Origin of the sequence: Nostoc sp., from assembly GCF_036917375.1 — a bacterium.
GTDB lineage: Bacteria > Cyanobacteriota > Cyanobacteriia > Cyanobacteriales > Nostocaceae > Nostoc.
This window is the reverse complement of the sequence record NZ_JBALDN010000089.1, coordinates 1-97,544: the sequence shown is the minus strand read 5'-3', so window position 1 is coordinate 97,544 and position 97,544 is coordinate 1. Positions and strand designations below refer to the sequence as shown.

The 97,544-nt window shown below is 41.4% G+C and carries 69 protein-coding genes and 6 pseudogenes; 35 read left to right on the top strand and 40 right to left on the bottom strand.

Translation table 11 applies throughout. The features are described 5' to 3' along the window. Nucleotides 1–93: 93 nt before the first annotated feature. Nucleotides 94–666: pseudogene (locus V7K45_RS22965) on the bottom strand (Rpn family recombination-promoting nuclease/putative transposase); the annotation flags it as partial. A gap of 639 nt (nucleotides 667–1,305) precedes the next feature. Between V7K45_RS22965 and V7K45_RS22960 the strand changes: the two are divergent. The 3 genes from V7K45_RS22960 to V7K45_RS22950 all read left to right on the top strand — a co-directional run bounded on the left by V7K45_RS22960 (nucleotide 1,306) and on the right by V7K45_RS22950 (nucleotide 7,470). After that, a complete protein-coding gene (locus V7K45_RS22960; RefSeq protein WP_335007281.1) occupies nucleotides 1,306–3,252 on the top strand; it encodes an amino acid transporter in 1,947 nt (648 codons plus the stop codon). Between the two features lie 305 nt (nucleotides 3,253–3,557). Then, on the top strand, nucleotides 3,558–6,800 hold the full coding sequence (locus tag V7K45_RS22955) for a hybrid sensor histidine kinase/response regulator (protein ID WP_335007280.1): 3,243 nt from the start codon (nucleotides 3,558–3,560) through the stop codon (nucleotides 6,798–6,800). 97 nt (nucleotides 6,801–6,897) lie between these two features. Next, nucleotides 6,898–7,470 (top strand): prolyl hydroxylase family protein, encoded by a 573-nt coding sequence (locus tag V7K45_RS22950; RefSeq protein WP_335007279.1) that lies wholly within the window; start codon nucleotides 6,898–6,900, stop codon nucleotides 7,468–7,470. A 32-nt stretch (nucleotides 7,471–7,502) separates the two neighbouring features. On the opposite strand, the gene recR is transcribed toward V7K45_RS22950, so the two are convergent. Next, entirely contained in the window at nucleotides 7,503–8,060 is a 558-nt protein-coding gene (gene recR / locus V7K45_RS22945; protein ID WP_322638705.1) for a recombination mediator RecR, read from the bottom strand. Nucleotides 8,061–8,289: 229 nt separating this feature from the next. After that, the gene (locus tag V7K45_RS22940) at nucleotides 8,290–9,327 is read right to left on the bottom strand and encodes an aldo/keto reductase (RefSeq protein ID WP_335007278.1); all 1,038 of its coding nucleotides are present in this window, start codon (nucleotides 9,325–9,327) and stop codon (nucleotides 8,290–8,292) included. Nucleotides 9,328–10,039: 712 nt separating this feature from the next. Here V7K45_RS22940 and V7K45_RS22935 point away from each other — a divergent pair. The 3 genes from V7K45_RS22935 to V7K45_RS22925 all read left to right on the top strand — a co-directional run bounded on the left by V7K45_RS22935 (nucleotide 10,040) and on the right by V7K45_RS22925 (nucleotide 14,286). Then, entirely contained in the window at nucleotides 10,040–11,932 is a 1,893-nt protein-coding gene (locus tag V7K45_RS22935; protein ID WP_335007277.1) for a lipoxygenase family protein, read from the top strand. A gap of 37 nt (nucleotides 11,933–11,969) precedes the next feature. After that, the gene (locus tag V7K45_RS22930; RefSeq protein ID WP_335007276.1) at nucleotides 11,970–13,319 is read left to right on the top strand and encodes a cytochrome P450; all 1,350 of its coding nucleotides are present in this window, start codon (nucleotides 11,970–11,972) and stop codon (nucleotides 13,317–13,319) included. Between the two features lie 406 nt (nucleotides 13,320–13,725). Beyond that, entirely contained in the window at nucleotides 13,726–14,286 is a 561-nt protein-coding gene (locus V7K45_RS22925) for a hypothetical protein (RefSeq protein WP_335007275.1), read from the top strand. A 56-nt stretch (nucleotides 14,287–14,342) separates the two neighbouring features. Here the strand turns inward: V7K45_RS22925 and V7K45_RS22920 are convergent, their stop codons facing one another. Both V7K45_RS22920 and V7K45_RS22915 read right to left on the bottom strand, forming a co-directional pair. Then, nucleotides 14,343–15,077: a chromophore lyase CpcT/CpeT gene (locus V7K45_RS22920; protein ID WP_335007274.1), complete on the bottom strand. Its 735-nt coding sequence runs from the start codon at nucleotides 15,075–15,077 to the stop codon at nucleotides 14,343–14,345. A gap of 204 nt (nucleotides 15,078–15,281) precedes the next feature. Continuing rightward, on the bottom strand, nucleotides 15,282–15,779 hold the full coding sequence (locus tag V7K45_RS22915) for a GNAT family N-acetyltransferase (protein ID WP_335007273.1): 498 nt from the start codon (nucleotides 15,777–15,779) through the stop codon (nucleotides 15,282–15,284). A gap of 158 nt (nucleotides 15,780–15,937) precedes the next feature. On the opposite strand from V7K45_RS22915, the gene V7K45_RS22910 reads away from it, so the two are divergent. The 3 genes from V7K45_RS22910 (at nucleotide 15,938) to V7K45_RS22900 (ending at nucleotide 19,315) form a co-directional block, all read left to right on the top strand. Beyond that, entirely contained in the window at nucleotides 15,938–16,528 is a 591-nt protein-coding gene (locus V7K45_RS22910) for a flavodoxin family protein (RefSeq protein ID WP_335007272.1), read from the top strand. A 240-nt stretch (nucleotides 16,529–16,768) separates the two neighbouring features. Continuing rightward, nucleotides 16,769–18,121 carry a serine/threonine-protein kinase gene (locus V7K45_RS22905; protein WP_335007271.1) on the top strand — a complete coding sequence of 451 codons (1,353 nt, stop codon included), beginning with the start codon at nucleotides 16,769–16,771 and terminating at the stop codon, nucleotides 18,119–18,121. Between the two features lie 174 nt (nucleotides 18,122–18,295). Further along, nucleotides 18,296–19,315, top strand: a complete 1,020-nt coding sequence (locus V7K45_RS22900) for a tRNA-dihydrouridine synthase family protein (protein WP_335007270.1) — start codon at nucleotides 18,296–18,298, stop codon at nucleotides 19,313–19,315. Nucleotides 19,316–19,343: 28 nt separating this feature from the next. On the opposite strand, the gene V7K45_RS22895 is transcribed toward V7K45_RS22900, so the two are convergent. Together V7K45_RS22895 and dpdE are read right to left on the bottom strand one after the other, a co-directional pair. Beyond that, nucleotides 19,344–20,147 carry an SDR family NAD(P)-dependent oxidoreductase gene (locus V7K45_RS22895; protein WP_335007269.1) on the bottom strand — a complete coding sequence of 268 codons (804 nt, stop codon included), beginning with the start codon at nucleotides 20,145–20,147 and terminating at the stop codon, nucleotides 19,344–19,346. A gap of 535 nt (nucleotides 20,148–20,682) precedes the next feature. Continuing rightward, nucleotides 20,683–23,991, bottom strand: coding sequence for a protein DpdE (gene dpdE / locus V7K45_RS22890; protein WP_335007268.1), 3,309 nt, complete (start codon nucleotides 23,989–23,991; stop codon nucleotides 20,683–20,685). 611 nt (nucleotides 23,992–24,602) lie between these two features. On the opposite strand from dpdE, the gene V7K45_RS22885 reads away from it, so the two are divergent. From V7K45_RS22885 to V7K45_RS22850, 8 genes are all read left to right on the top strand, one after another. Next, complete coding sequence (locus tag V7K45_RS22885; RefSeq protein WP_322638696.1) at nucleotides 24,603–24,857, top strand: RNA-binding S4 domain-containing protein; 255 nt, start codon at nucleotides 24,603–24,605, stop codon at nucleotides 24,855–24,857. Nucleotides 24,858–24,904: 47 nt separating this feature from the next. After that, on the top strand, nucleotides 24,905–25,321 hold the full coding sequence (arfB, locus tag V7K45_RS22880) for an alternative ribosome rescue aminoacyl-tRNA hydrolase ArfB (protein ID WP_334895409.1): 417 nt from the start codon (nucleotides 24,905–24,907) through the stop codon (nucleotides 25,319–25,321). 174 nt (nucleotides 25,322–25,495) lie between these two features. Then, the gene (locus V7K45_RS22875) at nucleotides 25,496–25,672 is read left to right on the top strand and encodes a hypothetical protein (RefSeq protein ID WP_335007267.1); all 177 of its coding nucleotides are present in this window, start codon (nucleotides 25,496–25,498) and stop codon (nucleotides 25,670–25,672) included. A 619-nt stretch (nucleotides 25,673–26,291) separates the two neighbouring features. Continuing rightward, the gene (locus tag V7K45_RS22870; protein WP_335007266.1) at nucleotides 26,292–27,176 is read left to right on the top strand and encodes a lipid kinase; all 885 of its coding nucleotides are present in this window, start codon (nucleotides 26,292–26,294) and stop codon (nucleotides 27,174–27,176) included. A 133-nt stretch (nucleotides 27,177–27,309) separates the two neighbouring features. Next, nucleotides 27,310–27,915 (top strand): exopolysaccharide biosynthesis protein, encoded by a 606-nt coding sequence (locus V7K45_RS22865; RefSeq protein WP_335007265.1) that lies wholly within the window; start codon nucleotides 27,310–27,312, stop codon nucleotides 27,913–27,915. A gap of 746 nt (nucleotides 27,916–28,661) precedes the next feature. Beyond that, nucleotides 28,662–29,219: a hypothetical protein gene (locus V7K45_RS22860; RefSeq protein WP_335007264.1), complete on the top strand. Its 558-nt coding sequence runs from the start codon at nucleotides 28,662–28,664 to the stop codon at nucleotides 29,217–29,219. 281 nt (nucleotides 29,220–29,500) lie between these two features. Continuing rightward, nucleotides 29,501–30,409 carry a hypothetical protein gene (locus V7K45_RS22855; protein ID WP_335007263.1) on the top strand — a complete coding sequence of 303 codons (909 nt, stop codon included), beginning with the start codon at nucleotides 29,501–29,503 and terminating at the stop codon, nucleotides 30,407–30,409. Between the two features lie 119 nt (nucleotides 30,410–30,528). Continuing rightward, on the top strand, nucleotides 30,529–31,305 hold the full coding sequence (locus V7K45_RS22850) for an SDR family NAD(P)-dependent oxidoreductase (protein ID WP_335007262.1): 777 nt from the start codon (nucleotides 30,529–30,531) through the stop codon (nucleotides 31,303–31,305). Between the two features lie 95 nt (nucleotides 31,306–31,400). Here the strand turns inward: V7K45_RS22850 and V7K45_RS22845 are convergent, their stop codons facing one another. The 3 genes from V7K45_RS22845 to V7K45_RS22835 form a co-directional block, all read right to left on the bottom strand. Beyond that, a complete protein-coding gene (locus V7K45_RS22845; protein ID WP_322683416.1) occupies nucleotides 31,401–32,180 on the bottom strand; it encodes a photosystem II S4 domain protein in 780 nt (259 codons plus the stop codon). A gap of 206 nt (nucleotides 32,181–32,386) precedes the next feature. Then, nucleotides 32,387–32,896, bottom strand: coding sequence for a hypothetical protein (locus tag V7K45_RS22840; RefSeq protein ID WP_292861784.1), 510 nt, complete (start codon nucleotides 32,894–32,896; stop codon nucleotides 32,387–32,389). 462 nt (nucleotides 32,897–33,358) lie between these two features. Then, the gene (locus V7K45_RS22835) at nucleotides 33,359–33,736 is read right to left on the bottom strand and encodes a hypothetical protein (RefSeq protein ID WP_335007261.1); all 378 of its coding nucleotides are present in this window, start codon (nucleotides 33,734–33,736) and stop codon (nucleotides 33,359–33,361) included. A gap of 231 nt (nucleotides 33,737–33,967) precedes the next feature. Between V7K45_RS22835 and V7K45_RS22830 the strand changes: the two genes are divergently transcribed. After that, nucleotides 33,968–34,105, top strand: a complete 138-nt coding sequence (locus tag V7K45_RS22830; protein ID WP_335007260.1) for a hypothetical protein — start codon at nucleotides 33,968–33,970, stop codon at nucleotides 34,103–34,105. A gap of 282 nt (nucleotides 34,106–34,387) precedes the next feature. Here the strand turns inward: V7K45_RS22830 and V7K45_RS22825 are convergent, their stop codons facing one another. The 4 genes from V7K45_RS22825 to V7K45_RS22810 form a co-directional block, all read right to left on the bottom strand. Then, the gene (locus tag V7K45_RS22825) at nucleotides 34,388–36,649 is read right to left on the bottom strand and encodes a TolC family protein (protein ID WP_335007259.1); all 2,262 of its coding nucleotides are present in this window, start codon (nucleotides 36,647–36,649) and stop codon (nucleotides 34,388–34,390) included. A gap of 103 nt (nucleotides 36,650–36,752) precedes the next feature. Beyond that, a complete protein-coding gene (gene kaiC / locus V7K45_RS22820; RefSeq protein WP_335007258.1) occupies nucleotides 36,753–38,315 on the bottom strand; it encodes a circadian clock protein KaiC in 1,563 nt (520 codons plus the stop codon). A gap of 77 nt (nucleotides 38,316–38,392) precedes the next feature. Then, nucleotides 38,393–38,707, bottom strand: coding sequence for a circadian clock protein KaiB (kaiB, locus tag V7K45_RS22815; protein ID WP_099099291.1), 315 nt, complete (start codon nucleotides 38,705–38,707; stop codon nucleotides 38,393–38,395). A 114-nt stretch (nucleotides 38,708–38,821) separates the two neighbouring features. Further along, complete coding sequence (locus V7K45_RS22810) at nucleotides 38,822–39,403, bottom strand: KaiA family protein (RefSeq protein ID WP_335007257.1); 582 nt, start codon at nucleotides 39,401–39,403, stop codon at nucleotides 38,822–38,824. 562 nt (nucleotides 39,404–39,965) lie between these two features. Here V7K45_RS22810 and V7K45_RS22805 point away from each other — a divergent pair. After that, nucleotides 39,966–43,301, top strand: a complete 3,336-nt coding sequence (locus V7K45_RS22805) for an ATP-binding response regulator (RefSeq protein WP_442942035.1) — start codon at nucleotides 39,966–39,968, stop codon at nucleotides 43,299–43,301. Nucleotides 43,302–43,359: 58 nt separating this feature from the next. Here V7K45_RS22805 and V7K45_RS22800 read toward each other — a convergent pair whose 3' ends face one another. Together V7K45_RS22800 and V7K45_RS22795 are read right to left on the bottom strand one after the other, a co-directional pair. After that, nucleotides 43,360–45,330, bottom strand: coding sequence for an ArnT family glycosyltransferase (locus V7K45_RS22800; protein WP_335007256.1), 1,971 nt, complete (start codon nucleotides 45,328–45,330; stop codon nucleotides 43,360–43,362). 276 nt (nucleotides 45,331–45,606) lie between these two features. Continuing rightward, nucleotides 45,607–46,245: a hypothetical protein gene (locus tag V7K45_RS22795; protein ID WP_335007255.1), complete on the bottom strand. Its 639-nt coding sequence runs from the start codon at nucleotides 46,243–46,245 to the stop codon at nucleotides 45,607–45,609. Between the two features lie 725 nt (nucleotides 46,246–46,970). On the opposite strand from V7K45_RS22795, the gene V7K45_RS22790 reads away from it, so the two are divergent. Further along, nucleotides 46,971–47,303, top strand: coding sequence for a DUF565 domain-containing protein (locus V7K45_RS22790; protein ID WP_334853753.1), 333 nt, complete (start codon nucleotides 46,971–46,973; stop codon nucleotides 47,301–47,303). Nucleotides 47,304–47,318: 15 nt separating this feature from the next. Further along, a complete protein-coding gene (locus V7K45_RS22785) occupies nucleotides 47,319–48,362 on the top strand; it encodes a glycerate kinase (RefSeq protein ID WP_335007254.1) in 1,044 nt (347 codons plus the stop codon). 31 nt (nucleotides 48,363–48,393) lie between these two features. Here V7K45_RS22785 and V7K45_RS22780 read toward each other — a convergent pair. The 3 genes and pseudogenes from V7K45_RS22780 to V7K45_RS22770 form a co-directional block, all read right to left on the bottom strand. Further along, nucleotides 48,394–48,657, bottom strand: a pseudogene (locus V7K45_RS22780) (restriction endonuclease subunit R); the annotation flags it as partial. Nucleotides 48,658–48,807: 150 nt separating this feature from the next. Beyond that, a complete protein-coding gene (locus V7K45_RS22775) occupies nucleotides 48,808–50,331 on the bottom strand; it encodes a SulP family inorganic anion transporter (RefSeq protein ID WP_335007253.1) in 1,524 nt (507 codons plus the stop codon). Nucleotides 50,332–50,805: 474 nt separating this feature from the next. Then, entirely contained in the window at nucleotides 50,806–52,296 is a 1,491-nt protein-coding gene (locus tag V7K45_RS22770; protein ID WP_335007252.1) for an ABC transporter permease subunit, read from the bottom strand. A 79-nt stretch (nucleotides 52,297–52,375) separates the two neighbouring features. Here V7K45_RS22770 and V7K45_RS22765 point away from each other — a divergent pair, with 79 nt between their 5' ends. Then, nucleotides 52,376–53,131 carry an amino acid ABC transporter ATP-binding protein gene (locus tag V7K45_RS22765; protein WP_335007251.1) on the top strand — a complete coding sequence of 252 codons (756 nt, stop codon included), beginning with the start codon at nucleotides 52,376–52,378 and terminating at the stop codon, nucleotides 53,129–53,131. A gap of 99 nt (nucleotides 53,132–53,230) precedes the next feature. On the opposite strand, the gene V7K45_RS22760 is transcribed toward V7K45_RS22765, so the two are convergent. Together V7K45_RS22760 and lipB are read right to left on the bottom strand one after the other, a co-directional pair. Continuing rightward, a complete protein-coding gene (locus V7K45_RS22760; RefSeq protein ID WP_322670805.1) occupies nucleotides 53,231–53,431 on the bottom strand; it encodes a hypothetical protein in 201 nt (66 codons plus the stop codon). A gap of 265 nt (nucleotides 53,432–53,696) precedes the next feature. Continuing rightward, nucleotides 53,697–54,389: a lipoyl(octanoyl) transferase LipB gene (lipB, locus tag V7K45_RS22755; protein ID WP_335007250.1), complete on the bottom strand. Its 693-nt coding sequence runs from the start codon at nucleotides 54,387–54,389 to the stop codon at nucleotides 53,697–53,699. Nucleotides 54,390–55,009: 620 nt separating this feature from the next. Here lipB and hpf point away from each other — a divergent pair. Then, complete coding sequence (gene hpf, locus V7K45_RS22750; protein ID WP_335007249.1) at nucleotides 55,010–55,657, top strand: ribosome hibernation-promoting factor, HPF/YfiA family; 648 nt, start codon at nucleotides 55,010–55,012, stop codon at nucleotides 55,655–55,657. A 515-nt stretch (nucleotides 55,658–56,172) separates the two neighbouring features. Continuing rightward, nucleotides 56,173–56,364, top strand: coding sequence for a hypothetical protein (locus V7K45_RS22745; RefSeq protein WP_099099305.1), 192 nt, complete (start codon nucleotides 56,173–56,175; stop codon nucleotides 56,362–56,364). A 51-nt stretch (nucleotides 56,365–56,415) separates the two neighbouring features. On the opposite strand, the gene V7K45_RS22740 is transcribed toward V7K45_RS22745, so the two are convergent. From V7K45_RS22740 to V7K45_RS22730, 3 genes are all read right to left on the bottom strand, one after another. Further along, nucleotides 56,416–57,273 (bottom strand): sulfurtransferase, encoded by an 858-nt coding sequence (locus V7K45_RS22740; protein ID WP_335007248.1) that lies wholly within the window; start codon nucleotides 57,271–57,273, stop codon nucleotides 56,416–56,418. A gap of 277 nt (nucleotides 57,274–57,550) precedes the next feature. Further along, a complete protein-coding gene (locus V7K45_RS22735; RefSeq protein WP_335007247.1) occupies nucleotides 57,551–57,676 on the bottom strand; it encodes a hypothetical protein in 126 nt (41 codons plus the stop codon). Further along, complete coding sequence (locus V7K45_RS22730; protein ID WP_335007246.1) at nucleotides 57,673–59,247, bottom strand: adenosine deaminase; 1,575 nt, start codon at nucleotides 59,245–59,247, stop codon at nucleotides 57,673–57,675. Before V7K45_RS22730 ends, V7K45_RS22735 begins: the two co-directional genes overlap by 4 nt. Nucleotides 59,248–59,866: 619 nt before the next feature. Here V7K45_RS22730 and V7K45_RS22725 point away from each other — a divergent pair. Further along, nucleotides 59,867–60,559 carry a DUF305 domain-containing protein gene (locus V7K45_RS22725; RefSeq protein WP_335007245.1) on the top strand — a complete coding sequence of 231 codons (693 nt, stop codon included), beginning with the start codon at nucleotides 59,867–59,869 and terminating at the stop codon, nucleotides 60,557–60,559. Between the two features lie 260 nt (nucleotides 60,560–60,819). Here V7K45_RS22725 and V7K45_RS22720 read toward each other — a convergent pair whose 3' ends face one another. Both V7K45_RS22720 and V7K45_RS22715 read right to left on the bottom strand, forming a co-directional pair. Further along, nucleotides 60,820–61,404 carry a Uma2 family endonuclease gene (locus tag V7K45_RS22720; RefSeq protein ID WP_335007244.1) on the bottom strand — a complete coding sequence of 195 codons (585 nt, stop codon included), beginning with the start codon at nucleotides 61,402–61,404 and terminating at the stop codon, nucleotides 60,820–60,822. A 115-nt stretch (nucleotides 61,405–61,519) separates the two neighbouring features. After that, nucleotides 61,520–62,158 carry a peroxiredoxin gene (locus V7K45_RS22715; RefSeq protein WP_012412697.1) on the bottom strand — a complete coding sequence of 213 codons (639 nt, stop codon included), beginning with the start codon at nucleotides 62,156–62,158 and terminating at the stop codon, nucleotides 61,520–61,522. Between the two features lie 436 nt (nucleotides 62,159–62,594). On the opposite strand from V7K45_RS22715, the gene V7K45_RS22710 reads away from it, so the two are divergent. Beyond that, complete coding sequence (locus V7K45_RS22710; protein WP_335007243.1) at nucleotides 62,595–63,308, top strand: hypothetical protein; 714 nt, start codon at nucleotides 62,595–62,597, stop codon at nucleotides 63,306–63,308. 2 nt (nucleotides 63,309–63,310) lie between these two features. Here the strand turns inward: V7K45_RS22710 and hpsP are convergent, their stop codons facing one another. From hpsP to V7K45_RS22680, 6 genes are all read right to left on the bottom strand, one after another. Further along, the gene (gene hpsP, locus V7K45_RS22705; protein ID WP_335007242.1) at nucleotides 63,311–64,483 is read right to left on the bottom strand and encodes a hormogonium polysaccharide biosynthesis glycosyltransferase HpsP; all 1,173 of its coding nucleotides are present in this window, start codon (nucleotides 64,481–64,483) and stop codon (nucleotides 63,311–63,313) included. 3 nt (nucleotides 64,484–64,486) lie between these two features. Further along, nucleotides 64,487–65,662: a hormogonium polysaccharide biosynthesis glycosyltransferase HpsO gene (gene hpsO, locus V7K45_RS22700; RefSeq protein WP_335007241.1), complete on the bottom strand. Its 1,176-nt coding sequence runs from the start codon at nucleotides 65,660–65,662 to the stop codon at nucleotides 64,487–64,489. A 31-nt stretch (nucleotides 65,663–65,693) separates the two neighbouring features. Further along, nucleotides 65,694–66,674 carry a hormogonium polysaccharide biosynthesis glycosyltransferase HpsN gene (gene hpsN, locus V7K45_RS22695; protein ID WP_335007240.1) on the bottom strand — a complete coding sequence of 327 codons (981 nt, stop codon included), beginning with the start codon at nucleotides 66,672–66,674 and terminating at the stop codon, nucleotides 65,694–65,696. Between the two features lie 270 nt (nucleotides 66,675–66,944). Then, entirely contained in the window at nucleotides 66,945–68,606 is a 1,662-nt protein-coding gene (hpsL, locus tag V7K45_RS22690; protein ID WP_335007239.1) for a hormogonium polysaccharide biosynthesis protein HpsL, read from the bottom strand. Nucleotides 68,607–69,004: 398 nt separating this feature from the next. Further along, nucleotides 69,005–69,778 (bottom strand): glycosyltransferase family A protein, encoded by a 774-nt coding sequence (locus V7K45_RS22685; protein WP_335007238.1) that lies wholly within the window; start codon nucleotides 69,776–69,778, stop codon nucleotides 69,005–69,007. A 324-nt stretch (nucleotides 69,779–70,102) separates the two neighbouring features. Further along, complete coding sequence (locus V7K45_RS22680) at nucleotides 70,103–70,894, bottom strand: SAM hydrolase/SAM-dependent halogenase family protein (RefSeq protein WP_335007237.1); 792 nt, start codon at nucleotides 70,892–70,894, stop codon at nucleotides 70,103–70,105. A 154-nt stretch (nucleotides 70,895–71,048) separates the two neighbouring features. On the opposite strand from V7K45_RS22680, the gene V7K45_RS22675 reads away from it, so the two are divergent. The 3 genes from V7K45_RS22675 to V7K45_RS22665 all read left to right on the top strand — a co-directional run bounded on the left by V7K45_RS22675 (nucleotide 71,049) and on the right by V7K45_RS22665 (nucleotide 74,795). Continuing rightward, on the top strand, nucleotides 71,049–71,948 hold the full coding sequence (locus tag V7K45_RS22675) for a hypothetical protein (protein WP_335007282.1): 900 nt from the start codon (nucleotides 71,049–71,051) through the stop codon (nucleotides 71,946–71,948). Between the two features lie 14 nt (nucleotides 71,949–71,962). Beyond that, nucleotides 71,963–73,885, top strand: coding sequence for an Hsp70 family protein (locus tag V7K45_RS22670; RefSeq protein WP_335007236.1), 1,923 nt, complete (start codon nucleotides 71,963–71,965; stop codon nucleotides 73,883–73,885). 85 nt (nucleotides 73,886–73,970) lie between these two features. After that, on the top strand, nucleotides 73,971–74,795 hold the full coding sequence (locus V7K45_RS22665) for a zinc-dependent peptidase (protein ID WP_335007235.1): 825 nt from the start codon (nucleotides 73,971–73,973) through the stop codon (nucleotides 74,793–74,795). A 52-nt stretch (nucleotides 74,796–74,847) separates the two neighbouring features. Here the strand turns inward: V7K45_RS22665 and V7K45_RS22660 are convergent, their stop codons facing one another. From V7K45_RS22660 to V7K45_RS22625, 7 genes and pseudogenes are all read right to left on the bottom strand, one after another. Continuing rightward, entirely contained in the window at nucleotides 74,848–75,303 is a 456-nt protein-coding gene (locus V7K45_RS22660) for an EVE domain-containing protein (RefSeq protein WP_335007234.1), read from the bottom strand. A 34-nt stretch (nucleotides 75,304–75,337) separates the two neighbouring features. Then, nucleotides 75,338–76,344, bottom strand: a pseudogene (locus V7K45_RS22650) (IS630 family transposase). Between the two features lie 224 nt (nucleotides 76,345–76,568). Beyond that, nucleotides 76,569–82,502 (bottom strand): hybrid sensor histidine kinase/response regulator, encoded by a 5,934-nt coding sequence (locus tag V7K45_RS22645; RefSeq protein ID WP_335007233.1) that lies wholly within the window; start codon nucleotides 82,500–82,502, stop codon nucleotides 76,569–76,571. 122 nt (nucleotides 82,503–82,624) lie between these two features. Next, the gene (locus tag V7K45_RS22640) at nucleotides 82,625–85,564 is read right to left on the bottom strand and encodes a methyl-accepting chemotaxis protein (RefSeq protein WP_335007232.1); all 2,940 of its coding nucleotides are present in this window, start codon (nucleotides 85,562–85,564) and stop codon (nucleotides 82,625–82,627) included. Between the two features lie 14 nt (nucleotides 85,565–85,578). Further along, nucleotides 85,579–86,109, bottom strand: coding sequence for a chemotaxis protein CheW (locus tag V7K45_RS22635; RefSeq protein ID WP_335007231.1), 531 nt, complete (start codon nucleotides 86,107–86,109; stop codon nucleotides 85,579–85,581). 13 nt (nucleotides 86,110–86,122) lie between these two features. Then, nucleotides 86,123–86,488: a response regulator transcription factor gene (locus V7K45_RS22630; RefSeq protein WP_069073698.1), complete on the bottom strand. Its 366-nt coding sequence runs from the start codon at nucleotides 86,486–86,488 to the stop codon at nucleotides 86,123–86,125. A 252-nt stretch (nucleotides 86,489–86,740) separates the two neighbouring features. After that, a complete protein-coding gene (locus tag V7K45_RS22625; protein WP_335007230.1) occupies nucleotides 86,741–87,919 on the bottom strand; it encodes a response regulator in 1,179 nt (392 codons plus the stop codon). 383 nt (nucleotides 87,920–88,302) lie between these two features. Between V7K45_RS22625 and hmpF the strand changes: the two genes are divergently transcribed. Further along, entirely contained in the window at nucleotides 88,303–90,066 is a 1,764-nt protein-coding gene (gene hmpF / locus V7K45_RS22620) for a pilus motility taxis protein HmpF (RefSeq protein ID WP_335007229.1), read from the top strand. Nucleotides 90,067–90,178: 112 nt separating this feature from the next. On the opposite strand, the gene tilS is transcribed toward hmpF, so the two are convergent. Then, nucleotides 90,179–91,171, bottom strand: a complete 993-nt coding sequence (gene tilS / locus V7K45_RS22615; protein WP_335007228.1) for a tRNA lysidine(34) synthetase TilS — start codon at nucleotides 91,169–91,171, stop codon at nucleotides 90,179–90,181. Nucleotides 91,172–91,719: 548 nt separating this feature from the next. On the opposite strand from tilS, the pseudogene V7K45_RS22610 reads away from it, so the two are divergent. The 5 genes and pseudogenes from V7K45_RS22610 to V7K45_RS22590 form a co-directional block, all read left to right on the top strand. Further along, a pseudogene (locus tag V7K45_RS22610) lies at nucleotides 91,720–91,977 on the top strand (ribonucleoside-triphosphate reductase, adenosylcobalamin-dependent); the annotation flags it as partial. Nucleotides 91,978–92,648: 671 nt separating this feature from the next. After that, on the top strand, nucleotides 92,649–94,463 hold the full coding sequence (gene ltrA, locus V7K45_RS22605; protein ID WP_335007227.1) for a group II intron reverse transcriptase/maturase: 1,815 nt from the start codon (nucleotides 92,649–92,651) through the stop codon (nucleotides 94,461–94,463). Nucleotides 94,464–94,556: 93 nt separating this feature from the next. Continuing rightward, nucleotides 94,557–95,441, top strand: a pseudogene (locus V7K45_RS22600) (ribonucleoside-triphosphate reductase, adenosylcobalamin-dependent); the annotation flags it as partial. Between the two features lie 309 nt (nucleotides 95,442–95,750). Then, nucleotides 95,751–96,821, top strand: a pseudogene (gene nrdJ / locus V7K45_RS22595) (ribonucleoside-triphosphate reductase, adenosylcobalamin-dependent); the annotation flags it as partial. A 253-nt stretch (nucleotides 96,822–97,074) separates the two neighbouring features. Further along, nucleotides 97,075–97,296, top strand: a complete 222-nt coding sequence (locus V7K45_RS22590; protein ID WP_335007226.1) for a hypothetical protein — start codon at nucleotides 97,075–97,077, stop codon at nucleotides 97,294–97,296. Nucleotides 97,297–97,544 lie beyond the last annotated feature (248 nt).

Sequence of the window (97,544 nt, the reverse complement as noted above, 5' to 3'; positions counted from 1 at the left end):
TATGGATTTAGAAATTTTGAAAATTTTCGAGTTAGATGCTTGTTAAATTGGTATACCAACTATTAGTTAAGCATAACAAGTACTGAAGAACCAAACTCTTTTAATAACCTCTTTATCTAATACTAAACCAGCTAAAATCGCTGTAGAAGCAGCAATATTACTTTGAGTTCTTAATTCTGTAATACTGTTAATTTCTCGTGCCACTTCGTTAAGTATAACTTCTGGATCAATTGTATTGCTTAACACTGCCAAAGGTAAAAGTCCAGGTGTTCTCAAAAATACTTCAGTTGGTTGTTCCCAAAGTCTGATAACTGCAAATTCATGTCGTGTCCCAGCAATTGTAAATGTATTTTGTTGCACCAAATTTGAATTTGTTTGCTTGAGGTAAATTACGACTTGATGCATTGCTTTATCTGGAAAGCGGCGATATGCTCGTAATCGATAGTCAATCATCCGAAAAGGAATTTCCGGATCGACTTGGGTTTGAAATTCTAAATGCAATATGCTTTGCTCCGACTGCAAAAGAATTAGAGCATCAGCCCGAATGGGTTCGAGAGATAATTCTTTTGGACTTAGTTCTGTTAAATTAATAGATTCGCCTAATAACCATGTAGCGAAGTCACTGGAGAAGTTCTCAACTAAGAATTTGCAGATATTGTCAAACATCTGAATTAGTGTAGTTAGTACAGATGGGTTCGCACGATCCTGGGAACCTATTTAACAGATTGCTTATATAAGAATCTGCTTTGATTCGGAGAAATTATTTGCGTAGGGAGGGAACAGCCAACGGGGAACAGGGAAGAAGGAATAAAAGTGCACTGAGTTTTTTCAAAAATCAAATACGAGTCTTATATATTATTGTCTACGACTATATGTCTATAATTCCATCAAACTAAAATTAGCGGCTATACAAACATAGTTCTAGATTAGCAGGTTAATTATCTTATGGTCAGTTACACAAACATCATATAACTAAAAGTGATTTTTGTTTTAGGGCTGATTTGTTAATTGCGTACATACCTTGTTTAGCAGCACCGTTTTTTTAACTGATAGAGCTTGAACGTGCTAAGGATACGAAAGCCTTAATCCCCAAATATACGGATGCAGTATTGAGTCTTCCCATACCAAAAGCTGCAACCGAGCTTGATATGCTAAACAACTACAAACAGCTACTATATATTTTGTAAATCGGACAGGATGCTTAACATACAATAATAGTGCTATACCTTTGTAGTTAAAAATTTTAATAAACCACGAAGGCTTCAAAAAATCACAAAGCCGACTTTTGCAACATAACGGTATTTGATGGCTAAATCAATTGTTTCAACAAAACGGCTCGGCAGCCAGTTAATCCATTGGTTGCTTGAAGAAGACCGACGAGAGAAAAAAGGGCCTTACCGCAAGGAAGAAGCACATCGACAGCATTCTTGGTGGCAGGTGATGTGCTTGACTGGTGTAGATTATTTCTCGACCCTTGGCTATCAACCAGGGATTGCAGCACTGGCGGCTGGCGCTCTTTCTCCTATAGCTACCCTGGTTCTGGTTTTGCTGACGCTCTTTGGAGCGTTGCCAATCTATCGGCGCATTGCTGCCGAAAGCCCTCATGGTGAAGGGTCGATCGCAATGTTAGAGCGTTTACTTCCCTGGTGGCAAGGCAAATTACTTGTACTGTGCTTACTTGGGTTTGTGGCAACTGACTTTATTATTACCATTACCTTGTCAGCAGCTGATGCCACAGCCCATATCATCGAAAATCCGCTAACACCAATTTGGCTTCACAATCAGCCGATCGCAGTTACCCTGATTTTAGTTACATTACTAGGTGCAGTCTTCCTGAGAGGTTTCCGAGAAGCCATTGGGATTGCAGTAGTTTTGGTGGGAGCTTATCTACTGTTAAACTTTATTGTCGTTGGCGTCGGTGTGTATCAGATATTAACTCACACAGAAGCGATCGCAAATTGGCAAACTGCACTTTTTGCACGGCATTCCAATCCTTTGATCCTAATCGGCATCGCTCTCCTCATCTTCCCCAAACTAGCGCTAGGATTATCAGGTTTTGAGACTGGTGTTACCGTTATGCCCCTGGTTAAAGGTAGCAGTACCAGCACTCCTCAGCATCCCAAAGGGCGGATTCGGAATACACGCAAGCTGCTCACCACTGCTGCACTGATAATGAGCTTCTTTTTGCTTACCACTAGCTTTATAACCACTCTACTGATTCCAACCGCAGAATTTGCATCGGGGGGCAAAGCCAACGGACGGGCCCTTGCTTATTTAGCACATTTGTATTTAGGCAATGGCTTTGGCACAATTTACGATTTAAGTACTATTTCTATTTTGTGGTTTGCAGGTGCATCTGCAATGGCAGGGCTGTTAAATATCGTGCCTCGCTACTTACCGCGCTATGGTATGGCACCCAATTGGGCACGAGTAACCCGACCTTTGGTGTTAGTCTACACAGCGATCGCTTTTGTTGTAACAATTATCTTCAAAGCAAGTGTAGAAGCCCAAGGTGGGGCTTACGCAACTGGCGTGCTGGTGTTGATCACCTCAGCCGCCTTTGCCGTCACCTTATCAGCCCACCGTCACAAACAGAAGCGGGCCAGACTCGTTTTTGGCATCATTACACTGTTATTTTTATATACCACCATTGTCAATATCATTGAAAGACCAGAAGGGATTAGGATTGCTGGGTTTTTCATCGGTGCGATCATTTTTACCTCGCTGGTTTCTCGTGTTTGGCGTTCAACAGAACTGCGAGCAGAGCGGATTGAAGTTGACGAACTTGCTAGCCAATTCTTTGCCGAAGATAGCCGGGGAACAATACGACTGATTGCAAATCGGTTGAATAAGGGTGATGTCCTAGAGTATTTTATGAAAGAGAAAGAGGTACGCGAAGACAACCATATTCCAGCCAACGATCCAATTCTGTTTTTAGAAATTCATGTATCCGATGCTTCGGAATTTGCAGATGTGATCGTAGTAAAAGGGGTACAAGTTGGTGATTATCGCATCCTCCGGGCTGAAAGTGCAGCAGTACCGAATGCGATCGCAGCTTTACTACTTTACATTCGCGACCAAACGGGTAAGATTCCCCATGCTTACTTCGGTTGGGTTGAGGGAAATCCCATACAATACCTATTGCGTTTTATCTTGTTTGGCGAAGGTGACATTGCTGTAGTTACCCGCGAAGTACTGCGGCGGGCTGAAAAGAATCCCGAAATGCGACCTGGTATTCATGTTGGGGGTTGATTTAAAAGTGCTGATTTAAGTAGTGCTGAGTTCTGAGTTTAATTTTCTGCGTAAGTTCCCTAAGTCTATAAGATTTAAGAGTGCTGAGTGCTGTTAGCGATAGCAGGGCGTTTAGCTCGTACTGAATGCTGAGTGCGATTATTACTTTTTTTACTCAGCACTCGTTACTCAGCACTCAGCACTGTTTCGGTGATAGAAGTAGCGATCGCAGCCTTTACCTCAAATTTGAACAAATTGCCTTAAAATTTATGTAAATATGAGCCGCTCAATCTGAAATTAACTTTAAAATTATTTAACTTTTTAAAATGCCAGACGCGGAAAAGTTCCACAACCAGCTGGTTAATCACAAGCTGCTGCATCGGCAAGTTAGTAAAAAGGTAAATTCTTCGCTAGTCGCCAGTCAAGAAGAAGGAATGGTGCTTCAGTTGCCTGATGGCACTATCCAGGCTTGCAATGTTGCTAGCGATCGCATTTTGGGACTGACCGCCCAACAGCTTGTGGGGCAAAATTTGCTCGATCCCAAGTGGCAATTTATTCATGAAGATGGCTCTCCTTTACTCAGTAAAATCCACCCTACGAGCGTTGCTCAAAATACAGGTAAACCTTGCTTAAATGTGGAGTGCGGCTTTTATAAGCCAAATGGTGAGCTAGTCTGGCTGTTGTTGTCCTCGCAACCTCTGTTTCAAACTGAAGGAAGCAATCTGTATGCGATCGTGACAACTTTTTCAGATATTACGGCATCTAAGCACGCCCAGTTCGAGGATGACTGTAGTTGGGAACAAAATACTCAACAAGTTGATGCAGATGAATTTCAGGCATTGTGGGATAGTCAATGTCTGTTTCAACAAATTGCTGGCACTCTTCCAGGGATAATCTACATTTATGACCTAATTGAGCAGCGAAATGCTTACGTTAATTACGAAATTGCTCGAGGTTGGGGCTACACACCAGCAGAAATCCAGGCGATGGGAAAGGAATTATTTACTCAACTTCTACACCCTGAAGATTTGGCTCGACTTCCTAGCTATTTTGAACAATTTAATTCTGCTGATCGGGGTGAAGTCCTCAGCTTTGAATACCGAATTCGACACGCTAATGGAGAGTGGCGCTGGTTTTGTAGCTATGACACTGTGCACAGCAGAACTGCTGATGGATTGCCGCAATATCTTTTGGGGATTGCTTTTGATATTACAGAGCGACGACACATAGAAATTTCTTTGCGGCAAAGTAATGAAAGGTTTGAGCTAGCAGCGGCGGCGGTTAATTGCCTAATCTATGACTGGGAGATTGGCAGAAATACTGTGGAAAGAACTCAAGGTCTAACCCAGGTTTTTGGCTATACACAACAAGAAACGGAACCTACCTTCCAGTGGTGGCAAGAACGCATCCATCCCGATGACCAACAAAGAGTTAACGACCAATTCATGGCTAGTATGGCCAATGGAAACCGTTATCGCATCGAGTATCGCGTGCGTCACCAGGATGGCCGCTATTTGTGGGTGGAAGACCAGGGGTTTGCAGTTCGGGATGAAAATGCTCAGGTAGTTAGGGTAGTTGGTGCGAGTACTGATATTACCGAACAGCAAGCTGCGCTATGGGAACGTCAAAAAATTGAAACAAATCTGCGCGAAAGTGAAGAACGGATTCGGTTGGCCACTAATGCTGCTGAACTGGGTATGTGGTTTTGGAATATCACCACCAACGAGGTAATTTGGACAGATAAATGTCGGCAGCTGTTTGGAGTGTCCCTAGAAGCCGAAATCAGCTTTGAGATTTTTCTCAACTGCGTACATCCAGAAGACCGCCAATGCATTCATCAAGCGATCGCCTGCTCTCTTGAAGAAAAAGTTGACTGTGATATTGAATACCGCATCCTTTGGTCTGATGGTAGTATTCATTGGATTTCTGCTAAAGGTCGCGTCTTTTATGATGCCGAGGGTAAACCAGTACGGATGATGGGTACTACCCAGGATATTACCCAACGCAAACAGGTAGAAAATGATTTGCGCCAGCGCGAAACTCAATTAAGGCGGTTAGTTGATTCCAACATTATTGGCATTATGTTCGCTACTCCCGATTACATTACTGAGGCGAACGAGGCTTTTTTAGAAATGGTGGGTTATACGCGAGAGGAACTATTAGCGGGTAAGATACGCAGACAAGATATCACCCCACCTGAATATCACGCTCTCGATCGGCAGGGGATAGAACAACTTTTAACGGTTGGGCTATTTACTCCCTTTGAAAAAGAATACATCCGCAAGGATGGTTCCCGTATTCCCATACTAATTGGTGGTGCTTTGGTGGATCGAGATCCAGCGTCTTGGATCTGTTTTATTCTTGACCTAACCCCCAGAAAGCAATTAGAAAAGGCACTCAGGCAACAAGCAGAGGAACTCAAACAGGCAAACCGGAATAAAGATGAGTTTCTCGCGATTCTCTCTCACGAATTGCGATCGCCCCTCAACCCGATTTTAGGGTGGTCATCGCTACTCAAAAGCCGCAAATTTGATGAAGTGACTACAAGTCGTGCTTTAGAAACCATCGAAAGAAATGCTCAATTGCAGATTCAATTAATTGATGAGTTGCTGGATGTCTCCCGAATTATTCGCGGTAAGTTGAACCTGACTTTTGCCACTGTTAACCTAGTAGCTGTAATTGATGCTGCATTGGAAACAGTCCGGTTAATTGCCGAAACTAAATCCATCCAGATTAAGGTACAGGTTGACCGCAATGTTGGTAAAGTTTCAGGCGATTATAATCGCTTACAGCAAGTTGTAGGGAATTTACTCTCGAACGCAGTCAAGTTTACTCCCTCTCGTGGTTCAGTCGAAGTCAGCTTATCATTGAGTCGTGAATTAACTTCCCCCTCAGCACTAATTCAAGTTAAAGATACAGGTCAAGGTATTTCCCCTGAGTTTCTACCCCACGTATTTGAATATTTTCGTCAAGCGGATAGCAGTACAACCAGGACATTCGGCGGACTGGGACTGGGATTGGCCATAGTTCGTCACTTAGTAGAGTTGCATGGTGGGACTGTAAAAGCAGCCAGTCCAGGAATTGGACAGGGAGCAGTTTTTACTGTCAGACTGCCTTTGATGAAGGAAACTGAGGGTGCAGGGGAAGCAGGGGGAGTAGGGGAGAAATTTAACTCGTCACTTCTGCGCGGACTACGGGTATTAATTGTCGATGATGATGTTGACACACGGGAGTTTCTGCACTTCTTGCTACAACAGAATGGGGCGTCGATCGCTGCCGCAGCATCGGTAAAAGAGGCGCTTAGAATTATAGCACAGACTGTACCTAATTTATTAATCAGTGATTTAGGAATGCCAGAAATGGATGGCTACAGCTTGATTAAGATGCTTAGAGCCATGCCCAAAGAGGAGGGCGGGGAAATTCCGGCGATCGCTCTTACCGCCTATGCTGGAGAAAGCGATCGCGAGCGAGTTTTAGCAGCTGGTTTTCAGAAACACATTGCCAAACCAGTACAACCAACTGAATTACTCACCTCAATTGCAGATTTGCTAGGGCAAAATCATCGCTAAAACTCTATTTCTGTTCATTAGACTTTAGGCTCAACTGAACCGTATTGAGTTATAAGGAATACACTATCATCAGGCTTAAATCTCAATCAGCTTAACCATGACCAAGAAAGATTTGCTTCGCAACCAAATTTTCACGCTGGAAAATATTCTTTCGCCAGCAGAATGTGCTGAGTATATTACTTTAACAGAAAGTATTGGCTATACAGATGCTCCTATTACTACCCACCGAGGTTTTCAAATGCGTCCCGACATCCGCAATAATCAGCGCGTTATTCTAGATGACCGGGAGCGTGCTTTTGATTTATGGCAGCGTGTGTCAAATTATATCCCCAAGACCATTGGTAGATGGCATCCAGTTGGGCTGAATGAGCGTTTTCGTTTCTATCGCTACGATCCAGGTCAGAGGTTTGCACCTCACCATGATGGTCCTTATCGACGAACTAACGGTGAGGAAAGTTTGTTGACTTTCATGATTTATCTGAATGAAGGGTTTGAAGGCGGCGAAACCCGCTTTTATCTTCCTGAATACTACATAGATTTATCTAATCTAGCTGTGCTTCCAGTAACAGGTATGGCTTTGTGTTTTGTCCACGAGCTAGTACATGAGGGCGCTACTATTATCCAGGGGCGGAAGTACGTCTTGCGATCGGATGTTATGTACAGTCAATAGTCGAGATGATTAACCAGCAAAATCAACAAAATTTAATCTAACTCTCGACGGCCTTCCAACGCCCTCGCCAAAGTAACTTCATCTGCGTACTCCAAATCACCACCTACAGGTAAACCAAAAGCAATTCGCGTCACTTTGGTAAATGGTTTCAATAGCTGACCGATGTATAGGGTTGTGGTTTCCCCTTCTACACTCGGACTAATTGCCAGAATTACTTCTTGAGGTTTTTGCTGACTCACTCGGCGCTGCAAAGCTAGTATATTTAACTGATCTGGGCCAATTCCATCAATTGGCGAAATCACCCCGCCCAAAACGTGATACTTGCCTTTGTATTCGCGGGTTTTTTCCAGCGCAATCACATCGCGAGGATCTGCAACCACACAGATAGTGTTATTGTCACGGTTGGCATTGCGGCAAATTTCACAAACAGGTTCAGCAGATAAGTGAAAGCAAACAGAACACAAGCCGATCTGTTTTTTTGCCTCAACTAAAGCTTGCGCCAAAGCTTCTACTTCTGCTTCTGGTCGCTTCAAAATATGCAAAGCCAGTCGTTGGGCACTTTTGGGGCCAACTCCCGGTAGGCGTTGCAATTGTTCAATTAACCGTGCTAAAGGGCGTGCGTAAACCGTTGTCTTGTCTCCAGAATGTTTTCACTTTAACTATGATGACATTTTTTGAGTACTTCCATCAGGTGCAACACTTCCAACTCGTGATCGCTCAGTTCTGGACTTTGCAGCCACTCTACTAGTTTTGTGTCCACAGCAAGATATACGGTTGTTTGCTGTAAACCTTAGTTTGAAAACACGCCCTAGCTAAAATTTATCCTAACCACTCAGGATTTTTGGCTGTACTATCAAATTGGTTAGTAGTTTTAAACAGTTCATACTGACCTTTGAGAGCAGCTTGGCGAGTCCGATTCAGTAATGCTCTAACTTGTTCCTGACTCATGGGTTTAAAAGTACGTACTGCCTCGAAAGCCTGGTTTAAGATGGGCATACTTTCAATGCCTGTAATCACCGTTGAAGTTGGCAGATTCATTGCGTAATGCAGACATTCAATCGGTTTGACCACATTGCTTTTGAGAATGTTTTGGTCGCCCATTGATTTCATCCCCAGTACAGCAATTCCGTCTTGAACCAGTCTGGGTAAAACTTGCCTCTCAAAACTGCGGAAATGGGCATCCATAACATTTAACGGCATCTGCACTGCATCAAAACGGAAGTTGTTTTGATTGGCAACTTCCAACATTCTCAGGTGTACTAAAGGGTCTTTGTGTCCAGTAAAGCCTATGTAGCGAATCTTGCCAGCTTTTTGTGCTTCCACAACTGCTTCCATCGCACCACCAGGGGCAAAAATCCGGTCTGGGTCTTCCATGCGAATGACTTCATGATGCTGCAACAAATCAATATGATCTGTTTGCAAACGTTTTAAAGATTCATCAATTTGTTTAGCAGCAGCCGCCTTTGTGCGACCGTCGATTTTAGTCATCAGAAAAGCTTTTTGACGATAGCCATTTTGGAGAGCTTTACCCATGCGAATTTCGCTACCTCCATTATGGTAATCCCAGCTATTATCCATAAAATTGATCCCGCGATCGAGAGCAGTACGGATCAGATTAATACCCTCTTGTTCATCTTTTGGTCTACCAATATGATGACCACCTAGACCAATTACAGATATTTGTTCTTTGGTGCGTCCTAGTTGCCTGTAGAGCATTTCCCCTTTTTTACTCTGGAGTGGGGTAGACTGATTTTGCGCTAAAACCTGCTTGGTTAAACCTTGTAAAGCAAATACCCCGGCTCCACCTAAACCAGAAGCAGAAACTACCTTCAGTAAATTTCGTCTGCTAATATCCACAAATTTATCCTTTTGCCACAATATGAGAACTTGCCTTCATAGCTTTGCATGGAGCAAAATTCATTGCTTCTAACTGTTGAAGGATAAAGGCAGTGAGGTAGAGATAGATTTTTGATAGGGGAAGGTAAGGGACTTGTAAAAAATAAATTATCCCAAATTATTTATAAATTTATAGGGACGCAAGGCCTTGCGCCCCTACGACGGGATATTTGTTTAACTAGAAGTCCTTAAGAGAAAAATATTCTATCGCTGTGTAAGTAGAGGAAGCATTGCAATACTTCTTGGGTTTTGGGAAAAGAGGAGAGAAGAAACCTTTAACCCTTCCCCTTTTCCCAAAATCCGATTCCGAATTAAAAATGCACAAAGCGATAAGTATTGAGAAGCATTTGAGACATCGGCAGCAGAGGAAGAATCTGATAGTTGTATTCCGGATCTTGTTTCAGTAGTTTAAATGTTAACTCCAACACAATACTTTAGTCTGAAAGTGTTTTTTGAGAATTATTTCTAAATCTTGGCAAATATTATTTGTATTGCTAAATATCTCTTGCAAGATTTCTAAACATTTAGTGTGTGGTGCAAAAGTTGAGAAAATCCAGAAAATTTCATTAGAAAAAGCGTAATTTTAAACTTGATTGCGATAATATCTTTAGGGAACTCAAACCTGTTTATCCTAAACTATAAAAGTTCCCCGTACTAAACATGAGTAGAGTCAATGACTGCTTCATCACCAGAAAATTCAATCAGCTCATCAAGTACTCATACTTTAGATATAGCTAGGCAAGAGTATCAATATAACTACATTCATATTCCATCAATTGCGATGCTGGATCGGCTTTCTATTGCCGAAGAGTTCACCACTAACTGGTATTTTTTATTAGCCCAGCAGTTACGAGTTGTGTTTATTAATACCTTGATTGTTAACAGAGGCAATCAAGGTTCTAAATCGATTCGTGATGATGTCCAAAGGTTTATTTTAGAAGCCTTACTCAAGGGAGCAGTACCAGTAAAAATCACTATTCTGGCAAGAATCCTGCAAATTATCCCTCAGTTTTTGCTCAATGGCATCTCTAAGGATGTTAGAGAACTTGACGATCTTTTTTATTCTATTTTGAAAGAAAACGGCCTTGTGATCCTCAGAGATGCTCTAAATAGGATAATTAACCTTTTATACGAAGGACAGCCGACAGGACATGCAACCAGTCTTAAGGACTACGAAAATTTGTTTCCGGTGATTGGTGTGCCAGCGATCGCTAAAACTTACCAAGAAGATGAAGTATTTGCCTACATGCGAGTGGCTGGCTACAATCCCGTCACGATCGCGCGAGTAAATACTCCAGGCGATCGCTTCCCAGTCACAGACGAACATTACCAAGGAGTGATGGGAGCTGACGATTCATTAGCAGCAGCCGGACTTGAAGGCAGACTCTACTTAGCTGACTATAAAATTTTAGATGGTGCGGTCAACGGTACATTCCCACACGAGCAAAAATATCTCTATGCTCCCCTAGCACTGTTTGCCTTACCCAAAGGCTCAGACCCCAACCGTTTATTGCGTCCGATAGCCATTCAATGCGGTCAAACCCCAGGTTCAGATTATCCAATTGTTACCCCTAACTCCGGTAAATACTCTTGGCTTTTTGCCAAAACAATAGTCCAAATAGCAGATGCCAACTACCACGAAGCTGTTACTCATCTAGCAAGAACTCACCTGTTTGTTGGTGTTTTTGCGATCGCCACCGCAAGACAACTGCCACTTACCCATCCCCTAAGAATTTTACTGCACCCACATTTTGACAGCACTTTAGCAATTAACGATGCCGCTCAACGGATTCTCATAGCTCCAGGCGGTGGTGTCGATAGATTACTCTCATCATCAATCGATAACTCTCGCGTTTTAGCAGTGCTAGGGTTGCAAAGCTATGGTTTTAACAGTGCCATCTTACCTAAACAATTCCAACAGCGCGGTGTAGACGATACCAACCTCTTGCCTGTTTATCCTTACCGAGATGATGCACTATTAGTCTGGGATGCCATTCATCAATGGGTTTCAGACTACCTGAACCTTTACTACACCACCGATGAAGACATTCAAAAAGACAGAGCATTGCAAGCGTGGGCAGCCGAAATCCCAGCTTACGATGGTGGTCGCATCCCTGATTTTGGCGAAGATGGAGGCATCAAAACGCTCAATTATCTGATTGATGCCACTACGCTGATTATTTTCACTGCTAGCGCCCAACACGCAGCGGTTAACTTTCCGCAAAAAGATTTTATGGGCTACGCCTCAGCCATACCATTGGCAGGTTATTTACCAGCCTCTACTCTCAAAAGAGAAGTTACTGAGCAAGACTACCTTAATTTGCTCCCTCCCTTAGATCAGGCGCAACGGCAATACAACCTACTCAGCTTATTGGGGTCTGTGTATTACAACAAGCTGGGCGATTATCAGCAAGGATACTTTACAGACCAGAAAGTAAAACCATTGCTACAAGCATTCCAGATTAATCTTCAACAGGTAGAGGATACCATCAAGCAACGTAATTTGCACCGTCCACCCTATGAATATCTACTTCCTTCTAAAATTCCTCAGAGCATCAATATCTGAATTAAAGACAAATGACAAATGACTCAAAATAAATACTATGACACTTAAAGATAAAGTCCTCAAAGGTCACGATCGCCAGCTTTGGCTTGCACCTATACTAGCTAAAGTAGGTTACGATACTGCGATCGGCAAGTTTCTCCGCTTGATTTTTTATTACATGGATGCCTCAATCATGCTCAACGCATGGCGGGACTTTCTCTACATCCGTAAGGATAATATTGGAGACAAGTATTTTGCAGTAGACCAAGCAATTATGCATTCCTCTCATTCGCAGGTGAGAGAACTAATGCAAACCCAACCCCAACTGCGAGGAAATGATTTAGGCATCATCAGAATATTAGCTCCTAGCTACCTGCTGGATAATCCTCTGAGCTTGGGAACGAACGGTAACGAACACACAGGACTACGTACTGTAATCTTACAAGCCTTACCGGAACCGTCAGAGCAGATAGACTTTTTAGGGGATTTAGTTGAGCAAAGCTTGTTAGAAGCTGCTAAACAAGGCAAATTACACATCGGCAACGATTTGCCAAAGATTATGCTGTCGAGTTTGCATCAACTGGTTTTTCAGATATCTTTATCTGAGGAAGAAATCACAGCATCCGATAGTTACATTAAAGGTTTGGCTTTTGCATCCTTGCCTAATTTTATCAGCAAGTATTTGCTGGCAATATTAACAGCGCCAAGAATTCGGCATCGTCAATATTTAACTAACCGATATAAACAATCAGCTAAATGGGCATCTTACTTTGAAACAGGCGCTCAGTATCAGTTGAACGAACACCAAATCGCTAATACTCTTTTCGATATGATTCATATTGCTGGTACTGCCGGCACGAGTGCGCTTTTAGGATCTGTGATTGGTGTTCTTTGCTTAGATAATACTCTCAGAAATGATGTAGTGTCAGAAGTGAATGCAGTCTGGAATGGCAAGAAAACTTTAGACCTAGACGCTCTAGAAAAGTCAACACTTCTCAATCAAGTGATTCTAGAAACGGCTCGTCTCTATCCACCTGTGCGATTTGTTAGCCAACTCACCACTGAAGCGGGTGAAGTTGAGATTGGAGAACAAAAATGTCCATTCCAAAAAGGTACTCGCTTGCTTGGCTCTATTCTTACAGCTAATCGGGATGCCAATAGATACCAAAATCCAGATGATTTTGACCTAACACGGAATTTTTCAGATATTTTATCTTGGAACGGCGAAGGGCATGAACGAGCCTGTCCTGGTAAATCTTTATCAATTGGCTTTATCAAAATTTTCTGTTTACATCTGTTCCACAACTATCAATGGGACTCAATTACAGAAGTCAAGTGGGATTTTGAAAAAGTGACTGCTGTTACTCCTAATAATTTAGTACTACAAGGTTTTGCTCAACGACTGTGAGTAAGAGACTTTCAGTAGGGGCGCACAGCTGTCATTAGTGTCAACTTAAGCTGAAAGCCTATTTCAAATCTCGTTTCCAGCCTATAGGCTGGAAATGCACTTCAATTGCGGCTCTGCCGCCAGCAAGGGAGGCAGAGCCTCTAGAACGGCATTCCCAGTCGGAGACTGGGAACGAGACACAAGACAATATCTAAAAGCTTGTTCTACGCTGGCTTTCACGTTAAGTTGACACCAATGCACATCTGCGCTCCTTTACTTCTCGTGCGGAATTATAAGTTGGTAATTGTTCTGGTTTTTTGAGTTGATTTTACTCTTTTTCTAGTACAAGATTACTCAGATTTTCTCTAACTCGGTTCGTTAAAAATTTAGGTATTCTTTTAGCTCAAAGGAAATAATTACAAATTATATGGCTGAATTAATTGAAAAAAAACAACTTAATAATATTGCAACCTGGATGATTCCAATCAAAGAAACAAACTTACCATCTGTTCTTAAGGGTGTGTTTTTTATGGATGGCAATCCACTGCCAGATACTTGTATTACTATGTACAATTTAGAATGGGATATAGAAAATAGAACTTTGCTTTTACCAATCTTTGCGCCGTTACAGTGGACTTTTCATGACTCGATTGCTGGCTGGATATTACTACGTTCAATTCAATGGTTTAAAGTAAGTTACAAAATTCAATTTGAAGATGAAACTTTGCAACAAGCTCAAGTCACACCTGTTTTTCTAGGAATATCAGTTCCAAAATCGATTGTCAGTTTCACAATGTCCCAAGACAAAAATTCTCTCGATGGAGATATCTGGCACAGAAATAACGTTTGGTTCGGCGGACTTTCTCGATCTGGTGAGTATACTCTCCGTAGGGTTGTCGATCAAGATGGTTCTTATACTCCTGCTTTTAACGATATGCTTACCAGGGTACAAAATGAATGTTTAGTTATTGGACGCCAGTCACATTGATTCGGCTTAGGTTAGTCAGCTAAAGCTTAGAGCCTTATTGCCCTCGATCGCTAACTTTAAATAGAAATTTTATTCTTTTTTAATTTCTGTTTTTGCCGATCTGAAATTGCATTTTTTGTACTCCAAATTCCCAAAGCCAGCAACCCGAATATGACAGAGGGTTCTGGAACAGAATTAACTCGACGGAATTCGATGGGTGTGGCCACAAGTAAATTGCCTTTCTTGTCAAAAATTTTGTCTAAGGAGTCGATGCTACTTTGCTCAATAGTTATATCAGAAACTACTTTGAAGCCATTATTTGTTATACAGCCATTGGGAGCGTTGTTCCCAATGTAGCTGTTCTGCTCCCAAAATAATTGCAAATTACATGCGTTATTCTCAACATTGCTAATACTAAGCTGTCGCCTAGACTGAGAATGATTGCATAACCCGCGTACAGTATTTTCATTTAAAAAGCTGCTAATACTTAGATTCACAGCCGAATTTCTTTGATTAAAAGAATAAAGGCGTAGCCGCTCAAAACCTGGGCTTTCTTGCTCTAGATAAACGTTCTGTGTTTCAGCCAGAGGATTAGTACCATCCAGTTGTACACTACAACTTGATATGGTAATTAATGGCACAGTGGGGCTATTAGCAACCTGTTGAGCATTATCAAAAAAACCAGTGAACCACTGTGCTACTTCCTGAACCTGTTTCTTAATGGGTGGCGCACTGGTATCAGCACGGCTTTGTTGAACAAATGAAAATGTAGTGACTAAGAATGTCAAAATTGATACTTTGATTAAATGCATAGAGGTTCGGATTCTAACACAAGCAGATTACAGACTTATGGATAAATAATTTACACCATCAAGCCCCATTTTCCGTCATGAAATAAATTTCTTAGCTGTTGGCTAATAACTCTTGTGTCATTTTCCAGATTAAGCAAGTAGTAAATAACTTCAATTATCCAGATTAGCCATTCAGTTTAGACTCAAAAAGAATCTATTAAGTAGTTAGCTATTATACGCAAATATCAAAAATTCAGTGCCTTCATAGATGAACTCTGCCATCTTACACATACCCATCTTTTGATGTGCTTGAAGTGATGCTTTGTTATTTGCCTTAATGAACAGTATTCCTTCCCGCTTTGGTAGAAAATCTTTCAACTTAGCAAACATTACCGCGGCAATACCTTGCCCACGCATAGTTTCATCAACACAAATGGGGCCATATAAGTAAGCATCTTTTGTACCAGGATAGGCTTGTAACATCACCTTTATAATTGGTAAATTAGCAGTTGTCTTTGACCAGCTGAGTAAGAATCCTACAACTTGACCATTTTTTCGAGCTACAACGCTCGGCATTTGCGAGATAGTCATCATCACAGCCTCTGGCTCAAGATGACCTAACAACATACCACCATGTTCTGCGTCATTGGCTTGGGCCAATTTGACGATTCCAGTAACATCACCGGGGGTGGCACGGTCAATCGCTACATCATTGAGACACATACCTGGTTAATATAAATAGGAGAAAGACTTGGAGCAAAAGAATTTTCTTTTAGAAGAATAACAGAAATGACTTTAAGATTGACTGCTTTACTTTATAAGCCAGTAGTCTTTATGATATTTCTCGTTCAGTTTCAGTCAAAATTTTAACTAAACCTCCTATGCCCACCGTTGCGATTATCTATTTTTCTGGTGCAGGTCATACTCATCTTATGGCCCAAGCTATTGCTGAAGGTGCAAGTAAAGTTAAAGACACCACCGTTGAACTGCTACGGATTACTGGAGAGCAGATAGTCAATGGTCGTTGGAAGAATGATGAGGTAATAGCAACTCTCAATCAAGCTGATGCAATTGTTTTTGGCTCTCCTACTTATATGGGTGGTGTCGCAGCTCAGTTCAAGGCATTTATTGATGCTGCTAGCGAAGTTTGGTTCCGACACGGATGGAAAGACAAAATCGCTGGGGGTTTTACCCATTCCAGCTCTCCTAGTGGTGATAAACAAGGTACACTCCTCTATTTAGCTACCAACGCAGCCCAACATGGCATGATTTGGGTAAATGTGGGAGACTTGCAAAGCTTTTTATCTGGTAAAGATGATGGGATAAATCGACTGGGAGGATTTCTAGGTGTAATGGGTCAAAGTCAACTCGATATGAGTGGTAAAGAACCAGTGCTAGATTCGGGCGATTATCTGACTTCACTGCGCTTTGGGGAACGCATTGCAGAGGCAACTAAACGTTGGGTTAAGTAGCTTTTGACACTTGTATTTGATAAAAAATTCAAAAAGTCGAAGTTGCACCAAAGCAGCGATCGCGTGAAACAAGCAGTACACTGCTACTATGCCAAAACTTGCAAAGTGCGTAGGCGTAGCCCGCACTTCGGCAAAGCTCAGTGACCACCGTAGGCATCGCTGTTTTTTCTACTAGTAAGAGTGCTTTTTTAATGGGAATACTTTATATATAGTAATTCCAATAAATAAAACTCCTGTAGTATGAGCTACTGTGTCAATATTGATTGCCTACGTCCACAAAATTCTGACAGTTCTCGTTTTTGCAATAGTTGTGGTCAAGAATTATTACTTAAACAGCGATATCGTCCACTCGCGGTCATTGGAAGCGGTGGCTTTGGGAGAACGTTTTTAGCTATTGATGAACATCTTCCAGATCAACCCAAATGTGCGGTCAAACAACTATGTTTCCAAAAGGAAAATACTGAGATTTGGCATAAGGCAGTCAATTTATTTCATCAAGAAGCCCTTCGTCTCAATGAACTAGAACACTCTCAAATACCCAAATTACTAGCGCATTTTGAACAAAATCAAAAGTTTTATATCGTTGAGGAACTAGTAGATGGACAAACACTCGCCCAGGAATTACAAAAACAGGGCGTTTTTCAAGAACCGCAAATTTGGGAGATATTAAAAAGTTTATTGCTCACACTGCAATTTATCCATTCCCGACAAGTAATCCACCGAGATATTAAACCGGAAAATATTATGCGCCGTTCGGGTCGAGGAGACCTGGTATTAATAGACTTCGGAGTTGCTAAATTCGCTAATAACATGAAGCAACTTCGTACAGGCACCATAGTAGGTAGCCCAGAATATATCGCTCCCGAACAAATGCGAGGAAAGGCATTACCAGCCAGCGATCTTTACAGCTTGGGTGTAACATGTATTTACTTGCTTACCGATGTTTCTCCCTTTGATTTGTTCGATATTGCTAGCGATCGCTGGGTATGGCAAGAACATTTACCAGCAAAGAATACTGTTAGCGTTCACCTCTGTGAAATCTTAGATAAACTTTTACAAAATGCCGTTTCGCAACGCTTCCAATCGGCAACAGAAGTTTTACATATACTGGAGCAACAACCAAAGAAATTGCCAAATATTTCTAATTATCGTACAGTAAATACTATTGATTATACACATTTACGTGATTTATTAACAAAAGGAAAATGGGAATCAGCAGATAAAGAAACTTGGGAACTAATGTGTCAAGCACTAGCAAAGCCTAGAGGGAGTTATATATTTAGTAGCGATCTTGAAAAACTTCCCTGTCAAGATTTGCAAGCCATTGACCTTTTATGGGTGAATTACAGTCAGAAACGCTTTGGTTTTAGCATCCAGACACTTATTTACAAAAACGTGAATGGAGAGTATGGAGTTTTTTGTAATCAAGTTGGTTGGCATATATACAATTCTAGTTATGCAAATTCGAAATTCAATTTTAGTCTAAAAGCACCAATCGGTCATTTACCCTCACGTATTTGGATTGGTGGTTCTCAACCGTGGCGCTACCCCGATGCTTTAACTGTAAAATTAGCAGCTTGTGGTATTAGTTAGTTTTGATAAAAAAATTGTTGAATAAGATTACTAATAAACTCCTAGTTTGTAGTGAGCGATTCATCGCTCAAAGCAACGATAATTAGGACTAAAGTCCTGACTACAAACTTTAATTGATTTACGTCTAGCTATTTATAATTTAACAGTGAGCTTTGTCGATCGCTCTTCATCTTTATGCCCCAGGTATCGCTCCCCCAATCGTTTCATCCACACTTACCCCTCACCGCTCTTGCGCCCATGCAGGATGTGACAAACCTCTGGTTTATGAAGGTGATTGCCCACTACGGCAGCCCTGACTACTTTTTCACCGAATATTTCCGCGTCAATGATACCTCACGGCTCAATCGTAGCATTCTGGCAGCAATCACCGAAAACGACACGGGTCGTCCCGTTTTTGCTCAAATGATTGGCGAAAGTATTCCAGATTTAGTCAGAACGGCAAAGGAACTCTGCAACTATAATATCGCTGGAGTTGACTTGAATATGGGCTGTCCAGCACCTAGAATCTATCGCAAAAATGTTGGGGGTGGATTGCTACTCTTGCCGGAAAAAGTGGATCGAATTTTAGGAGAACTGCGGCAGGCAGTCAGCGACCGACCTTTGACGGTCAAGATGCGTGTAGGCTTTGAAAATACAGATAATTTTTACAAAATTCTAGATATCATCAATCGCCACAGCATTGATTTGCTCTCTTTGCATGGTCGCACGGTAAAAGATATGTACCACGGGGCAGTGAAATATGATTTGATCGCTGAAGCCGTTAGACGAGTCCATTGTCCAGTACTTGCTAATGGCAATATCAACTCGGCGACAACTGCTGTGGAAGTGCTTTCTCAAACGGGCGCGGCGGGTGTGATGGTGGGACGCTGGGCGATTGGGAATCCTTGGCTTTTTAATCAAATTCGGCAAGCTTTGCGTTTCGAGCCGATTGCACCCGTTCCTTTAGCGGAGGTACGCAACTATATCGATCGTTTATGGCAAACCCCCACAGCAGCAACTATGCCAGAGCGATCGCGCGTCGGCTACCTGAAAATGTTCCTCAACTACATTGCCCTGAGTGTTGACACTGAAGGTCATTTTTTACGGTTGATGCGACATACTTCTACTGAGGCAGAATTGTTTAACCTTTGCGATCGCGTTCTTCTTACCGATTTGACAAAAACTTTAGCCCTAGCACCTTCTTTGAGCGTGTGATATCGGGCGTTGTCGATTTGGCTGTGATTTATGGTAAATTTAACCGCTTGCGCGCACCAAATCGAAATAAGTTATCTGGCAATATTGCTTTTAAGCGAGGCAGCCATTGTGCCTCATTGCCAACACGATACCGTAATCGTGGCGACCGACTACGAGCAGCAAATAGAATCGTCTGTGCGACTTTTTCAGGATCGTCGCCTTGTGCAATTGCTTGACTAACAGTTGAGCGAATCACATCGCGTACATTATCGTAATCAGCGTAATTCAATGTAGGTGACAACATGGCGTGGTTGAAGTTGGTCTTAAAGTAACCAGGCTCAATTAAAGACACTTTAATATTGAAAGGGTCTAGTTCCACACTCAATGCTTCACTATAACCTTCGAGTGCAAACTTACTTGCACTGTAAAAACCTTGGCCTGGTGCGCCAATCAATCCCGCCACTGAACTGATATTAATAATATGCCCACTACGCTGCTGTCTCATAACTGGCAAAACAGCATTGCTAACCCGGACAACACCCCAAAAATTGGTTTCAAAAACCTCCTTGGCTTGTTCTAAAGAAGTTTCTTCAATCATGCTGACATGAATTTGTCCAGCATTGTTAATCAATAAATCAATGCGATTAGTCCGCGCGAGCAACTGTTTGATACAGGATTGTACTAAAGACTCGGAGGTAACATCAAGTGTCAACATTTCCACATCTTCTAAAGTTGGATGTTCCTTACGACTGGTACCGAAGACCCAGTAACCTTCTTGAGCCAGCTTTTGAGCCGTTAATTGCCCAAATCCAGATGATGCTCCTGTTACTAGCACGACCTTTTTATCAGTCATCGGTTCTCCTTTTGTTTGTGAATTCTTTGATACTGCGATGTGATTACACCCTGCCTAATAGTCGCGTTTTTTCTAAACCTTATTCATTCTCAATAAAAATCTAATTTTAGAGACAATCCTAATAGCTAATTTGTCTAGTATGAAACTTCGGTGTTCGAGATACCGATCAAATAAGCGTTTCAAGATTGTTAAGAAAAATGTGACTTATGGATCGATACGGTTCAGTTAAGCCTAAAACCCTTTGTGAAATCAATTTTTTAACGTAGACGCATTAGCGAAGCGGTAGCAACGTTCGCGTAGCGTCTCGCAGAGAAGGAGCGTCAGCGGCTTGCCGCAGGCTTCCACAGAGGCACAGAGAACCCAGAGAGAAGGAAAAAATGCTTAACTGAACTGTATTGTACTTGAAACGTGCTGTATATGTTTTTATAGCAATGTCATCAGTAAACCACAACAAAAATATCCCCGACTTCTTTAAAAAATCGGAGATATCAAGCTCTCAATTAGAATTACCAAAGCTACTTAATCACACACCATATCACTCAAATTGCACAAGCGATCGCCCCGATACAACAATAAAACCTACAGAATCAAGCCTCAGAAGCGGCTGGCGAATTCCCTCTAGAATGGCTGCATTTAAAGCAGTTTCTATTTTCAATTCTTCAGCTAATGCATTATCCCAAGTTTGCTGATTTAAACGTAGGCGTAATTGTTCTACTCTATTGGCTAATTTCTTTTCGGCGGTTTTAGCACAACTTTGACATAAGTCAATAAAATCGGGACGATTTGAAAGTAATTCCGCAGAAGCGTTACGCACTTCATAGCAAAAATTTTGCCATTTACTAGGGTCAACAAAATCGTCAATAATTCCTAAGCGCTCTTTTGCTAGATTGTAATCTCGTCCTTGATTATTGTTTTTGTCTTTATATGGACGTTGCAGAATACTTAAGAGCGCTTTATCCTCAACAGCATGTATTGGCTCCTTACGACCATCAACATAGATAGTTTCTATAATTGGCGGAAATAGAGCATCAACGCGGCGCTGCAAGTTTTTGAATTGAGAATTATCTAGTTTGTTATCTAGTAAAACTTGTTTGGCAGTTCTTAAATTTGCCTCGACTACATAATTGCATTGAAAACCAAACCACTCCTTCCCTTCTTTCGCGTCCCAAGATGCATCAGTGCGCCACAGAGCAAAGGCTTCACCTCGGTCATCCCAATTGATATAGTTCGAGAGTGCTTCGACAAATCCTTCCCCAACTCGAAAGAGTTTAACACCAGCATTTTGGTTTGCCACCCTGCGATTATAAGTACCAAATTGGTCTAGGGAACTCTCAGCAAAACGGTTTTGTAAATCATTTATCGGCACCAATGTCCGCGTTGTCGGTTGATAACGTCGCATCTCTGATGAATCGGGGTTATTCAGTCCTCTGAATCCCAGTGCATCACAAATCCAGCCTTCAATTGCTCGTTTCATTTCTAGATGACGAGCATCATAATTATCTAGTTCTTGAAAATACTCGGTAGCAATTTCATCGTTGGCATCAATTTCATCTAGAGCATTTTGTTCGCTAATTTTGGCTATTTCCGCTTCAATTTGCTCTTGAATTGGTGAAACCATCTCTAACAATCCAGCTGCACCTGATTGAAACAAAACTGTTTCTAATTCTGCAAGTTTCTCATCAACATAAAACTGGAGACTGGCAATTGATTGTTGGAAAATACCAAACCCATCTTTTAAGACTTTATACCAAGCATTGTGAGGGCTATCTTCCAAGTAGGGGCCAATCAAGGCACTAGATTGGATGCCAATTTTGCTGCCAATGCGGTCAAGTCTGCCAATTCTCTGTTCTAATTGATTAGGCGACCAAGGCAGGTCAAAATGAATTAACCAATCGGCAAACTGGAGGTTACGTCCTTCTTCTCCAGAGCGATCGCATACTAAAATAAAGCAGTTTGGATTATTCTTGAACCGATTTAAGCCTTCCTCAACTTTGTCTGGTGATTCTCCCAATTGATGGCTGGCTATTGTCTCTGCACCAAAGGTATCAGATAAATACCGAACAATTTCGCCACAAGTTTGCACAAAACTGGTAAATACAATAAATTTGGGCAGAATATCGCCAGTAATTGGTCTCTTGATTCTTTGCTGTATTCTCGTGATGAATTCTTTTTGATTCTTCCGAACGTTTGCGGGAATTTTAAAGTAAGTACCTAGCTGATTCAGCAGCACTGTTTTTAAATTTTCCGTCCGTTGTCCGTCCTCTTGAGGTTGACGAATAATTTTTAGTAAGGATTGGAGAATCTCTTCTTCCCCTGAGAATTTGGGGGTTGTAGTTAATAGGCGAATATCATCTTCTTTAAACTCGTGGATGAGTTTAGCATGAGGCTTACCAGTTAACCGCGCCGTAATTACCTGCTCTAAAATGCCTAACCAAGTCCCAGCAGCGAGAAATAACAGCAGAAAAACTCGCTGATATGGCTTTTCAGCAGGAGCAACACTCCGCCATTGATTGAGGAGTTCGTGGATATCAAGCGATCGCTCGTCTAAATCGTACTCTTCTTTCGGTGTAAAGTTGCGATCGAATATCACATCTTCTACCGCAGCGCGACGGTTACGAAGCATTCGTCGATGTAGTCGATAGATATCGCTGACATGGACGCGAATCGCTTGGACGATTTGCTCTTGCTCGGTAGAATTTGCTGGTAAATTTTCTAAATCATCCGCCAGCTTCAGTAAATACTCATCCTCAGCCAAGAGTTTTCGCAATTGCTGCAAGTTGCTTTTGAGAACCTCTGGTTCTGCACCTTCTTTAAAAGAAAGCAGAAGTTTACCAATTTGCTGACGGCTTTCAACTTTGGCGCGGAAACCTGCTAAATCGCCAATTTTATAGGTTGTCGGGTCGAGCAAGTGCAACATGGCCAGAAAATCCTGCTCGTGATTGAGAACCGGAGTGGCAGATAATAAAAGTAAGCGATCGCTTTTATGAGCAAGTTCTTTGCAAGTCTGAAAACGCTGGCGTACTGTTGCATCCTTAGAGGTTGCCATTGCTGCGATGTGATGAGCTTCATCTAAAATTAAGCAGCCTATCCTTGCTTTCAGGTTGATTTTATGAATATCTTCAACCGCCAGCACCGCTACCCGTTTGCCAAAATGGGAGATGTAAAACTTGTTTTCTAACTCAGTCCGCCATTGTTTGAGTAAATATTGCGGAACTATGACCACCGCACCTTTTTTCGGTTCGTCGAGGAGGAATTGACGGAGAATCGCACCCGCTTCGATGGTTTTTCCCAGTCCCACCTCATCTGCTAGCAAGTAGCGTTGAATTGGATCTTCCAGTACCCGCCTGACTACTTCAACTTGGTGAGGATAAAGATTAATATTTGCCGAAATCAGTCCTGTCATCCCGCGACTCACAGCGCGTTGCTGAGTCAAGGATTTCACGAAAGCCAATCTTTTGTCGTGGAAATAGGGCGTTTCGTGACCTTTCATCGCCAGAGTTTGGATGGGGTCTGTATTTGGTAGATTACACCGAACGTAAATATCTTCAACAGATGCGATCGCAGTTTTCTTATCTGGTAAATCAATTTGATACATTTCTGTATCATCATCCCAGATAAAAACTCTGCCAACTATCCACTTATCCTGAGTTTGGGACTTAATATAGCATCGAGCCTGGGGTTCCAGCTTGACTTGAGAGAGCGAACTTAAAGGTAAAGTTTTTTGGAGACGTTGGCCTATAGAGCAGAAATACTCCACGTTTGCATTGGTATCAGATATTTCCGTAACTTTTCCGATACCCAAAGAGTTATTCTGGGACTGTACCAATAAACCAAGCTTAATCATAGATCCAGTCCCCTGAACACACTAAAAGAACCTTCCAGACTAGTTTTTAGCCCATATCTGGCAGTTTTGTCGATCAACATTATAGATAATAACTGGTATTACAGTTTTTGTTAGAGCGATATCTACGACGGGCTATGACGCACTCGCGTTCGCGGACTCGCTATCGGCGTTGCTCCATCACTCCAACTAATAAAATTAGCAATTTTCAGGTCAATACACCACACAGTAGAGGTACAGCATTGTTGTGCTTTTACAACATATACAGTTCAATTAAATGAAAACTGCTATAAATTCACATTTCTCAGCAAAGTTTTGCCTAAAAGCGTGACTTTGTTAAATAGACATCTTGCAAAAGTAACTTTTGCCTTGACCTTGGGGTGCATGTGAAAGGTTACTAGGTTTGGGAAAATTTCATCCTTTTCCCTTTCCCCTTAACCCCACTTCTGCAATAAGTCTAATGTTTGCCAACACAATGCTATTGCAGGGTATTGCAAATTAAATTTGCTACGAATTAATTAAATACTGTACTTAGCTGATTATGTGGTGTAACAAATTTACGCTTTGGCTTGAGAATACCACGATACAATTAAGATTGTGTACATTTATTTACTATGAAGAAAATTAGAGACAACACAATTAAGTTAAATCAATTTTTAAAGTTGATGGGTATAGTGCCTACTGGAGGCCAAGCCAAGCTGATGATTCAAGGCGGTGATGTCCAAGTAAACGGGATGCTGGAAACTCGACGAGGACGGCGATTAGTACCGGGCGATAAAGTGACAATCCAAGGACAGACTTTAGAAGTGAATTTGAACAACAATGAAGACCCAGATGTAATGATAGATTTAACCGAGCAAACCGAGTAAAGAAAGTTTATCCCAAAGTTACAAGTTTCTTTTTTTTCTTGTGAGTAATGCTGCAAATTTCCAATAATGTTATTATCCCACAGACTGAGATTGAAATCACTGCAATTCGCTCCCAAGGAGCAGGAGGACAAAATGTAAATAAGGTTTCTACCGCGATCCACTTGCGCTTCGATATTGCGGCTTCATCATTACCCAATTATTATAAACAACAGCTTTTAAAGCTCAACGATCGCCGCATTAACCAAGAAGGAGTAGTGGTAATTAAAGCCCAGGAACACCGAAGCCAAGAGAACAATCGCGAGTCAGCCTTGAAACGACTTCAAGAACTCATTCAAAGCGCAGTTGTCGTGACAATCAAACGTAAACCTACTAAACCAACCCGCAGTTCTCAAAGAAAACGCCTTGACCACAAAAGTAAGCGCGCACAGATTAAATCTAACAGAAGACAGGTGACAGATTGTTAAGTCATCGATTATTTATAGAGAACATAAGTAGATAGACATAATTAAATATAAAATAAAATCCTAGTTTGTAATGAGCGATTTATCGCTCAGAGCAAGGATTATCAGGACTAAAATCCTTACTACAAACTTAAAATTTATGCCTAAATACTTACATATTATTCAATATGAAAAAAGATGAATAAGACATTACTAAAGATTTTGATGTTTGCGCTTTTAATCTTGTTTATCATCTCTCCCTTTGCGGCTCTTGCGGGTTTAATGCTTGTAGTGTTAGTTGCGGCATTTTTCTTTTTACTAGGGGACGTGTTTCAAGCAATTATTGGTGGCGACACCGACCCGAAAAAGTCATAAAAGCAAAATTCCAAATGAAGATAGGGATTTCCCGCCGTTAAGCAAGCAACTAGCACTGTATTAGATTCAATACAGAAGCGCTATAAACAGCGTTTGTCTCGTTCCCAGTCTCAGGCTGGGAATGCTGTTCTAGAGGCTCCGCCTCCCTTGCTGGCGCCAGAGCCGCAATTGAAGTGCATTTCCAGCCCAGAGGCTGGAAACGAGAGTTTGACAAAGCTTTTAGCTTAAGTTGACACCTATGAACATTGTTGTGCCCTGACAATAATCTGTACATCACAAAGTTGCCATCTACTGTAAATGTATCTATTTTAATGAAAAATATCTCTTGTATTTGGCATAATAATATTTGAACAATTTGCTATTTTATGAAAAAAAACACTTAAAATTCATTTATCTGAGGAGTAATAATTATATTTCTTGAAGATAAACACACTGAGGGCTATTAGAGCTAAACTAAAGAAAAAGAAAAATTAAAAATTAGTAGTCACAATATAATAAGTGTTATGAAAATGAATTTTTGATAACTTTCATCACAGCATAAACACTTTTTTTTAGTCAACATCAAGCAGAATACATAGATGCGGATAATTGGACATATCAACAACAAAAGGTACCACCCATGAGTTCCCGCGCACTGCTGTTAGTAAATCGTCATGCTCGCCAAGGGCAAAAGGGTCTATCGGAAGCGATTCAAAGTCTGAAAACATTTGGCTTTGATTTAATTGAGGAGTCTACAGAAGATCCCAAACATCTTGCTGAAGTCATACTTCGCCATAAAGATCGAGTTGACTTGGTAATTATTGGCGGAGGAGATGGTACTCTAAATGCTGCCGTAGACGCTTTAATTGAGACTCAATTACCTTTAGGAATCTTGCCTCTAGGAACTGCCAACGATCTAGCGAGAACTTTGGAAATCCCTAATTCCCTCAACGAAGCTTGCAAAATTATTGCAGATGGACATTTACAGCGTATTGACTTGGGTTGTGTGAATGGCAAGCACTTTTTTAACGTTGCTAGTATGGGATTGAGTGTAAAAATTACCCAACGACTTACCAAAGAAGTTAAGCGCCGCTGGGGAGTATTTGCCTACGCTGCCACTGCATTGCAAGTGCTTTTGGAAGCCAGACCTTTTACAGCAGAAATTGCGATCAACGGTGAATTGGTTCGCGTCAAAACAGTGCAAATTGCAGTCGGTAACGGCCGCTATTACGGTGGTGGTATGGCAGTAGCTGACGATGCCACAATAGACGATCAAAGGCTAGACCTTTATAGCTTGGAGATTGAACACTGGTGGCAGGTTGTATTATTACTACCTTCAATGCGACAAGGGCGACATATACATTGGCAGAGTGTACGCTCCCATCAAGGTCAAGAAATAGAGATACATACTCGCAAACCTCGCCCTATTAATACAGATGGTGAAATTACTACCTACACACCTGCTCATTTTCGGGTTATACCTAAAGCTATAGCTGTTTTTGTACCCCCAGAAAGCAAGAGTTAGGAGTCATTCAATTTTAGATTTTAGATTTTCCCTCAATCCAAAATTCAAAATCTAAAATTATTGGCAGAGTTAGAAGTTATTCTCCCTCATCTTCCTCTACTGCAAAGTGGGAACTCGCATCAACTGACGCCAAATGCATCTGAGATTTTCTCAAGATATAAAGTCCCTGTTGCAACGCCTAGCTGAACAACCGCTGACCCTAGGCGATATTCTGACAGAAACCTCAGAACGGGGCTTTAGCCTGGTAATTACATTATTAGTTTTGCCTTTTTTACTTCCTATGCCACCGGGATTAACTGGCCCATTTGGTGGTGCTTGTTTACTGTTGTCAGTGCAAATGGTTTTAGGAAGGCGATCGCCTTGGCTACCGAAAAGAATCGCTAACTACAAATTTCCTCGTTCCTTCGCCCAGTTACTTTTGCAAAATTTGGGACGGCTTACCAAAGTTTTCCAGAAAATCGCCCGTCCCCGATTAGCAAAAATAGCTCATAATCCTTTAGTTTGGCGAATTAATGGGTTTTGTATCTCTTTATTAACAGTATTACTAATATTACCAATTCCTTTTACAAATCCTATCCCGACTATCGGTATTTTACTTTTGACTGTTGCCACCATCGAATCTGACGGTTTATTAATTTGCATCAGCTACGGCATAACTGCCCTAATTACCTTGCTGTTTGGATTTATTGGTTATGCAGTGTGGTTAGCTCCCAGTTTGCTGCCATCGATATTTAAATAATAAAAGCCTCCAGCTTTTGGCTGAGGGCTGTAAATTCTTAGGGTGCATCTACCATTTATTAATCCACTTTATTTATTGCCATATCCGGGAAAATTAGACTTTTCATAAAATTTATTTTCTTCACGTCAAAAAGTATTAGCAATAAAAAAGCCTTCAACTAAAAGCTGAGGGCTGTAATTTAATTAAGGTGCATCTACCATTTATTAATCCGCTTTATTTATTGCTATATCCCAATACGGTTCAGTTAAGCAAATTTATCTGTTAAGGCAGGCAGGGGGAGCAGGGGAGGCAGGGGAGGCAGGGGGAGAGAAAAAAGCTTAACTGAACTGTATTGTGCTATATCCGGGAAAATTAGACTTTTGAGCAAATTTATTTTGTTTTCGAATAAAAATATCAGCAATAAAAAAAAGCCCTCAACTAAAAGCTGAGGGCTGTGATTTAATTAAGGTGCATCTACTATTTATATATCCGCTTTAGTTATTGCTGCATCAGGAAGAATTGAAAAAAAATGGATAGCTGTGCAATTGATTTCGTCAGCTAAAACCGTAATACTGACCTCAATGAGGATTACCTACGGTATTTGACTAGGTAATGATTGACGAACTTCACATTAATTTTACAATTATCCCAATTTTCTTCTAAATACACAAAGTTTCTGTTAATATCTCTGATTCGATATCCGCAATAGTACGAATTTAGTTTATTAGTTGGGTATATGACTATGAAAGTTAGATACACCCAACTTGATGAAGCGATCGCAATTTATATTAGCCCTTGCCAGTCTTGGTATTGTCGGGGGAAGCTTTTTTCTGAGAACAACTTTTAACAGTACTAGCGAGCCTAAAATTATAACTGATACATCACGCTACAAAGAAATTCGTAATCAACTATGGTCTGAAAATGACCAAGTAAAACATTTTCCTAATGAGATTCCCCTTGATGCTAAAGATGTTCGTATTGCTTACTCTCCTAAAGTTTTGCAAGGAAGTAGTTTTTTTCAAGTTAGGTTAAAAGAGCCACCAAAGAAGATAGAAAAATTACTTTCACAATACAGAAATAATGCCAAGCACAAATATATAGGTGGTGACACAAACGACCACATAAACCAACCTAACGGTGTGCCGACAACTTTCTTCTATACTAGTGATTCTCCTACAGAATCTTTTCCAGCTACTTATGAAATATTAGTATTAAATACAGATGACAAAGGCAGACCTGGCTTTAAGTGGAATCATGGAGACAGCTACGGCGTTGCTATTAATAGTTCCACTTCAGAAATTATCTATTGGTCTGAAAAATGGTAATTGGCAATTTAAAATGAATTTGAATCGCTATCAGAAAAATCCTTATTTGTGACATTGAACTTAATAAACTTCTTACACAAATCAAAAGCCCTCATATTTAATCCCTCACCCAAAATTCCCAAAAGTGGTTAAGGGATGTAGCAAGATACCGCAGGCAAATTTTGCATTTGTGCAAGAGTCTGATAAAAAATACCTATATATCATACAGAAATTTATCTTACTGGTACAGTTGATAAGGTTGTGTTTTATTCACACTAAATTCAGTAATAAAGGTGTGCCAAATGAAAAATATAGTCAGAAATCTCCTTGATGAACGAATCAAATCGATGGTTAGATCGTCCGAACTGTATCAAGTTTTATATAATAGAACGCATTCCAGTAGGCTAGCTCTTACAGGTAAAAGGCTTGATATTTGTGCTAATGAAGTTGCTATCTATCTGCTTCAGTCTGGTAAAGGAAAATATGTATTACGTGATAAAGTTTGTCTTGAAATTGGAAGTGGATGGTTACTTACTCATTCGTTAGTATTTTACCTAATTGGAGCAAAAAAGGTTTATGCAACGGATATTTACCCGTTATTACAAACCGAAAATATTTTCAAAGCAGTGTGTAATTCTATACCTTGGAGTATCTTAGATAGTCTATCTACATTTGAAGATCGGGATATTATCCGCTTCCGTTTAAAAAAACTATTTTCATTAAAAAAAATATCTGTAGAAGTCTTACAAGATTTGGGCATAGAATACATTGCTCCAATTAATTTATCTGAAAAAGTTCCGATTAAAGAAAAAATAGATTTTATCTTCTCCAAATCTGTATTAGAGCATGTCCCAATTGATGATGTTGTACCACTTTTAGAAAATATTGTAAGTAGCCTCTCAGAGGATGGCTTTATGTTTCATCTGATTGATTTACTAGATCACAGAGATACAAAAGAAAGACCATTTGAGTTCTTTATTTATCAACAGGAAGACTATTCGAGAGAATTACAATCAAGGTGGGGAAATCGAATTAGACGAAGCCAATGGAAGCAGATATTTTCTAATCTTAAGCATTTGGACTCTAAATTTGTATTTGAGTGGTCGCGCCAAGACGCAGAATTACCAGAAAGAATCGACTCGTCTATTCAATATATAGATGAAGAAGATTTAAGAATCTCCCATATTGGTATATTGGGAAAATTAATATAGTTTCCAAAAGTCACTAAGTGTTACTTTTACCCTTTTGGATATATCACTTTGGGTAGTTAAAACTTATAGTCAGGATAGCTAAAATTTATAAGTGCTTAAAAATTATCTGAATATGTAGAATGCCAACTGCTTTAATTACTGGTGCCTCTAGTGGTATTGGTAAAGCCTTTGCTCAAGAACTAGCTGCACGCAACACAAATCTTGTACTAGTTGCTCGTTCTGAAGAGAAACTAAGCCAATTAGCTAAACAACTACAAGAACAACACAATATTCAAGTAGACGTTATAGTAAAAGACCTCACAGAACCTAATGCAGCAGCTAGTGTATTTGATGCCACAAAAGCAAAGGGATTAACCATTGACTTATTAATCAACAATGCGGGTTTTGGCTCCTATGGTGACTTTGCTGAAGGGGATGGAGAAAAACAAGTCAAAATAGTACAATTAAATATTTTGGCATTGGTAGATTTAACCCATAAATTTTTACCCTTGATGCGGCAACGTCGTTCTGGAAGTATTATTAACGTATCCTCTATTACCGCATTTCAACCAATACCATACCTTTCGGTTTATGCTGCTAGTAAAGCTTTTATTCTCAGCTTTAGTGAAGCATTATGGGCAGAAAATTATCATTATGGTGTCCGTATTTTAGTCACTTGTCCAGGGCCAATAGAAACAAACTTTTTTGCAGAAGCTAATTTTCCTCCAGCGCTGGCAGGCAGTACAGATAAAGTCTACTCTTGCGAAAAAGTGGTTTGGGAATCTTTAGAGGCTTTAGATAAAGGCTATCCAACTGTTATTAGCTCTGATAGTACTACTCAAATTAGAAGCAAATTATCTCGGCTTGTACCGCGCAAACTTCTACTGAATATGTTAGCGAAACGCTTTAAAGCCTAAGTATTTAGGAGCTAGAAGTTAGGAATTAGGGGTTAGGAGTTAAAGAAAGTGGTAAATTTAAAATTCCTAACTTTTAACTTTTCACTCCTAACTTATTACATATACCTTGTTAATTGAACTCGGTAACGCTCTTTTTTGGTAACAGCTATTTCTCCAACTTCTAAACGCCCTTTAGAGCGAATGGCGATTAAGTCGCCTGATTTGACTTGAGAACTAGCTTGGGTAACTTCCTTCCAATTGACGCGGACATCACCAGCATCGATGAAATCAACCATTTTACTGCGGGACATACCAAAACCAGCAGATGCGATCGCATCTAATCTTAAAGAAGCCTCCACAGTAGTTAATTCTTTTTTCTTGGGTTCCCGAACCTTTAATTCTGTTAGCTCAATCTGCTGAGTTTTCACAGGAACCGATCGCACCTGTTTGAGGCTCATTGACAAAAATTCTACCAACTCTGGTGCGACTATCGCCTGCGCCCCTCGTTCTCCTAAGACAATCACATCTCCCGTCTTTTCACGAACAATTCCCGTCCCCAACATTGCGCCTAAAAAGTCGCGGTGAGAGGCGGTATCAAACAGGAAATTACCTGCAATTTCTACAGCTACAAGGCTGACTTGAGATCGATCTAAGGGAAGTTCCGAACGAGCGATCGCTATTCTTTGGCGTTCAGCTTGCGGATATCCACCCCACGCCACCAATTGCACTTCTGTTAATCGATTAAACACCCGTTGAATTTCTGCCAATTCTGGGGGAGACAGAAAATCTGTCAAAACCACTTCCCAAGTTTTGATCGCTTGCTCCGCTTGATCGATTGCACGAGCTACACTATCTCGATTTTCAACACCTTTTAAAAGTTCTTCTCGTGGCAACATTCTTAAAAATTATCAGTTATTAATTGAGAATTAATTTGCTATAACTATCCTGATTCTAGCTTTAATTCCCATTTCTACAGTTCCTGTCCAGATTGGGTTAGCTTTTCTACTTGAGATTTGTTGGCGATCGCAGCGGCTGACGCTATCTCCAAAGAACAGGAAAGTAACTCAAGCCGCTGTGTCGTGATGTGTAAACTATGATTTATTCAATACACAGTATTTGTGTCGGCATAACCTTGGATATTTTCTGGATCGAACTGACGTAATATTTTGGTTGCTTGGCGAGTCAGAGTTTCAGAACCTTGAACGGCAACTAAATATTTACCTGCATCTAAGCGGTTGCGATAAGGTAAAGCATCACCACCACCTACAAGTAAACCGACTCCGCCACCGACAAACACACCACCCATCGCACCACTAGCAGCACCCAGCAGTCCGCCAACAATGTGATTGCCAACTTCACCCGCCCAGGCAAAAGTATCTAAACCAGTAATCAGGCTGAATGTAAAACCTGCAAAAAAGCCAAATGGTATCAGCCAGGTTGCCATCTGTTTTGCTTGCTTTTTAGCTTGATCTTTGGGGTCAATTAAGCCAAACTCGTCAGCCGTTTTATACCCCCTTCCTAAAATAGTGCTGTTTATGCCTTCTTTTTCTAAAGCTAAGTAAGCAGCTTCGGCTTGAATGCGGTCTGGTAGTACGGCAACAAGGTAATTCATTGATTTTACAATTTGTCTAATAGAAGTTTTGCCTTAATTAACAGCGTATCAGTCCTGGTGGATTGAACCTCGCATAACTAGAAGTCATACACCTGAATTACTCTAAGACTTACATCAGAAGTTAGGAGGCTCACATCTTGCACCAAAGCACTAGTAGTCTGCCAACCCAAAAATCTTAAGTGGAGGTTGGGTAAAGGGAAACGCCTTCGGCTGGGAAAAGGGGAAGGGGTAAAGGGGATTTTCTTCCCTTTCCCCTTTAACCTTTAACCTTTTCCCTCTTCTTCCTTTACCCCGCTTGCGTTACGAAAGGGAACTACTAGAAGGACTACACAAACGCAGTGAAATTCTTTCCAGAGGCTAGTCTGTCTGCACGGACTAAGGTCAGATTAAGGGCTTTGAAGCCGCTTTGCGTCTATGTTTGCGTAGCCGTGATTTTAATATCACGATTAAAACGCGGGCCGATCATTTTAGCAAATCTAGTGGCTCACAAAAATTGTTTATGCCTTGCTTGAGGACATATAGCAAAACTGGCGTTGCCAAAATCTTAGGAAATGTTGGCGTTGTTTTTAGATGTTCCATCATCTTCACAAGAGAAGTATTAAGCAAATCTTCTCGATATTCTTGTTCGCAAATGACCACACGCCATTTTCTAGCCAAGGCATCTAACCACTCGGAATTTGCTCTTTCTGGTTGTTGTCCTGCTCGGATAGCTAGCGTCATCGCTGCATCTTCCAAATCTCCATCACAGTCTTCAATTAAATCCAGCGCTTCCATATCGCTAGGATCGTCTGCCAATTGAGAGCGAAACTGTGCAATTTCTTGAGATGTTACTTTAGTCATGAGTCTTTGACAAGGCAAGCGATCGAACACTCAGTTATGTTAGTCCCAATTTGACTATAGCGCTTCTCTGTTAAGTCCAATACATACTTCACAAAAACAATTCCTTCCCTACTACCTCTCTCCAACCCTCTTTTCAGAGGAACCGAAAAACTTTTGTTACTGGAAGAGGGGGAGTAAAATTCTCGGACTAGATATAATAGACCCTCAATACGGTTTGGTTAAGATTTTTTGATGAAAATTTTAGATCGCAAAGATTCGATAAATCGCCGTCAAGACAAAAGACCGATTATTGTCTTGACGGCGATTCATCGCGTCTCTTGCCTTAACCGAACAGTATTGAGCAGACCCTTATCCTTTAGCGATCGCTAAAGAATTTCTAAAAAATCATACCAATTCAATTAATGATTGCAACACATCCTTGGGTAAAGACGCGATGAATCGCGTCTCTACAAATGGTCTATTTGTCTTTTTTTAAATTGGTATCACAATTTACAATACTGCCTTTTGGACTAAAAAGCCTCATCTTTCCAGTAAATACACTGAATAAATGAGGCTTTTAGCTAGCTTTAATCAGAAACGTTACTAGATTGTGTAATGCCCCGATAAACACAGCAGCAGTCAAAAGTATTGATTCAGTTGAGTTTCAGTTAATTAGCGGAATGCTCTAAGAGTAACAGACCGTTGTAACTGAGCTAAAGCGCGGTTGTAATCCAAAATTGCTGTGACTCGATTACCTTCAGCTTGTGTGAGGTCATTTTCAGAGTTAATCACATCAGTTTGAGTACCTACACCAGCTTGGAATCGCAAACGCGCTAAACGTAGAGCTTCCCTGGCTTGTTCTAAAGCGGTATTAGCGGTTTGAACATTCTCCAAACTAGATTGCTGGGTAGAATAGGCTTGTTCTACCTGAAAGCGAATTTGGTTGCGCTGTTCGGCAAATTGAGTTTCTGCGATCGCAATATTAGCTTGCTGTTGAGCTGCTCTTGCTCTTGCTGCTCCACCATCAAACAAATTTAGGGTTGCCCTAACTCCGAATGAATAACCATCAGTAACGCTGACATTATCATTGAACTGGTCTAGCAGGTCGTAGCTAGCAACCAAACTAACTTGAGGGCCTAGTTCTGCAAGAGCTTGTCTACGCTGTTGCTCGCTACTATTGCGTTGTGCCAAAAACTGTTGCAGTTCTGGACGATTTTGATAAGCCAACACAATACTTTGTTCTAGGCTTGGGTTCCAAAGACCAGCTAATTGTACAGGGTCAGCGGCACTGATATTTATTCCTTGCGGCAAACTGATCCGAGTTGCTAATTGACGACGGTAAATTGACTGCTGGGATCTAGCATTAGTTAAATTTTGTTGGGCGTTTGCTAAATTCACCTGCGATCGCAACACATCGAACCGCGTACCAACCCCAGCTCGCTCTAAAGCTTCTGCATCACGTAAACTAGCCTCAGAGTTCACTACAGCCGACTGACTAATACGTACTTGTTCATCCGCTTGTTGCAGATTGTAGTAATCAGTGGCAACATTCAAACGGATTGTCTCAGACTGAGTTTCTACAGCCAACTCATAGTAACGTACCTGTTCTTCAGCCGCTCTGATACTAGCTTGCACTCTCCCAGAAGTATAAAGGTTATATGAAAGTTGTGCTTGACCAGAAAAAGATGTGCTGGGTTGATCTTGGTTAGACAGTAAGCCATTTCGCCCGTTTAATTCGTCCTGAAGCTGACTGCTAGAAGACTGACTACGAGTCAGATCCGTGCTAAGTCCCAAAGTGGGCAATAAAGCCGCTTGCGCCTCGCGTAGAGCCGCTTTATTGCGTTCTAGCTCCAATAAGGACACCTGTAGATCGTGATTGTTACGCCGTGCTAACTCCAAAGCCTGTGCCAAAGTAATCGGCTGATTTCCTCGAAGTTGCACTTCCTCCGGCTTGGTGGGAAATTGTAAGGGATTTGAGTTAGGAATCAGGTTCTTTGGAATTTGCACCGACCCTGACGGCACAGGAGTTACCGTTGTTGGCACAGTAGAAGGTTGCACCGCCCCTGACGGTACTGGAGTTACCGTTGTTGGCACAGTAGAAGGTTGCACCGAACCCCCTGGTGCTGGAGTTACAGTTCCCGGCGCAATTAGAGTTGGCGTCGAACCCCCTGGTGCTGGAGTTACGGTTGTTGGCGCAGTGATTGGCGTCGAATCTGCCGGAATCGTGGTATTACTCTGAGCCAAGCGACCAATAGCATTTTGTGGTAAGCAGGTGCTTGAGGTTAATAGCACAGTTAAGGAGTCAGTTTTGCTTTTGCTCAACTCCTGTGGACACCTCTGCGCTGACAACAGTTTTGCTGCTCCTGCACCTGTAGCTGAAGTTTGTAAAAATGTTTGTAACGGAGTAACAGTATTTATCTTTTGAACCACTGGCTGCTGTGCAGAAGACAGGGACAAAATTTCTTTTTGGACAGAAAGAGGTTTTGAAGTGTAGTTAGGAACTAATATCTTCTTTAATTTCTGCCCAGAAGCACTTGAATTACTCTGTTTTTGGTTCTTTTGAGCTTGGGAAGGATTAGAGGTAGCTGTCAAACTGAAAAATCTACCTTTATCTTTCTTAAGTAGTTGTTTTATTGGTACAACAGTATTTTCAGCCGTAAATACTGGAATACTATTACTTAAAGGTTTCACGCTAAGTTTAGTAAAACCCAAAGCAGGTAATAGGGTTGGAACACTAACATTTGCACTGTTAGGCAGTTGCCTATTTATGGTGTCTACAACCAAGCCTTGACCATAAGTAGAAGTCAAAACACTAGGAGAAGACGCCAGTTGTACCCCAGTTAGTTTCGCAGTACCAGCCCAAGCAGGCCCAGTTGTTAAGACCGCTGCCGTTACACCAGGTAAGAAGCTATAAAAAAATTGCTGTCCTTTCACCGCATCCCTCACACGAAAATCAATCTAGCGGCAGAAAACCTTTCTTCACCACAGAATATAGCACGATACTAAACTTAGGAAAGAATATACTACGATACTAAATTTAGGGTTCGGAACTCTGTTTGTCTTCAAAACGTCTAACAATGCGAGAAAGTTCCGCCTTTTCATCGATACTAACGCGAGTAGGAGCACCGCTGATAATCCGTTCGTAGTTTCGGAAAGAATCTTTAATTTCGGGTCCGTCAGCAGTAATATTATACTCACGAATTCCTTTATCATGCCAAGACCCGCGCATTTTGAATACGTTAATTGCCCGCGACATTTCTCCGCGAATTTCTACGTACTGTAGCATCAGAATTGTATCGGTAATCGTGGAAATGTGAGAGTCAGTAATCGAATGCGCTCCTAGAAATTGGTCGGTTGTGTTAGTAAAGAAACCAGTAATTTCTTCTTGTTTAGCATAACCTGTCACACCAATTACAAACTGCCGAAATGCATTATTCGTAACTCCTCTAGCTAGTGCTGATAGAGAATCAATAGCAATCCGAGCGGGTTTGAAAATAGCAATTTCTGATTTAATAATTTGTAAGTGGTCTTCTAAACCAGTTGATTCAGGATAGGTACAAATTATTTTGAGTAAACCTTGATCTTCTAATTCTTCAAAATCAATTCCCCAAGATGAAGCATTACGAGATAGTTGGGCGCGTGACTCTTCATAAGCAAATAATATTGCCTGTTCTCCATTGAGACAGCCATCTTGAATAAATTTGCTTACTAACAGGGTTTTACCAGTACCTGTGGCTCCTGTAGCCAAAATAATTGAATCTTTAAAGAAACCCCCACCGCACATTTCATCTAAAGTTTTGACACCAGAAGATACCCTGACATTAGAAGAACGTTGAGTCAAGCGCATTGCTCCAAGTGGGAAGATGTTAACTCCTTCATTAGTAATCGTGAAGGGATATTCGCCTTTCATGTGAGTTGTACCGCGCAATTTGAGAATTTCAATTGTGCGACGGCGGCGTTCTCCTTCTAAAACGTTGCGAACAATTACTACATTATCGGAAACAAATTCTTCCACTCCGAAAGAGGCAACGGGCCCATATTCTTCACTACGTTCAGTGGTAATTACAGTGGTGACATTCAGTAGTTTGAGGCGTGCTACCAGACGAAAAATTTCGCGTCGCACGACTCCCATCGCTTCATACTGCTGAAATACTGCTGTTATTGAGTCGATTGAAACTCGTTTAGCTTTATATTTGCGGATGGCATATTGCAAGCGCTCAATGAGTGCAGAAAGGTCAAAATTTCCCACGATATCTTGACCTTCTGGATCGGGAGATGCATCAAGAATAAACAACTTGCCTTCTTCAATTAAGCGGGGCAAGTTCCAACCAAAAATATTGGCATTTTTAATAATATCACTTGGTGATTCCTCAAAGGTTACAAATACTCCTGCTTCATCAAAGTAGGTGATACCGTTATAGAGAAACTGAAGAGAGAATAAGGTTTTACCTGTGCCGGATGTACCGCTAATCAAGGTAGTTCTACCAATTGGTAAACCACCATGACTAATATCGTCAAACCCTTCGATCATAGTCCGAATTTTTTCTACACCCCTAATTATCGGTGGTTGTTTTGGTTCTACTTGCTCGTTTTCGCTCATTGCTTGATAACAAAAGGGGATTAAAACCTGTTTTTTTTATTACTAAAGTTTTGACTCAATTTTTTATGATGAAAAATTTACTCTTCAAAGTCTTCTTCACTCAGTTCTTCATAGAGCAAATCCAATCCAATCAACACTCTTTCTCTATCTGAAAGATCCCCAATAATTTTGCGAACGGGAGGAGGCAAAATTTTAGATAATGTTGGTGTGGCCAATATTTTATCTTCTTCCGCCAGTTGCGGGCTTTTCAGTACATCGATCACTTTTAAAGCATAAACACCTTCAAACTCCTGTTCTAAAATATCTTTGAGTGTTTTTAATGCCCGGACTGAATTCGGGGTGTTTCCTGCTACGTAAAGCTTGAGAACGTAGGTTTTTCTGGCTTTATTCATATACTTAATAAATATTCATAATTAGAGAAATGCAATATTTTTCCATGCATCGTTACTCACTCACAGTTGTAGCTTGTTCCAAGTTGAATACAGAACAATAAATTTATATTTATTTTATCTAGAAATCGAACTCCTATAGACTTCGCACAGGTGAGCCAAGATATCTATTAACGTTAGGCGGTAATCAAGTAAAGTTTCATTGCTCCTACCTTCTAATTTAAGCTGGTTAGAAAATTCTTCAATTATCTCCATGTGAATTTCGATTATTTGGGGCACAGGAATATTAGCATAAAATATAGTATTGATAAATTTATCAATTTTATCTTTGAGTGTTTTGTCTGTAGTAAAATAATCTATAAGAATCAGGCTATAATCTATTTTAAGCTGTCTTAATAATCCTTCTCTTTCTGCCGGAGTCATCTCCTGAAAATACTGCTGGCTTTTTTGCATCTGACTGGCAAATACATAAACGTACTGAAGAGTGTATGCCTTACTTGGATTTAGTAGCAGCCAATTTGGTAAATAGTTGATTGTTCCAGAGCTTGTTACAGCAACAGGTAAGCAGCAAAATTGGGCAATAATTGCGTCTATCAATTGCCCCAGCCACCTACTCAAACCTTTGAGGTTGGCTAAGTCAACTGGATTATTTAAGCATTTGTTAACATTAGATTGCAGAATCAATATCGGTAATAACATCTATTCTTGAATATATCTCCTCGATCGCCCTGACCAAGAAACGCGGGCTGATAAGTTTGGTTAAGCTTGTAGGGGAATACTGCGTGTGCAGTAAACTGCTGATTTCACCCCAAAATAACGCTCTATGCGAGCAGATAGTGCTAGGCACTCAACATTCTAGTAGAGCAACTAACTGGTAGAACTTAGTAGGTGTTTGATGATGAGGTATCCGTCGGCATAGCAAGACACAGTAATTAACTCATGATTTACATATCTATGTATATAAATAGATAGATTTTTTTATTTTGCTCCTTGATAAGATACTTAAACGAACTTAAAGGATTGTCGCATTCCAAATCATTATAATTCCTCAAGGTTCTAAAGCGAATCTTTGGGGCCATAATTGTTTTAGCCGTCGCTATCGATGAGGAGTTTAAATACCAGTAAGACACTGGAGAGGCTAGTTGCTAGAAATGAGAAACGTTGCGTCGCCTCTTGGAAAAATGCACTCGTTTGCAATTCCCGTGTCCGTTAGGGGAAATCCCGTTGTTTTAATGGCGTTGAAATAACCAGAGTTGCTTATATGAGTCTTCTTAAAGGATATGACTTCAGGCGAAAAGACCATCAACTGGCAGATGGAAATGCCGGAGGGTTCCACAGGAAGAATGACCCCCAAATCCCTATGTTAATGCTAGATTACCCGCTTTATGACTTTCAGGCAACCGTACCTAGCTGCCCCCAAACAAGTTCTCTGGCAGTGGTGTTAGAGATTTTTGAGCAAGAGCAGTGCGATCGCTTGGTAGTAGTGAATCAACAGCAATGCCCCATCGGATTGCTGTATTCTGCCCGTTTAATCCCAAAATTATTAGCACAAAGTGACGATAAAAATCTAAATTTACACCAATCGCTCTCTACCTGGGGTCAAGGTCTAATTGAGCCAATACAGACAATATCAGCTTCGGAGCGTGTAGAGCGATTAAGCTTGCGCTGGTGCGATTCACAAGTCGAAAAACCCCAAAACTTAGATTGGGCGCTGATTGACTCTGAGGGTCGATATTTGGGGCTACTGGATAGTTCGCGCCTGTTGCGATCGCTGGCTCAAGAACGTATGGCTGGCTTACAAAAGTCTAGCGAACATCGCCATGAATATGATGGTGGGTCAAATGAACCCAAGTCATTAGGACATCAACCACTGGTACACTTGCTAGAAAGACTGCCTTGGCCTTTGATGTTGCAAACGGGTACTGGCGAAGTGGTAGCGCGAAATCCCGCCTGGTGGCAGCAACTAGGAACCTTAAAAGATCCAGAAGGGGTTAGGCAACAAGTGGAGGCAATACTTGTCCCTAAACGCTCCGAAATAGCAGAATATGTCACTCAACCAGCAATCAAGGTTCATCCCAATGGTAGGGAGAATGAAGATGGTGGTGAAGAAGAGCTGATTCAGCAAGAAGCATCAGGTGATGCTGCATACAGCCGATGCTATTTAGATAGTCAAGTGGGTACTTGTACTTGCGTTGTCGAAGTGCAAAATGGTCAAGAGCGAATCTGGCAGTTTGCCAAAATTCCTTTAGATAGTCCTGAATTTAAAGTGATGAGTGCCCAAGAGGAAATTGCACTCAGCACTGATTTGTGGTTGGTTTTAGCTACTGATGTCACAGAACAGCAGCAACTTTGCAAAGAACTAGCAGCGAAGAATGCCGATTTAATTCAACTAAATCGGTTAAAAGACGAGTTTTTAGCTTGTATTAGTCATGAACTCAAAACTCCCCTAACTGCCGTTTTGGGATTATCGCGCTTGCTTGTGGATCAGCAGTTGGGAGAACTTAACGAGCGTCAAGCCCGTTATGCGGGACTGATTCATCAAAGCGGACGCCACCTGATGAGTGTTGTCAATGACATTTTAGATTTGACCCGGATGGAGACGGGACAAATGGATTTGACGCTGACTCCGGTGAAAATTCGGGCTGTGTGCGATCGCGCCCTAGCGGAAGCCAAAGCTATCCACACTCAAACCACCAAAGCGACATCTGCCCCGCCACCTGCAAATGCCCGTTCATCTGCTCCTCAATTCTGTCTTTCCATTGAACTAGGTTTAGATCAGATGGTGGCAGACGAATTGCGCTTACGCCAGATGCTAGTACACCTACTTTCCAACGCCTTTAAATTCACCGAAATATCTGGCGAAATTGGGCTGCGGGTAAGTCGTTGGGAAGGATGGATTGCCTTTACAGTTTGGGATACAGGTATTGGCATTCCCGAACACCAGCAACACTTAATTTTTCAAAAATTCCAACAATTAGAAAATCCCCTCACCCGCCAATTTGAAGGCACTGGCTTAGGGCTAGTATTAACTCGCGCCTTGGCTCGCCTCCACGGAGGAGATGTCAGCTTCTTATCGCGTGAAGGTAAAGGTAGCCAGTTTACCCTACTTCTGCCGCCCAGTCCTCCGAAAACAGGCTTTTCGGAACCAGATATGGGAATCAGAGAAGACGAGGAGACACGATACCAACCGACACGGGAAAACTCCGCCGCCGCTCGTCAGCAAGTTAGTACGCCCATACAGCATCATCTTGCGAGTTCGCAACGGTTGGTCTTGGTAGTCGAGGCAGTAGCCCGATATATTGAAGACTTGACCGAACAACTCAAAGGTTTAGGATATCGGGTAGTGATTGCGCGATCGGGGACAGAAGCAGTCGAAAAAGCGCGACGCTTGCAACCAATAGCGATATTTTTAAATCCGTTGCTACCCTTGCTATCAGGTTGGGATGTACTGACTTTACTAAAATCTGACACCGCAACCCGTCATATATCTGTAATTGTCACCGCGACGGGAGCGGAAAAGGAGCAAGCATTTGCTAATCGAGCCGATGGTTTCTTAAGTTTGCCAGTAGAGCATCAGGTCTTAGCACCAGTTCTCGAAAAATTATGTACTGCACAAGTAATACCGCAGATAGGGTCAAATAATAGTGCAATTATCCCAACTAAAACCCCATTGCGAATTCTCAGGTTAGTGAATCCCCAGTTAGAATCGGTCAATCCCCACCCCTCACTTCGAGAACATCGGGTGATTGAAGTAGATGACCTAGATCAGGCAGAACTTTTGGCGCGGGTATGGCAGTTTGACGTGATTCTGTTAGATGTCGAAAGTACCACCGCCCAAATTTATTTGCAACAACTAATTGGACATCCACGTTTAGCAGCTATACCACTGGTTACTTGCGATGTTGCAACTACCTTAATCGCTTCTAAAATACCAGGGCTATCTGTATTTCCTTACTTAACACCATTTGCGAAAGACAACAGCAGTCGCACCGAAAAAACAGATGCCTTACTATCAGTACTAGAAATTGCTTCTGGTATTTGCTGCCCTCCCAACATCTTAGTAGTGGATTTAACAATGCTGCGGGATTTCCCCCAGGTAAGACGTAAACCAGCTAAGGGTTATCGGACAGAAAAAAATTGCTCAATTAGTAGTGAAACTGCTGAACGGGGATCTGAGTGGTTCCAAGCTTTAATTCAATACCTGCAAACAGCAGGCTTCAAAGCAGCGATGAGTCCTTGTTGGGCAGAAGTATTGCAACAGATTCGCCACGAAAGCGTTGACTTATTGCTAATTTGTTTAGGAGAAACCTCTATCCACAAAGATGTGCTCAAAGCACTGAAAACATTGGGAGATTCGCCTTTAAAGTTGCCACCAATTTTGGTACTAAATCAGCGATTAAATCGCTCACAAACCAGTTTCCAGGATGGGGTAGCTTATCAGCAAATTGACAAGCAGAAGAAGAATAGTGTGGAATCAATAGAAACTGTTGTTGGTGCGATCGCTACCCAAATCTTACCGCGATCGATCTCAATGGAAGACCTATTAAGCCAGATCAATCAAGCTTTAGCTGCCAACGGTTACAATAGCAAATGTTAATGGAGTCATTAGTCATTGGTCATTAGTTATTCTCAAAGGACTAATGACTAATGACAAATTATGATATGTCTATTTTTTCTTTTTTCATTTTCTTAAAAGGAACGCGAACCAAGTTATAAGCACCCTTGGTTGATAAATTCTTGTAATCATCTGGCTGTAATTCCATTTGTAAAAACTTTTTCTGTTCGGCTAACAGCAGCACTGAGGAAGGTTTTAGTCCTTTAGCAGCCTGGTTTTTAATATGCTCTACAGCCTCTTGGGGAAATTTTAAATAATTTACGTGGATGTGGCTGTAAAATACCACACTAGGCTTTTTGAAGCCAAGCATGATCAATTCTTCATTTGGTTGTTTTGCTTCTAGAATGACCGCAGACAATTCCCTTAAGGGTAATTGACGTTCTCGATCGATAAAGAACGAAGCAGGCGTTAAGACAAAAATTACAAACGCCACAAACCCGATTAAATTAATACTGATAATGTAGTTCCAGCGGCGACTCAATAATAAACCCGCGACCAAAACAGCAGAAACTAGCCAAATTATACCCGCGATTACTGGTAAACCAGATTGTTGAATTAGTTCGTGGAAGTTACTTATCGCTGGATCGGTACCTAATATTTGGGTGATGTTGAGCAGTGCTGTTGCCAGAATTGATAAAAATACTACATTCACCCAACCACTTATTCGCAGCAAAGACGCCGAGATAGACAGAGTGGGAGAGGGGGAAACAGGAATTGTTTGCCGTGTCTTTGTATCTGAAAAAACGTCGCTCCACAACAAGGCTACCAGGATTGCTGCTGCTGGCATTAAAGGTAATACGTAGCTAGGGAGTTTAGTAACGGCAATGCAAAAAAAGACAAAGATACTAGCAAACCAGAACCAGGCAAATAAACCAAATTGCTGAAAACGTTCAACAGATCGCCAATGCGATCGCTGCCAAAACTTTAATCTGATTATAGATGCTGGTAAATACACTGAGTATGGTGCAAAACCCAACAGCACGACTATAAAGTAAAAATACCAAGGTGCTGAGTGACCATTAACTACTTCTGTAAAGCGTTCCAGGTTGTGATAACCAAAAAAGGAGTTAATATAATTCCAGCCATTGCGCCAAATTACTAAAGCATACCAGGGTACTGACAAAATTATAATTATCAGTATACCTACGAGAAGGCGCATTTCCCGCAACACCTCTCGCACTTTACCCACGTAAAGCAAAAAGGCGGCAACAATTATCCCCGGCAAAACAATTCCCACTGGCCCTTTTGTCAAAATTGCGCCAGCAATCAGCACATAAAAAGCTAAGTACCACTTATTAGGGAATAGGGCATGGGACATCCCTTCGGCTTCGCTCAGGGCAAGTGGGGATTGGGCATTGGTGATTAATTCTGCTCCCCTGCTCCCCTGCTCCCCGGTCACTGAGCGTAGCCGAAGTGCTGCTCCCCTGCTCCCGTCCTTCCCCGCGTACCCTAGAAAGAAACATAACAAAGCCGATGCCATACATCCGGTGAGCAGCATATCAGAGACACCCGTTCTCGCCCAAATAATAGTTTCGGGATTGAGTGCCATCAGCGCGGCTGCTATAAAAGATGTTAAGTAGCGACGAGTAGGACGTGAAACTTGCTCTAATTCATCTTGTTTAGCTAGATACCACTGAATGGTGTAAAAACCTAAACAAACTAAGCCGAATGCGGCGATCGCAGAAGGGAGACGTACTGCCCATTCATTCACGCCAATCAGATGATATGCGATCGCCTGACACCAGTAAATTAAAGCAGGTTTATCGAAACGAGTGTCACCATTGAAAAATGGGGTAATCCAATCACCTGTAACGAACATCTGGCGGGAAGCTTCGGCAAAGAGCGGCTCTGTCTCATCAATTAAGCCAATGTTGCCCAAATTCCACCCAAAAGCTACCCAGCCAACCACTATCAACCACAAAATCGACACAGTTAGACTCAGGGCTGGATTTTTTGCTATTTTGTTGAACCACCGATCAACAGTGTGCTTAACACTCAATTTCATGCTCATTTAGTCAATAGTCAACAATCACTAATCAATAGTCGTTGGTTATCTATCTTTTGTTCTTGGGAGTTTTTAATTCAACAATTTTCCTTTATCCATTACCTAACACTTTACCAACTGTAGGGTAAGAATGTAAGAATAAAGGTTTGAGCATATTGATTAGACTTCTTGGCATTGTAGGAAAAGGGTAAGGGGGAAGGGGAAAAGGTTCTGTATTGTCCCCTTCCCCTTTAACCTTTACCCTTTTCCCCCAAGAGTGCAAAAAGCACTTTTGCAATAAGTCTATTGACTCAGCACAAGTTGCCATTCTCTATTTTGGGAATTCCACTTAGGTAATTGAGTTTCGCCAATAATATAAGGGCCCCAGTAACGACGGGAACCATCTTGTGCAAAAGCAACTAAAACATCTCCCTTTTCCAGCTTTAAATTATTCTGGGGTAGGGATAGAACCAGTCCCTTCTCACTACCTTCTTCGGGAGCAAAATCCCAATGTGCCGGTACATCGTAGTGAGTTTGTTTTTTACTAGCTCCTTTTGCTACTGACTCTCTTGCCAGTAGAACCAGCCGCACAGGCTGATTTGTTTGATTGCTCATTCGCAAAGTACCTCGATCCTTGGCAATGCTTGTTGATTTATCACGCTCTGCTAGGACAGGATAAGTATTCTCTTTACTGCTATGTTCTACTCGATTGGTTGGGGTAGGTACTGGAGTAGATAGACTAGTGGAAATACTTTTTTCAGGTACAACCGAAGTTGTATGCCACTCTTGAGTTTCTGTTGGCAGTTGTGAAGATGTGTCTGAGTTTGTATCTGGTTTAGTGGGCTCAAAGGATACGCTCAGTCCAAGGCATCCCACTAAAGCAACAAGCAGCCCCAAGCACAAAGCCGTAATACCGACGTTACGATACACTGAGGATTTCATATTGATAGTTATTTAGAAATAAATATTTTGTTTAGGCTTGACCAAATAGTAGCCTATTATCCCAAAAGGCAATCACACAAAATAGCCGAATATAGACTTTCTTAAAATTAGCAACGCCATGTATTATAAATATCATTTTGATTAAAAAATATTTGAAGTAGATAATCTCTTTTATGTTTGAAAAACAAGAGGTACAGACATCCATTACTTTGGTTTTTGACCGTAAGTATGGATAAAAAAAGATAATTTGATACCTATTGAACCAATTCATTTGGATAAAAAAAATAAAAGTTTCCTGAAACCGCTAGCAGCCTCAACAAGGCGTCCTTGGCTAAAGGTCAGTGCTTAGAGATCCTCCTTTCTAAATCTACGCAAGTTTATTCTCCTGTTGGGAGACGCTACAAGGAGCTTATTTCCATAACATGAATACAAGTCAGCAAACCCCCTTAACGAACTAGCTTCCTTAAAAAAGGGGAATTTTGAATCATTTTCCCATTTTTTAAGGCTTGAATGTGGGGATCAAACTAAATATTTATTGTTTCCAAACATCCTCTAAGAAACTGTATTTCTGAAGAAGATGATAGAATGGTCAAATTTGAATAAACACTGCAATTCCAGTAGATATCTACAATAGTAACAAACAAGCTGATGCTAAAACCAATATCCTTCTTACATTAATATAGACATATTTCAAGATATCTTGACTTTTCCCAGAAGTCCCTTTGATGCAAAACACTCGTCTCAATAACTTGTTCGATGCCATTGCTACACGCTTTGGGCAATGGTTTTTAAATCCTTGGCGACGGCTATCGTTGCTGATAATTAGTTTTTTGTTCGGTTTTTTTCTGGGAAACGCAGTTTCCACTACAGCTGGACAACGGGCAGAGTTAGACATTGTAGCAGCTGGTTTTTTAGTACTGTTGACGGAAATTACCAGCAGAATATTTTACAGTCGCAGCTTTTTGGAAAGGCGATCGCTCTTGGTAGACTCACTAAATCTCCTCAAAGTTGGTTTCATCTACAGCCTGTTTCTCGAAGCTTTTAAGCTGGGATCGTAGCCAGATGGAGAATTTATGAATTTGTGGCTGAGTGTTTTAGCAACCAATGGGGTGGGAGAAACTTGGAAGCCAGAAGCAAGAGAAGCAGCGCTGGCAGATCGGTTAAGGGCTAAAGCTTTTGGGATCGCGCCGGAAAATGTTGATGAAATGATCGAAAGGCGATCGCATTTACTAAAATCTGTCTTCCCAGCTTTTAGCGAATTCTGTCAAGCGACTTTCCAAGTACAACCCCAGGAAATGTTACAGGTATTGTGGGACTTGTGGCTGCCTTTGGGAATCAAACTAGCATCGCAGCGCCAACAGTTGGGACACCCCCTGATTCAAGGAATATTGGGAGGACAAGGTACTGGTAAAACCACAATGTCCAAAATTCTCATTTTGATTCTCGATCATTTGGGATACAGGACTGTGAGTTTATCTTTGGATGACTTATATAAAACTTACAGCGATCGCTTGCTTTTGACACAGCAAGATCCCCGCTTAATTTGGCGCGGCCCGCCGGGAACTCACGATATAGACTTAGGCTTAAATGTAGTAGATCAAATCCGTGAGTTGCAAAGCCCCGTAATGCTTCCTCGCTTTGATAAATCAGCTTATGGAGGTGCTGGCGATCGCACTAATCCAGAAATGGTCACGGATGTAGATATTGTACTATTTGAAGGTTGGTTTGTGGGTGTGCGACCAATCGACCCTAATTTATTTGATACTGCACCGCCGCCAATTGTCACAGATGAAGATAGAGCATTTGCCCGTGAGATGAATCTTCGCCTCCACGATTATTTACCACTGTGGGAGCGATTAGACAGTTTAATTGTGCTTTATCCCACTGATTACCGCTGTTCTTTAGAGTGGCGCAAACAGGCGGAACAACAGATGATTGCTGCGGGTAAGTCGGGAATGAGTAATGCAGAGATAGAGCAATTTGTCAATTATTTTTGGCGATCGCTTCACCCGGAATTATTCATCACGCCGTTGGTAAGAGATGCGACAGCGGTAGATTTAGTGATTGAGATTAATCCCGATCGTAGCTTTGGTCAAGTGTATTGCGATCGGACTTAGGGCGTTAGTTCTCAAGCAAATCAGCTAAAAACACTATACTTTGCTTAAAGCGATAAAAACCAGCTAATCTTAGTAAAGGCGCAACTGCAAGAAACTTAACCTGACCTTCAGAAACTTTACCTGCTGTCAGGTAGCGTCGAAAGTCATTTCTAATTTGCAGAAGTTCTTGTTGTTCAACTTCGAGGAGAGGTTCCAAAGATAAGTAGTTAGAAAATGAGTCACTGTACTGTTCTTGAAAGCCAAACAGACGTTGAACTTCTTCTAAGGATAAATTACGAGCGTTGAGAATTGTCATATTTTTTTGTTTTATTCAGGCGCAACTCAATTCAAATTCTATATATAAAATCTATCTTAACCCTTGGCTGATTACATAGAATACAAACAATTGGTAGGGTAGCACAGCTGTGATACCCTACCCTGAAGCAAATTCAATCTAGCTTGACTACTACAGAGTAAATGGTTTGCGATTACGATCTATCAGACGATCCCATTGCATAGTTAAGGTGCTTCCCATTTTTTCTTGTTGTTTTGCCCACACTGATAGTAAGTCTAGACAAGAGTGATCGATATAAGCCAAGTCTTGCATATAAATATGCAATTCACTTCCTGGAGGCACCAGTTCTAAAATGTTCGCTAATTTTGGTAGCCTCACAAATGTTGCCGCGCCTTGTAAATAAATGTCTATTCGCTGATTATTTTCGTGCTTAATCATTTGGATATTCAGCACAGACATTTTGTGAATTAGTAAAACTCCTGTCAACAGAATACCAATTAAAACACCTGTGATGAGGTCAGTAACAACAATACCGATAAAAGTGGCAGCAAATATCACCAGAGGAAAACGTCCATACTTCTTTAACTGGCGAATATGTTCTACTTCGATTAGTTTGTAACCAGTAACAACTAGAATTGCTGCCAGACTAGAAATGGGAATTATTTTCAGCAAGGTTGGGGCTGCAATTACTAAAATTAACAGCCATAGGCCGTGAAGTATTGTCGATAATCTGGTTTTAGCACCAGCTTCTACGTTTACAGAACTGCGGGCTATCACTCCTGTCATCGGCAAAGCACCCAAGAACCCACATATAATGTTGCCAATTCCTTGGGCTGTTAATTCGCGATCGAAATCGGTTCTTGTCCCGGTATGCAGTCGATCTACTGCTACGGCTGAAAGTAAACTTTCTGTACTAGCAATGAATGCGATCGCGATCGCATCTAGCAAAACTGGTGCCTGAATTAGGCGTGGTAAGCTGGCAAGTGTTGGTAATTGAATTGCTTGTGCCAGATTGCCAGGTACATCAACATACTGAATCGGTAATCGATACACTGTAGCAATCACGGTGGCAATTACAACGCCGACAAGCGCACCAGGTATCAACTTTAAACTATTGGGTTTAAATTTTTCCCACAGCAGAAGACTGATAATAGTTATTACACCTATGAGTGCTGCAAGGTGATGAACGCTACCATCAATAGGAAACAAAGCTTTGTAAATGGTGTTGGGAATAGAAATTAAATTCTCAATGCCGTGTATACGCGGTTGGTCGTCTAGCATGACATGAAATTGGGAAGCTAAGATTAATATCCCAATACCTGCAAGCATTCCATAGATGACAGCCGGTGACATAGCGCGAAACAACTGGCCAAGTTTAAATATACCTGCGAGTAATTGAATTAAACCCGCTAGCAGCAAAATTGGCCCAACCATTTCAATGCCATATTCTTTAACTATTTCTGCAACAATCACAGCTAGCCCAGCAGCAGGGCCACTGACAAGCATTGGTGAACCGGAAACAGCACCAACAATAATTCCGCCTACTATTCCTGTAACTAAGCCGCGAGATGGCGGAAGTCCCGAAGCGATCGCAATACCCATGCAAAGAGGAAGGGCGACAAGAAATACCACAAATGATGCCGGTACTTCACTAGTCAATGAGGATTTGTCTATGATTGCTTTCAAATTTCTCATTTGCTTCTCCTCTAATGAAAAGTTTTTAATTTTTGGCTGGCAATGTAAATTCTTACAATGCAGCGGAAACTAAGCTTGCATTGAATAGTTCAAACATATTTACTGAGTTGTAATTGAAACTTAAGCTTGCTGATGCATCAGCCCTGAAATAGCAAGCACGAAATCATTAAGTTAAATTAACTTAACAACTATAGTTACTATTTACATTTCTTAATGATTACAAATCTATGATAACCATATTGTTATCTGATTGATCTTGCATAACTTTTTTATTGGATTTGTAGCAAAGTATTAAGTTAAATTAAACAATCGATTAGAATTACCTGAAAAAAAGGTATATTAGAGCACATTTTATGAAGTTTGATTTTCTTTTAAGGATTTTAACCCCCAACTGCTACCTATCCCAAAAAATCAGCTTTACAAGCATATTGATTATCATTGTCTGAATTTTAATAAATTATTTTAGAAAGTCTCTCAGCGCTTGATGGGATTCATCCAAGCTTCTAATCGGCTAAATGCTTGGGAAGAAAGTAGCGTCAAACATAAATAAACTACCGCTACACCTGCGTAAATTTCAAAGGCGCGATAGTTGTCAGCAACAATTAACTGTCCTTTACGTACTAATTCTTCAAACCCAATCACAGAAACTAAGCTGGTATCTTTCAACAAACTGATAAACTCATTCCCCAAAGGTGGAATCATCCGCCGGAAAGCTTGGGGAAAAATTACATAACTCATAGTTTGCACAGAACTCAAACCTAATGATTTGGCTGCTTCTGCTTGTCCTGGTTCAATGGATTGAATCCCAGCACGAACAACTTCGGCAATGTATGCAGCGCTATTTAAACTTAAAGCAATTACCCCAGCTACCAAGCGATCAAAAGTAAATGTAAAACCTAGTTCTTGCGAAATTGCTGGTAAACCAAAGTAAATCATATAAATTTGCACTAACAAAGGTGTTCCCCTGAAAAAATCTACATACGCCCTCGCCAACCAACGCACAGGTGCAATATGAGAAAGGCGAACAATACCAATTAAGCAACCACCAATTGAACCAAATACTACAGAAAAAATTGTCAATTGCAACGTTACCAATGCACCATACAATAAACTTGGAAAAGCCTGCAAAATCACCCTAATTGAAGTTAATATTTTAGGTGCGCTAGCGTTAGTTTGATTCTCAAATGGTGATTTAGCTGGTAGCGATGGCGGTTCAACTTTAAACCATTTTTGGTAAATTTTGGAATAAGTGCCATTTTTCAGCACCCTATCCAAGCCATCATTTATCAATGTCAAATTCGCCGAGTTTTTAGCTGTAGCAATTCCATAAAACTCCTCTGTTAGCAATTGCTGTACTACTTTAATTCCCAGAAGATTGCCCGTATTAATGGCATATAAAGTCACAGGTGCATCATTAATTACCGCATCCACATTACCATTGAGCAATTCTTGTAAGGCTAGAGGTGCTGAATCAAAACTCCGAATTTGCACTCCTGGAATACTCTTAGCCTTTGCAGCCCCAGTTGTACCAATTTGTACCGCAATTTTTTTATTTTTGAGACTGTCAAAACTAGTAATATCTTGATTGTCTGCGCGAACAGCGATCGCTAACCCAGCCTTAAAATAAGGACGGGAAAAAGAAATAGTTTTCGCCCTCTCCTCTGTAATCGTGATCGAACTAATGGCCGCATCTACCGTTTTGGCTTGTAAAGCTGGGATAATGCCATCAAAAGGCAGACTTTGAAAATTCACTTTAAAGTTAGCAGAGGAAGCGATCGCATTCATTAAATCAATGGAAAATCCCTGCAACTCGCCACCTTTTGCTTGAAACTCAAAAGGTGGAAATGCCGGTTCCGTAGCAACCCGCAAAGTTTTCCTCGCGCTATGATTCACCCCACAGCCAGTCAGTAACAAACAGCAAAAACCTACAACCACACACCAGCGTATAAAACAAAATTTAACCATATTATTTTCTCTCCCTCTCTGCGCCTCTGCGGTTCGTTAAAAACCTTACAATCAACTCTAGAACAGCTTGATATAAGTAATGAACAATACCATCCCCGCCATTATTTTTGACAATATTGAAAAAAACTTTGGTTCCCTCAAAGTTCTCAAAGGAATCACCGGCGAAATCAATCGGGGAGAAGTCGTTGCAGTTATTGGTTCTTCCGGCTGTGGTAAAAGTACCCTACTACGCTGCTTCAACCGCCTAGAAACCATTGACAACGGGCGTTTAATCATCAACGGAATTAACTTATCCCGGCCCACTGTAAACTATAGTCAACTGCGGCAACTACGAACGCAAGTAGGCATGGTTTTCCAACAGTTCAACCTGTTTCCCCATCTCAGCGTCTTAGAAAATATGACACTCGCACCGCGTAAAGTCTTGGGTAAAACACCAAAAGAAAGCGCCCAACTAGCGAGATTATATTTAGAAAAAGTTGGTTTATCTGACAAAGCCTCTGCTTATCCCGAACAACTTTCTGGCGGACAAAAGCAACGAGTAGCGATCGCTCGTAGTTTATGTATGAATCCCCAAATCATGCTATTTGACGAACCCACCAGCGCCCTAGATCCCGAACTCGTCGGTGAAGTTCTGCAAGTAATGCAACAATTAGCCACAGAAGGGATGACAATGGTAGTTGTCACCCATGAAATGCAATTTGCAAAAGAAGTAGCCCATCAAGTGATATTTTTAGACAAAGGTATTGTGACAGAACAAGGCCCAGCCTATGAAGTGCTGACCAATCCCCAAAGCGATCGCCTACGTATTTTCCTAAGTCGCCTCAACGTTAGATAGTTAGGAGTTAGGAGTTAGGAGTTAAGAGTTATAAATTAAAGGCTTCTTTTGAACTCATTACTCATTACTCATTACTCATCACTCATCACTCATCACTCATTAAAGATACTCGCGCAAAAAATCAAAGGGATCGTCTTCCCAACAAGGTTCAGGTATTAGCCAAAATAAACTACCGCTGATGTCGGCTTCAATTTCATCACCGTCGTCTCTATCAAATAGTTCTATCAAAGCTGTCCAATCACGTTCTCTGAGAGATGTTATCGATGGGGCATATAGCTGGAGATTATTTGAGTAATTCACGCGCAAAGTTGTGCTTGACAGCCGTAAAAAGTTAGTATAAAAATTGAGAAATAATCAAATTCTAGCTTTGACAACCGCAGTTATACCAATTCAAAATGCAAAAAGTCTGATTTAATCTGGCTTTTTAGATTTGCATCGATCGCATTCTTTTTTCAAATGAGTATTAAATAGTTATTTTGATACTATTAAATATGGACTACTCTCATAAGTGTCTCACAATTTAAATAGGACTGCTATAGTATTTATTACATATTACAAGCTGAATTTACTCAGACAGGAAAAATCCTTGAGGCTGAGATTCTACTAATTCCACGCCAAAGACTTCCGCAAAAGATTGTGCTATGTAAAAACGTACTTCTTGGCAGGTGATACCTGGAATCCATTCAGCTAAACTGCCTACAGGTTTGTCAGAAATACCGCAGGGGACAATGCGCTCAAAGCCTGTCATGTCTGGACAAACATTTAACGCAAAGCCGTGCATAGTAATCCAACGGCTGACTTTAATACCAATAGCTGCAACTTTTCGCCCTTGCAACCAAACGCCAGTAAAAGCCGGAATTCTTTCTCCTTGCAATCCATAAACTGCCAATACACGAATTATTACTTCTTCGAGTTGCCGTAAGTACCAATGGAGGTCTTTACGATAACGTTGCAGATTTAAAATTGCATAGCCCACCAGTTGACCGGGACAATGGTAAGTAACCTCGCCGCCTCTTTCAACTCGATGCACATCATACCGATCTTTGTCAATATCAAATTTGAGAAAGTCTGAGTTGCTTCCTTGTCCCAAAGTGTAGACAGGTGGATGTTCTAGCAAAATTAACGCGTCATCTAAACTTGGGTCGTGAATGCGCTCATTCAGAAGCGATCGCTGCCATCCATGAGCTTCCAAGTAAGGCATTAATCCTTGGTTATACAACAAACAAATGTTTTTTTGTGGTTTTATACTATGGATCATGCCAAAATTCAACCGTATAAAGAACTAAATATATTTCAAGTTACAGGATTACAATCAACAATTGTCAAGCTTTGCAAAGGATTTTAAAGGAAAGTCAAGGGAACATGCATTAGAAAATACAAAGTGCTAGCTTGAATATATAACCTCAATAGGTTTTAGGAGGAATTCTCTGCAATAAGCATTATGCCAAGACAAAAAGGAAGAATGTACTGGCTGATGACTTTAATATAATTGTTTGCATTTCAAACAGAATCAAACTTCCACAGAGCCTTGTATTCTTGAACAACAGCAAGCAAACCTCAATCGAACACAGAAGGAGCAAATATCAACAGTTCTGTAAGCATTCCTTTAAAGAAAAAGGTAGTCATAGGAGCTACAATTACATTTCCTCACTCAAAAGTGCTAATTGGATATACAATTAGACATCAGCGCAGAGATGAGGAGGTAAATCAAGGGTATACTTGACAATTCCTCAGATGGAGTAAGCTGAGAGACAGCTTAACAGCAGTAGATACAATATAGTTCACAATTTGTTTTGGCGGGAGTAATAAACCTTACCGCAATTTCTTTTCATACAAAGCAAATTCACACATCTAAAATATTCAGCGGGAGAGTATTACATGAAGCTTGTCATCCACGGCAAAAATATTGAAATCACCGATGCGATTCGCGAGTATGTACATCAAAAAATTGAAAAAGCAGTTAGTCACTTTCAAAGCATTACAAATGAAGTGGATGTGCATCTTAGCGTCGCCCGGAATCCCCGAATTAATCCAAGACAAGCGGCTGAAGTAACTATTTATGCTAATGGTAGCGTTATTCGTGCCGAGGAAAGCAGCGAGAGCCTATATGCCAGCATTGACTTAGTTGCAGATAAAATTGCCCGTCAACTGCGGAAATATAAAGAACGGCGTCAAGACCACAAAACTCATACTCAACCAACAGAAGTAGTTATTCCAGAGTCGATAGTAACAGATTTGATTGGCGATCGCACCGCTGAATTGCCCAACGAAGTCGTCCGCACCAAATATTTTTCTATGCCGCCGATGACTGTTGCAGAAGCTCTAGAACAACTGCAACTCGTAGGACACGATTTTTATATGTTCCATAATTCTGAAACTGGAGAGATTAATGTAATTTACGAACGTAACCACGGCGGTTACGGTGTCATCCATCCCCGCAATGGTAACGGAAATAGTAACGGCAAAAATGGCAAGGCAAGCCATACTAATATAGTCATGCCGGAAAAGTCGCATTCTAGTAAATAGGCACTGGGAAATAGGGAGATGAGGAGAGCAGGGGAGAAGTTGCAATAAATCTTTCCCCTCTCCACCTCCAATAGGTTCGGATAAGCATTTTGAACTCAGAATAGGGTTTGAGGAAAAGGGGAAAGGCTTTTTATTCTCCTTTACCCTTTAACCGAACCGTATTGTCTCCACTTCTGCCTCTTCCAATGTCCATTCCCTCATTTGGCAAACTGTTGCCAAGTTTTCTGATATTTAGAAAAGATTTTCACTTTAAAATAGCAAATTCATCCATACTTTCTGGATGATGTCTGCACAAGCTAGATAGTAAAGGTTGACAGTTTCTCTAGCTTGGAAGTAGACATCAGACTTTTGTGTTGTACCGTGCAAAGCATGTTTATTGAGTATTCACAATAGGTTAAACTGCATATATAAGCTGACAAAATATTAGTACCATTCCGCAACGAATCTTAATGCATAGGTTAAGAACAAGTGGGTTTTGTTGGCATATATTGGATGACATTAAGGAGGTAAATATCATGCAAAAAGAATATATGGAGATTTTAGAATCATTAATTAATAAACTGACATTATCCGCAATATTAGAAATGTTAGAACGAATATGTCACAAAAAAGCGGAAAATCTGAGAACTCATTGGCAAGATGAGACTTCAGCAAAGCTTTGGGATAAAGCCGCTAGACAGATAGAACAGATAAATGTTGATGTCTGATTGAATAAAAATTCAGAATTTAGGAGTCAGAATCAATTGAAGTTTATACGCTCATTGCATGACTCTGCTATCAATTGGTAGTGAAAAATCACGAGACCATTCATTCCAAGAGCCAAAATAATTTCTAGTAGAAATTCCCGCCTCTTCAAGGGCTATTAATGTGTTCGCAGCCCTGGAACCCTTAAAGCAGTAAATGTAGACAATGGACTCCGAAGTAATGCCTACTGACTGACAAATTTCTCGGATTTCATCTGGCGATCGGAACGTAGGGATTTCCGATTCAGAATTCATTAGATGATGCCATTCTAACCATACAGAGTTAGGGATTCTACCTTTGCGAGGACAAAAATCAGGATGGTAAGGAGAAGAACTCAACCCAAGCCATTCGTTGCGATCGCGCACATCTAATTTAATAATTGCTGGATTGTCAATTGCTTGCAACATCTCGGTGGTAGTTACCATTATGTCAGCATTGGGATGCAATCTAAATATACTGCTTTCACGCTTCGGTACTTCATCGGTAGTAGGTAATTCTGCCTTAAGCCATGCTCTATATCCTCCATGTAAAATAGATACCTGAGCGCAACCCAAATATTTCAGTAAGAAAGCTGCTCGACAAGATTGACCATAACCTTTATTTAAAGCATCTTCATAAACAATTAAATGTTCTGTACCAGATATTCCTACCTTACTCATGATTTCTGCAAAATACTCTTGCAATTCCTTTAATCCTGCTGAAGAGGAATTCTCTAAAAGATAGGTGAAAAAATCTCTAATATTTATGGCTTGATAAATATGAGAAATATCATAATCTTCTTGACTTCGCGTATCGATAATGACAGTGTGTGATGATTTTTCTGCTAGCAGTGACGTGAGTTCTTGGGGAGAAATGAGGAGTTTTTTATTCACGCTTTCATGCTTCTGTTATTGTACCATTAGGCATTATCGCCCTTGGTAGATTTGCATTTTGGAATGCAAATTACAAAAGAATGAATGTTGAATGTTACGAGAGAACTTTTGTGGCTGCTAAAAATGTGAGCACAATTTATATAACTGCACTGTACCAACTAGTGCCTACAGAGTATGCTGCGATCGCCATTCTTTCTAAAACGCGATGAGGATCGCTCTCCAAAACACTTCAATCCATAAATGCGCCGATATATAGCCTTCATCAGCATTGCAGAGGTTATATCAAGAAGACGCGATTCATCGCGTCTCTACAACAAGGCGTAAACTGGCGATCGCTAACTAACATTGCAAACTCAGCTTCATTTGTACCGTGCAATTTACTTAAGCTACCAATGGCTATCAAAGCGAGTTCTGCAATGGCTCAAACCGAGCAAATTCCGACTCTAGCTGCCATTGAATCCGCGCGCGATCGTTCTTTTGCAAAAAAGCACTGCACCCTTGAGAAACAGAGGTTTCACCAGGGGTATCGCTTGCACAAGCTGGAACCATTGCCTTAAACTCAGGCGACTTCCAAAGACTATTTCCCAGAGCGAAACTATATTCTAAGCTATTGCGAGCCAGTCGCTTGAGGTCTTTATATCCCAGTCCATATCTCGTTGCCGCTAACAGATATTCATGACTCAAATCAATGCGGGAAATACCTTCATCATCTGAAGCAAGGGTCATTGGTACTCCAGCCTTCCAATACTCCCTAAAAGGATGCCGATCTCCCTGGACATTCAAAATGACCTCATTACTGGTCAGGCAAATTTCGACCAACACGCCGAGTCGCCGCATTTGCTCCATCAACTCGAAGGGACGTTCCTCAAAAAGAATATCCACGCCATGTCCGATGCGAGATGCCTGTGCCACTTCTACAGCTTGCCGAATATGAAAACGTAAATCCTCTGTGGGAACTAACCCCAGAGTTAACTCTCCAGCATGGAGCGCGACCTTGACATCGGGAAATTGGCGTTTTAAAAATTGCAGCATTTGCATTTGCAGAGTGTAGTCGCGCAGTGCAATCGGGTTGTCTTCTGGAGCGACGAGATTGATGCCAACTACCCGCTCTTCCGATGAAGCTAGTGCAAAGGCATAAGCTAACTGAGCAAACACTTCAACAGGCGACTTTGTTCTTGTCGTTTGCTGCAAATAGCGCACCGTGACTACACATCCAGGCTGTGCTGATGGAGTGCCGCAACCGAGTGTTTTCGAGACTTCGCCCTCCAACTGTGCAATTTGCTGGCTGCCCAATGTCACTAGCTTGCTTAATCCTCGTTTGAGCAATTGACGGTGCATCTCTTGCAAATCTTTATTCCAACCAACTTCACGCCCTAGCTGTCGAACCTCACTGCCCTGAACGGTAAGCATTAACTCTAGATAGGTAATATGCTGCGAAGCTGCCCGATTTGCTACTTCTGCGACCATATCATCTCGACGGCTCATAGAGTCTGATATTGGCCCAAAACCACTAAAAGCTTCAAAAAATTGGTCGTGTCCCGATTTACCTGCAAATTGGAGGTTGCGAGTAGACCAACGATTTATTAGGGAATCATAAACAGATGTCCGGTTTAACAATTCTGAGGCTGGAAAATAGCTACTGTCCTGACCACAAGCTTTAGGTTCAACTAAAGCCCCCGCCTTTGGATTCACACAATACCCATCGGTGGCAGCCCACTCCAGATAGTGTTCTGCGTACACAGCCCCGCTTAGATGACTGTGGATATCTCCTCCCTTCGGCATTCGCTGTACAAATGCTCGTAAAGCGCCTGGCTGCGCGCGATGGGCTTCAAACCAATTAGCAGCTTGAGCTTCACTCCGAGTCGAGGACTGCTGCGAATTAGATGGAACTTGGGCTGCTACACTGAAGATAAAACAGCTAGAACTCGTTAATACTCCTAAAAATAAATAATATAAGGGCGCTCGTCTATGCATATAGATTTATTTTTTTGTAAAACATGGCCAGTATGAGTGTAGTTATCATGCTGTTCAAAACCATCAACTATCAATCTTTATAAGCCAAATAAACTATAACCTAAGATAGATACGTATTAATAAATTTAATTTAATGCAATCAGAACTTATCATTTTTTAACATTAGTATCGCCAGCACATCCGCTTAGTTCGCGCCCACGCGAACCAAGTGCTAACATCGTTATTTACAGTGTTCTTACCTTTCGTCCCACTTTTGCAAGCGTTGATGAATAAACGGTTGGATTGTCACACCACCCCTCTGCGATTTCACCAAGTTTAAGCAATTGAAAAGGCTTAAAGAGGTTGTTTGAAAAGTCTAATTTATCAAAACAGAATAAAAATGTCAGTCGCCAGAATTCAGTTGAATATTTTGTGCGCAAGAGCGGATAGCGTAGCGTAAAACCTTCTCTACGAGAAGCTGCGCCAACGCTTAGAGCGAGTCCGCAAGCGTCTGAATCAAAGTACAATGAGAAACCAAATCCCCGACTTTGTAAAAACAAGTTGTCGAGGATCTTTAGATTTCTCTTAATTTCATTAGATTATTAGATCGTTAGAATTAGAAATATCTTAGGTAAGATTTATGCAACTGCTATTTTTAAAGAATGGCTTTTTAGCGCTAACTTTTAGTGCGATCGCAGCTGGTGAGTTAATTACAGGCTGTGCTACTACTGCTTTCCAGAACCAAAGCCAAGCGCCAAAGGAAACCACCAGCAATGCTAACGACAAGCAGATGATGAACCACGGTGGTGGCATGAATCACAGTATGGGAATGGATTTAGGCCCAGCCGATGCTAATTTTGATTTACGATTTATCGACGCTATGACACCGCACCATCAAGGGGCTGTGGAAATGGCGAATGTTGCCCAGCAGAAATCAAAACGTCCTGAAATCAAAAAGCTAGCAGACAATATCATCAAATCGCAAAACCAAGAAATCACTCAGATGAAGCAGTGGCGACAAGCTTGGTATCCCAAGGCGGGAGAAAAACCAATGGCTTACAACAGTCAAATGGGCCACATGATGGAAATGTCTTCCGATCAAATGAAAACTATGATGATGAGTCAGGATTTAGGTGTAGCTGATGCTGAGTTTGATCTACGCTTTATCAATGCGATGATTCCTCACCATGAAGGGGCTGTAACAATGGCGCAAGATGCCTTAAGTAAGTCTAAGCGACCTGAAATCAAGAAATTAGCCCAAGAAATTGTTAAAGCCCAAGATATAGAAATTAAACAAATGCAACAGTGGCGAAAAGCCTGGTACAACAAGTAATATGATGTCCGGGAAAAGACTTATCATTAAGACCGCAGGCGGAAAGAGAATTTTAATATTTTTGCATACATACCCGGAAGAATAACTAATTAAGCAGACATGATATAAGGCAATTATTCAGGCACACCAAGGTAGTTTAAATGTGCAGAGCCAATTAGGTAAAGGTAGCACTTTAACTATTCAATTACCCTTAGATGTCACGCCAATTTACCAATTTAAATTCCTGTATCGTCGCTAGCCTAAATTCAAGTAAAATTCTCTTACCAAACTTTACTCATATTCAAAATAAACCCAGGTAACACCAACTCGCCGCTAACGGTAGTAGGATTATCTAAACATTCCTCTGACAATCCAGGACGATAAATATAAACTTTACGCTGCTTACAGTCAATCAACCAGCCTAACTGTATTCCTGGCTCATTCATATATTCCTCCATTTTTTCTTTCAAAGTCTGGAGGTTGTCGCTAGGAGATTTGAGTTCGACTACAAAATCTGGACAAATGGGAGCAAATTTTTCTTGTAGTTCTGCTGAAAGAGCATTCCACCGTTCTAGTTTAATCCAGGAAGCATCTGGAGAGCGTTCTGCACCTGTTGATAACTTAAATCCGGTACTAGAGCTAAAAGTTATACCTGCACCATCTTGTTCCGACCACACCCATAACTGTCCTGAGATATTACCTGCTCGGTTTCCTGTCTCGGAACTAGTAGGAGGCATAATTATCAATTCTCCGAATTTATTTCGCTCAATGCGTAAGTCGCGATTCACCTGACAGAACTCAAAAAATTGTTCGTCTGTCATTTGCATTGATGACGGAATTTGCAAAACCAAAGGGGATGAAAACATCGAGATATCCTCCAGGTTCGGATGCTAGCCCACTGACTATATTCTCACGCAAAAAAACAAAGACGCAAAATTATATCTTGGCGTCTTTGTTTTTTATCCGAAATCATTCTCAGATTTACTTGTTAGGCTGAGGAGTCATCCGCAGATAAGGTTTGATTTCCTCATAACCTTTGGGGAATTTCTCTTTGAGTACTTCTGGATCTTTGAGTGAGGGGACAATTACAACATCCTCTCCATCTTTCCAGTCAGCTGGTGTCGCCACGCTGTAATTATCAGTTAATTGCAGAGAATCAATTACCCGCAACAGTTCATCAAAGTTGCGTCCTGTGCTGGGAGGATAGGTGAAAGAGAGACGGAGTTTCTTATTGGGGTCAATCACGAAGACCGATCGCACTGTCACAGCCGCATTAGCATTGGGGTGGATCATGTCGTACAGATCGGCAACCTTGCGGTCTGCATCCGCCAAAATTGGGTAGTTAAGAGTGGTGCTTTGAGTTTCTTCAATGTCTCCCACCCAGCCTTTATGGGATTCTACGTCATCAACGCTGAGTGCGATCGCTTTGACATTGCGCTTGTCAAATTCTGGTTTGAGCTTGGCAACTGTGCCGAGTTCTGTTGTACAAACAGGTGTAAAATCAGCAGGGTGAGAGAACAGCACAACCCAGCTGTCACCTGCCCATTGGTAAAAATCGATGTCGCCGTGTGTTGAGGCTTGCGTAAAGTTGGGTACTGTGTCACCTAGACGGAGAGCCATGAGAGATTCCCTGTAGTTAGAAAGGCATATATATTCTAGTATGCCATCATGACATAAAACCCCTATTTCCCAATCGGACTTTAGCAGTTTGAAACAAAATTTTAGGTTGTCAGCGCTCTCGGATAAAGGACGAAAGAGAGGTAAAAACTATTGACTAAAATACATCTGTATGCTTTTAATTAATATGTTTTTCTAGAGGTTTTTCTTTACATAGAGAATTCCAAATATCAGGGCAATAGCTGACTACAAGCCATTGCAGGTCTAGGCTTATTGAGTGACAACATTTCCACATTATTGCAGAATTACGGGAATTTTTATTGGCATAGATACAATATTTTGATAAGTTTCCGACCTGTTAAAATTTTAATTTTTATAACGCAAGTATTGAGAAGAAAGACTACAAATATGTTTGTTATTTTTGAATTATAAATTACTTATGATAATAGTAATATTTTTGGTGATTGGTGTTCTCGTCAGCACAACTGCAAGTTTTGTTTTTGGAGTTCCCTGGTTGATGCCGATTTTAGGTGCTGCTGTCCCCTATCCTATTTTCTTTTTAGAAGTGCGTCGTCAACAATATAAAAGTGCTTTTTGGTGGATGTTACTGTGGGCAGTTTTGCAGAGTATTGCCGTGATTATAGCAACAACAATCGCACCACAAACAGCAGCAAAAGTTATTCTCCGTGGACAGTCATACACTACAGAGATGTTCCACTGGATTCGCACGGGAGAAGGTATGGAAGGAACAATCCGTTTATTTTTACCAGACCATTTATTGCAATACGGAATTTTTTGTATTCTCTGCGTTGTCACCTTAAGTAGTGCGGCATTGATATTCGGCACTTGGATGCTGAACTACATGAATTTTTATGTTGCAGAATTAGTAAAAGTTAGTGCTAAACCCTGGCTAGCAGCTATTTTAGGGTGGTATCCGTGGTCAATTTTGCGGATAATCGGGTTTATCGCCACTGGGGTAGCTTTAGCTGCATTAGGATTAAATCTAATAACTCGCATCAAAGGCGAAGTTCCTAAATCTCCCTTTCCGAAAACTTATATGTTAATTGGAATTGGTTTTGTGATTGCGGATATCGTTGTCAAAGCGGTTCTCGCACCTATTTGGCAAAAACTGCTGTTATCTGCGTTGGGTTAAATTCATTTGTTTGTAAGAATTTTTTGGTAGGCTTGGATTGTTTGCCTTGCGATCGCATCCCAGCTAAAATTTTCCAAGGCATACTTTTGGGCGTTTAATCCCCGTCGCTGGCGTTCTGCGGGATTTTCCAAAGCTTCTTGTAGTAACTCTAGCAGTGCTTGCACATCTGTTGCGCCTACCCAACCCGACTCACTATCACGTATTTGTTGACAAATATGCACTTGGTCAGAAATGACTACAGGTACACCTGCAACCATCGCTTCAGCGACAGCAATCCCGAAATTTTCGTAGTAAGAAGGTAAGACAAATAAATCAGCCGCTTGTAGTAAACTAATTTTTAACTCACCAGTGACAAAGCCTGTAATTGTAGTGTGCGATCGCAATGGTGAATTTTGAATTTGGGATATTATCTTTTGTTCGTAATCTGGATCTTGAGGATTTGTCCCAGCTAAGACAAAATGAAACTTATAACCAACCGCTAACAGCTTCTCTAGCGCCGGAATCAACAAATTCAACCCTTTTTTTGGGTCAATTCGTGACATAAACAGCACCAAAGGCACATCCTTTGGTATTTCTAACTGACTACATATATTTTTACTAGAAGATTGACGAGGAATCACACCCAAGGGAATCACCAAATCTGGTGTAGATACTCCAAATCTTTCTGATATTTTAGCTTCTTGGTCGCTGGTAAAATGAATTGCTGCCGCACTAGCTAAATTTTGACGTTCTATAATTGCTACATAAAGCTGTTTTAATTGCTTTTTCTTTTGTAAATCAGCTGGATCGAGAGTACCCAAAGGACGGAAAATATAAGGTAGCTTTTGCTGACGACACACAAGAGCAGCAGCACTAATTATTGGCGAGAATAAAGCATGAATATGTGCTATGTCAAACTCGTGAGCATGATTTTTTAGCCAGTTTAATAAATCTAGGGAAAATTTGTAGCGACGAAACGGCGCACAACGAAAGTAAATTATTTCATAGCCATCTTGTTTAATTGGGCGATTTAAAGGAACATCTAGAGGTGTTTGACCATTATCGCCATTACTATCAGTTGTGAGAATTGTAACTTCTACCCCCTCTTTTACTAACGCTGGAGCTAATCCAAGTACCATTTGACTCGGCCCGCCGTAAATTAGAGAAATTGAGGGAACAATTTGTAATATTTTCATTTTTTATTTGCTCATGACTAACTCTTGATAAAACTCCAATTGCTGTTTAGCCAAAGCTTTATTTGTATATTGAATCATTGCTTTTTGATAACCCATTTCACCGAGAGTATGAGCAAAATCTGGTTTATCCATTAATTGAACTAAGCAATTAGCAAGAGCTTGAACATCACCCTCAGGAAAAACTAACCCAGCATCGCCAATTACATAGGGAATTTCCCCAGAATCAGAACCAATTACAGGAACTTGGCAAGCCATCGCTTCAATTAGCACATGACCAAATTGCTCTTTCCAGCCAGCAGAAGTTAAGGTTTTAAACTTATAAGTTGTTTCTGAAGGTAATACTAAAGTACTCATTAAATTGATATAACTTGCAACCTCATCATGAGGAACACTTTCTCTCAAAATTAATCGTTCTTGAAAATTGTTTTCTGCTGCAATTTTGATTAATTCAGTTTGTAACTCTCCCCGTCCCAATAATAGTAATTTCCAAGGTTTATTTTTCAAAGTAGCTAAAGCTTGCAAAAGCGTTAACAAACCCTTTTCTTGGACAAAGCGCCCTACAAAGCCTACTACAAAATCCTCTTTTTCAATGCCCAACTTAGCTGCTAACTCTGGTTGAGCTTTGGGAGTAAATAAACTTTCATCTACACCCAGTTGTGGCATGACTTTAATTGCACCCGTATATCCCCGTTGCCGCAAAACCTCTGCTCCATCTTGATTGCCAGAAATAATGCCGTGGCTGTGGTTGAGGTTATATTTTTCTAATAAAGAAATTGGTAGTTTCAGTTCATAAGGAAGATTCCACCAGGTAAAAAATACATTTTTTGCCTTAAGTCCTAATAGCTGATTTAAGCCAATCATTTGAGTATAAGCCAAGGCTCTAGAACCTTGTTCAACTTGAATGATTTGCGGGCGAAATTGTTTTAATAAAGATATTAAATCAGCACCAAAGGTAAGAAGCCCCTGATGATTTTGACTAAAATTAGAAACTGGAACTATTCTAAATCTGCCTTCATCACGGTATTCAGTTTCAATAATTCTGTTTTGTACGCCGCCTGGTTTCCAGCGCTTTGGAACTACAACTGTCACTTCAATGTCAGGTTCTAGTTGAGATAAAGCGCGTAATTTCTCACAGTTGAGGTCTACGATATAAGTGTGACTAGCAACTAAGATTTTCATCTATCCTTTGTTATTCACTAATGACTAATAACTAAACTTGTTCATCCAATCGACTGTAAATTTGACCATCGTTCCATAGTGATTGGATGACAGTACCCAAGGCTTTGAAAAAACCCAAAATGTAGAAAACACCGCGAGTGGCAATTTTGATGGGGGAACCGCTTTTGTGACAAGGTGGGCGTCCGAGAACGTGACAGTCAAATAAACGACCGTATAGGCGTAAAGCTTGACTCGCAGTCAGGTTTTTCAGTCCTAGTAAAAAATGGTTGTGGTAAAAGGTGAGTTGATATTTTAGCGATCGCATACTAATATCATGACAACCCCCTGTTTCTTCGCCTAAATGCACCAAATGGGCTTCTGGGTCATACCAAATCTTATATCCCGTTTGTCGCAACCGCAAACAAAAATCTGACTCTTCGCGCACTGCACTCCCGCCAAACCTCTCATCAAACCTCAATCCATACTTAGTAAAAATTTCGCGGCGGAATGACATATTACAGCCCCTCGCTGTCAGCACTTGTTGGGGCTTGATGGTATGTACCAAATCAATATGATACCAAGCAATTCCTGGGTCCATAGCTTCGGGAGGCAGATATTCAATCTGTAAATCTCCTCCAGAATCACCTAATTTCATTTTGTCAAAGACTCGACCAGCTACAGCCCCAACCTCTGGGTTTTGCACATAATTTTTCGTATGGGCTGCTAACAATCCAGGGGTTAACTGAACATCGTCATCAATAAACAATATGATTTCACCAGAAGCCCTCCGCACAGCATAATTCCGCGCCCCTGGCAAACTTGCCCAATCCAAGCGCAACCATTTAATTTTACCTGCCTCCGCCATCTCTTCTAGGTAGGCTTGAATTTCTGGTTGGTGTTTTGCAGTTTGGTCTACAATTAAAACTTCAAAATTTGGATAGTCCTGTTTTAAGACATCCACGATGCTATCGCGTAACGCTTCCTCTCGTCCGTAGGTTGCGATAACTACAGTCACTAATGGCCAATTATTCATGATTTTTATTAAGTAATTTTACTACCTTTATAATAGCCTTGTAGAAATTAATTTTCATGAAATTCAGTAAGTGGCTATTGCTTTAATTTACATACTGTATTTTCACGGTTTCTGGAAAACCTCGTTTTCATTCTTCTCCCTGACTACGAAATTGCTTACCCATCAATAAGTATCATCGAAAAATAAGTGTATGGCGAGAATTTCAAGGTAGGTTTGAAATACTGAGGTATTTTTGACCTTCAATCATATCTTTAGCCATTTTCATTTCACTTAAATTGTTTTTAAACGTTTTTTCTTCTTTTTTTGCTCAGGGTTAGCATCTTCTTTATCTTGTTTCTCCAGTTCTGGTAATTTAAAAAGAACTCCCGCAAAAAACCAATAATAGGCAGCAACAGGATCGACATCCAGAGGATAGTAGTAAGTGTTGGTGCTAATAAACAATATAAACACCCACAAAGCGGCTCCGGAACTACGGAAATTACGGTTCTTTATGGAGCGATAGGTTTTAAAGCCCAAAATTGTTAAACTTGTTACCAAACCCAGAAATGATAGTAATCCAAAAATTCCCACTTCATACAGTACTTTGGGGTAGTAAGTTTCCACAAGCTTAGTTTGACCCATCACACGAGCAGAGTTAGTTGCTCGTCCTAAGCCACTTCCCAATGGCCCGTCTACGTTTTTCCAATTTTCTTCAAATTGCTGGATGATAAAATCTTGAGGTGGTGAAGCGTTCCAACGACTGACAAAACTCTCAGTTCTCTCTTGTACGACAGCAGGGTTAGTCACCATCGCAATTCCCAGAATGAAGGCAAGTCCTACGCCTATGGGGATAAATCGTTTCAGGTTGCCAAGTTGTCCGGTAAGCAATAGCAAAATCCCGAAGCAGATTGGTACTAAAGCTAAGGCGATTCTCTGCCCAGAGATTACAGCATCGATAAAGACTCCCGCTATAGAAGCTAAACCGATGATCCGCCATATTGGCGAGGGATCGGTGAAGCCGGTGGCAAAGGTAAAAAAGGTGCTAGAAATTAAAAACCATGCCCACTGCCAAGGAGCTACAAATGTTCCTGGTAGGCGAATAACTCCTTCTTCGGGACTATATACTAGCGCTCCACCAAAATAACATCGGGCTTCAAGTGTTGCTCTAAATAAAGCATCTCCTTCAAGACCTCTAGTACCCTGACATACACCAGTTAGTAGTAAAAAATATTGAATAAATCCCAGCGCGCAGCAAATCAGTGTGAGGACAATCTGGAGGCGCAATAAAAATAGAAAATCCCGCTTATCGCGAATTAGATAGTAGGCACAACCAATCAGGGGGACATAGCCTAAAAATACTTTTAGTCCCAGAATTCCCATACCTAATGGTATTTCTGGGGCTGCTTTTTCTAATAGTCCTGCACTAGGCGGGTTAAATTGCTGTCCACCATTGACAAACAACAGTGTTAGCAGACTGCAAGCCAAAACAATATAAAGTGGGATTTTAATACCTTTGGGAATAATTATCGGTAGCCCCTGTCTGCGGCAAGTCTGCCAAAGTCCAATTAGCGCTGGAACGTAAAAAGCATCTTTAGCTAATTGGAGTATGGGACTATTGCCCAAGTAGTAGGTGACAGTACCTCCCACAGGTATGTAAATGATGAAAGCATATAGGGCTTGGCGCGGATATTTGTAAGAAAGGGACATGACTATTATCCCTAACACGCCAGGGACTGCTGCTTTAATTCCAGCTACGAAAAAAAGTAGAATGCCAACGAAGACACCGCCAAAAATGGCGGTGGTGAGTAAGCTAGTGAGTTCTTTACGTACTTGAGCAGATTTGCGCTTTTGGGCTAACTGTTCTTTGAGGCTAAGGGTAGAAGTTTCCTTTTTAGCCTGCTTTTTCGATTTTGATTTTTTAGATTGCTGAGATTTTGATTTAAATTTTGGCATAGTGGCACTGTAGCCTATCAGCCTTGCAAAATACTCCATTATATAGGACTAATATTTGATTTGATTTGATTTTAAAATACACGTAGGGAACCAGTGCGTTGCGGAGGTTCCCGACGCTTGAGTACTTGCTCTAAGCGTTGGCGCAGCCTCTAGTAGAGAAGTCATACCATTGGTGTACCCTTACAGGGAAGCAAGCTACGCATGGCGTATTGCAGATCGTTGGTGTCAACTTAAGCTGAAACTCTTTTAAAACCTCTGGCTAGAAATGCACTTCAATTGCGGCTCTGCCGCCAGCAAGAGAGGCGGAGCATCAAGGACGAGCATTCCCAGTCGGAGACTGAGAACAACTTCGCTAACACACCATATAAGACCATTTATGAGATTTTTTCAAAAACAATTTACAATTCTGATAGTTGATACTCTTTGGATTGCTGTAGATTGTATAATCCAAATTCGTCTCTCAATGATTGATTTAATAATTTCCGATTAAAAATGCTAAATCTTAATCTTTTTGAATTTTCAAAAAGATTTTCTCCTGTTGCCAAAATATAAACCGCACCTGGAAATGGTAATGATTTAATGGATTTTCCTTTGCTCTTTAAAATCTCTCTAACTTTAGCGTGGTCTATATAATATCTATAGTATCCGTAGCCACGATTATATTCTGCGGTTTCTGGCAAATCATTCAAATCATATCGAATAATGTTACAAGTACCGCACATTTTATAGAAATTGCTTCTCTTGATATAGATGTAATTATTGCCTTCTTGATATTTATAGCCTTTATTTATAAACCATCCATTAGCATCAGGGTGTTGTTGAACAAATTTCGCTAACTTTTCACTCACACAATCGTCAGCATCAACTGTCATAGTGTGAGTGGGATAAAATTGACGAGCATACATCAACCCTTTTAGGATTTTACGCCCTTTATCTGTGTCTCCTTTGGCTACAGGCGTAGGCTCGTTTGGAGGGGAAAAATCAACTGTAATGTATGTAATATGAGGATGAGTAAATTCTATTTTGGGCTTTTCGTGACAAACAACAATAACGTGAAAGTTAGGTGAAGTTTGATTGCAAACTGATTTAACACATCTTTCAAATAATTGTGTAACACGCTCCCAGGAGTTGGAAACTTGTGCACTTTTGAGTGGGATAACAAAAACAAGCACTGTATTTTATCAGAACAAACAGCTTAGGAATCTCGAAGCAAATAATAACACGTTAAGACTGACGCTAAGACTAAATGTCAGTAGAGCGAAAACTTTTGTTGACGAAATAATCAGGGTTTCAGACGAGGTTTTGATGTTGACGATCGCTATGTCTACGACGATCTGCGCCTACGCTTGTACTCCACCTTTAAACCACCAACAACGCTCGTTCCTTGAAAAACAGACTCTAGGCAAATTATGTTCCTAAACTCTAATCAACGACTGGTAAGGGTTCTGGAAAACTTTTCGGTCTACTGACAGTACACAGAGGCCAATTACCCAATTTCACCCAATTTGAGTTACTTGCTGATTCACACGAGGACGGCCAAAGCGTTCCCAAGCACTCCCTCCTCGCAAAAATAGCTCTAAAAAGCGCAATGGTTCCCCTGAATCGCCTCTTGACCAACCGGAACTACCAGGAGCAAAGGCTAAAGTTCCTTCAGACACCTTGAAACTGCCATCAGAATACACCGCATCACTAACCACATCTCCAATTCGGATTACGATCTTGCTTTGAGGCTCCAAGTTAACTGTATGCGCCCCAATAGTTGTTTTAATGTTGCCGTAGCCATCAATCCAGGCAATGCGATCTGATGGAACATCTGGGATTTGCTCGCTCTTGAGGCTATCTCCCAAAATGCTAAAATCTTCATTCATAATCGCAGCCGCAGCCGGAGGAAATACATCCCGCGAGCGAAACTGCGAGCCACCACGGGAAACGTTGACCACTCGCAACTCCTTTGTATGGTCTTTGATAAAGGAGAGGGTGTAGCCTGCATTCACACCCACTACTTTCACACCATTGGATAGAAGGGCATAAGTTAGCCCTTCACCTTCATTATCTCGACGAGCTTCAGGATCGTCCTGACGAGGTGCACAGTTGTGATAAATTAGGCGATCGCTAGGGCCAGGGTTGAGTCCAAGTTGGGCAATCCAGAATCCCGTTGCCAAGGTACTGAATGCTGGAACCGAAAGCAGATGAATTTGGGCATGGGGAAAAGCCATCAGCAGACGTTGTGTGACTTCTGTAAATGCCGGATCTCCTGTACCGTAGTCTGCAATGACGCAGATAAACATTCTGCTCCTCCTTTTGATGGGGTAATTTGCAATCAACCTAATTCATAATTAGTAATTATGAATTATTTCGTCATTATTCTGATTACAAGGTGAAATGAAAAAACGAGTGTTCATTTCACCCCTAATTAATAACGTTAAAGTCTTAGTCAACGCAATGAAAACAATTACTTCACTTTTTAGCGAAGAACGCAACCAACTCCAGACAGATATTGATAACACAATCGGGATTGAGCAAATAGTTAAACTGGTTCAAAACCGACTCGATAATCTCGAAAGAATTTACATTGAAAAGCTTAATTTAGCTCAAGTTCGTCTGGCTTCTTTTTTTCTGGATACGCTGCGGCAGTCCATCGCTACTCTGGCTGCGGCTAATTATCTTCAAGTTGCTCCAACCGAACAAAGGCAAATTACTAATATAGGGACAAAGTTGTTTAGCAGCAGATTAATCCTGAAACTGCTAAAGGGACTAATTTATATAGGCATCTTAGGTTCGTTGTTTTCCTTAACTAAAACTACCCCAGGTGCTTGGATGGCTATCTTATTAACCTCTCTACTTATCGGACTAGAAATTGTACTTCAACTCGAATCAAACAACCAGCAAAATAATTCTATATCTGAAGGAGTATTGGAATTACCTCAACCGATTCTCCGGGTTGATAGCAAAGTATTTCTAGATCATCTTGGCGATGCTCTCAACACTATCGACCTAGCAGTGGCTAGAGTAGAAGAATCAAATAAATATGAAGGCGATTTAGCAATAGAAGAACTGCCAGAGCTATTGAATTTTCTCCAAAGACTAATGGGCGCATCCAAACTTGATAAACCCCAAATGGCTCATGAACTGGCGAAACTTCTGCCACAGATTTTAATGTCTCAGGGAATTAATGCTCAAATTTACCGATCGAATAGCGATCGCGAGTATTTTGACTTTGAGCCAAGTATCGACCCCGATACTAAAGAACACGTGACTTTAACACCGGCTTTGTTGAAAGGCGATCGCTTGATTAGACGCGGTAGGGTAATTGAACCAGCATATTCCTCTGCTAGAGAATAATAGACAATAAGGGTATGGAAATTTTAGAAACAATCGGTTTTGATTTGGGACACGGTGAAACGGCTCTAGCTAAAGCGATCGTGGAAAGCATCGAACCCCCTCAGATGTTGGAGATTAATAACAAAAAGAACCAAATTACAGCTCTTGGCTGGCATCCTAAACTCGGTTATCTTGTAGGGGAACAAGCATTAATTCAAGCTGGCGTTACTCAACTGACAATCTCTTTCAAGCAAAAACCCAACAACGATCCCAAATATCGAGAAACAATTAGCACTTTTGTGGCAACCTACTACCGCCTTTTGAAAGAAACTAAACAACTTGCAGGTGGGGAAAGTAGCTATTTTTACATTGGTTGCCCTTCAGGATGGTCAGTTAGCGATCGCACCGAATACCAAAAGCTACTTCAAGAAGCTGGTATTCCCCAACTCAATGTTGTGCCTGAATCGCGGGCTGCTTTCATGCAAGCCAAGGAAGCCGGGAAGTTGGAGTATGACAAACTTGTTGCATCGGTGCTAATTGTCGATATTGGTTCTTCAACCACAGATTTTACTCTGGTTAAAAGTTTAGAAGAAATCCCGATAGATTTCGGGAGTAATACTTTAGGTGCATCCCTAATTGACAAAGCTATTTTTGCCCGGACTCTTGCCAACCACGAGCAAAAAGCATTACTCGAAAAAGTATTTCAGGAATATCCCCATCACCAAGCTCGTTGTGAACTTGCTTGCCGCAAAGCTAAAGAAGATTACTTTTCTAATGAACAGTTATACAGCGATCCTGAATCCTTTGCGCGTGGGTTCGAGTCGATCAATGAACAGATTTATTTTATTCCCCAAGTGAATAAATTGATGATGGAGGAAATTTTAAATCAACCCTTACCAGAACTGGAAAATCATAGTTGGATTAAATCATTTCGCAACTCTTTAGAGGAGGCGAAAGAGAAGCTAGAAAAACTTGGAATCGTGCCGAAACTTGTGCTGATGACTGGCGGTGCATCTCGCATGAAGTTTACGCACATTCTTTGTCAGGAAATGTTTCCCGAACCAGAAACGCTGCTTCGCCCCGATCCAGAACCGGAACGGTGCATTGCAATGGGTTTAGCACGAGTCGGACGATGGGATTTGCGTGCTGCTGCTTTTAAGCAAGAAGTAAACAAACTATTTACCTCAAACCAGCTTAAAGGTTTAATTGAAAGGCATATTCCAGAGTTAATCGAATCACTAACTAAGCCTTTGGCGGATGGCTTAATTGTCAACGCAGTTAAACCAGGTTTAAAAGATTGGCAAAAAAACAAAATACGGACTTTAGCCGATTTGGAAACAGCTTTGATCGGTCGGGCAGAACAATGGCTCAAAAGCGATCGCGCCGTGCAGATAATTAATCATCAATGCGCTGCTTGGTTTAGCAATAAAATCCAACCCGATTTAGCCGCACAAACCGATCCAATCTGTCGAAAGTTTCAGATACCTAGAAGCAGCTTAAGGTTCCAGGATAGTATTGACCCAACTTTTGTTAACCCAGAATTACAAATTGGAGATGCTATTCTGGCTGAGACAGTAGCATTTATCGTCAATGTAGTAATTGGTGGAGGCGCTGTGGCTAGCATCATCACTCTCATCCTAACAGGGCATTTAACCTGGCCGATTGCACTAGTATATGGGGCTTCGTTGATGGCAGCAGGAATGGAGCTAAATCGTAAGAGCGTTCAAGAAGTAATTAAGACAAATGTAGATGTACCTAGTTGGATGCGTTCTAGTTTTTTGAACGACAAAAAAATTGAGGATATATGCGAGCAAATCAAGCCTGAGTTAGAGAAAGTTCTTCAACAACAACTGACAGCAAATCAAGAAGCTTTTGATAAACTGATTGTCAAAGTTGAGCAAGGAGTTCAAAACAGCCTTTCCAGCAAAGTTCAATCTTGCATAATTTTGATCCAATAGCGGTAGTTAGTGAGCCACAACGATAACAATTATTCTACACTTTCTGCTTACCCATGAATTAAATATGTAAGCTGCTCAAAAGTCAATGATTAAAACAATAGTTTTCTTTCTTATCATTGGGCTGATTATCGCTGGGATTTTACTCAATCCAATTTTAATCAAAAGGCGAAGGAATCGTCTCAAACATCGTCCTTTTCCTCCACTGTGGAATGCCATTATTGAAAATAATCTTCCTATTTATCTGTGTCTCTCTCCCGATGAAATCAGACGACTTCAGGGACATATTCAAGTATTCTTAGCAGAAAAGCAATTTATTGGCTGTAGAGGATTACAGGTGACAGAGGAAATGAAACTGACCCTTGCTGCTGTTGCCTGTTTACTTCTATTAAATGAACGTGGGCAGTACTTCCCCAGACTTCGTTCGATTCTGGTGTATCCCAACGCTTATTTTGTTCAGGAAACGAATTCCGTCGGAAAATATGTTGTTGAGGAAAGGCGTGTAGCAAGACTGGGTGAATCGTGGACAAATGACCAAGTAGTAGTGTCTTGGGAACAAGTGAAACAAGACATTAATAACTGGAGAGATGGACGTAACGTTGTGCTTCATGAATTCGCCCATCAGTTAGATCAAGAAGATGGTAAAGCTGAAGGAGTTCCAATACTCCAAAACAACTCAGACTATGCTATTTGGGCGAAGGTAATGACAGAAGCATATCAGCAACTTTGCAATGATGTTCTACAAGGTGCAAAGACGGTAATGGATAGCTATGGCGCAACAAATCCCGCAGAATTTTTCGCCGTAGCGACTGAGACATTCTTTGAAAAACCGTACCAATTGCTGTCTAAGCATCCGGCACTTTATGAGCAACTGCAACGTTACTATCAATTAGATCCTGTGCAATGGGTGTGAACTAAATACAGCATTCAGAATTCAGAATTCAGGAGTAAAACACGCTTTATATCTAGGAGTTTTTCATCGCCAGAATCTTCAAAGCTACTGCTTCAGGGACAGGCATCACTGATAATCGATTTCCTTGTCTCAGTAACATTAACTCTTGGGCGCTAAACTTCTCTTTGAGTATTGATAGAAAGATGGGGTTAGAAAAAGTCTCAACGAATTCCACTACAACTGTTTGCCAGCGAGGTGATTCGGAACTTGATTTTGGGTCGTAGTATTTACTTTCTGGCTCAAATTGGGTTGGGTCAGGAATATCTTTTTTCACTACACGCATTAACCCAGCAATACCGGGGGGATTTGTGCTGGAGTGATAGAAAAAAGCTAAATCTCCTTCATCCATAAGGCGCAAAAAGTTGCGAGCTTGATAATTGCGAACGCCATCCCAGATAGTCTCCTTCTGCTGTTGAAGGTCAGCAATGCTATAGGCTTCTGGTTCTGATTTCATTAACCAATAATTCATCTACAGAAATTATGTATAGCAACCACCAGATTGGTTAGGACGATAAACTGAGGACATGCTCTATGGCTTCTCGTAATGTTTCAAAATGCTTTAGTTGTTTGCGAATGCGGCTTTTTAGCCACGACCAGCATTTTTCAATCCGGTTTAAGTCTGGTGAATAGGGTGGTAAGTACCACACCTCACAGCCTAGTATAGTCTGCCAACCCAAAAATGCTAAGTGAGGACTGGGGAAAGGGGAAAGGGAAAAGGGTAAGGCATTTAAACCCTTTCTCCCTTCCCCCTTCCCCTTTACCCCGCCAAGTCACGAAAGCGAACTACTAGAGCCCGAACCAGTTGCTGAATGCGTTCGCCTTTATCAAAGGTGGCATTGTCAATCACCAGTTTCTGCCCTGGTCTGAGGGTGGGAATCAAGCACGTTTCTAACCAAGTTTCAAATACCTCTCGATTGCAAGCTCCTTCAATCGTGAACGGTGCTAAAAGCTGTTGCCCACAAAGTGCAGGAATCATGTTGACTCGACCTGTTCTGCGACCGGACTTCAGGTCATGAAAGCGCTCTTTTTGAGGACTGTAACCATAGCCATAGTCGTCTCGATGATCCATACCTGACTCATCCGCGTAAACAATCTGTTCATTTTTAAGGGTGGCTAGCTGTTCGACAAAGGCTTGGCGTAATTGTTCATCTCTTTCACGGTAGCTGTAGGTCTTTTTTTTCGCGTAAACCCAATCTTCTTCAACGCACGTGATATTGTGCGATTGCTGATCTCTTCATCCCACAACTCAGCCATTTCTACCTGGGTTTTATCGCCATAGGTTTCGGCAAAGGCTCGAAACTTCTCCCAGTCAGCGATCTTGTTATTCTTGCCCCGATGCTCACTTACTTTGGCTTGGAAGTCCCCCGTTTGAGCTTTACGTCGCAACCATAAATTGATGGTGTTGCGGAAGACAGTTAAAATGTTCGCTGGCTTCACAGCGCTTCATGCCATTGAGTTCGCTCGCCTCAATAACTTTTTGGCGCAGGTCGTAGCTGTAGGGTTTGGGCATGACAGAAATAGGACGGAAAAGTGGAAGGGCTTTTCTATTCTATGTCCTAACCATGATGGCGGCTGCTATACATAATTGTTCTCAAAAAGAAAGCCCCGTCAGAAGCCGGGGCTAAACGTGCTATTTTTGCTTATAGAACAATTGTACTACTGAAAAATAGTATCAGCTTTAATCGAGGTAGAAGCGTATACACTTTTCCCTCAAATCGAAGTATTTTGGTTGATTTAGTTAACGAGTTTCTCTCCTTTCAGCATCCGCGCCGCAGCTTCAAGTAGAGCTTCTTCGAGATAGGGCTTGGTAAAGTAGCCACTAGCACCGAGTTGAGCGGCAATTTGTCTGTGCTTGTCTGCACCGCGCGAGGTGAGCATTGCGATCGGTAAGTGGTTAAGGTTAGAGTCTTTCTGGATGCGAGAGAGTAATTCCAGTCCATCGCAACGGGGCATTTCGATGTCGCAAAATACGATATCGCAAGGCAGACCGGAGCGGAGTTTATCCCAAGCTTCCTGACCGTCACGTGCCTGTTCTACGCGATAACCTGCTTTGTTAAATGTCAGGGATAGCAATTCTCGAACTGTAATTGAGTCATCGACAATCAGCACTGTCGGGTCAATCTTCGCGGGAGAGGTATCTGGAGGAGTGAGTTTTTGTTGCCAAGAATTGCCACCAGCTTGTGTAGAAATCCTTCCTTGGAAGATATCAATTATTTCCAGTACATCAGCAATGGGCATAATCCGACCATCGCCTAAGACTGTAGCACCAGCTACACCAATTGGTTTAGGTGCTGGCCCTTCAAATTGCTTAATTACAATTTCTTGTTCGCTTAACACCAGGTCAATCTGTAGAGCAATCAGGGTATTTGCCGATCGCACCACAACCACAGAAACCATATCATCATCTCTGGTACCGCCATAGACATTACCGCGACTGATTTGGCGATTGAAGGTTAAAAGTTCCTTCAGGGGTCGGAATGGTAGCACCGTATCGCGCCAGGAAATAAATGATTGCCCATTGGCATCATGCTGAATATTTTTGACGGGAATATCTAGCGTATCTTCTACACCGTCCATCGGGAAGGCGATCCTGGAGCGATCGGAGACGCAGCAGAGAGCTTTACAAATACTCAGAGTCAGTGGTAAACGAATAGTAAAGGTAGTTCCCTTGCCGATCGCAGAATCGGTGTTAACTGTTCCCCGAATTTCGCTAATCTCGGAGCGCACTACATCCATACCCACACCACGACCAGAAATTTCATCGGCTTGGTCTTTAATCGTAAAACCAGACTGGAATAGCAGATCGTAGACTTCCAGGCGAGACATGGCTTTTGCCTGCGCTTCTGTAATCATGCCAATCTTCACAGCCTTAGCCTTAACCTTTGCGGAATCGATACCTGCGCCATCATCGCCTACAGAAATGATCGTTTGGTTGCCTTGGTGGAAAGCACGGATAGTAATGATTCCTACAGGTGGTTTACCAGCAATTTGCCTCTCTTCTGGCGTTTCAATACCGTGAGCGATCGCATTATTCAGCATATGAGTCAACGGATCGGTCAGATGATCCAAAATCATCTTGTCAATTAAGGTATCGCCACCTTCGATCACCAACTCTACTTGTTTGCCACACTTGATGGCGTTGTCGCGCACTCCTCGCCGCCAGCGATCGATAGTTTGAGCAAAAGGCACCATTCGCGCTCTCGTTAATCCCTCTTGTAGCTGGGTGGTGACTTGGCGGAACTGCCTAGCGACTCGTTCGGTTTCTTCGGTAACAAAATCAATGTCACTTGCTGACTCACGCACTCGTACAATGCGTTCAATCATCTGCTGTGAGAGTGTATGGAACGGAGTAAAACGATCCATTTCTAGTTCGCTAAAACCCCTGTCAGTATTGGAATCAGAGGCTTGTAAGCCGTCGGGGTCTTTCTTTTTGCGTCCCGCTAACAGAGAAGCTTCCAGTAGCGATCGCTCGTACAACTCCTGCATCCTTGCACCCACATCTGAGAGTTGTTGTACCTGAATTAGCAAGTTATCTAATGACTGTCGCAGTCGTTCATGATCCTGCTCTAAGGTATTGCGGTTTACCACCAACTCCCCAACTAAATTACTCATATCGTCCAGTTGCTTAACTGGAACCTTCATAGTTTCTTCAAATCTCGCAGCCCGACGAGTAGAGGGACGTGTAGCTTGGCTGGTGTTCGATTTTACTACAGTAGAATGGGATATTGTTTGATTCGCTTCTGCCAGCAATTTCTCTAAGTCACCAAATTCATCTTTTATGGCTGGTGATGGAATAGCATTTTTAGCTGAGACTGGTTGAGTTTTGAAAGGCTGGCGTTGGGGTAGCCCGTCGTAGACATCGCTGTTGTTATCTGTACTTAGCAAGTCTTCCAAGGCAGCAAAATCTACTTCTGGTATCTTCTTAGTTTTGGGGATGGGTGCTACATCCTCTCCTAATAATGCTGCCAAGTCTGCAAATTCATCTTCTTGAGCAACTATTTCAGTGGTTTCTGTAAACAATAAATTATTTTCAACAACTGTATTTTCTGTTGACTCAAAGGTAGTTTCTAAATTATTATTTTCCTCAGTCTCTAAAACTTCTGGGCTTGTCTGGACTGAATCTGAAGTTTCCTCAAAACTGACGGTTTCTGATAGTTCATCCACAGTCTTCTCTGTGGTTTCCATCTGAATATAGGTCAATTCATTTGTTGCGGCATCTTCAAACAGCAGTTGTGAATTTTCATCGATAGAGCCGAACAAATCACCTGACTGTACTTCGGCTGATGCTGAATCTGAATTTTCCTCAAAACTGACGATTTCTGATAGTTCATCCACAAGATTCTCTGTGGTGTCCATCTGAATATAGGTCAATTCATTTGTCGCCACATCCTCAGAGTCGAACAGATCGCCTAGCTGTGCTTGGGATGATTCTGAATCTGAATTTTCCTCAAAACTAATAGTTTCTGATAATTCATCCACAGTCTTCTCTGTGGTTTCCATTTGAATATAGGTCAATTCATTTGTAGCAACATCTTCAAACAGTAGTTGTGGATTTTCATCAATAGAGCCGAACAAATCACCTGGCTGTAATTCGGCTGATGCTGAATCTGAAGTTTCCCCAAAACTAATAGTTTCTGATAGTTCATCCACAGGATTTTCTGTGGTGTCCATCTGAATATAGGTCAATTCATTTGTTGCGATATCTTCAAACAGCAGTTGTGGATTTTCATCGATAGAGCCGAACAAATCACCTGGTTGTACTTCGGCTGATGCTGAATCTGAATTTTCCTCAAAATTAATAGTTTCTGATAGTTCATCCACAGGATTTTCTGTGGTTTCCATCTGAATATAGGTCAATTCATTTGTTGCGGCATCTTCAAACAGCAGTTGTGAATTTTCATCGATAGAGCCGAACAAATCACCTGACTGTACTTCGGCTGATGCTGAATCTGAATTTTCCTCAAAACTGACGATTTCTGATAGTTCATCCACAATATTCTCTGTGGTGTCCATCTGAATATAGGTCAATTTATTTGTCGTAATATCCTCAGAGTCGAACAACTCACCTAGCTGTGCTTGGGATGATTCTGAATCTGAAGTTTCTCCAAAACTAATAGTTTCTGATAGTTCATCCACAGTCTTCTCTGTGGTTTCCATCTGAATATAGGTCAATTCATTTGTTGCAACATCTTCAAACAGCAGTTGTGGATTCTCCTCAAAAGAGCCTAATGAATTAACTTCCAGATCGACAGCAGATATATCTGGGCTTCCATTAGTAAATTCTGGAACAAAATCTAAAGATTCTGGTTGTTGTGGTCTAAGAATTTCTTCTCCAGGATGCTGCGCGAACAAAGGCGTTTCAGGTGTGGAGGTATCGTTGATTATAGGAGAAATAGTTAAGTTACTTGATGTTAATTCATCAAATAAATTCTCTCCAGAGTCTGATGATAATATCAAATCTAGCTGTTCTTGATGCTGGAAATTGATATCAAAATCTTCTTCTATATCAAAATTGGCTATAGGAGAAGGTATGGACTGCTGATTATCAGCAAAAATGTCATCAGCCACCGCGGTAAACAAACTTTCATCTAACGCCCTTTCCACATTCTGCTCAATTAAGGAATTGAATTCGTTCTTTTCCTCTGTGGTTTCCTGGTTCCAGAAGTTGCTTAAATCGTTTTCTGATTGAGAAAACTCAGGTTCTGTTACTGGAGGTGTATCAAATAAATCACTGATTTCTGGTTCAGTTGTCGATAGTTGTGGCTCTTCCATTTCAGCAAACAGGTTGTCCAAAGACAAGTCTGTTGGCTGAGGTAATTCTATATAGTCACTAGGGGTAATTTCTTCTACCCAATTTGCATTTTTAGTTTCTAAGAATAAGTTATCAAAATTATTTTCTTGGTTAGTAGATCGTTCCACACTAGTGAACGGCTCAGTTTCTGGTTGAGTGACATTGCTGGTTGGCAATAGGTCATCATCATCTAACCCCAGTGTCAAGAAATCTTCAACTACACTATTTTGGACAATCGCGCTATTAGTCTGGTTTGTATCACTAGAAATATCAATAAATTCTTGTAAAATTTCGGAAGAAGATGAGTCTAAATTTATTTCAAATTCGTTAATATCGCTCAACTCTAAAGGCGTAGCAGATGTTTGTTGATTTTGCGGTTCAGAATTATCTTTTTCTAAGAAATTGTCGCCAAATAACAAAGATAAATCTTCTGTTGTAGCAGTAGTTGTTGGGTGTAGCGCGTTGCTTATATCCTCATTAAAGGAGAGTAAATCAGATAAATCATTATGAGCGTCTTCAGCCTCAGTGCTGTTCAAATCAATTCCAAAGTCATCGGTAGTAACAATATCTAAGGTTTCTTCTTGATGCCAGCTTTCATCTAGTTCGGGAGTTTCACCATCAAATAAATCGGCAAGGGTATTTAACTCAGCTATTCCTACCTCTGGGCCATTGGGATCGAGATTGTTACTGATTGGGTGTGCTTCGTCATGTGTGGTGAAAGTAAGACTAGTGTTTCTACTCTCGTTTAGTGGTATTCCTTGTAACTGAAGAGAAGGGCGTTCGTCAGAGACGTTGGCGTAGCTATGTTCTTCATTTGTCTGGGCTAACGCCTTGGTGTCACCAGATAGAATTGACTCTGATTCTGTCAAAACCGGAGATTGTTCATCAAATAAATCAGGGGTAATTTCTAATAACTCAATTTCTGCAAAGCTTAAAAGTGCCTCTAGTTGCTGACTAATTGCAATTTCGGCTTCTCTACCTTGCAGAACTAATTCTTGAGCTTGTTTGATTTCGGTAATGACAATTTTAGCTAAAGTCAGATAAGTATTTTCGGGATTGCCGATCGCACTGGCTGCTGCTTGACACAAACCACACCAATTGGGCAAATTCCAAGTTTCACCAAGTTTGACTAACTGGTGACAGCATTGCTGGAGGTTTTGCCGAGTTGAAGGTGTTGTAGTTTGCTTAAATAATTGCAACATTTCCCGCAGTGTTTGCAGCACTTGGGCTTGAAACTCACTCCAGTCATTATTTTCTTTAGCAGTGACTGGCGTAGCGAGTCCGCGAGTGTCTAACGCCTCTTGGGGTGCTACCGAGTCTGGAGATTCCTGATGGGTGTATTCTGCCAGATCGGGAATGTCTCGCCGCATGAAAATTTCTGTAAGTGTGGAGACATTCTCTATAGAGGTTGTGAGTTCTGTTGCGTCAGAACTGCTGGCTACTCCACTCTTTGCTTGTTCTACAAGTAATTCCAGATGCTGATACAGCCATTGAAAAACTGGCTCAGTTTCTGACATCAAAGTATTAGCTGCATCTTCAGAAAGACCATAAGGCCCACTCAAATGCTCTAACAGCGATTTTAGGGTATCAGAGACACCAAGAAATAAAGACTCTAACTTTTGGTCAATCTGAACCGGATTATCTTTGAGAATTTTGAAACAATCTTCCAGACGGTGGGAGGTATGCTGAATGCTAGTTAATCCAAGCATCGCCGCTCCTCCTTTGATGGAGTGAGCCGCCCGGAAGACCTCACTGATCATTTCCGGGTCGTTCAGAGTACCCTCTAAATTCAGCAAGCCCTGCTCAATGGTATTCAGGTGATCCCTGGCTTCTTCGATAAAGTAACCCAAAATCCGCTGTTGTTGTTCCGGCAGCATAGTTTTTTAGTCAAGAGTCATTAGTCATTAGTTATGAGTCATTAGTCATTGGTCACTTGTACTAAGCGTTGCCGAAGTATTGGTCATTAGCAAATAACAAAGGACAAAGGACAAATGACAATTTATCTAGTTTCCATAGTTTCCACTCGGAAACGTTCAACGGAGGCGATCAAGTCACGAGATACACCTACTAAGTGTTGTAGGGCACCTGAAACTCGCTGTGCTTCTTGGGAAGTTTCTTGCGCGGTCAGTTCTACTGATTGCATTACATGAGCAACGGCGCGGGAGGTTTCAGTTTGTTCCACAGTGTCGCTAGTAATAGATCGCACAAGAATATCGATGCGATTCGCCACTTGAATAATGTTTTCGAGCGATCGCTTGGCATCTTCTGCCAATTTTGTACCTTTAATTACTTGTTGTGTGCCTTCTTCCATCGCGGTCATTACAGAGCCTGTTTCGCTTTGGATTTGCATCACAATTTGTTCAATTTCTTTCAGAGATTTAGCAGATTTATCTGCTAACTGGCGCACTTCATCTGCTACAATTGCAAACCCGCGTCCCGCTTCTCCCGCCCTTGCCGCCTCAATACTAGCGTTGAGTGCCAGTAAGTTTGTTCTGGAAGCAATTTGAGAAATCAACGCCACAATTTTAGAAATTTCTTGGGAAGATTCCGCCAACCGCTTCACTTTGCGAGTGGTTTCGGCAACAGTTTCTCGAATTTCTAAAATCCCCGCCACGGTATTTTCTACTGCTTCGCCACCTTTGAGAGCGATCGTACTTGCATCGCGGGCGACGGTTTCCGCTTCCCGCGCCGCTTCCGCTACCCGCTGAATCGAGTCGGTCATTACCTGTACAGAATTCAACGTTACTGCTAACTCTTCTGCTTGGCGCAAAGCATCACTAGATAATGCTCTCGCAAAGGTTTCGGAGTTGGTTGCACCTTTTGTTACATCCTTCGCCGCCACTTTTACCTGTTGAACAATATCCCGCAGGTTTTGAATTGTTAGGTTAAAGGCGTCAGCTACGGCTCCCAGTACGTCAGCTGTCACTTCCGCTTGGACTGTTAAATCGCCTCTAGCAGCTCCTTCCACATCATCCAACAAACGAATCACCTGACGTTGCAGGTTTTCTTTGGCTTCCTCTTGTTCATCGGCTTTGCGTTGGGCTTCACTTGTGGTTGTGAAAATTACCCGCGCCATTTCATTAAAGCCAGTGGCTAAATGCCCCAATTCATCTTCGGAAAACACTGTAGCTTGAGCATTCAGATTTCCTTGACGTACAGCCTCAAACTGAGCTTGGAGGTCATCAGTTGTGCGCCGAATTTGTTTAAGCGCCAGATTCCCCATGAAGCCTGCGGTAGCAAAACCTGCAATCCCAGCGGCTAGTGACATTGCCCAACCTGTGTTTCGTACTGATTCTCGTTGTTGGGGTGGCGAAAATGTGGTAGCGACAAAACTAACTGTGGCTACAACCAGCGCTGAGACAATGCCTACACTTCCAGCAATTAGCCATTGTTTGCGTTCGATGGAGGCATTTTCTAATGGTGCTAACCATCCCTGCTCGATACTGACATTGGGTTCTAGTTTGGAGATATCTGTTTGGCTAAAGACTGGAACGGCTTCATGGGAACCAGTCATTGAGAAAAGTTCCTCTTCGCGATCGGCTGAATTACTTGCAAAAGCCTCTGCTACTTGAGGGCGTCCAGTGTCACTAGTTTCTGATGGAGCAGAATGCATTGCGACATTACCGAAGTCAGAATCTCCTTCGATCAGGTCAAACCCTGGAATATTGCCTAAATCGTCAAATTCCTCAAAGTCATCTAAAAACTCGATATTGCTCTTAGAATTTTCTCCATTCAGTATATTGCTTGAGTCTTCATAAGAGTTTAAGCCCTCTGAGCCAAAGGCAGACTCAAATGCTTCCATATCAAAATTTTCATCATCATCAAATCTATTTTTACTGATGAATTCACCTGATTTAAACTGTTTTTCCTGCCGAGGTAAATTACTATTAAAAGATGATTCATTATTGGGTAAATTCGGCTGAAAATCTGATTCTGCCTCCACTTTTTTTGGTGTTAACCAACTATGGGATTCGGTTTCAGAAAAATTATTTTGGCTGCCGTTTTCCAAATTATTTGTTATTGGCGAATCATTTATCGGTTCTTCTGAAACAATCAGTAAAGTTTCGTCTCCAAAACTAGATTTTTTATATTCTAAATTTCCCATAGCCCGATCTGGAGACTTTGGCTCACTCAACAAATCAGGGAAATTATTCTCGTTATTACCAGTTTGTGATTTAGAAGATGAAGAGTTATTATTGTCAATAGTTGAATTTCCGTAAAGAGAATTTATCCCGTTATCTGAGAATTGACTATTTGCTAATGATTCTTCGGAAATATCTTCTGAGATACTTTCCTGCCAAAAAGCAGGTAACTCTAATTCTGTGTTTTCCTCCCAGTTTTTACTTGACTCTTGTTCCTGTGATTCTTCATTCATGGCAAAAGGGTCATCAGCAAAAGCTATAGAAGAATCTGATATTTTTTCTGTTCCAATACTATCTTCTGTGGGCAGATCGAATGGACTTTTTGAAGATGTATCTTCAATGCCATTCATACTTTCTTGATGCTCTCCAAAAAAGTTCAAATCAAGGTTGTCGCTGTCAAACTCCTGATTAGCTTTTAAATCTTCTAATTCTGATTCGCTATATGCCAGTGGATCGGATATCTCTGAAGAATTTATTTCCTCTTGACTTTCTGATGGATCGATCTGCCCACTAAATGACTCTAAATATTGATTGATATTGTCAATTCCATTCTTGGCAAAACCAATAATTTCTCGATCGTTAGTCAAGCCTAACACCTGTTGATATTCTTCTTTTGCTACATCATAGTGCTGTAAAACATAGTAGATGTGACCCCTCAACAAATGGGTATTGGGGTCATCTGGTAAATTTTGCACCACTTGGTCAACTAAAGTGGCCGCAACCTCATAATTTCTTTGAACATAGGCGGTCATCGCCTGTTGATATGTTGGCTCGTAATTATCAATACTTGCTGCCATTTCCTCCTCCAATTTCATCCTGCCCACCTAGCACTTCGTACAATTGCCATTTGATCGAGCAGTCTTAGACACTGATTATTTTTAGCACCTAATGACCACTCTCCACGTAAAAAGGGAGCCATCGTATCAGGAACACTAGTTGGTGGCATCAGATTCTGAAGATCCAGCCAGTCCATACCACCGATTTCCTCTACTGCTAAACCCACTATTGTGTCTTGCTCTTCAATGGCAATCACCGAAATTTCAGCTCTATCCGTGTTTAATGCACTTGCTTCCCCCAGAAATTGACCCAAATCGGCCACCCAAATAACTCGACCTCGTAAATTTAGAGTACCCAAAAGTAAAGGAGAAGCATTAGGAATCGGGGTGATTCTATCAGGACTTAGTTCAATTACCTCTCGGATGCCAGTTGCTTGTAGTGCAAACTCCTGATGCGAGGGAATGTAAAACCTCAAATGTAACTCACCTTCAGGACTTTCTACTTGTAATTCTGGTCGAAAGTGGTCTTGACCGCCGCCACTTAAAAAGTCCGGTTTGCTGACCATGTTGTTTTTATCCTTATCCTCGCAGCAGTTGTTTGACTGTTCCTACCAACTCGGTTGGTTGAAACGGTTTGGCTATGTAAGCATCTGCACCCTGCTTCATGCCCCAATAGCGATCGAATTCTTCGCCTTTGGAAGAACACATAACCACTGGGACATTTTGGGTTTTTGGATCGGATTTTAACCGCCGACAAACTTCGTAGCCGTTCATTCGGGGCATGACAATATCTAATACCACTAAATCTGGAGGTGCTATTTGAATTGCCTCTAATGCTTCTAATCCATCACTAGCATGGGTAACTGTTAGGCCAGTCGCTTTCAGGAGGTCTGTAATCATCTCCCTTTGCGCTATACTGTCTTCCACAATCAGAACTGTGCTCATAAGTGTCTATTTACCTCCTGATTTAGACGTTCCTAATTGGAACATTCCCTGATTCCTCCGCAAGTATTAACTGTATAAATTAATTTTATGTGTTCACTATTTTCCCGGAGATTGACGTTTCACTCAGTTAACTGACTCTGTGATAACATCTTTTAACTCATCTTTTAGTAGATCAACAAATCTTTGATCTCTTTATATGCTCCATAGGTGAGAGAGATGAGAGAAAAATAATTAATGCCCCATGCCCAATTTTCATTGGTTGTTGATATATTTTTCTACGAGCATAAGTAACTCAGTGTCTGTAAACGGTTTTGTCAAATAATCTGTTGCCCCGACCATCCTAGCTTTGACTCTATCCATAAACCCATCTTTCCCAGTAAGCATGATAATCGGTGTGAGCCGAAATGCTGTTGAATGTCGCAGCATGGCACAAACCTCGTATCCTTCCAATTCCGACATAGCAATGTCGCATAAAATTAAATCTGGTTTGAGTTGAAAAACCAGACTCAGTGCTTCTAAGGGATTGGTGAGAGCGATCGCTTCATAACCTTGTGGTTGTAAGATGGAATTTATAGTCTCACCGATGGCGATCGCATCGTCAATACATACTATCCGCCCCATCGGTTTTTCTTTCAATTCCCAGCTATCCGTGTGTGTACTTGGGTAATTAGTCTCTGAATATACTAGTTGTAGCCAACTTTGTTGCACATAAGGATATATTGCCTTAGCGACTGTCAAAATGTCTCGGTTGAGATGGCGAGCTAGTTGTCGCAAGGATGTTTTACCATCAGCCCAATGTTGTAGCTTATTCACGGTTACTTCTGGTAAAGAAGATTGTAGCTGAACTTTGTCAGATAGCACTGGCAATTGCTCTGGAGACTGAATGTGTGGATAGAGTTGCTTCCACTGTTGCAGCTGCTTGGTGATTTTTGTCACCAATGGAGCAATCTCATAAGTGTTTAATTGCGGGGCAAGTGCTGCACCCTGATGGAAAATGAAGTTACCTTGGCGTAAACTCAGCAAATCAAAGAGAGTTTCATGCACCAAACCGTAAATGATACTAGCAGCTATCTTTGGGTTGATGATATTCCGCTCCAATAGTGACCAAAGATAGGCATACTCTGGCGCGTCGGTTGGTGGTAGGGTGGCAATTTGTTTGTCGGTGAGTCGCATCTCAACTCGATAATGACGTAAATAATCGCTAATTCTGGATAAACTACTCTCGCCTTCTTGGCAGTAGATAATTTGACCGTTAAGGAAAAAGACGAACCAAGACTGTTGTTTAGGGCGATAAATGTTTGCTCCATCTCCACCCAGTTTGTTGTTATGGTGAGAGCTATAAGCTTCCACCCATAGTTGCCCAGTTCGCTGTCCCAATTCAATCAATTGCAGGATACTGCAAATATCAATTTCATTTAAATTTCCCTGCATTTAGCTAAAAAGTACTCCTTAAGTATTGCTGAATTCTGAATCGTGAATTATGACTTATTCTTTAAGTATTGATTATGGAGTATTGAAAAGATTTTTACTCTATTTTGCTCGTCATAGGAAATACATTAAGCTATAAACCTTTATCTTTCGTAATACACTTTGACAAAGCTAGTGTTAACACGGAAGTCATCATCACTGTCATCAGTACAAAATATAAAGGCGCGACCAGATCGCTTCTATAAGTATCAAGACGTAACATTTTGCGTCTATAGTTTTGTCTGTCTTGTTCTTCTAAACCTTGGTTCAGTGAGACAAGTTAACAGAATTATTTAAGGTATATCTCAAAACACGAACTTTAAGTGCATCAATAAAGGACTAACGGTGTGCTGTATTTAGCAGAAGTACAAAAACAGAAAGGTGGTTTACTCAGTGGCGGTGGCAAAACCGAACTGAAACTGCTAGCTTGTCAGCGAACTGACCAGAATTGGAGTACTGTGTCGGAAGAGGTGATTGCCGCTGAGGACGCAAGCAAATTAAATGATGGTGCTTTGGTATTGGTTGAATTGAATCCGAATCGTCAAGTGCAGCGGATTCAAGAAGCAGGGCGTCCACTCGTCAACATTTTGCAGAATTTTTCTCGTCAGTTGGAGAAATTTAAGCTCAAGGAAGATGAGATCGATCAGTGGAAACAGTCACTCACATTTCAGGCGCAAGAGTTGAATCGCCGTGAAATGGACATGGAGGTACGAGCAGAACAGTTGCAGCAATTGGAGGATGAGGTACAACATCTAGAAGAACAAAAACAGGAAGTTGACACCTCGCGCCAGGAAATTGAACGATTACAAGGAGAAATTGAGCGCAACCGCCAAGAGTTGGAAGGCGCTTGGGAGCATTTACGGGGTGAGCAGCGTCGCCTGGAAGAACGCCAAGCGGATTTTCAACAAGGGACGGTTTTAGATGAGGAGCAAAGTCGAGTAATGAGTGAGTTACTCGATCGCTTGTCTAGCCGTGTTACTCCTACGGACAAAGTTAGAGAACACCTACATCTAGCCTTTGAATTGGTTGAAAAGCAGCAAGCGACTCTTACCCCGCATTGGCAAAAACTGGAGGAACATAAAAGTGCGATCGCCCAACAGCAAGAAGAAGTTGAGCGTTTATCACAAACTTTTAGCGATCGCCAAAATGCATTACAAGAAGCACAAAATTCTCTAGTTCAGCAAACTGCCCAATTGCAAATAAACACAGCAGACCTTACCAGTAAGCAAGAATATGCTCGGCTCGTCAAAGAGCAGCTACGAAACGCCGAAGAGTTATATCAACAGATGCACTCTTTAGCGGCAACATCTGGTGATGTAGTTCTCGGCAAGCAAGCTGATGTGGAGGCTTTGGATAAAATGCCTTTAGAAGAACTACAAAAGATAGTGCAAGACTTGCAGCATAAGTTAGAAATTGACGCTAGCTTTGTTCACGATCAAGAACAAGAACTGAAATATAAACAAGAAGCTATAGAAGAACTCCAAACTAAATTAAATCAAGCATCTGACCATGACCACATCAATTTGGAATTAGAACTAACTGATGAAAAAGACCTTTATCAGATGCTAAATTCCAGTTTGGTGGGACAACGCCGCAATATGCTACAGCACCAGAAGTTTCTCAAGCAACATCAAGCTGTATTGCTACGGCGGCAAGGACATACTGTTACTGAAGAAGAAGAAAGTAACAACAAAATTAATTTAGAACCGATTCTGTTACAAGTTGAAACCCAGCGACAACAATATTCACAGGAAATCCAAAAGCTGGAACGTGAAATTGAGCAGATTCGTTCTGGTGTTGAACTAAATCAGGGAATGATTGACAATCAAACTCACGATCTTGATGAAAAGCGCCAAGAACTGAAAGCGATCGAGGAAAATTTGCTATCTCTACGAAGAACAACTGCTGAATTATCTGGTAGAGTGAATCTTTATCAAGAAGCACTACAACCAATTCAGGATTCTCTAGATGGATTACGGCAAAAGCTGCAAGGAATTGGAGAATCTTTGGATCAATTCCAGGAAACTGGTGATTCTCAAGTCCAAGCGATCGCTCAGTTGCGTCATACTCTCCAGGGTTTAATGCCTCAGCCAGTATTACTAGCGTCTTAATAAGTTACGAGTTAAGAGTTATGAGTTAAGAATTAAAGAAAGTTTTTAACTCAAACCTTAATAACCAAAACTGAAAACTTCAAACTTTTAACTCCTAACTCATTACTCCTAACTATTTCAAACAGATCCAGTCGCCTTCTACTTGAGCGATCGCACCACCAGGAAATGGATCGGTTTGCGATCGGTTGGGCGCTATAATTAAAGCCGTTAATTTCTCAATATGTTCAAAACTGGGGGCATCGGTCAGTATTTGCTGCAATACCTGACGCATCACCCGACGTTGCAACGCCAGTGGTGCTTTCTGTAATACCCGACGATTTAACCGTAAGGGAAGCACAGTAAGAGAATCTTCTTCATGTCTCACGCCCAATGCCGCACCCCGCAATTGCTGGGCAGCTTTTTCCAAATATTCCACTTCCGCTTGTAAAAGTTCTGCTGTTTGAGCTAAGGCTGATTCTACTTTTGGGTTGAAATTATCTCGCAAATATGGTAACAATTCTTGACGGATGCGGTTGCGGGCATATTGCAAATCTTGATTGGTGGAATCTTCCCAAATTGGTAATTTAAATTCTTGACAAAATTGTTCTGTTTGTATTCGAGTAATTTCTAAAAGTGGACGCACTAACACAATGCCCGTAGCTAGAGGGCGTTGCCAAGTTAAGGCTTGTAAACCATCAGCACCAGTACCGCGAATTAAATTGTAGAGGAGAGTTTCGGCGCGATCGCTAGCGGTGTGTCCTGTAACTATATATTGATAATTATTTGCCTGAGCGATCGCACTTAAAACTTGATAGCGCCAATCGCGTGCAGCCGCTTCACTATTTATCGGTTTGTTCGCTGTTTCTAAATAAAAGGATATACCCCAAGTTTTAGCTAAATTTTCGACGTGGTTAGCATTAGCTTGGGAGTCAGAACGCCAGCGATGATCGCAGTGAGCAATACCTAAATACCATCCCCATTTGGATTGTAAATCTAAAAGTAATTTGATTAAACACAGAGAATCTTGTCCGCCGGAAACAGCGATTAATAGCCGCTGGTTGCGCTCAAATAAGTGGCGCGATCGGATGGTGCGATGAATTTTTGCATGTAGGGGAGTCCATACCATTTTATTTTTTTTCAGCGCACATAGACACAGATAATTTTCTATTATATCTGTGTATATAAACTTGGGTATTAGTTTTTACCTTCCTTTAGTTGCGCACAACATCATCATCAGGATTTAAAGGTTCCCATTCATCATTCATAATCAATTTCCTGTAACTAAATTTATAGTGCCCAAGAGATTGAAATTAATTGTTTGGATTTGACTGACAGCCGCAACTTATTTAACTATCACTGCTAGTTGGGGGAAACTAATGAAGAGTCCTGAGTACAGTTAGCGGTAGCGGAGCGTTGAGCCATTGCTGAGTAGCGATCATCAGCCTCAAGATGGGATGATAGAGATAATTTACTTAAAAGCAATAGTGCTAATTAAAACTTAGTAGCTATCTCTTACCCAAGGGTAGAGGATATTATACATCATAAATTTCTGTTGTAATTAGTGCCGGGTAGAGCTAGCGTAAAGTGGACAATTTGACAATCTTTAATACTCAAACTACTTGGCGTATAGTCATAATCTGTCCGCACGCAAGAAGAACGCAAGATACTTAATATATGGTTCAGAATCTCGAAAGAACACGCCAGAGTGCAAGGTTTCCAGAAACTGCACCGGCTGCTAATCCCGTATTTTTTAGAACTTATAGCCGCCGTACAAAGGCGGGACTAAGGGAAACATGGGATGAGGTATGCGATCGCACTATACTCGGCTTAGTCGAGTTAGGAAAGTTAACTCAAGAAGAAGCTGCCACACTGGATAAGATGCAGCGCAACTTGAAAGCTATGCCTAGTGGGCGCTGGCTATGGGTTGGTGGTGTGTGATTCGTTGAGTCGAAACTGGCTACAGAGAGGCTTTTAGCCAATCCTTAGTCTTGGGATGACTCACTTGGTTCTTAAAAATCTGTTACAAAACCCAAACGGATAACCGAATAAGTAATGTACGGATAGCCGAACCTTGATAACTGTATAACCTTATAGGTGATGTGATAATCCATCACAAAGTCCTATCCTCCAAGCGTGGGAGTGAAAGCATTTCCCCTACCTAGTGACTGGTTATCAAAGGGTAAAGCAGGGAAAAACGCTGGTAAAACCAAACCATGAGGTGAATCCCAGCAAGCAAGAGTGCATGGACAACGAAAGTGAAGGTACGTCTGAACAGTCGTAACCCAGTAAGTAGCGAAAAGAATGGTTGATACGCTGCGGTCAAAAGACACTGAGACACATAGGAACCCGAAAGTACCTCCATTAAAGGTCACGCTTTCCTGTCTCCGGCTGAGTAGTACCGTCCTAAACACTCAAACAAAGGTTATACGGAACGAAGTAATCCTGTCTGTGGCTCTCTAAAAGGTCGATATTAGAGTAGGAACCAATCCACAAGCCCTAACAGGAAGAGATGGAATCAGAAGCAAATGCCTACCTGTAATGGGTATGGATACGCTGACAGATTCCCGATGATTTGGAAGATAGAGTTTTAACAAGCAATGTAAATGACTAAAACACGGAAAAATCCGATGGTGGTATGGACACAAGTGAACTGGCGCAAGCTAGAACGCACAGTGTTTAAGTTGCAAAAGAGAATCTATCAAGCCTCTCAGAGGGGAGATGTCAAAGCAGTGCGTAAATTGCAAAAGACTCTTCTAAATTCCTGGTCTGCCAAAATGCTTGCCGTCCGTAAAGTGACACAAGATAACCAAGGAAAGAATACTGCGGGAGTAGATGGGAAAAAGGCTCTAACGCCTAAAGCCCGATTTGAGCTAGTGAAAACACTAGAACTAAACCACAAATCTACCCCCACCCGCAGAGTATGGATTCCCAAGCCTGGGAAAACAGAAAAAAGACCTTTGGGTATACCCACTATTGCAGAACGGGCAAAACAAGCACTGGTGAAATTAGCCTTGGAACCCGAATGGGAAGCCAAGTTTGAGCCTAACAGCTACGGATTCCGACCTGGTAGAAGTTGTATGGATGCTATTGAGGGTATCAAAGTAGCAATTAAGCAAAAGAGCAAATATGTTCTAGATGCCGATATTGCAAAATGTTTTGACAAAATTGACCATAAGAAACTATTGAACAAAATCAATACGTTTCCAAAACTTCGCAGACAGATTAAAGCATGGCTTAAGTCTGGTGTTTATGATAGCGGAGCATGGTTTCCAACCGATGAAGGAACCCCTCAAGGTGGTGTAATTTCACCACTATTAGCAAACATCGCTTTACACGGAATGGAAAAGATTGTCAAGGAATTTGCCCGAACCCTTCCAGGGAAAAAGGACAACAACGAGAAGGAAATCACCTTAGTCAGATATGCCGATGATTTTGTCATCTTACATCCCAAATTGGATGTACTTATGAGGGCTAAAGCACTGATTGAGGAATTCCTTAATGATACTGGTTTAGAACTTAGACCAGAAAAAACTCGCATCACCCACACCTTGGAAAACATGGTTGAAGAAACCCCTGGTTTTGATTTCCTTGGCTTTAATATCCGCCAGTACCCAGTAGGGAAGTACGCAACAGGCAAAAACACACACGGTAAACCGCTAGGATACAAGACATACATTAAGCCAAGCAAAGAGGCTGTCAAAGCTCACTATCAAAGGTTAGCTAATGAAATTGATAAATTAAAATCTTGTCAATCTCAAGTCGAGCTAATCAAGCGACTAAATCCAATCATCACTGGATGGAGCAACTATTACTCCAAAGTTAACAGTGCTGAAATCTTTCAAGAGCTTGACAACTTACTAACACTGAAGTTGATTGCTTGGACTAAGGCTAGACACCTTCACAAATCTACAAAACGGTGGACTAGGAAATATTTCGGCTCCAAAGGCGGGTCAAACTGGATATTCCGCGCTATTACCGTTCGCGCAGCGTCCCAAAGGGAAAGTAAAACTCTCTATCTTACCTACCACAGTGATTTTCATATCCAGAAATTTGTCAAAGTCAAGGGAGAAGTCAGCCCCTACAACGGCGATTTCATCTACTGGGCTACCCGCATGGGCAAAAGTGTCGAATTACCTACTAGAGTCTCCAAACTGCTGAAAAAGCAGAATGGAAAATGCACAGAATGCAATATGTACTTCAGAGATGGAGATGTAATGGAAGTAGACCATGTTATTCCTCGATCCAAAGGGGGAAAAGACAGCTACGAAAATTACCAACTATTGCATAGACACTGCCATGACATCAAAACCAAAAGAGACGGTACTCATGACAAGAGCCAAATCATTGAGGAGCCGTGTGATGCGAAAGTATCACGCACGGTTCTGAAGCCGAGTCACATTGGCGACAATGTGGCTTAGGGTAATACAGACTGGATAACCAAGCCAAAGAACTTTTCCGGGGCTTATAATTGCACTTCTACCAATCTCGAAGACTGGAGCGCCTTCGGCTTAATGATGGATTTGGCAATGATGGGCTGTGGTACTGGAGCCGTCCTAGAACCACAATTTATTAACCAGTTGCCCCCCATTCGCAATCAACTAAATGTCACTGTAAAAGGTGAAATTGGCAGCACCCCTGTCCAACAGCGACGTGAATATACTGAAACTCATATAGAAGGTAATAACGTCACTATTCACGTTGGAGATAGCCGTGAAGGTTGGGTTGAATCATATCAAGCCTTATTAGAACTCTCTACTGATGAGCAATTTTCAGCAGAAGTTGAAGTATTAGTCGATATCAGCGACGTGCGAAAAGCAGGAGAAACTCTCAACGGCTTTGGAGGAGTTGCAAATCCGGTGAAATTGCCCGGACTTTATCAGCGTTGTGCTTCCATCCTGAATAAAGCTGTGGGAAGACAATTAAATTCAGTTGAATGCTGTCTGTTAATCGATCAAGCTGCTGTAACAATTGTCGCCGGCAACATTAGGCGATCGGCTGGTATGAGGCAAGGTTCTAGCGAAGATAGTTTGTTTGCCGATGCCAAAGATAACTTATGGCAGCAAGATGAAAATGGCAACTGGCGAATCGATCCAGAACGTGATGCACTCAGGATGGCAAACCATACGAGAGTTTTTCACCGTAAGCCCACCTTAGAAGAATGTGTTGGTGCTGTCCGCAAACAATATTACAGTGGCGAGGGAGCGATTCAATGGGCTGGTGAAGCCGTAGCGCGATCGAACATAGATTTGCTGCCAACACAGGCTCTGAAAGTTGAGTTTTTACAAGCTTATGAACAAGGAACAGCAAAACAGTGGTTAAAAGAACGTTATCCAAATCTTGATGCTAATGAACTAGAACATCGTTTAGCTCGCTATGGGCTAAATCCGTGTGGTAAGTGATTTTGCCTCACGTTAAAAACCTCGCAAAAACGGGGAAGGCTGAGATGCTAATCCCGTGGTAATCAAAGGAATTAAAAAGTCTTTGACACTGTACAGCGTAGAGAGTGAAACTAGATTACATCCAAAATTGTTGTTTAGAATATAATCTCTCCAAGAGTGCGGGGACGGATGTGAAAAACACTTGTGTTGAGCGGAGCCGAAACACTTTTATTATCTGAAGTCACATCTGCAAAAGGTACGCGGAGCTACTGCAAATAATCAAGCAGTAGAACTAGGGGATAAAAAGCCTCTAGGGTAACAAATCTGGAAATCATTGGTAGTAACTTTCACTGCAATTTGTCTGAGGTTCACCTGAATCAAATTGACCCCCATAACTACAAAGAACAAGAGGAAGCTTTCACTGCTGGGGCGTTATCTGTAGCAGCACTTTTAAATCACAAATTCTTGGAACCACGCTATCAATACAGCCGTGAATTAGACCCGATTGTGGGAGTTTCTTTTACAGGTTTATTTGATTTCTTTGTCCATGCTTTTGGTGTTAATTGGCTGCGCTGGTGGGAAGCAGGAAGGCCTGCAACTCCCCAAGGATTAGCTTTCAAGCGTGAGGAAGAGAAATACCTGAGTTCTTGGAGAGATATTGTACATCGAGTGGTTTGGGATTATTGCGATCGCCACAATCTCAAGCGTCCAAATCGCTGCACCACGGTGCAACCCAGTGGTACTAAGGCTTTATTAACTAATGCTAGTTCGGGGTGGCATCCTCCCAAAGCTCAAAGATTTATTCGTCGCATCACCTTCGGTAAAAATGACCCAGTAGCCTTAGCTTGTATTGACTATGGTTACAACGTCATTCCTTCTCAATCAGACAAAGATGAACAAGGTAATTTGCTTAACGATCCCTTCGATCCACGGGTGAGTGAATGGCTAGTGGAAATCCCTGTTTCTGTAACTTGGGCTGATTTACCAGGGGCTGATGAAATTGATGTTTCTAAGTTTTCAGTCTCAGCCCAATTTGATTTTGTCCTCCAGGTTCAACGTTGGTACGTGACTCACAACACATCAGCTACTTTGGAACTTCGCTCTGATGAAATCGAGCCTTTGGGACAGCGCATTTACGAAACCATTCAGAATGATGAAGGATATATTTCAGCCGCTCTTTTAGCTCGTTTTGACGATTTGCAATCATTCCCACGTTTGCCATTTGAACCAATAAATAAATCAACCTACGATCGCTTAACTCAAGAGGTGAAAGCGCGACGCAAAACAGATGATTTCTGTGCAGTACTAAGCCGCTACGATTTAGGCGAAATGACAGAGGCTGGCCCTAGTGGTTGTGATTCTGATAAGTGTATGTTTCCCGATCTGGAACCAAGCTAATAAGGCGAAATGATTAGCAAGTAGGGAGTGGGGAGCAGGGGAGCAGAGGGGCAGGGGAGACAGAGGGACAAGGGGACAAGGGGGACAAGGAGACAAGGGGGAATTATTGAACAAGTCTCTTCCTTGTCTACCTTGTCTCTTCTCCATGCCCAATGCCCAATGCCCAATGCCCAATGCCCCATACCCAATGCTGTAACACGTTACGATCAATTAAGAAGTAATAATTTTTTACGGCAGTGCCAGGAGTCTTTTTATGTTCATTAATGAATTGTCACCTATATTCAGAGAATTTACTCAGCATCCAGTCTCATTTGTGGGTGGGTTTTTCTCTGGTGTGCTTCGACTCAATCTTGCAGACGATCCCGTTAAAAGCTGGCTAGATAAACAGATCCGCTCAAATAGTTACACCGGCAGCACCACAACGGATGCACATAACGGCAAAGCCACTGGTCCTCAGCAGATTTCGATTGACTAAAAACTCCAACCTGACATAGTTGAATTTACTACAAAATAAGGAGTCAGTGCTGCCATCAGCAGCGCTGACTCCTACTTTTTACAATCAACATCTTGGCATTTGTTATACCAATTTGAAAAATGATTGCGACAGATGGGAAACTGAAACACTTATCCCAATACGGTTCAGTTAAGGCTGAAAGACTGATTAGTGATATGAAATTTAGGAGCTTCAACTCGTTGTCCAGTACCTCTATGTTTTGGCTTTTT

Coding starts and splice junctions, on each gene's coding strand:
- V7K45_RS22960 (WP_335007281.1), top strand. CDS start 1,306: ATGGCTAAATCAATTGTTTCAACAAAACGGCTCGGCAGCCAGTTAATC.
- V7K45_RS22955 (WP_335007280.1), top strand. CDS start 3,558: ATGCCAGACGCGGAAAAGTTCCACAACCAGCTGGTTAATCACAAGCTG.
- V7K45_RS22950 (WP_335007279.1), top strand. CDS start 6,898: ATGACCAAGAAAGATTTGCTTCGCAACCAAATTTTCACGCTGGAAAAT.
- V7K45_RS22935 (WP_335007277.1), top strand. CDS start 10,040: ATGACTGCTTCATCACCAGAAAATTCAATCAGCTCATCAAGTACTCAT.
- V7K45_RS22930 (WP_335007276.1), top strand. CDS start 11,970: ATGACACTTAAAGATAAAGTCCTCAAAGGTCACGATCGCCAGCTTTGG.
- V7K45_RS22925 (WP_335007275.1), top strand. CDS start 13,726: ATGGCTGAATTAATTGAAAAAAAACAACTTAATAATATTGCAACCTGG.
- V7K45_RS22920 (WP_335007274.1), bottom strand. CDS start 15,077: ATGCATTTAATCAAAGTATCAATTTTGACATTCTTAGTCACTACATTT.
- V7K45_RS22915 (WP_335007273.1), bottom strand. CDS start 15,779: ATGTGTCTCAATGATGTAGCGATTGACCGTGCCACCCCCGGTGATGTT.
- V7K45_RS22910 (WP_335007272.1), top strand. CDS start 15,938: ATGCCCACCGTTGCGATTATCTATTTTTCTGGTGCAGGTCATACTCAT.
- V7K45_RS22905 (WP_335007271.1), top strand. CDS start 16,769: ATGAGCTACTGTGTCAATATTGATTGCCTACGTCCACAAAATTCTGAC.
- V7K45_RS22900 (WP_335007270.1), top strand. CDS start 18,296: ATGCCCCAGGTATCGCTCCCCCAATCGTTTCATCCACACTTACCCCTC.
- V7K45_RS22895 (WP_335007269.1), bottom strand. CDS start 20,147: ATGACTGATAAAAAGGTCGTGCTAGTAACAGGAGCATCATCTGGATTT.
- dpdE (WP_335007268.1), bottom strand. CDS start 23,991: ATGATTAAGCTTGGTTTATTGGTACAGTCCCAGAATAACTCTTTGGGT.
- V7K45_RS22885 (WP_322638696.1), top strand. CDS start 24,603: ATGAAGAAAATTAGAGACAACACAATTAAGTTAAATCAATTTTTAAAG.
- arfB (WP_334895409.1), top strand. CDS start 24,905: ATGCTGCAAATTTCCAATAATGTTATTATCCCACAGACTGAGATTGAA.
- V7K45_RS22875 (WP_335007267.1), top strand. CDS start 25,496: ATGAATAAGACATTACTAAAGATTTTGATGTTTGCGCTTTTAATCTTG.
- V7K45_RS22870 (WP_335007266.1), top strand. CDS start 26,292: ATGAGTTCCCGCGCACTGCTGTTAGTAAATCGTCATGCTCGCCAAGGG.
- V7K45_RS22865 (WP_335007265.1), top strand. CDS start 27,310: ATGCATCTGAGATTTTCTCAAGATATAAAGTCCCTGTTGCAACGCCTA.
- V7K45_RS22860 (WP_335007264.1), top strand. CDS start 28,662: ATGAAGCGATCGCAATTTATATTAGCCCTTGCCAGTCTTGGTATTGTC.
- V7K45_RS22855 (WP_335007263.1), top strand. CDS start 29,501: ATGAAAAATATAGTCAGAAATCTCCTTGATGAACGAATCAAATCGATG.
- V7K45_RS22850 (WP_335007262.1), top strand. CDS start 30,529: ATGCCAACTGCTTTAATTACTGGTGCCTCTAGTGGTATTGGTAAAGCC.
- V7K45_RS22845 (WP_322683416.1), bottom strand. CDS start 32,180: ATGTTGCCACGAGAAGAACTTTTAAAAGGTGTTGAAAATCGAGATAGT.
- V7K45_RS22840 (WP_292861784.1), bottom strand. CDS start 32,896: ATGAATTACCTTGTTGCCGTACTACCAGACCGCATTCAAGCCGAAGCT.
- V7K45_RS22835 (WP_335007261.1), bottom strand. CDS start 33,736: ATGACTAAAGTAACATCTCAAGAAATTGCACAGTTTCGCTCTCAATTG.
- V7K45_RS22830 (WP_335007260.1), top strand. CDS start 33,968: ATGAAAATTTTAGATCGCAAAGATTCGATAAATCGCCGTCAAGACAAA.
- kaiC (WP_335007258.1), bottom strand. CDS start 38,315: ATGAGCGAAAACGAGCAAGTAGAACCAAAACAACCACCGATAATTAGG.
- kaiB (WP_099099291.1), bottom strand. CDS start 38,707: ATGAATAAAGCCAGAAAAACCTACGTTCTCAAGCTTTACGTAGCAGGA.
- V7K45_RS22810 (WP_335007257.1), bottom strand. CDS start 39,403: ATGTTATTACCGATATTGATTCTGCAATCTAATGTTAACAAATGCTTA.
- V7K45_RS22805 (WP_442942035.1), top strand. CDS start 39,966: ATGAGTCTTCTTAAAGGATATGACTTCAGGCGAAAAGACCATCAACTG.
- V7K45_RS22800 (WP_335007256.1), bottom strand. CDS start 45,330: ATGAGCATGAAATTGAGTGTTAAGCACACTGTTGATCGGTGGTTCAAC.
- V7K45_RS22795 (WP_335007255.1), bottom strand. CDS start 46,245: ATGAAATCCTCAGTGTATCGTAACGTCGGTATTACGGCTTTGTGCTTG.
- V7K45_RS22790 (WP_334853753.1), top strand. CDS start 46,971: ATGCAAAACACTCGTCTCAATAACTTGTTCGATGCCATTGCTACACGC.
- V7K45_RS22785 (WP_335007254.1), top strand. CDS start 47,319: ATGAATTTGTGGCTGAGTGTTTTAGCAACCAATGGGGTGGGAGAAACT.
- V7K45_RS22775 (WP_335007253.1), bottom strand. CDS start 50,331: ATGAGAAATTTGAAAGCAATCATAGACAAATCCTCATTGACTAGTGAA.
- V7K45_RS22770 (WP_335007252.1), bottom strand. CDS start 52,296: ATGGTTAAATTTTGTTTTATACGCTGGTGTGTGGTTGTAGGTTTTTGC.
- V7K45_RS22765 (WP_335007251.1), top strand. CDS start 52,376: ATGAACAATACCATCCCCGCCATTATTTTTGACAATATTGAAAAAAAC.
- lipB (WP_335007250.1), bottom strand. CDS start 54,389: ATGATCCATAGTATAAAACCACAAAAAAACATTTGTTTGTTGTATAAC.
- hpf (WP_335007249.1), top strand. CDS start 55,010: ATGAAGCTTGTCATCCACGGCAAAAATATTGAAATCACCGATGCGATT.
- V7K45_RS22745 (WP_099099305.1), top strand. CDS start 56,173: ATGCAAAAAGAATATATGGAGATTTTAGAATCATTAATTAATAAACTG.
- V7K45_RS22730 (WP_335007246.1), bottom strand. CDS start 59,247: ATGCATAGACGAGCGCCCTTATATTATTTATTTTTAGGAGTATTAACG.
- V7K45_RS22725 (WP_335007245.1), top strand. CDS start 59,867: ATGCAACTGCTATTTTTAAAGAATGGCTTTTTAGCGCTAACTTTTAGT.
- V7K45_RS22720 (WP_335007244.1), bottom strand. CDS start 61,404: ATGTTTTCATCCCCTTTGGTTTTGCAAATTCCGTCATCAATGCAAATG.
- V7K45_RS22715 (WP_012412697.1), bottom strand. CDS start 62,158: ATGGCTCTCCGTCTAGGTGACACAGTACCCAACTTTACGCAAGCCTCA.
- V7K45_RS22710 (WP_335007243.1), top strand. CDS start 62,595: ATGATAATAGTAATATTTTTGGTGATTGGTGTTCTCGTCAGCACAACT.
- hpsP (WP_335007242.1), bottom strand. CDS start 64,483: ATGAAAATATTACAAATTGTTCCCTCAATTTCTCTAATTTACGGCGGG.
- hpsO (WP_335007241.1), bottom strand. CDS start 65,662: ATGAAAATCTTAGTTGCTAGTCACACTTATATCGTAGACCTCAACTGT.
- hpsN (WP_335007240.1), bottom strand. CDS start 66,674: ATGAATAATTGGCCATTAGTGACTGTAGTTATCGCAACCTACGGACGA.
- hpsL (WP_335007239.1), bottom strand. CDS start 68,606: ATGCCAAAATTTAAATCAAAATCTCAGCAATCTAAAAAATCAAAATCG.
- V7K45_RS22680 (WP_335007237.1), bottom strand. CDS start 70,894: ATGTTTATCTGCGTCATTGCAGACTACGGTACAGGAGATCCGGCATTT.
- V7K45_RS22675 (WP_335007282.1), top strand. CDS start 71,049: ATGAAAACAATTACTTCACTTTTTAGCGAAGAACGCAACCAACTCCAG.
- V7K45_RS22670 (WP_335007236.1), top strand. CDS start 71,963: ATGGAAATTTTAGAAACAATCGGTTTTGATTTGGGACACGGTGAAACG.
- V7K45_RS22665 (WP_335007235.1), top strand. CDS start 73,971: ATGATTAAAACAATAGTTTTCTTTCTTATCATTGGGCTGATTATCGCT.
- V7K45_RS22660 (WP_335007234.1), bottom strand. CDS start 75,303: ATGAATTATTGGTTAATGAAATCAGAACCAGAAGCCTATAGCATTGCT.
- V7K45_RS22645 (WP_335007233.1), bottom strand. CDS start 82,502: ATGCTGCCGGAACAACAACAGCGGATTTTGGGTTACTTTATCGAAGAA.
- V7K45_RS22640 (WP_335007232.1), bottom strand. CDS start 85,564: ATGGCAGCAAGTATTGATAATTACGAGCCAACATATCAACAGGCGATG.
- V7K45_RS22635 (WP_335007231.1), bottom strand. CDS start 86,109: ATGGTCAGCAAACCGGACTTTTTAAGTGGCGGCGGTCAAGACCACTTT.
- V7K45_RS22630 (WP_069073698.1), bottom strand. CDS start 86,488: ATGAGCACAGTTCTGATTGTGGAAGACAGTATAGCGCAAAGGGAGATG.
- V7K45_RS22625 (WP_335007230.1), bottom strand. CDS start 87,919: ATGCAGGGAAATTTAAATGAAATTGATATTTGCAGTATCCTGCAATTG.
- tilS (WP_335007228.1), bottom strand. CDS start 91,171: ATGGTATGGACTCCCCTACATGCAAAAATTCATCGCACCATCCGATCG.
- ltrA (WP_335007227.1), top strand. CDS start 92,649: ATGACTAAAACACGGAAAAATCCGATGGTGGTATGGACACAAGTGAAC.
- V7K45_RS22590 (WP_335007226.1), top strand. CDS start 97,075: ATGTTCATTAATGAATTGTCACCTATATTCAGAGAATTTACTCAGCAT.